Here is a 115343-nt window from a genome sequence, read left to right as displayed (position 1 = left end):
ATAACTCATTGCAAAGATATAATCCATATACTGAATAGCTTGGCCGTAATTCACGTCTTCAATTTTGTCGTAACCTACACCAATTGCTGAGGTTAGCTGATATTCACGACCAGTATCTGCTTCAAGTTCATCAAGCATGGCACGTAATTCAGCCATTAACGCAACATAAGCTGGGCCATCGTTGACTGGGTCGCCTAAATCTGGATTTGGTCCACTACCACCGGGATATTCCCAGTCAATATCGACACCGTCGTAAAACTTCCAAGTTTGTAGGAACGTTTTCATTGAAGCAACAAAAGTGTCGCGATTGGCTTTGTCGGTAAAACCGTGGAAAGGATCAGAGAGTGTCCAGCCACCTACTGAAGGTAAAATTTTCAAATCTGGGTAGCGTTGTTTTAATGCCATTAACTGCGCATAAGTACCACGAATGGGGTCTGTAGCATCAATGCCCGGCAATGCCTTTTGGAAAGCTGCAAATGGGTCATGCACAACAACTTCATAGTCAGCAGAGCCAACACAAGCTTTTTGTAGTACCCGCCAACTATTACCATTTTCAATTTCTTTTAAGGATTCATTTGCTCCACAAATTGGAATAAAACCATAAAGTATATGGGTTAAATTTTGCGCTGGAATATTTGATACATCGAAATCTCTACCATAAATACCCCACTCAACAAAATAAGCGCCAACAACAGTATCTTGCTGATGTTGATAGGTTTTATTATTCGGATTTACATCCATAGTTAAGGGTTGTAGGTGACTGCCATCCGTATCGGCAATAACAAGCGCTTTAGCGTCACTGCGGACACAGCCGTCGGCATCACAGAGTTCGATTGTTAAATTATGACGACCAGATTTACTATATGTAAAATTAATAACACCACTGTTACTACCTGGCGTTAAGTTCCCTTCATTGACCATTATATCGTCAAAGTACACTTTATAATTATCACCACCAGTACCGCTCCACGCATTCCATTTAATGTTAATATCAACTTGCGTTTTCGTGGTGACTAAATCTTTGTATGAACCCTGCCCATCAAGGTTTACTTGCACAAAAGAATAATCTTGTGGCGCCCAATCAATACTAGGTTTTGATGCGGTTGCCAACACTTGCCATGAAGCGATAACCGTACTGATAGCACAAGCTGTTAATAATAATTTTTTCATTTTTTATCTCTCTTATTGTATGTATATTGTTGGTCATTATTTTACTGTTATCGTTTTTCCCATACCTCACTCAAATTGGGCTCATCACCCTTAGTCCACCACTTAGATTGATATAAGTTATTATTGTGAGTGACGTTACTACCGCCGGGATAAGAAGTTTCAATGTTCCAGAGTGGACCGTCATCATTGTCGAGGACTACTTCATTCCAAGTATTGCTACTGCTGGGTTGTTGATTTTTATTCCACCATTTAGCTTGATACGTTTTATTTTGATAACTGACTTTATCGCCAGTGCTATAAGCCTGACTTGATAGCCACTTAGCTATGTTAGGTAAATCTGTTAGGTTATTCACCGTGACGTTAAACAATTGAGTTGTGGTGAGCTTTCCATCAGATACAGCTACAGAAACTTGTCGTGTTTGTTCACTGTCAACATCAGCTGCTGTGATAGTAATATCTGCATTTTCACCTGAAAAAGTTAAAGGTGCAGGTACGGTCCAGTCAAAAGTTAGCGGATCGTTTTGATCGTCAAAAGCATGTACATGCATACTGGTTTCGCTTTGCTCGTCTAGCGAGAAGTCAGTAATATCGTGAACAATAGGTGCAGTGTTTTCAGTCTGAGCGATGACAGACAAGGTAAAACTGTAATTGCTGTTCGTTACCCAGACTTGGTTAGATAATATATTTTCTCTATCAAAAATAATGTCATTATTTGATGATGAATTACTGAGGTTTTTAACGCCAATTTTAATATGCTGGTTATAGCTTTCGTTAAGCTGGGCAGCAAAGTCTTCTTGCCATGTTTCGGCATTATTGCCGTTAACCAAAAACTGCTGATTAAGGAGTTCTTGGCCATCGGCATTGAAAAGCCTTGCCCATGGCGAATCTCCAACATTTGCGTTTTGACCTTGTTTGATAAAATAAGCAATGGCTTGCCACTCATCCGGTTCAACATCGTCGCGCACAATGGTTATATCGCTACAGTTATAAAAGCCTTCACCCACAATATCAACCCGTTGCCAATGGCTATAAAGTAAAGCATCTCCAACACGGTCAGCAGGAATATGCACGTCCATATTGTAATAACGATTACCGTCTGACGATTTGGTAAAATCAATATTGCCATGCTCTTGAACCAATTCAAGATCTTGCCAGCGCAATATATCAGTACTCGCGTTAAAGTTGGGTTTACTGAGATATATTCGCCAAAAACTGGGGTTGTGCGGTGTTTGTGCATTAAAACGAACTTGAATATTGTTGTCACCGTTAGGCATAACTTCTGTTTTTTGCCAATAAGGTGAAGCTAAATTAACACCGCTTTTTTCTGCAGAACCCGCACCACAAAGTGTGCCGTCGGGTATCGCGGCTTCAATAGCCTGTTGATTATGATAATCAGCTACATTTACTGATATTTCATGTTCTTGAATAAACTGTACGTAGCCAGAATCTAGAAATGCGGCTCGACAAGCTAAATTGGGGATATTCGAACCATCGGCAGGCCACCAAAATCCACCTTGCGCTTGGCAAATTGATTGCCTTGCTTTCGGGTTGTCCATAAAAGCATGTGCTTGGCTTTTTGATGAAACGGTTAACATGCCAGCACAAGCTAATAGGCCTAGAGCGGTAGGTAATATTTTATTGCTTTTTTTCTTTTCAAATCTTCTAGCATTTTTATATGGACTTTTATCATTGTGATTTTTCATGATGTGAATCTCTGTTGCCCCTCTTTAATGGTTAATAAAGTCTCACCATTAAAGAGGGGTACTGCGTGAGTTAAGGTGATTTTATAAACGACAAACTTCTAGCCAATCAGCTCCGCCAGGCTCAGATTTAGTCCACCATAAGGCTTTCCATACCACGTTGTTGTGCACCATCATGTCGTTTGCATTTGCATGGTCGGGATTTCCTTGCCAGTCTTTACGTGGAAAGTTTGGGTACACAGGCAACTCATCGACGTTAATGCCGTCACAGGTTGTTCCGTCGCCATTACCGTCGCCATTACCGTCGTCATTATCATCTGCAGTTGCCTCGGGTAAATCAGGGTATTCAGCTTTGAACGCATAGGTTTTACCGTCTTTTTCAAGGGTGAAATTGGCCGGGCCGGTAAAAGGCATGTAATACATCACTTGTGCAGCAACGGTTTCTCCTGTTTTAAAGGATTCAGTTACACCACCAAATTCATTGAGTAAAGTGATAGCGAATCGATGAAACTCGTTTTCAAATCCGCCAATATTATTACTTGCTGCATTTGAACCATTGGCTTCAATAGTCATTTTCAATTTCTTCTGGGAATTCCAGTTAGATTGAAAAATGGCAGAGGTTGATACGGGTACATCAAAAGATATTTTAGCGCCAGATAGATCGAGCTCTGAATTGTTAGTGAATGAAAAGGTTGGGCTTATTGGATAATTGTCGTCACCTACAGGGAAGTCTTTGGCGGTAAAAATAATATCGACCACTTTTTCTGGCGGGGTAAAGTCAGGGTTACCCATGTGCACATCATATAAGGTACCGCTTTGACGAAACTTATCATAAGCGATTGTTGTCATTGTTGAACCCATGTAATATTCCTGTTTACTTTGGTCGTAATCAAAATCGCCAGCAAGTTCCCAAAACATCACCCCGCCTAAGCCATTATTAATTACATAATCAACTTTGGTGGCCATCGACTCTTCGTCTTCAATCGATAAGAACACCTTTTTCTCGTTATTCCATAACCATGGGGCAACGGCAACTGGTTCATAGTGGCGTTGATATGTGCCGATAAGTTTGTCTTCTGGGTCTGTTTCCGGCGTTACACCATAAGCACCAATGTAGCTACCGTATTTTCCATCAGCTAAGTTTTTTACGTGCCATAAAGGGTTACTTCCGGCGGCAACTTCATTATCGTTTTCAATGTCATGCCACAAATTGTCGATACCAACAGCGCCATTACCACAACTATTTTTATCACCTTTACCCGTACCATTTGTGCATGAAGTCTGATCAGGTAATGCCGCTTGTCCCCATAAACCATTGGTACCACCCGACACATCTCTAAAGCCGCGGGTATAATAAGGAATACCAATATTGATACGCCCTGCTGATAAAGCGCCCCGGAAATAACGTACCGCCCAGTCAGTATTTAAGTAGCCAATACCTTCAAACTCTTTTGTGCCATATACATTCCAAGCCGCTAATTCTGAATCTTCACCTGTGTCATACAACGCGGCATTTGGACCCACATGAGAATTCCAAGCACCGTGTAAGTCATAAGACATGATATTTACGTAATCTAAATATTGAGTCGCTTGAAAGGTTTCCATACCACGAAGCAAGTAACCAGATGAAGGTGACGCTATGGTCAATAGGTAATGTTGTTCATCTGCATCTCCGGCTTTATCTAACGTTTCACGTAATGATTTCATTAACGTTAAATAAGATTTATGCAACGCTGCACGACGTGGGTTCGAGAATTCAAAGTCATCAGGGTGACCCGAGTCAGACATCGATGAGGGGTATTCATAATCAATATCGGCACCGTCAAAACCATATTTTTTGATGAAGGTTACAACACTGTCACTAAATGCTTTAATCCCCGCATGATTAATACTGCCATCAGCATTCGTGGTCATTGTATAAAAGCCACCGTTAGCAACACGACCTGTTTCATTAAAATAGCCGCCTGTTTCAGCCCAGCCACCGATTGAAATTAAGGTTTTAACATGAGGATATTGTTTTTTATATTGAGTTAATAAATTGAAGTGGCCTTTATACGGCAGGTTTGTATCAAGTTCAGCACCGACAATACCCGGCCATTCCATGTTGGTTGCAGGATTGTTTTCTGCGCTTGGATCGCCAATCGATACTTGGTAATTAGCATCAATATGTGCAAAAGCATAATTTATATGGGTAATTTTATCCCAAGGAATATCATTAACTAAGTAACTAGGCTGTCCATTTGCACCATTGCGCCAACTCGTGAAATAGCCAATGACACGACGGGGGTGGTCTGCGCCCATTTCTTCGCGGCCATTAGCATCGTAAACCGTACAATAGGGGGTGTTAACATTTTCGGTTTGATATAAACCACTTGGCTGACACGCTGTGCGATCGTTATTTGGGTCTTCTACTTCAACAATATTAACAAAAGCACTTGTACTTGTGTCGACACTATTATCGTTATCTGTTGCTTTTAAAAAAAATTCAACTTGTCCTATTTCACTCGCTTGCCAAGTAAAATTGGCACTGCTATTCGTCGATGTGAACAATGACTGATTGTCAGCAAATAATTCAAGCCCAGTAATGGTTCCGTCACTGTCTGTTGCACTTAGTGCAAAAATGACTTCATCGCCAATATGTACTTCACTTGGCTGCGCTGAAATAATTAACTGGGCAACGGGCGCTTTATTATCAGGCGGATTATCTACTTCTGTAATGATTAAGTTCAAAGAGCTACTTGTAGTAAAAGCTTGCTTATCATCATAAGTTTTAACGGTAAAACTATGGGCGCCTTTTAAGGCTACCCACGTTAGTTGTGAAGTAGAAGATTGCAGTGTTGACAGTAAAGATCCATCAAGAAAGACTTCACTACGGTCAATACTACCATCGGAGTCTTGTGTTAAAAAAGTAATGACAACGCTGTCATTTTCGGTTAAAGAAGAATTATTTATAGGCGAAACCCAACTTACCGTCGGCGGAGTATTTTCATCAGTGTCTCCTTGGCACTCCCCCAAGTTTTTCCATTCTTGCCACGGTCCTGATTTTTTCGTGGGATCTGATTGATTCCACCATTCTGCTTCAAAGCCTTGTCCTTGAGCTACTACTTTTTTACCCTCGGTATAAGTACCTCCAACCATCCATTCGTCAAGAACACTACAGTCTATCAGTGCAGCCTGTACTGAATTTGTCATCAGTAATAACGATGAGACACTGATACTCATGAGCGCTTTTAGCTTAATTCTATTCATATTATCCCTTATCATAGTCATGTTAACCTTTTGTTACAGATAAACTAACCGTAACATAGTATTTACAATGTGCAACTTTTCAATATAGAGAATTATAAAAGGCCCTTTATTATTTACTAAGCCTTTAAAAATGGAGAGTGTTGTTGTATTTTTATACAAAAAAGTCTATGGATATACTCCATATATTTAGAACTATTATGCATTTAAGGAAATTATTAAAGATAATATAGTAGGAGGTAATTAAATGGATATATCTTTAAATTCAGATGGTTAAGATGTGTAGCTAAGAACAGGGATATGAATAAAAATAGTGATCCATCAAATCAATATACCATTTAAGTATTACATATTCTTTTTGGGTGTGTAGGTGCGTGGTGTACTAAAATATAGGCTGTTAATCTGTTATAAATTAGGTTGCTAATTGAAGGTGTTAGCAAGAAAAGTCACTATAAAAAAGCCTTCTTAATAATATTAAGAAGGCTTTTTTAGGATTAATCTTTATTTATAAACGCTTAATATAAAGATTAATTTTACTTTACAGTGAACTAAAGCTTTAAATGCGTATTAAAGTAATTAGTCATCATGGTTTTAATGTGTAACGTTGTACCACTACCTTCATACAAACCATGACTACGGTTTGGGTAAGACATAAAATCAAACTGACGATTGTGTTTAACTAATTCATTAATAAGGCGTTCAGAGCCTTGGTAATGAACATTATCGTCGCCGGTGCCATGAATAAGTAATAACTTACCTTTCAGGTTTTTAGCATGGGTAATTGGAGACCCTTGCTTGTAACCTTCTGCATAATCTTCTAATAAACCAGAATAACGTTCTTGGTAAATAGAGTCGTATAAACGTTGATCAGGTACAGGTGCTAAAGAAACACCAACATGATATTGGTCAGGATATCGGAATATCATATTAAGTGTCATCGAGCCACCACCCGAATGTCCCCAAATAGCAACGTTATCGGTATCAATGTAGTCCCAACGTTTTGCCATCGCTTTTAACGCATCAGACTGATCACGTGAAGAAAGTACACCAACAGCACCATAAATTGATTTGCGCCATTCTCTGCCTTTTGGTGTCCGAGTACCGCGGTTATCAATAGAGGCAATAATGAAACCTTGTTCCGTTAACATTTGATCCCACATTGCGGCATTGCCACGCCAACTATCAGTAACCGTTTGTCCCCAAGACTCACCGTAAACATAAAAGATAATAGGATATTTTTTCTTTGGGTCAAAATCAGCAGGGCGAATAATATAACCGTCTAATACGATACCGTCTTGGGCTTTTACTTGGAAAAACTCATGATCTGTCTGTGGTAGCGAGGCTAATCTTTCTATTAATACTTTATTGTCCATCATCATATGTTTAACTTGATGACCTTCAACTTTCACTAAACGTTTTTGCGTTGGTTGAGTAAAGGTTGAATGAGAATGAATTGCCCATTGTCCGTCTGCTGACATTTGGTAGCTGTTGGTGCCCGAGAACTCTTCAGGGGTTACCCGTTGATTACTCAAGCTTCCGTCAAGTTTACTGCGATATAAGTAGCGCTGTGCAACATTGTCAGGTGAAGCAATGTAGTACAACCAGCCATTTTCTTCATCAATGGTTTGAATACTTATTACGTCAAAGTTACCTTCTGTTAGGTTTAATGCTGTTTTTCCGTCTCGGGTTATATTAAAAACATGACGCCAACCACTACGCTCACTCGTCCATAAGAAGCTGTTACCTTGGTTTAACCAACGAGCATCGTCGAAGAAATCAAGAAAGGATTTTTCTTGCTCTGTCATCACCGATGTTACATCACCGGTATTAGCATTAGCCAAATAAAGAATGTTAGTGTCTTGTTTGCGATTAACATGCTGCACTAATATCTGCTGACTGTTACCTGACCAATTCATACGCGGAATGTACATGTTGCGTGAATTATTAGGTAAGTTTGCCCATGTTGTTTTTGCTGTGGCTAAATGCACTACACCCACTTTAGGCAACGCATTGGTTTCACCAACCTTTGGGTAAGGAAATTTTGTAATGGTAGGGTAAAGTTCATCAGTATTATTGATCATGATGAAGTCTTTACTGCCACTCGTGTCTAACTGCCAGTAAGCAATCTTTTCACCGTCAGGGCTCCAGCGAAAGCCATCTTTAATGGTAAATTCTTCTTCGTAAACCCAGTCAAATAAACCATTGATTTTGCCATTGCCAGCATCAAAGGTTAGCTGAGAGACTTTATTGTTTGTTAAATTTTCTACATAAATATTGTCTGCAACAACGTAAGCAACCTTGCTGGCGTCGGGGGAAAATTTAGCAAACATTAATGAACTCTCTACTGGCTTTTTACCACCAAGTTGCATCAGTTTTTTTGCTTTTATATCTAATAACCAATAATCACCGCGACTATTCGAACGCCATACTTTTTTACTGTTTGTATAAATAAGTAGTTTTTGGCGGTCATCTGACCAAATGTAATTATCAATGGTTAATGGCTTGTCTGTGCCCTTTGGTGTCAGTTGCTGAGCAGAAATTAATACTGTTCGCTCAAGCGTATCAGGGTTATAAACGACAATATCGTGACCAATACTAACTTCTTTACCTTCTTCGTTTATTGTTGTTTTTGCTGATTTTTCAACAATGGTGTAGCCACTGCCGTCAGCTAACCAGCGAAGGCGAGAAATATAATCTGAGCTAAATTCGCGATCTTTGTAGATACGTTCAACAGTTAATGGTGATGATTTATCAACATGCATTTTAGTTTCTGTGGTACTTTCTGTTGAAGTGCTTTGACATGCCATTAGTGATATCGCAACAGCAGTAGTTAATACGGTTGTGTTCAGCCAACGAGTTATTTTTATTTTCGGCATAATATTTCCTTAATTTGCGTATAATCACTTTAAATTGTATACAATTAATAGGCAATGCTATTGGTCGATTATTTCGTAACATTTACCGTATTTAAATAATCGCTTAGTGGTTGAAAAAAGTAAATTTGACCTCACCTTTAGCTCATCAAAAAACAAAAGGTTAAACCATGGATAATGCACTAGAAATTTCTGGCTTGAAAAAAGTTTACAAAGGGGGTTTTACTGCACTCAAGGGTATCGATCTTACTGTTAAACAAGGTGACTTTTTTGCTCTACTTGGCCCAAACGGCGCAGGTAAATCGACGACCATTGGTATCATCACCTCTTTAGTAAATAAGTCAGCGGGTTCTGTGAAAGTCTTTGGTCATGATATTGATAAAGAACTTGAAAAAGCGAAAAGCTTTTTGGGTTTAGTCCCGCAAGAGTTTAATTTTAATCAATTCGAAACCTTGTTAACTATTTTAGTTAACCAAGCAGGTTATTATGGTGTAGAAAGATCTTTGGCATTCAAGCGCGCTGAAAAATATCTTAAAAAACTCGATTTATGGGAAAAACGTAATGATGCGGGTCGTATGCTTTCAGGAGGGATGAAACGTCGCCTAATGATAGCAAGAGCATTGATGCACGAACCACAAGTACTCATTCTTGATGAACCAACTGCGGGAGTTGATATTGAACTTCGTCGTTCTATGTGGATTTTTTTACGTGAGCTAAATGAGCAGGGCATCACTATTATTTTAACCACTCATTATCTGGAAGAAGCGGAAATGCTTTGTCGAAATATAGCCATTATTGATTCGGGTGTTATTGTTGAAGATACAGATATGAAATCTTTACTTGCAAAACTTGATCAAGAAACAATTGTTTTTGATATTGACAAGGTTGACTTGCCACCAAAACTTGATGAATTCACTTCGCGTTTAATTGACGACCATACGCTAGAAGTTGATGTGAGAAAGTCGCAACTGATCAACCATGTGTTTAGTCAATTGAGCGAACAAAACATTAATGTGCACAGCATGCGCAATAAAAGTAATCGCTTAGAAGAGTTGTTTGTCAGTCTGGTGGGTAGTGGACAAAAAGTTATTCAGGAGAGTAAATAGTATGTTTTCAAAAAGTAATTTTATTGCTTTAAAAAGTATTTTATACAAAGAAATAAATCGTTTTATGCGCATCTGGGTGCAAACACTGGTACCTCCGGCTATTACCATTAGCTTATACTTTGTTATTTTTGGTGAACTTATCGGTTCGCGCATCGGACAAATGGGTGGGTTTGATTATATGTCGTTCATTGTGCCTGGTTTAATTATGATGAGTGTCATTACCAATTCATACTCTAATGTCGCATCGTCATTTTTTAGTGCTAAATGGCAACGTAATGTTGAAGAAATGCTGGTTGCGCCCGTACCAAATTGGGTGATTGTTGCTGGTTATGTGGGCGGTGGTATGGCGCGCGGCATGTTAGTGGGCACCATCGTTACTTTAGTATCTTTATTCTTTGTTGATGTTCAAATTCATAATATATGGGTGATTATTATAACCGTAAGTTTAACGTCAGCGACGTTTGCCTTAGGCGGCCTAATTAACGCTATTTTTGCTGGTAGTTTTGATGACATATCCATTATACCAACCTTTATTTTAACGCCACTAACTTACCTTGGTGGTGTGTTTTATTCTATTAGTTTACTGCCCGATTTTTGGCAAGGTGTTTCGCAATTAAACCCTATCGTTTATATGGTCAATGCTTTTCGATACGGATTTTTAGGTATAAGTGATGTGAGCTTAACGTTAGCATTTTCAGTACTTGGGGCATTTATTCTCATCTTATATGCGATTGCAATGACGCTCATTACTAAAGGAATAGGACTACGTAGCTAATGAACGTAAATACAGATAAAAAGGATGTTAACGTGACTGGTGATTCAAGAGTTATTATCACTAATCAGCCTGGTATTCATGAACATCTTGAAGAAATTGTTGAAAAACACTTAACGCATCGCTCTCAGAAGCCATATCAAGCACATACCGAACAAGCGTTTGCCGAAATGGATGCTTTAGTTAAAGCGCATCAAGGTAATGTTATCTTAGACTCATGTTGCGGCGTTGGTCAAAGTACCCGTATTTTAGCCAAAAAAAATCCACAGGCTTTAGTGATTGGCGTCGATAAATCAGCGCACCGCATTAATCGTAATGTTGACGAAATTTTGCATGACGATGGCGCTAAAATCGATAACTATTATTTGGTTAGAGCCGATTTAAATGATTTTTATCGCTTAGTTGAACAAGCAAGTTGGCCAGTAAAAAAACATTATATTTTGTATCCAAACCCTTGGCCTAAATCGAAACATATTCAACGGCGTTGGCACGGTAGTGCGGTATTTCCACAAATTATTAATATTGGTGAACAAATTATTCTACGCAGTAACTGGCGTTTATATTTAGAAGAGTTTCAATTTGCTGCTGATTTAGCTGGCGTTTTAGGTAATATTAGTGAGATAACTAATGATGAACCTTTAACCCCTTTTGAAGCAAAATATAAAGCAAGTGGTCAACGGTGTTGGCAGCTACTTCTTCACCGTGAATATTTACCTTTTATATAGTCTAATTGAATATTCTGCTTAGGAAAATCAACAATAAGTTAGTGAAATTCGCTAACTTATCTTAACGTGAAGTGAATGATTATTTGAGATTTTATTTATTTTTGTTTAAAATCAATTGTTTAATATACATGGCTTAGATCTTGATTACTTTTTGATTAATGAGTAATAATACTCAATCAAAAGGGATGTTGAAGATGAATAATTTAATTAAAAAGAATGTATTAATGATGGCGCTAAGTACTTTCGCACTTGTAGAATTGGCGCTGGTTTATGCGGCAACCGTTATATAGCCAATAAATAACGGAGCATTTCTCTGGTAAATAAGAATAAAGTACAAGACATTTCAGTCATTTTTTATTAAAGTGCCGTTTTGTGTTTACTTACCAACATGGTTACAACGGCAAGGTATGACGACGAATAAGCGCACAGCAAAAGCGACTCAAGAGTCTTTACATAGTATTTTTACAATTCCTGAAGCACCGGATTCAACATTGGGGCTGATTGAAAAAGAAATATCAGAAAATCTTGCTGGTTTTCTAGGTAATCATATTGCGGCAAAAGAGCGGGCTTTAAGTGAAATTGAAAAAGATTTCGCTGGCTCTGCAATACCCGAAGAACCTACTTTTGTTTCTGATCACACTCGTCATATTTTAGATAAAGTTGTTGCGCAATCAGTGCATACATCAAGCCCGAGTTTTATTGGTCATATGACCTCAGCTCTGCCTTATTTTATTTTACCGCTTTCTAAATTAATGGTCGGTTTAAATCAGAATTTAGTCAAGATAGAAACATCAAAAGCATTTACCCCACTTGAACGCCAAGTCTTAGGTATGATGCATCGTTTAGTTTATGAAGATAATGATCATTTTTATGATCAATGGATGCATAGTGCAAACCATTCTTTAGGCGCGTTTTGTTCTGGTGGCACTGTCGCTAATTTAACGGCTTTTTGGGTGGCTCGTAATAATCTATTGAAAGCTGATGGTGATTTCAAAGGTATTGCACGAGAAGGCTTATTTAACGCATTAAAACATTATAAATATGATGGCTTAGTGATATTAGTGTCTGACCGTGGCCATTATTCATTGAAGAAGTCTGCTGATATCTTAGGGATTGGTCAGGACAGTGTAATATCAATTCCTACTGACGGTAATAACCGCATCGACTGTCAAAAATTACGCGAAAAATGTCTCGAGTTAAAACAAAAAAATATTCGTGTATTAAGTATTGTTGGTGTGGCTGGTACCACAGAAACAGGCAATATAGACCCATTAGATAAAATGGCTGATATCGCTGAAGAGTTTCAAACCCACTTTCATGTTGATGCTGCATGGGGTGGTGCAACTTTATTGTCGAATAAGTACCGTTCGTTGTTAAAAGGTATTGAACGTGCTGATTCTGTAACGATTGATGCTCACAAGCAAATGTATGTGCCAATGGGTGCTGGTTTGGTTGTTTTTAAAAATCCGGCCTCTGTAGCTTCTATTGAGCACCATGCGGAATATATTTTACGTAAGGGTTCAAAAGATTTAGGTTCACATACTTTAGAGGGGTCAAGACCAGGTATGGCAATGCTGGTATATGCAAGCTTGCATATTATCAGCCGACCAGGTTATGAAATGCTGATTAACCAGGGTATAGACAGAGCCAGGTACTTTGCCGAGCTTATCGAGCAACAACCTGACTTTGAGTTGATTACTGAACCTGAGTTGTGTTTATTAACCTATCGTTACAATCCTCGAACTGTTCAGGCTTTATTAGCGAATAGCTCGCATGAACAACAAGATAAGATTAATGATTTACTTGATGATCTCACTAAGTTCATTCAAAAGCGCCAACGTGAAAATGGCAAGTCATTTGTGTCCCGTACGCGTATTGAAGTGCAACGTTATCAAGGCCGAAAAACCGTTGTTTTTCGTGTTGTGTTAGCAAATCCACTCACTTCCAATGAAATTCTTAACGATGTAATCGCAGAGCAACTTGAATTAGCGCAGGAAAGTGAAACTTTTTTACCTGACTTACTGGCGTTAACGTAGTGCTACTTTATTTTTTATTTTAAAATTTTTTACGTTTACTTTCGAGATGTAAGTTACTTCTTTCGTTTGCCGAAAGATAATCGAGAGCTATCTCGCTGTTAATAATGGTTATTTTTGTTTTTAATGAGTTTTTGTTCTATAAAGTTTCATTTTAATCTGTAAATGTTATTTTATTTATGAAAGTTGTTGTGTAATAATTCAATCACGATTACATTTTGTGGTGGTAATAATTATGGAATACGACATGAGAAACACTCCAGTAGAAGTATCTGAACATAATCACGCTGACCTATCATTGGTTCAACAAGCATTGATTGAAGCGCAAAAAGAAATTCTCGAATTGCAATCAAAAATTCAATGGTTAGAGCGTTCATACGAATAATTCATTTTTGACGTTTTACAGTAGAAAATAATAAAAAGCCGAACGTTATGAAAATAACATTCGGCTTTTTATGTTCAGGACGAACGGTATGTCATGATCACATGGATGTGAATGAGTGACGATGTTCAGGACGAACGGTATGTCATGATCACATGGATGTGAATGAGTGATGATGTTCAGGATGGCCTTTCTAAGACATCCTGTCTTTTAAGGCATTAGTGCATGCAGGCAATATCATGATCACATGGATGTGAATGACGATGCTCAGAATTTATAACCTACAAGTAAACGCGAAGGTTATCGATCAACCTCGCGTTGCCACAATGCGCTGCAGCAAGAATAACTAGTTCTTTATCGTCTTCGCTCGCAGGTTGAAGTGTTCTTGCATGACAAATATGGATATAGTCAGTTTTCATACCAGCATTATTGATAAATTGAGTCGCTTGCTTAGCTAAACCAACAAAATCGTTATTAGACTTTATTTGCTGTGCCAACCATTGAATATTTTGTGCAAGAGCCGGCGCTATTTTACGTTCTTCAGCCGTTAAATAACCGTTACGCGAACTCATTGCTAAACCACTTGCTTCACGAACAGTACGCACAGGAATAATTTTTATGGGCATTGAAAGGTCTTCAACCATCGTTTGAATAACTTGCACTTGCTGATAGTCTTTTAAACCAAAACAAGCAACGTCTGGCTGTACTAAATTAAAGAGTTTACAAACAACAGTAGAAACTCCACGGAAGTGTCCTGGACGGCTTTCACCGCAGTAACCCACTGAAACATTGGGTACTTCAACGTAAGTTTGCTTATCTAAACCCTGTGGATAAATCAGTTTAGCTGAGGGTATAAAGAGTAAATCAGTATGAGCTGAGACTAATTGCTGTCGATCATTGTCGAGGGTACGAGGGTAATTTTCGATATCTTCATTAGCGCCAAATTGCATAGGATTAACAAAAATACTCGCTACAACTTTATCCGCGTGCTGATGAGCTTCTGTGATTAAAGAGATATGTCCCGCGTGTAAATTTCCCATCGTCGGGACAAACGCAATTGTTAAACCTTGTTGACGCCATTCAGATATTCGTTGGCGTAATACGTTAATTTCACTTACTATTTTCATATGTTTATTTATATTGTACGTTGAAAATTATTTAACAAAGATGTGATCTTCACCAGGAAAGTTTCCATTGGACACTTCACTAATATATAACTCAACGGCTTTTTTAATATCGCCGGTATCGATCAGGAAATTACGTGAAAACTTAGGCATATAGCTGCATGAAATACCTAAAGCATCGTGCATCACTAATATTTGTCCATCGGTATCTTTTCCTGCACCAATACCAATCGTCGGAATTGAAATTGCTTTAGAGATGGCTTTACCTAAATCACAAGGTATACATTCTAAAACAAGTAATTGCGCGCCGGCTGCTTCGAGCAACTTAGCATCTGCGATCATTTTATCTGCTTGTGATTTTTCACGGCCTTGTACTTTAAAACCGCCAAATACATTAACTGATTGAGGTGTTAAACCTAAATGGGCACAGACCGGAATACCACGCTCAACTAAGCCTTTAATCGTATCAACTAACCATTCACCACCTTCCAATTTTATCATGCTTGCACCCGCTTGCATAAGTTTTGCAGCGTTAGTGAATGCTTGCTCTTTAGTGGCATAGGTCATAAAAGGCATGTCGCTGATAATCAAAGTGTCAGTGACACCACGCTTTACCGACTGTGTATGATAAACCATATGCTCAATATCAACAGGTAGCGTATCATCTTGTCCTTGCAAAACCATACCGAGTGAGTCACCAATTAAAATAGCGTGGATACCGGCTTGGTCAAACAGCTTTGCGAAGCTTGCATCATATGCGGTGATCGATGAAATTTTTTCACCTTGTTGCTTCATTTTTAGCAAGGTTGATGTGGTTATTTTAGCCATATTTAATCCAAAGTTTTTAATGTTTGAGTAAATACTCAGTGCGGGTACTTTCGCATAAATGTTAAATTATCGCAACTTGCTATGAACTTTCAATCCATTGGTATCGATATCTTGGCTAAGAGCTAAAATACTTTTACCATTGGGTAACGTGAGTTCTGGTGATATCTCCGCTAGAGGCAATAATACAAATTCACGCAGCTCTAAACCATAATGGGGTACGGTTAAGCGTTGATGGTTGATTATGTCATTATCGAATAAGAGTATATCTAAATCAAGGATACGAGCACCCCAGCGATTATCTTTTCGAACACGACCCATCTTATTTTCGATTGCCTGTAATTCGTCCAGTAACTCTAAGGGACTGAGTTCGGTTTGCAACGCTGCTACGGCATTCATATAATCAGGTTGATCTTGCGGTCCCATTGGGCGACTAAAATAAAGCGAAGAAATGCAACTGAGTTTAGTCTTTTTGATATGGAACAATAATACTACAGCATGTTTAATTTGTTTTTCAGGGTCAGACAAATTACTGCCTAACCCAACATACGCTAGCGCCATTAATCGTTACTGCTCGATTTATCTTCGCGAACAACTCTGCGTTTTCTTGGGCTTCTTCGGCTGGTTGTGCGTGATTGTGCAATACTTTTTATCATCAATTCCTGAGTGTTGTGGTCATTAACTTGAAAGTCAGTCCACCATTTTGATAACTCTTCTAATGAACTATCTTCAGGCGTTGATTCAATTTCAGCCCTTAATAATAAAAAGTCGTAGCCCGCGCGAAATTTTTGATGTTCTAATGCTTTATAAGCACGCTTGCCGTCTCTGCGACTAAGCTTATCTTGAAGGATCCATATATCTTTCATTACCGCCTGAAAACGTTTTGGAATAGCGATACTACGCTGCTGTTCTGACATTATTTCGCTTAACCCAGCAAAAAATATATCTTGTGGTGACAACTGTGGTTGTGCGGCACGTAAATGCTTAACATGACTTTGTAGTGGATACCAAAGCATAGCTGCAAATAAGAATGCAGGGGTAACTCGTTGTTCATTATTAATGCGGCTGTCGGTATTCTTTAGAGCCTTAACAATAAAATGTTCGATATGTGGGTGTGTGCCGGCATTTAGCATTTGATCTGTTGCTGGGAAAAAATAACGAAATAAGTCGTATTTTCTCAACTGTTCAAAAGTCAGTTGCGCTTTACCTGAAATGAACAGCTTTAGAAACTCTTCAAACATTCTTGCGGCAGGAATGTTGGCCATTAAAGGCGCTAATTCTGTAATAGGTGCTTCTGTTTCTGGGCTAATAGTCATATCGAGCTTAGTTGCAAATCGAATGGCACGTAGCATACGAACAGGGTCTTCACGATAACGAGTTTGTGGATCACCGATTAAACGAATTAATTTTGCGTTGATGTCACTAATGCCATCGGCAAAATCATGCACTTTAAAGTCTTTTGCGCTGTAGTAAAGTGCGTTAATAGTAAAATCACGACGTTCGGCATCTTCTTCAATAGAGCCATAGATATTGTCGCGAAGTAACATACCATCTTCACTTTGCTTTGACGTTTTTTGACAGCTTTGTTCTTTTTCTGGTGCATTTTCATGGTGCCCACGAAAAGTGGCCACTTCAATAATTTCACGACCAAAAACAATATGGGCTAAACGAAAACGACGACCGATTAATCGACAGTTACGAAAGAGTTCTTTAATTTGCTCAGGTGTAGCATTGGTTGCTATATCAAAGTCTTTGGGCTCTAAACCAAGTAATAAGTCACGAACACCTCCGCCCACTAGATAAGCGTCATAGCCGCCACTATTTAAACGGTAAAGTACTTTTAAAGCATTGTTACTCATTTTTTTACGAGAAACATTATGCTGGTCGCGTGTTAACACGGTAGAGCCTGAAGTTGGCTGATTTTTAGTTGAGCTGATAGCCATTTTTTTTGAGGCTTTACCTAATACTCTTTTACACAAGTTGATCACGCTTTTAATAATACTGGCCTTGATTGGATAATTTAATTTGGGAAGACGAAAACATATTAGGGCGCTATGTTTCACGTTTTTATTGGCCGTAATAATATAACACAGGGCAATAAAAGAGAATATAAAACGTTTGAAAATTCAACAAACAACAGCTTTATTTACAATATTTATCTCGTAAAGGTAATTTCCTGCTTTTTTGGGATCGCATCGGTCGACCAATTCTCTATTGCCCACTGTATTATTTGCTCAACAGAATAAGTATAGAGTTCATTAGGTACCTTTTGTCCTAAAAAATTAAGGGCTGAAATTAATGAAGGCACAGGGTTTTTATTATCGATGGCTGGAGCTTTATTTTGTTTGCTGAGTTTAAAGCCTGGTTCAGTAACGGCTAGAGGTATATGGCCAAACTGTGGCGCTTGATAACCTAACTGCTGATACAAACTTAACTGTCTTGACGTCGGTTCAAGTAAGTCACAACCACGAATGACATGACTAATTTTTTGATAAATATCATCAACAACTACAGCAAGTTGATAAGCAAATAAACCGTCTTTTCTGGTTAAAATAAAGTCTTCTTTGGCGAGTGTTTGGTGGCAGAAATATTCACCTTGTATTAAATCAAAGTAGTGAAAAATGCCTTGCTGATTGTGTAGGCGAGTAGCGCTATTTTTTAGTGGTAGGTTTTTATTTTGGCATTGACCTTGATAAATTCCACCCTGAACTTTGATTTGCGCGCGCGTACATTGGCAGTAATAAGTGAGTTTTTGCTCAGCTAACTGTTCTAAAACGTTTCGGTATAAGTCACTTTGTTGACTTTGATATAAAACAGGTTCATCCCAGTGGAGTCCATAAGCATCGAGAGTTGTTAAAATAGCCGAACTTGCACCTACGGTTTCACGAGGTGGATCTATATCTTCAATACGAACCAACCATAAACCTTGTTGATGTTTCGCATGTAAGTAACTGGCAAGCGCCGTAATTAAGGAACCAAAATGAAGATAACCTGAGGGGGATGGGGCAAAACGGCCACGATATTGAGTACGAGATTTACTCAAATTCAATGGCCGCGAAATATTAATTTTATCGTGAATCATATAATGAGCACGTTATCAGTAATATCATTAATCAGGCAATTAACCGGCTAATTGACGTTCTTTAATCTCAGCAAGTGTTTTACATTCAATACATAAGTCGGCTGTTGGACGTGCTTCTAAGCGGCGAATACCAATTTCAATGCCACATGAATCACAGAAGCCGAATTCATCTTCTTCAATCAATTGTAATGTTTTTTCAATTTTTTTAATGAGTTTGCGTTCACGGTCACGTGTACGTAGCTCTAAACTGAACTCTTCTTCTTGGGCTGCGCGGTCAACCGGATCAGGGAAGTTTGCTGCTTCGTCTTGCATATGCATAACGGTACGGTCAACTTCTTCGCGAAGTTGTACACGCCAAGCATCAAGAATTTTCTTGAAATGCTCTAATTGAGCAGCGTTCATGTACTCTTCGTTGGCTTTCTCAGCGTATGGCGATACGCCCGCTAATGCTAAAATACCTAGTACTTTTTTGGCTGGCATGCTTATTCTCCTAAATGCTACATCGACCTACATGGCGAAGTTGTTGCTCTTTCATTAAAAGCTACACCCGTGGTTGCAATTGCCAATAATAATAGACCTTAAATACCCAGTCTATATTGCGTTCTTCGTGTTGAAATTCAAGGTTTTGATTTTAATTAACTGAAAAAATAATTTTATTACTTTTAAATCAATCGATTGCGGATTAATTTGGTTGAATAAAAAGTATTTTTTAATTTATAACGTCTAATGATTTTTTTTGAGCAAGCTTTTTTAACAATTTTTGCTAGGGTAAGTCAATGTATTTAGATGTTTTTTGACTCAGAGGTGATCTTAGTCATCAATTTTAACAGGTAGTGGTTGTAACAAAGACACGGTTACGTTTGTTATTATTGTACTAAAGTTGGCTTTATAAGCGATAACTTCAACGCCGTGCTCGACGGCTTTTGATAAGAGTGCTGCGTATTCAGCATCGATATGTTTTGCAGCCATAACACTATTAATACCACTGTGTAATACTGCAAAAAGTAAAACAGCCCGATGCCCTTGTTGTTTCATTTGTATTAATTCACGTAAATGTTTCTGACCACGAAGTGTCACAGCATCAGGAAAGTAGCCTTGTGTATTTTCGGCTTCATCGCCAAGTAACGTAACACTTTTAACTTCAATGTAAGTTTCAATGTTATTTTCATCGGTGAGCAAGAAGTCTATTTTACTATTTTCATCACCGTATTTAACTTCTCGCCGTAAATTTGTGTAGACGAGCAGTTCATTAATCGCTTTGTTTGTAATGGCTTCTTCAACCAGTTGGTTGGCGCGTAATGTGTTGACACAAATATAGTCATCCTTTTGTGTTTGGGTTATCTCCCAACTAAATGGGTATTTACGTTTTTTATTATCAGAAGTGCTATACCAGACAGTGTCGCCTTCAGCAGCACAACCTGTCATTGCTCCTGTGTTAGCTACGTGAAGTGTGGTTTCACTACTATCTGCTAAGATGATATCGGCAAGAAAACGTTTGTAGCGCTTAATGAGCGTCGCTTTTTTAAGGTTAATTTTCATGAGGTATAAAGTGTAAGTTATGATTATTCACTTTATCACTAATTTGCGTGAGAAAGTTGCAAAGAAATTACAATGAGCATATTTTGAAAACGTTTAACCATGATTTTATTAATAGGTGAGTTAGCCTTATCGTTAGCAAAATCTAATGCTAGAATATATCATTATTTAAATGAGTGAGATGGTTATGAAATATATTTTTTGGGTTGCCGTGATTGCACTGGTAATATTTTTTATTTTTAAAAACACCGAGAATAAAAAAATAGCGGTTGAAAATGTAGCAATAGGTAACGATTTTTTAATAAAAAATAAAGCGATTGAAAATGTTATCGAAACAGCATCTGGTCTTCAATACCAAGTGTTACAACAAGGTAAAGGCACTGTTCACCCAGCCGTTAGTTCGAAAGTAAAAGTACACTACCATGGTTCTTTATTAAATGGTGCTGTCTTTGACAGCTCAGTAGACCGTGGTGAACCGATCAGTTTTGGTTTAAATCAAGTAATAAGTGGTTGGACAGAAGGGCTTCAATTAATGGTGGTTGGTGATAAATTCAAACTTTTTATTCCTTCACACTTAGGTTACGGCAATAGTGCTGCGGGTAAAATTGCACCAGGCTCATTGCTTATTTTTGAAGTAACGTTATTGGATATTCATTAAACTTATAATGTATTGATGTCGCAATGAGTTAGCAATAGTGAAAACATTGTTGCTAACCAATTTTATAAGGCTTTTTAATCTCAGAAAGTACTCCAATAGTTAATCAGTTGATAGCGAGTTCTATTCCCCATATATTACGAATGTTTATTACCGCAATGGAAGATAAAAACTCATATTTCATCTAACTCAGTTATACTGATAAATATGAGTCTATTTCACTAAACAAAACCAATGAGTGGCTATATCATCGGAGAATTGAATTGACTGTAGAACATGGTTATAACACGATAATCTTAAAAGAAAATATTATACATATTACATTGAGTGGATCTTTTAATGAATATGGAGCTAATGATGTGTCACAAAAAACAAAGGCAATAATTAACTCTCTTAATCAAAAAAGGTTTTTGATACTTGCCAACCTTTCAAATTTGAACGGTGCAACCCCTGAGGCGTTTAACACTTCCAATGAATTCAATTTGTGGTTGAATAGTCAAAATATGGTGGCAAAAGCTATTGTAATCACTTCCCAGGTAATAAAAAATATTGATCAGCAATGGGTACCTTCGAAAGCTTGTCAAAATATTGAGTACTTTGACAATGAATATGATGCTTTAATTTGGTTAAAGAAACAGTGATGACCTTGATACAGCGCAAAACACTTATTAATAGCCGATGCTTTTGACAATGAATACCGTAATCGCGACAACAGTAAAAACAATTATACCCCATAATAATTACTCCGCTCGTTAATACAAAATATTGAGTTGTTATGACCTTTGCTATTAGGCGAATAACTAACAGTTTCAAACGCAGTACCAGCATAACAAGCCGTTCCTCATAAAATGACTACCCTCATTTAAAAAATTCTCTTAAGCATTCGTTAAGCTTAATCGTAGATACTTGTCTTAAGTTATATCCTCATTGGTTCATCGAAAGGAAAATTTCATGGAAAAGCTATTTCAAGTATTGTGTGCTCGCGCTAATTTATTTCCTCATCAAGCTGCTCTAATCTCGGACCAGGGTGATCAGAAAATTATTACGAATAATCAACAATTAGTGGAAAAAATCGCGACAGTAGAGGCTGCTTTTAAAGCACAAAAATTAGCGTGTATTGGCTTATTTATGGACAACTGCTCAGAGTGGATTATATGTGATTTGGCTGCGGCTAAATTGGGCATTACCTTGGTGCCGATCCCACTATTTTTTACCACAACACAAATTGGTGATTTAGTGAAGAGTGCACATGTAGATACAATTATAACCAAGCGAAACTTAATGATGGCTCTTGGCACTAATAAACACTTAAATTTTACGACCGAGAGCGAACTTACGCTTTTACCGCTTGCTGATACCGTGCTATTGCCCCTATCCCAAGAACAACGTGTTAATAGCAAAGTTGATGTCGTTAACAATATGATCGGTATCACTAAAGTGACTTATACCTCAGGGTCTACTGGCGAACCTAAAGGCGTTTGTTTATCAAGCGCGAATATTGCTGCGGTATGTGAAGGAATTGAAGCGTCAATGGTTGAAATGGGCATAGCCGATCATTTATGTGTTATGCCGTTAGCCACGTTATTAGAAAACATTGCTGGTGTTTATATTGGCTTGTTGCGAGGTGGGGCGATTATAACTGCGCCACTAGCAATGTTAGGTTTTGTTTCTAATGTTGAGTTCGATATTGAAAAGTTGGTAAATAAAATTGCTCAACATCAGGTGGGTAGCGTTATTTTATTACCACAAATATTAAAACATTTAGTACATGCCTTAAATAAAGAAATTTTAGCTAAATGCGCAAGCTTAACGTTTATCGCACTAGGTGGAGGTAAATCATCACCACATATTTTACAACAAGCGATAGATTCTGGATTACCTGTTTATGAAGGCTATGGCTTATCAGAATGCTGTTCGGTGGTTAGTCTTAATCTACCAAAACAACATAAAGTAGGCAGTGTCGGTAAAGTGCTGCCTCATGCGCGTGTCAGTATTGCCCAAGATGGCGAAATCATGATTGATGGTCAAGCAATGCTGGGTTATTTAGGTGAATTAGACCAAGTAGCCAAACAAATTCATACCGGTGATTTAGGTTATATCGATGCTGATGGTTTCATTTATGTGTCAGGCAGAAAAAAGAACACTATTGTGAGCAGCTTTGGTCGCAACATTTCTCCTGAATGGGTCGAGGCTAGTTTAACGTCGTCTTCTGTCATTTCTCAGGTGGCGGTTTTTGGTGAAGCACGTCCAGCATTATCGGCAATAGTCGTTACCCGCGATAAAAATGACCTTGCAGTGCAACAGGCTATTGATGCAGTTAATAAAAGTCTACCTGATTATGCACAGATTCATCATTGGCTGATCGCTGATGCTCCCTTTAGTGTTCAAAATCATACGCTAACAAGTAACGGACGTTTAAAAAGAAAGAACATTGAGTTGATGTACGAAGACAAACTTGCTGCACTTTATTGCTAACGCTACAGAATTTATTATTAGGATGCCTTTATGAAAAACATTATTTCTTCTACCAATAACATCGAGCTTAATGATATTGAGATTATTAGCCAAATCAAGCAAACATTAAATGATAGTGGTTGGGTACTCTTGCGTGGTTTTAGTGCTAGCTTGCCTAAGTTTAGTGAATTATTAAAACAGTTCTGTCATGAATTAACGTTTGATCCCGCGCGTGAATTTGCAGATAAATCTAGTCAAAAAGTGAATGCTGGTGTAGATCCTGTTGGTTTGCATATAGAAAATGGTAATACACCTTTTCCACCTAATCTTGTTGCTTTTTATAGTGCGAAAAGTGCTAAAAAAGGATCTCAAACAACCTTGTGTGATGGTGCTGAGCTTTTTCAAAATATGCCGGTTGAATTACAGCAAGCATGGCAGAAAACAGTGACTGTTTCACGACGTTTATCGTCTCATCTTTGGCGACAGTATGTCGTTAACCAGCACCCAGACGTTAACAGTGTAAGTAACGTGACTGAAAAGCATTTAGCTGACTTTATAGCGATTAATAAGCATCAAAGAGGCACAATAAATGCTGATGATAGTTTAGATTACGAGCTAGATATAATGCCGTGTTTACCGATGAAAAACGCTTCTTTGCTTGGCAGAAATCAAACAGAGCAATTCGCCTTTGCAAATGCGCTATTGGGTCCTTCCTTTAATTATGAAAAACCTAACTACACTTTTGCTAATGGACAACCTGTAAGTGAGGAATTAATTAAAGAAACTACTGAATTAGCGGAGAAATATACTCAAGAAATTCATTGGCAAGATGGTGATATAGCCATCATTAATAATAAGCGAGTACTCCATGGTAGAAGAGCTATTATCGGTAACTTAAATGACAGAAGTCTTTTTATTGGTATGGGTTACTAACCATTACGTTGTTACAGCAATTATTAAGCAATGTTGTATCTAAAGCTTCAATCAAGGTTAACTCTTGATTGAAAAAATTTTAAAAGAGGTTTTCAGATGGCTAGTCAATTTACCCAAAAAATGATGAATAAAAATATTTTACTCACCGGTGCCACAGGGGGTATTGGACAGGCGTTTAGCCACTTATTGTTTAGCTCAGGTGCAAATTTGGTTTTAGTGGGGCGCAATGAAGAAAAATTGGCACAATTAAAAAACGAATTAATGGCGTTAAACCCACAAGCCAAAAACTCAGTGGTTACCTTTGTGGTCGACATTTTACAGCAAGCACAGCGTGATCATTTAATTGAACAATTAGCATCATTACCTTTTGAAATTAATTTACTGATTAATAATGCTGGCGTGAGCCAATTTAAGTTGTTTGAACAAGCTAGCGAAAGTGAAATAAATAATATTATTACTACAAATACCATCGCACCTATGCAATTAACCCAAGCGTTATTACCTTTACTTAAACAGTGTGACTCTGCGCAAATAATTAATATTGGCTCTACCTATGGCAGTATTGGTTTTCCTGGATACACGGCTTATTGTGCGAGTAAGTTTGCTTTGAGGGGCTTTAGTCAAACGTTGTCGAGAGAGCTCGCTGACACCAATGTTCGAGTTAAGTACCTTTCACCTAGAGCTACTCAAACCACTTTAAATAGTCGTCAAGTTGATGAATTGAATACAGCACTTAATAGCGCTGTTGATTCAGTTGAAACGGTTGCTAAAGAGTTGTTGTACCTGATCATTGAGTCAAACGAGGAGCGTTATATCGGTTGGCCAGAAAAACTGTTTGTTAGAATTAACCAGTTGTTTCCTTCACTTGTCAGTAAATCTATTATAAAACAATTACCTATTATAAAAAAATACGCCAATAGCTGAATAATCATTAATACCAATACCAATACCAATACCAATTAGGCAAGGATGCCTAAGTGCTTAATATCATGACTACTCATTATTTATTCAACATAAATATTCAAAAAAAGCTTGAACCTATTGAGATTCACGCTTTTTTTTGTGTTGATTAGCGGTTAAGGTTAATGGCTCGCGAGACTTTTATTTACTTGATTGAGTAAAGCCAATACTTCTTGTTGTCTAAATTTATCGGCACTTACTCGGTTAGGCCGTTGTGGTGCAGCTTGCGCTAACAACAGGTGCTCTTTTGCTTTTACATATTCGTCTTGCTCAAGATAAAACTCAGCCAAAAAATAGTGAATATCGATCCCCTTAGGGTTCATTTTTACCGCGGCCCTTAGATGTTCTTCCGATTTGTCTTCATCACCAAAACTCAGTGGCCATCCTGGGACTTTTAGGTAAAGAATACCTAAACTTGTGTGAGCCGAACCTTGTAAAGCGGTTTCATCGATAGACAAGGCTTTTTCAAAAGCACTTTTTGCATCATCAGCCAAAGAAAGTGCGCCCAATCCTCCTTTTGCACCCGCGAAACTAGACTGAACAATACCATGCCAAATCCAAGCTTCGGCATAGTTGGGAAATTCAGCGACCAGTTTTGCTGACTGTTGTTGTAATTCGGTAAAATCGAGCTTTTGTGCTTTTTTAGTTTTAACATAATTAGCATCTACCCATCGTTCTTGTATGGTGATTAACGCATTATCAAAATTAGATTGAGTGACACTGTTTGCGTAAACGTTACCGACAACGCAATATAAAATGGTACATAAAGTAATGATTTTCATAGTAAGACCTTTTTATTAATCAAAAGTAAAATTAAGTTAATTGCTGACATGTTTGCGCAATTTGTTTATCAAGCGACTGGAACATAACCTGGTACGTAGGATGCTTCGCTATTAAAGCAATAACATCTGACAACGAAACAGCAATAACCTTTGGGTTTGTGGCGTAATAGCTGCCCCAGTGGTCAGTAGATGTTTGAATTTTATTCTCATGAGCATCGCAAAGGTGAGTACAATGAACACCTGATTTAGCCATTATATTTACAACCTTTTCTGTACCTGAAAACACCATATATTTATAATTCATATAAAATAAAGAGACGGCGGTGATCATAAATAACGGCAGAGTGAAGCGTTGATTATTGCTAAAGAGATGTCCTATTTCGACAATATCTTTTCGGTGGATATTGTTTTGAACAAATACAGGTTGTTGCTCAACTGGGCCTAATAGATATTGTTCGATAAATAAATCATCGCGACCACTGCGAATACCTAAAGCGGCTTTATAGGTGCCGTTACACAAAGCCAACAAATGAGGCATGGTTACAGAGACTTTCGCTTGATAGCTTTTAAAGAATCCTTGTTTAATGAATTGCTCAATTTCGTTTCTTTGTTCGCCTCCATGAGCAGCCACTTGAATATCAAAATTAAATTTTTTCTTACCCAGGAATTTTGGATTTACTGAGTGCTCATTTAAGGTGTGCTTATTTGAAAGCGGCTGATGAGATATAAATCTGTCTGAATAATCTTGATATCTTTCAGTTGACGTTATCTCGTGCATTTGACTGTTTGACATTGTATATAACATTATAACTATCTCCTGGAAGTTTATAATGTCAGTCTACTCGTCGATTCTTAAAGAAAGCTTAAGTCCTTTTAGATTTTTGAATCAGTTCTTTACTGTGTTTTTTACCTTCTGGTTATGCTACTTAACCCTTTGAATCAAATTTTCAAAGGGTGCTTAAATATTAGTGAGGTTGCTGGCTATTTTGAAAGATTCACTTAATCAGGTTAATTGAGGTCAGTGTCTTGCCAAAATTTTGTACCTTTAATCGTTGCTTGAAGCGCTAAACCACTTTCAGTAAAAGTGTATACCGTAACATCACCATAATAGATTTCTCCTTCAACGGAGCCTCCTTTGTTACCGGCCTTCGCTGAAGCGTCGGCATTACCACCAAAAGTCCAACCTTTATTAATAAAGTTATTCATTGCATCTACGGTATGAAATACCATAACAATACGATAGTCTTTTACTCCAAGACCTAAGCCTATGCCTCCTTCAGCCATGTTCATGTAGGTGTTTTTATTTGAATTCATATCCTTAACAACGCCATATCCTGTTCCTGCAGCCATGAAGATTAAATTAATATTGGCATTAGAAAATACCGCATAGCCTGGAGCAGCGTTAATTTGACTGCGCGTGTCGGGCTTTGTAGCAAAAAGTTGCGTGAGAACGGACTCTTTCATCGTTAGAATTTTTTGTTGTTTTTCTGCTTTGCTGCCACTTCCTATCGAAGCACAAGCGACTAACGTTAAGCTTATAAATAAACAAGATAATTTTTTGATCGAGAACATGTCATTCTTCCTTTTATCATTAATTAACTACAGTGTAGAACAGAGTATAAACTTTATCCGTAAAGTTAATTTTTATTAATATATGGTGAGATGTCACAAAATTTTAGTAAATATCTATCTACTTGATATCGGTGATTACAAGTGTAATATCTAATCACCGATTACACTTGTAATATTATAGATATGTCTGAAATTACTAATACAGAATTTGAAGTGTTAGAGGCTTTATGGGTTAAACACCCTGCGACAGCAAATAACCTTATTGAACAACTAAATAAAAATAAACCGTGGCACGATAAAACAGTAAAAACACTGATAAATCGCTTGGTAAAAAAAGAAGCGATAGGTTTTGAAAAACAAAACCGCCATTACCTTTATTTTCCCCTACTTGAGCGAACAGCTTATACAGAAATGCAAAGTCAAAGTTTTATTGATCGGCTATTTAGCGGACGCGTGTCACCGCTAGTTGCTGGTTTTGCGAAGACAAATAATTTAAAAAAAGAAGATGTCGATGAATTGAAACTCCTTATTTCAAAATGGGAGCAAGACAATGATTGAGCACCTTATTACGTTACTCCTGCCATTAACATTATTGCTAAGCATTTTGTTGGCTGGGCATAAATGGCTCATACAATCATTAGGGGCGAGCAATACTTACTTATTATGGCTAATGGTGCCTTTAGGTTTAGTTATATATAGCCTACCACTGCCATGGCAGCAAAACACCCTCTCTAATGTCGCTGAAATTAAACGCTACTGGGTTAAGCCGGCAGTGACGCTTCAACAGCATCTTTCTGTGGCTTGGATGTTCTACATATGGCTAAGTGTTGTTGTTTCAATGATGGCTTATTGGTTGCTCACTTATTCTATATTTAATAAGCAGCTTAAGTTAACGAACATTGATAAATCATCGATGCCATTAGCTATACCTCAAAAAGTATCACTCTATCAAAGCTCAAGTACATACAGTCCGATGCTTATTGGATTAGTGAAGCAAAAACTTATTATTCCAGAGAATTTTTCTGAGCTTTACAGTGTAGAGCAACAGAAACTTATTTTGGAACATGAAATTTGTCATTTTGATCGGAATGACATTTATTGGAATCTCATGGCGCTAACTTGCTTAACGTTATTCTGGTTCCATCCTCTTGCTTGGTTAGCCTATTTTAGGTTTCGCCAAGATCAAGAACTCTCCTGTGATCAACTCGTTCTGGCGCGCAAACCAAAAGAGAGCAGGATTAATTATAGTAAAGCACTATTAGTGGCGGCACAGTCGACACCGTCATTAGCATTCGCCCAACTATCCTTTAAAAAGCATGGAGATAAACAAATTATGTTAGAACGAATTAACAATTTAAAAACCAACAAAAAAACCTCTAAATCATTACTCATTGTCGCAATACTGACAACTATAACACTGCTGTCAGGGCTAAGTTACGCAGGAAATCAACATGACAATGTTGGAGAAAAAGCAACAGAGTCAACTCACCTTAAACCTGTTATGCGTGTGAATCCTAAGTACCCAATAAAAGCGGCACAAGAAGGTATGGAAGGTTCAGTGGTATTAAAGTTTGATGTAACCGCAAACGGAAGTGTGACAAATGTTGAGGTGGTGAATGCAAAGCCCGCTTATGTTTTTGACAAATCAGCAGTAAGTGCCTTAGAAAAATGGAAATACTCAGCCGTTGGTCATAAGGTTGAGGGGCTGTTAGTTCAATTAGACTTTTCGATGGGTAAAGATTCGAAACTTGAAAACTTAATTGAGCGTATTAAGGTCACCCAATAAGTTTATTAAGGTAAGTAAGACGGTGAATGAGGGGTGCTGAAGCACCCCTTTTACCACTAACACTGGCATATCTTGTTGTTAAATAGCTCAGCGCTATTTTAAGGGGTAAAGCTGGGGCGTTTCATCGGTTGTCCCCGTGAGATAGTTAAGTGTCGTCACATAATTTTTAGAGACCCCCCAACGATTAAATGTTGACTTGGCTTTGTCAGATTTTAAGTATGAGATGAAATGTTCATCCCAAACTTTCTTAAATTTAACGCCTGAAATCGAATTGGTAAAGCTGCATGAATATCGATAAAACCAATGATTTGTGATTTAAATCTCGCTTCTGAGTCATCAATGTCTCTGTATTCAGCTTGTGTCATAATGATAAAGTCAGCTCTACCATGTTTTAGCATTTTAAGCGCTTGAATGGGGGTATTTACGACGCGAACTTGATTATTAAGTATGGGAAGATGTTCTTTGGCATTTTCAGATATGCTCGGTAACATCACTAGTTTTTTATTCGCAAGTGTTGATAAGCCTTGCCAATTTAAGACGTTATCGTCTCGATAGATAGCAAGAATCTTGTCTGCTTCATGGGGAACGAATGAAAATAGAGTTGACATATTACTATGTTTAATCATACCTATCATCATATCAGCTTGCCCATGTTCGACTTCCTTTAAGGCCCGTTGATAGGGATAGACATTAATATTGACTTGATAGCCTAGCGGCTCAAAAATAGCTTTAACCATTTCGAATTGATACCCTGTACCATCATGATTTGTAGCACCAGAAATATACTCCCCAACCACATTAAGTTGCTGAGTTTGGGCATAAAGTGATAAACACAATGTATACAAAGCTGTAAACACGGTAATCTTAATTGCGCTCAAGATCATGTCAAAATATTCTCAAAAAAATTATTTTTTTAATATAGCATAATGTAAAAAAACTTAAAGAATATGTAAGTATTTCTCTGCTTAATTATAAAAATATAGTGAGAGGAGTATCGTAATTAATTCTGAACTAGCGGCTTATTATTATCAACAAGTATCCGCCTAAGTTTATTGCAGATAATTTTTTTAGGTTAAGTTTACATTAAGCCCATAACGACTTTTCAAAAAATATCGGTTTTACTTTAGGATAAGTATAAACTAGAGATGATAATTATCATGCTCAGGAAGTCTTATGACCCAAGTAACCAATATTTACCTATCAAAACAGAGTAATAATGATAACTGGCAAAGTGAAAACCTTGTTCAGTTTGTTGATAACGCGCTTTATATTTGTTTGAAAGATTCAAACAGATCTTCTTCAAGACAAATTCAAAAAGCAGCACGAAGCATTGAGAAGCTTGGCGTGAAGCACGCGCGTTTATCAGGAGACAACTGGCAAGAAGAGGCTCAATGGAGTTTTGCTTTAGGTTTTACCTGTGTTGGTAAATTAACTAATGTTGAATTTACGGGTAGCAGTGAATGTGTAAATCGCTTGAACGACAAATTAGCTGTTTTTGCTTGGAGCCGCGATTTAATTAATCAAACACCTTCAGAATTATATCCGCTTAGATTAGCTGAGTTAGCGGCTGACTATATTAATGCACAAGCACCCGCTTATGTAACCAGCAACCTTATCTCAGGTGAAGAATTACAGCAGCAAGGCTGGGTGGGCATTTATAATGTTGGTAAAGGGAGTATTAATAAGCCGTGTCTATTAGAAGTTGATTTTAACCCAACGGGTAACCCTGATGCAGCCGTTTCAGCCTGTTTAGTGGGTAAAGGTATTACATTTGACAGTGGTGGTTACAGCTTAAAGTCAAACGCCGGCATGTTTGACATGAAATGTGATATGGGCGGAGCCGCAGTTGTTGCTGGTGCGATGGCCTTAGCGATCAGACAAGGTTTAAATAAGCGCGTTAAATTATTTTTATGCTGTGCTGAAAACATGGTGAGTAATGATGCTTATAAACTTGGTGATATTTTAACTTATAAAAACGGCGTAACGATGGAAGTTGCCAATACCGATGCTGAAGGTCGTATAGTTTTAGCTGATGGTTTGTTAGCCGCTAGCGAAACTAAGGCACCCCTTATTATTGACGCTGCAACACTTACAGGTGCTGCAGTTATGGCGACAGGTGGTGACTACAACGCGTTATTTACTTTAGATAACGAAGCCGCTGAACAAACTAAAAAAATCGCGCAACAAGTAAATGAGCCCATATGGCAACTTCCTTTAGAACCTTGGCATGAAGAACAATGTCCATCTGAATTTGCAGATACGGCAAACAGTCGTCCTAAGCCAGGTGGTGGTGCAGGTGGTGCAAGTAATGCAGCAGGCTTTTTATCTCGCTTTGTCGATAATGACGGCGCGGGTTGGTTGCATTTTGATTTAGCGGCCGCTTATAACGGTAATAGTACGAGTCTTTGGGGCGCTGGTGGCACAGGACTAGGTATTGCGACTATTGCTGAGTTAATTAAGTAGTTTTTCACTCATCTTTAATCGCTAGAAGCATAATAATCTAAATTATTGTGCTTTTTTTTGTTGCCATGTATCGACTCACAATGGTTAAGGAATTCATATCGCAGGTAATAATCAGGACAACTTATTTTACCCTTAGCAGGGAATTATACTCATTACTTTATGGCGAGTGAACAAAATATAACAATATGGCTTGAAACGTTTGTGGTAGAGTAACCGCCAGCTTGTTACGCCATAATATTTCATATAAAACTAAAATGTCTTTTTCTCCATTACCTATAGAAAATATCAAAACGGAACTTCTTGATGCGCTAACGCAGTATCAAACCCTCGTGTTATCTGCTCCGCCAGGTGCAGGTAAATCAACACGCTTACCGTTATGGTTATTAGCCCTTGATCAATTTAAAAATAAAAAAATATACTTGTTACAACCACGTCGTTTAGCGGCTAAAACCGTTGCCTGCTTTTTAGCTAAACAACTCGGCGAGCCGGTTGGAAAAACGGTAGGGTATCGGCTAAAAAATGAAAGTAAAGTCTCTAAAACGACTCAGCTTGAAGTGATCACCGAAGGGATCTTTACACAAATCATTCAGCATGATCCTGAGCTTGAAGATTGTGCATTGGTTATTTTTGATGAATTTCATGAACGATCGCTAAATGCAGATTTAGCGTTTGCATTAGCGCGAGATGTTCAGCAAGGGTTACGTAACGACTTAAAAATATTATTAATGTCTGCAACGTTAGCGACCAATGAAATTTTGAAACAATTACCTGATGCTGTTTCAATGGCCAGTGAAGGTCGTAGTTTTCCTATCGACGTCAGTTATTCACCGGTTAAAAATAGTCGTTTATGGCGAGAGCATGCGGTAAATGTTTGCAAAAACGCAATAAATACCCATCAAGGTTCTATCTTAGTTTTTTTACCTGGCATTGCCGATATTCGTTTTCTTGCTGATCACTTAGCCGAACTATTACCGAAACATTTTTTATTATGTCCTTTATATGGTGACTTAACGCTTGTGCAGCAGCAACAGGCAATTGCCGCGACTGAACAAGGGCTACATAAAATTGTTTTAGCGACGAATATTGCAGAAACAAGTTTAACCATTGAAGGGATTGATTTGGTTATAGACTGTGGGTTAGAAAAAGTTGCGGTTTACGACAGACAAACATTAACGAATCAGCTTCAGCAACGTAATATTTCCAAGGCCTCTGCCATACAACGTATGGGGCGTGCTGGGCGAGTGATGGCGGGTAAATGTATTCGTCTTTACACCAGCGAAGATTTTTATCGCAGAAATGAACAAAGTATTAGCGAAATTCAACAAGCTGATTTACTACCAATGGTCATAGAGGCTGCTCGTTGGGGGGTTAAAAAACTTAACGAACTCCCCATGATGGAACTCCCTGCAAAAGTTGTTGAAACTCAAGCATGGCATGAATTACAAAAGTTGCAGTTACTTGATGAAAAAAGAAATTTAACCCAACTTGGTAAAAGTGTTTCTAGTTTTGCTTGTCATCCTCGCTTTGCTAAAATGATTGTTAGAGCGGCGGAATTAGAAAAAAAATATCAATGTGTGGGCTTCACAAACCTCGCGGCTCTATTAGCGTCATTACTTGAAGACCGAGATATATTTCGTGGAGAACGCGCATTTACTGATTGTGATTTACGCCAGCGTTTGAGCGAGTTAATTTATCAGTCAAAAAGTAAAAGGTATCAGTCATTTTTTCTGCAAACAAAAAAGCACTTACAAAAAGTTAATAAAGTATTCGTTACTGATTTATCGAGTTTACCACTTGAATTAACCGGCGTATTACTGGCCTTAGCTTATCCGGAACGTATTGCTAAAAAGCGTGAGCAATACGGACATTTTCTGGCTGAAAATGGTAAAGGTCTGTTTATAAATGATCAAGATGCGCTTGCGAGTGAACTTTATATTGTTGCTGCTAATTTAGCTGAATATCAACAAAAATTACAAGTAAGGCTTGCCGCCCCTGTTGATATTGAACGGCTTATTGCTTGGGGAATCATTGTTGAGCAACAAAGAAAACAGCTTAATTACAACCCAAAAACACAGCGCATTAATGCTAAACAGCAAACGGTACTTGGGGCCATTGTCTTGTCAGAGAAACCCAGTAACGAGAAAATAAACCACCAGGCAATCGCTCATTTATGGCAACAACAAATTGAGAAACACGGTTTGTCATACCTTAATTGGCGTGATGAGGATCAACAGTTACTAAGTCGCTGGCGATGGATTAATCAAACACAACGGCATTTAAATTTTCCAGATGTTAAAGAAAGTGCATTATTACAAAGCTTACCTTTATGGTTGGTCCCTTTTATGGGTGATATAAAGAATAAAACCCAGTTAGATAAAGTAAATTTGTCGTCTGCATTATTATCGTTACTTGATTATAACCAGCAAAAATCATTGGATAAAATCGCTCCAGAATCTTTTGTTGGTCCAACAGGAAGACGCTGTCCTATTCGTTACAGTGCAGAGCAAGCGCCTATTGTTTCGTTACCTATGCAAGAGCTTTATGGCGTGAGTATTACGCCTAATGTCGGTGACAATAAACATAAAAAGGGAATTGATCTGATTATCGAACTACTTTCACCCGCTAAAAGGCCTATTCAAGTGACACAAGACCTTGTCGCTTTTTGGCAAGGGAGCTACAAGCAAGTACAAAAAGAAATGAAAGCAAAATACCCTAAACACTTTTGGCCAGACGACCCAGCCAATGCACAAGCAACTAATCGTGTTAAAAAACATATGTAAAGTGTCCGCTTTATTCATCGATAAAAGTACAGTTTGGAATGGTTAATCATTTGAAAAAAGAGACTCAAAAAAAGACAACGCCTAGCACTTCTTGGGTAAATTGGTGTTGGCATACCGCTTTGAAGGTGTTTATTACATTCATTTTTTTCTTCAGCTTTTATGCGATTTATCTCGACAGTAAGGTAAAGGATAAATTTGAAGGGCAACGCTGGAATATTCCCGTACAAGTTTATGGGAAAGTAGAAAGTGTTAGAGTGGGTGATAAAGCATCATTGGCTCAACTCAAGCAAAATTTGCTTTTGTCAGGGTACGAGAGAAAGCAGCAAGCGATTAACCCTGGTGAATTTGCTTTGTCGACCACCAAACTTATTGTCTATCGTCGACCTTTTGATTTTGGCGATGGCAATACGTTTGCACAGCGATTTACGCTCCATATTTCAGGTAACAAAATACTCTCGATACTTGATGACCAAGGTGAAATCACCCATTTTTCATTTGAACCGTTCTTACTGGGACGTTTAGTTCCTGAAAACAAAGAAGATCGTATAATAGTTCCACTTCAAGCATTGCCGGAAAAACTTATCGATACTTTGTTGTTGGTTGAAGACCGTGATTTCTATTTTCATTCTGGGGTTTCTCCCTTAGGTATTTTTCGTGCCTTAATTGCGAATATTCGCGCGGGGAGAACGGTTCAGGGCGGGAGTACGTTAACGCAACAGCTAGTTAAAAATATGTTTTTAACTCGAGAAAAAACACTCTGGCGTAAAGTCAACGAAGCCGTTATGTCAATTATTCTTGAACTGAGATACAGTAAAGATCAACTACTTGAAGCCTACATAAATGAAGTTTACTTAGGGCAACACTATGCCAATGGTATCTATGGTTTTGGTTTGGCGGCTAAGTTTTATTTTGGTCAATCAGTGCACTCCTTAACGATTGAACAAATGGCAATGCTTGTTGGGCAAGTTAAAGGACCTAGTTATTATGATCCGTGGCGGCACCCTAACAAGGCGAAAAAGCGACGAGACCTGGTTTTACTCTTAATGTATCAAAATGAATTGATTTCACAAAAAGATTATCAAGTGGCGGTCGTCTCGCCTTTATCTGTCCGTGAATCTCGTCGTTTAATACACAAAAAGTTTCCTGCGTATTTACAATTGGTAAAAAAAGAACTGGCTGAAAAGCTCTCTACTTTTCAGCAACAAGCTGGGGTGCGAGTTTTTACTGGTTTTTCAATTGCGACACAAATGAACGCAGAGCAAACAATAGCTAAAAAAATGCCTGATTTAGTGAAACTCAATAAAGGAAAGTCGTTACAACTTGCCATGGTGGTTACCGATATAAAGTCAGGCGAAGTTAAAGCACTCGTGGGTGATGAAAAATCAGGCTATGCAGGCTTTAATCGTGCATTGGACGCTAAGCGCCCAATCGGTTCATTAATAAAACCAGCAATATATCTGGCAGCACTAGAACGATATCAACAATACAACTTTGCCACATTATTAAAAGACGAGCCTATCGTACTTGTCAGTGATGGTGGTAAAGAGTGGCGACCCAAAAATTATAATGGGAAATTTGAAGGTAAGGTCAGCTTATTTGATGCTCTAGTGAGATCGCTTAACGTGCCAACAGTCAACTTAGGCATGGCATTAGGCTTAGAGAATGTCGCTAATATTTTTCATGTTTTAGGCTATCCTGACGATATCGTTACCCGACCAAGTATATTGTTAGGCTCTTTAAGCTTGTCGCCTTTTGAAATTAATCAGCTTTATTTACCCATCGCTAATCAAGGCTTTAAAAGTAATAGCCATGCGATTGATCGTATCGTTTCAGCGAAAGGTGTAACGTTATGGCAATTTGAATCACAAGAAGAGCAACTGTTCTCCACACAAGGTATGTATTTACTCGACCATGCATTATCACAAGTGACCAAAGAAGGAACAGCGAAGTCGCTTACTTGGCGTTTAAATGGTGCAGAAGTCGCGGGTAAGACAGGTACGACTAATGAGCAAAGAGATAGTTGGTTTGTCGGTTATGATAACGAAAAGTTAGTCACCACTTGGTTGGGGCGTGACGATAACAAACCGACCCACTTAACCGGAAGTAGTGGTGCGTTAGTGTTATTTGCAGAGTTTATGAGAAAAAATGGCGTGATCAATAAAGCCCGTTTAATGCCTGAAAATGTTGTGTTGACAGATTTTGAGTCGACTAGCGGTATCGCAGTGAATGTTGAGTGTGCTGAAATGATTACTTATCCAGCAATCGCAACAGGCTTGTTAATAGAGTCTCATTGTTTAGGAAAAAAGGCAGAAAAAAATAAGAAAAAACGCTCTTGGTTCGAGCAGCTTTTTACCGATTAGGACCATAGATTTAGCAAAAGTAGTGGCTTTTTATTAGCTAATTTCTTGCATGCCTTTAAAACAGTGACTATTGTTTACAAAATTAGCTTGCACAAAGGATTGCTTGTTAACCGTGATGGATTGATATGTTTTCAATGAATACGGGAGTATAAAATGAAACATCGTTTAAGTTTTGGCTTTTATAATATATTTGCAAATAATATTATTGAAGTTACCGCAGATGAAGGCGTTGAAATGACACTTGAAATGGTAGAAGAGTGTCATGAGTTTGTGAATAATAACGTCGAAGGCGATTTTGCTTTGCTTATTAACCGTATAAATAATTATACCTATACTTATGAAGCAACACTTTCTGTAGCCTCTTATGAAGGATTAAAAGCGCTTGCTTTTGTTTGTTATTCTGAAAAAAGTAGATTAGTGACCAAAAAACTCCAAGCGAGTCGTTCATTTGATCAATGGAAATATCCCGTGTTTTCAGGTTTAGAATTAGGCTGGCAACAAGCTTACCACTGGCTAGAAAGTGAATTGTTGGCAATAAAAATAAATTAAACCGATAAAAAGGGATAGCCATTAGCTATCCCTTTTTTATTCAGTATCGTCTTGCTGAAATATCCTATTTTTAATGCATTTGTGCATCCTTGCGCATTAACAGTAATTATCTGTTACAAGCTGAGGCTTTTGTTGAAATTATAATTGTGCAAAACACTTATCAGCAGCAGCTAACGTTAATTCAATCTCTACATCAGTATGAGCCATCGATAAAAATCCCGCCTCATAAGATGAAGGTGCCAAGTAGATGCCGTTTTCTAACATTAAATGGAAGAAACGTCTGAACTTATCTGCATCACAAGCGGTTGCTTGTTCAAAAGTAGTAACCGGCTCTTGTGAGTCAGTAAAGAAAAAACCAAACATTGCACCCGCATAGTTAATGCTTAACGATACGCCATTGCGCTCAGCGGCTGCTTTTAAACCCATAGCAAGCTTTTCAGTTGATGCACTCAGTTGTTCGTGCTTATCACCGATACTTAATTCATTTAATGCCGCTAAACCGGCAGCCATAGCAATAGGGTTACCTGATAAGGTACCTGCATGGTAAACAGGGCCAATAGGTGCAATATAGTCCATTATTTCTTTTTTACCGCCAAAGGCGCCAACGGGCATACCGCCGCCAATCACTTTACCTAAAGTCGTTAAATCAGGGGCAATATTGTAATGTGCTTGAGCCCCGCCTAGTGCAATACGAAAGCCGGTCATTACTTCATCGAAAATCAATACACTTTTATGTTCATCACAAACTTCGCGTAGACCTTCAAGGAAACCTTCTACGGGAAGAACACAGTTCATGTTTCCGGCAACAGGTTCGACAATAATACAGGCGATTTCATCTTTATATTTAGCAAAAATTTGTCGAACTTCATCAATATTATTAAAACTAACCGTTAATGTGTGCTTGGCAATATCAACAGGGATACCTGGAGAACTTGGCACACCCATCGTCAGCGCACCTGAGCCTGCTTTGACTAATAACGAATCAGAATGCCCATGATAGCAACCTTCAAATTTTAAAATTTTATCACGTCCCGTAAAACCACGCGCTAATCGAATTGCGCTCATCGTCGCTTCTGTACCCGAGCTGGTCATACGAATGCGTTCCATTGATGGTACTAATTCACGTACTTTTTCTGCCATGGTAACTTCTAGCTCGGTGGGTGCTCCAAAGCTTAAGCCATTTTTAGCCGTTTCAATTACGGCGGCTAAAATAGCCGGGTGATTATGACCTAAAATCATCGGTCCCCAAGAGCCAACATAATCAATGTAAGCCTTATCATCGGCGTCATAAATATAAGCACCTTCAGCGCGCTTAATAAAACAAGGCGTACCGCCAACACCATTAAAGGCACGAACAGGCGAATTTACGCCACCGGGAATTATTTGTTTTGCGCTGTTAAAAAGTTGTTCTGAATGGTTCATAAAATTGCCTACTTTGTTAGTTATAAAGTGATTGTTAGTTAACCTTTTTATCACTTATATACTTAGAATTTATTTATTTGTTGGTGTACCAGGTGACCGGTTTTTCAAATTGGCTAAGCTTGTTTTCTACACCCAGTGTTAAAGCAAATAATGCCATGCGAACAAGTACGCCATTTTGGGCTTGTCTGAAAATAGCCAAATTATCTAGATCATTTAAGTCGCTATCAAGTTCGTTGGCTTCCGGACGAGAATCTCTCGGCAATGGATGCATGATCACGGTGTGCTCTTGGCAAAACTGCTGGTAAACTTCTTTATTTAAGCTGAAATGACCACGGTATAAGTTAGCTTCATCTTTGCTGGCAAAGCGCTCTTGCTGAATGCGTGTTTGATAGATAATGTCACATGATAAATTATGTTCAATTTTATCAGTGATCACCACGTCATGACCCGCATTGGTGAGTGATGAAATTATACTGTCGGGCATCTTGAGCGCGTCAGGTGAAATCATCGTCACTTTCATATTTTTATATAAACTGAGTAATTTAGACAGTGAATGTACGGTTCTTCCGTGTTTGAGATCACCCATTAAGACAATATTTAAACCGTCTAAGGTTTTATTGTGTGGCGCCATCTCAGACTGAATGGTAAATAAATCAAGTAACGCTTGTGTTGGATGCTCATTAGCACCATCACCCCCGTTAATAACAGGGACACTGCTGCCTTTTGAAAACTCTTCAACAGAGTGCATTGTTGGGTGTCGCATCGCAATAACATCAGAGTAACCACTAATAACACGAGCGGTATCAAAGAGAGATTCACCTTTACTTAACGATGAGTTTTCTTGACCGACAGTTTCACGAACAGAGCCTCCTAAAAGGTTAAACGCTGCACCAAAACTGACACGAGTTCGGGTACTGGGTTCAAAGAATAGATTATTAAGAATAGCACCCTCTAAAACATGACAGCGCCTTTTACGCATGGCATAAGGTGCCATTAGCGATGAAACTTCCAAAATACGAGAGATAGCATCGCGATTAAACTGCGAAACAGAAAGGATGTGACTTCCTTCAAACTTCATCATAAAAAGTTACCTAAAATTATAAGACTGCGACTATTTTTGAGGCAATAATATAGCACAATTTAGGAATGTTGAGAATATATTATCGTTGTTCAAGATCTAATAGAACGTTATAACTGGTAAATTTTTTATGTGCACTAAAAAGCAAAAATATAATTCAAGGTGAATCATTGGAACGGTTTTAAGTATACTAAATATATTATTGCGAGCAGTATAAGTACGGGAAACTCATTAAAAAAGCGATAAAATTTGCCTGTACGTATGTTTTTATCTGCTTTAAAATCTTTAACTAATTTAAAGCAATAGCCATGGTAAGCCAAAAGTAACATAACTAGAGTCACTTTTAGGTGTAACCATTTTGAGGCAATAAACCAAGCGTAACCATAATGATAAATTAATGCCACGCCTAATAAAACCGTTAATAATGCAAAAGGAGTCACAAAATATAGCAGGCGTTTTTCCATCCCCTTTAAGTGATTTGCAACCGCTTGATTCGTTGTTTCTGCATGGTTAACAAAGAGTCGAGGTAAATAGAAAATCCCTGCAAACCAAGCGACCATAAAAAATACATGAAAAGCTTTTAACCACAAAAGAGTAGTCATACTGTTGTTTTTCCTTCTAATAAATAACTTCGGATCTGTTCAAAGGTAATGATGCCTAAGATGTCGTTAAGGTCTTCATCGTAAACATAAACACCACCATCACGTTGCTCAATCAGGGCTAAATAAGCTTCAGCTAATGTTGATTGACTTTGCAAAGGGATTAATCGCAAAGGTACTATTTTTACAGCTCTAACGGCTGGGTTGTGTTCAATTTTTAACCATGTAAACGTTGAGTAAGGGGTGAGGTTTTCTATTGCGGGCGATGCTTGAATAATAACATGATTTAACAACTCAACTTTCTCTAGCGCTCTTAAAACGTCTTTGGAACATTCTTGTTGATAGACATTGATATTTTCCTGTAAAACACCCAAAACACCGATACGTTGTAATGACTTTTCAATAGGCGATTTTCGGTATTTTAGCCCTTGTTGTTCAAGTTGCATAACAAAAACAGATCGGTTTTTGAAAAACTGGCCTGAAAATACACAGGCAGTGGTTATAACGATCATTGCAGGCACAACGACCTCTAACTGATTCGATAACTCCACAACGGTTAGTAGTGCCGCCAGTGGCGCGTTTAGTGTTGCCGCTAGAAAGCCAGCCATCCCCATTAGCGCATAGTCGCCTGCAAGGTTTTCTCCAGGTAGGTAACCAGTAACAAGTACTGACACACAAGTACCTGCAATTGCACCTATACCAATAATAGGACCAATAATACCACCAGGAATACCTAAGCCTAATGCGGTAATTGTCATGAGGATTTTGGCAAATAATAAACCAAGTAATAGCTGTATATGAAGATTATTTTCCAACGCAAATGTTATTGCCCCTAAATCGGTACCCATAGCAAATGGCACAAAAAAACCTAACGTTCCTGTAATAAATGCCGCCAACATAATACGAGGCACTATATGTATTGAGCTTGAATATTTTATGATGAGGATTAGATATCTGTTAAAGCCATACGCTAATAATCCGAGTATCAATCCTAATAAAACAAGTGCAGGATAATGATGAAAGCTAAGAGATATTTTATCGAAATAGGCAAATTCATGTGCCGACCCCAAAATGCTACGGGTGATCATTGAACCGATAAGAGCTGCGATCATCACCGGAATAAAGATATGTACTTTATATTCACGTAATATTACTTCCATGACAAAAATAACCGCAGCAATGGGAGTATTAAAACAAGCGGCTATTCCTGCGGCTATTCCGCAGGCACAAAGTGTGCGTATCGTGTTGAATGGAAGGTTTAGTTTATTACCAATATAACTGCTACAAGCGGCGCCTAAATGTATAGCGGGCCCCTCTTTACCGACTGAAAATCCAGAGGCTAACGCAACAACACTGCCAAAAAATTGATTAATAGTATTGCGAAATGGAATAATGCCATTAGCCACTTTTAAGCGGTGTAATATAAAAGGAATACCAGTACGTAAATATTGGTAGCCCGTTAACCACGCAAAAAATAAAATCATCAATCCGCCGACTATAGGCAAAACGAAACGACTTAACGCATCTAAACTGGTATAGTTATCTTTTTGGATTAAATAAAAGCTTTGAATTGTGTCAATGCTAATGGTAAATAGTACGACTAAAAGTGCTGATGCAGCGCCACCTATAGCGGCTAACAAACAAAGTTGCCAGGAAGTTCTCGGTAGGGCTAAACGTTTTCTAAGTAAAGAGAGCGATATCATAATAATGAAAGGGTTCACCTTTATTGTTTTAGCCTAAAAATATTTATTAACTCGTCGGATATCATAATACTTTTCAAATGAATTGGTTAGCAAAAATAAATCTAAATACGGTTGTGGTTCGTTTAGGCGCATTCCGTTCTGCACTTTTACTTCTTCTCATTATTGCTATCTGTCTTTACAGTGGTTATCGTGTTGGGAATTTTTATCATGGCTATCAAGTTAAAACGTTAGCGCAACAGCAAACGCGACTGAGTAAATTATATGAAAAAAATGTTGATCAAAACAGTCAAATAAATACCCTTGAAGTAGAGTTAGAAGTTGAACGTATGGCTAATCAACATTCTCAAGAGCTTTTAAAAATGATGGAGTCTGAACATTACGAAGTTAAGAAAGAGCTCGCTTTTTATGAAAAAGTGATGGCGCCAGAAAAAACAGTTGATGGTTTAGTTATTGATAGACTTCTGTTGTACCCAACAGCGAGTCCACATCACTTTCGTTTTCAAATAGTATTAGTGCAACAGCAGTTGCGTAAACGATTTGCTAAAGGGTATATCGACTTCACCTTGTTGGGCAGTTTAAATAATCAGCCTAGTCAATTAAAATTAAGCCATATATCAGCGTCGACAAAGAAAGATTTATCATTTAGTTTTCAGTATTTTCAAATCGTTGAAGGTGAGTTTACACTGCCTGAAAACTTTCTCCCAGAAAAGTTAGAATTAGCGACTATTTTACCAAAAAATAAATGGCAGAAATATCAGCGATTAGATGAAAGCTTTATCTGGGGCGAACTCTTAAAAAACACGCCGTAATACGATGTGTTTTTAGGCCACTATATTATTCCCCAGAAAGTTTTTTCATGAGCGCTATCGCATCTGATTTATCGGGAAAAGCATTTTCACTTTCTATCGCCGTTTTCAAATACTTTTTCGCTTCACCTTTACGGTTTAATTGATATAAAGCGACAGCTAAGTGATATTTTATTTCGGCATTATTAAAATCTTTAATAATGACTTGTCTGAATATAGGCAGTGCTAAGTCTGCCTGTTCATTTAATGTGTAAGACCATGCGAGTGTATCCATTATCGCTACGTTATCAGGTAATTTACTATGTGCCTTTTCAGCATGAGCTAATGCTTGTGGGAACTGATTCAATTTAATAAAGACCTGTGCCGCATTGTTTAATAAAATAGGCATTTCAGAAAATTCTTTCATTAAATTTTGATACTTTTCAGCGGCACGCTGTAGTTGGTTTGTAGCGACTAACGTGTCGGCTATTGCGATTTGAGAAGTAATATCTTGTGGATTATCGTTAGTCCAGTCAGTCAGTAAACTAAGTGCTTTTGAAAATTGTTTTTGTTGTTTATAAACACGGTACAAACCGTAAACGGCCTGTCGGTTTTTACTTTTTTTCAAGGAAACCAAAAATAAGTTTTCTGCTTTATCAAATTTTTCTAATTGTCGGTATAAGTCACCTTCTAAATTCTTCAAAAAAACAAGGTTAGTACTTCTCTCTGATATGCTTTGTAAAATATCTAAAGCAAGTCGTTCATTTTTTTGCTCTACGTAAATATTAAATAATTTTAAATATGAGTCAACGTTTTCGCTATTCCATGAAATCGAGCGTTTTAAGCTGAGAGTGGCTCCCTCAAAATCAGAACGGGACAATTGTGCATCAGCAAAAACATTATAAATATTTGATTTGTCATTGCTATTCTTTACGGCTAATTCAAAAGTGCTAAAAGCCTTTTCATAGGCTTTATCAGCCATATATAAATTAGCGAGTGCTAAATAAACACTTCCAACTTTATTGTTTTTGTTCAAAAATTTATTTGTCAGCGTTATAGCTTCTTTTAGCTGACCAAGCATTACTTGCATCTCAATAATGTTGATTAATGCTGTTGGGTTATTGTTATCAACACTAAACGCTTTTTTGTATGCATCTAGTGCATCATTATTGTTTTTTGTTATGCGATGTATATTGCCTAGCTCGATTAATAAAAATGCATTAGGCTCTTTTAATTCAGACACTTTTTTATTGATTTTCTCAATAGCTTTGTCAGACTGTTGCTCAATAACATCTATTCTTGATAAATGAACAAGCGTTCTAAGGTTATTTGGGTTTAAAGCTAAAGATTGTTCTAGTGATTTTTTTGCCAGAAGATGTTTGTTTAATCGACCTAAGAGGATGCCTTTTCGTAAGTGTAAAACGCTATCGTCATTTTGTAATGTTAGCGCAAGGTCTAATTGTTCGAGTGCTTGTTCAAATTGATTGTTTTTCTGGTAAGCCTCTGCCAATAATACAATTAAGCTTACGTTGGTATCGAGTGACTTTGCCTGTTCAAGGTGGATAATCGCTTGTGAAAACTTCCCGGTCAGCATCTCTAAGTTTGCTAAGTCAAACAAAGCCTTTGGGTTGTCTTTATTATTAACAACGTCGATTAGATAATTTTCAGCAAGTTGTAGCTCACCTAGTATTGTATAAGTTTGCCCAAGTAGAGACCAGGTTTCGATATCATCTGGATCGACTAACTTTGATTTTACCAATAATGTTTTCGCTCGAAATGGGCTATTTAATGATAACTCGACTTGGGCCGCTAACTTTAATGCTCTTGTATCATTATTAATGATGGCAAGGTATTTTTGCAAAAACTCTTGAGCTTTAAGGTTTTCTTGTTGTTGGAAACTTAGTACGCCAGCTAAATAAAGATAGACCGGATTTTGTTTCATTACCTCCTCAGGTAAACCGGTTAATACCACATTAATATGAGCGGTTGTTTCCTCTACTTCCTTTGTATTTCCTAGCGCACTGTTTGCTATTATTTTTAAATAATTCGCTTTAGGTTCATTAGGGATTTCTGTCGTAATAACATCAATGTCGTTCAAGGCAAGTTGAAAATTTCCTAGCTCAATATATAGGCTTGCTCGTGTTAGTAGCGCAGGGAAGTCCTTATTGTTTAATTCGATAACCTGAGAAATAATACTCAATGACTCTAATTTATTGCCTACTTGCTGTTCTATATTAGCAAGCATTGTTAAAGCAATACTATTTGTTGGAGATACCGCTAGTACTTGGCTGAGGTAAGCTCTCGCTTGAAGTATGTTTCCTTTAAGTAAGTATACTTGTGCGAGGCCTAATTGTGCTTTAATGCTATTAGGTACATGTTCTAATGCTTTTTGAAATAATATTCTTGCTTGCGCTAAATTGTTCATCGCGATAAAAGCTCTTCCTTGTAATATCGCAATTTTATTAAGCTGTTTTTTTTGGGTGTCAGCTGCAATAGGGGCATTAATCACTTCTTTATATTTTTGTTGTAACAGATAAGCCTCGAGCATTAAAGGAAGTACCTTACTTTCATCCGCTTTATTATTTTGGGCTTTTTCTAACTGATTCTCAGCGGAAGCGCCATCACCCATCGCAATATACACTTCGGCGAGTAAAACCATTGAAGGTAAATGCTTAGGATCATTTTTTAAAGCATTTTTCAAATGAATAATTGCAGCGTTCAGTTCAGAGATATAAAAACTTTTGAGTGCATCTTCATAAGGTTTATCTGCATTTTGCTCGGTAAAAGCTAGAGAATGGGTACTTAGCAATAAAAGCGTGCCAGTGAGTAAGGCTAAAGTCGTTTTTATTAAAGATATCATTGAAATATTTCTTTTATGAAAATCAATTGTTAAGGATACTCGGAGTTATTATTAATATCTAGAAGATCTTTAATTGTTTAATGGATGAAATAATAGTTGTCGATAATTTTTACACTTTTAGGTAATATAATGAGTATATATCTATATATTTCTCTATATTATTGAAGTTATTGGTTTTTTACATATTGGCTTGAATTTTGAATAAGACTGAATTAGTAGATAATAAATTATACATAATCTTGTGTTTTGATTACACATGTATTGATGCCGGTATTTAGAAGTAGGTTTAAAAATATGAAATGTTTAAAATGGATTGCAATAGCTGCACTTTCAGTATCAAGTATTAACGCGTTTGCTACAACACTTACCGCCGATGAAATAATGAAGGAGTACACTGATAATGGTTATTCAGATATTCAAGATAATTATATAGGTAAAGGTAATAGAAATGACATCAATGGTGAATCTTACCTATTTGATGTTGACCAAATGTTCGTTTCTCGTGTTGGCACCATACTATCTGTTGACATCTTTACTGCATTTTACAACGATATAAATACAGACGGTATCAAGCTTGGTGATTTGTTTATGGCTGCTGATAATAGTTTTGACAGTACTGGAGAATCGCCTTGGGATCCCAAACGAAATAACTCACGTGACAGATATACTAGTACTGCAGATAAATCAAATACCGGCACAAATTGGAACTACGTTTACGACCTTAGTGGTGCACGTAAATTTACGTCAGGAACTGGGGAATTAAAGTCAGGCTTTGGCAGTAATCAGGTAGTGAGTTCGTCTGATCTTCATGGTACTAGTTCTCGTGATAACCAAGCGGTAATGCTTGCGGATAGAAATAGCGATATAGTTCATGATTCATCTTCATGGTATGTAGATACTAATTATAGCTATGCTAAGACCGTTGGTGAAACATGGAATGGCTACGGTAAAGTTAGTTTTTCTTTTGATGTGAGTGGTACCGCACTTGCTACCGCTAATCAAATTGCTTTTCGCTGGGCAATGACATGCGCTAACGACATTATTGAAGGTGTTGCTTCATTTTCTGGTGGTTCAACTCCTGTGTCAGAACCAGGAACTATTGTATTAATGTTGCTTGCTATGGCTGGTTTTACTTACCGTAGAAAAGTAAAAAATTAATCTTTCATTAATAACCTGATCAATGCGTTATATTGAGAAATATGGCGCATTTTTTTTGTTATATTTGTGAAACATTACTTTTTATTGGGGTTAGCAGACTAAACAAGTGAATACTTGACTAAATTAGTCAAGTTTAAGATAATGGCTCTGAGACAATCCCGTTAACATCTTTGTAAGTAGAGTAATATGTCAACTCCTGAATTACCGATAAAATTTTCCGATGCCGCCGCAACTAAAGTGTTGTCTTTGATAACAGAAGAAGAGAACCCGGAATTAAAATTAAGAGTGTATGTAACAGGTGGTGGCTGCTCTGGATTTTCATATGGCTTTACTTTTGATGAAAAAGTGAACGATGGTGACATGACCATCGTTAAAAAAGGCGTTACTATGGTTATTGACCCGATGAGTTTACAATACTTAGTTGATGGTGAAGTCGATTATATTGAAGGCCTAGAAGGCAGTCGATTCTTAGTAAATAACCCCAATGCATCTTCGACTTGTGGTTGTGGTTCTTCTTTCTCAATCTAACCCTCTTTAGTTTTATATTGATTAAAAAACCAGTGATATCCTCCCTGGTTTTTTTTGTGCCTATTTCTTTCTTTTATCTTAGAAGTCTTTTAAATCAGGCATGCTATTACATCGAACACTTCCCCCAAGCAAATCTGATATTGCTGTTATTGCGATATTAACCTTACTGCTATTCAATCTACTTGCTTTATTTTCGCTTTAGCATCGGGTTGTTGATTAAACCTTGTTATCGATGGTGCAAGAGTATTTTTATGGGTTCAGTATTGATTGAAATTGTCATCTTGCGCGTTTCACTTGCTTGATTATTCAAACGTTGCCCCAGCTTCCTTAGTGACGTTTGTGAAATACTTTTATTTGAGCTATCACTTGTTAACAATTTTTATTGTTTGGCTGCTTCGGCAATATTTTAGCTTGGGTGGTGGACTCTCTTTTTAACGGTATTCTCTTAACCGTCTGAGTTTCGCTTTTAGTTTCATTTTTCGGTGCTTTTTTTATAATGGTCGCCTGCACCGTATCAAAAGCAAAGCTTGAATACTTAGCAACAGAAGAGAAATACAGTCTCGCTTGGATAGGTTTACCGGGATTTTTTTTTATGATCATGGGTAAAGGGGCTTGAGAAAACGGTTGCGTGAAAATAATCAGCATCATCAAATGAAAAATGGTAGAGCAAATCAGTCCTTTGCTTAATTTATTCACATATGACCTCCTTGTAAATCGTAAAATCATTGATGTTACATTGAGACTTCCAATCTTGAAAAATTTTAGTTTTACCTTAATAAACAGTAAATAGTTCAATAAAGATAGTTCGTTGCTATTTTAAGGTGAAGCTATTTGCATGTCGTCGCAAGATTCTTGATACTGAATGTATTCTACGATCAATCATTACTTATAAAAGGGAATATCATGCGGAAAGTGCCTTTTCAATCAGTCATAAAAACACTTGTGTTAAGCAGTGTTTTTTTAGCTTTGTCGAGTTCAGCAGCAACACTAACAAAATCAGAAACTAAAGCATTAACACAATTAAAAAATACCGCTCTCCAATCTGATTTATCGTATCAAGTATTGGAATCGTTAACTACAGAAGTGGGCCATCGGTTAATGGGCTCTGAGGGGGATAAAAAGTCGATCCTCTGGGCGCAAAGTAAGATGAAAGCGTTAGGCTTTGATAAAGTATGGACAGAAGAAGTTACCGGAACCTTTTGGCAGCGCGGCGAAGTTCAAGCTAAAATAATTTCACCATATCCACACAAAATCGTTGCTATTGCACTGGGTGGAAGTATAGCTACTAGTGATGAAGGACTTACCGCGGAAGTAGCTCACTTTAAGACATTAGCAGATTTAGTTGCAGCACCAGACAATAGTTTGGACGGAAAAATTGCATTTGTTTCTTATCAAATGGAAGAGCATATCGACGGTAATGGCTATGGTCCAGCCGTAGGTACGCGTGTCGGTGGTGCTGTTGTAGCGGCTAAAAAAGGCGCGTCGGCATTAATTATGCGCTCTGTTGGAACAGATAATAACCGGATAGCTCACACAGGTATTATGCGTTATGACGACAATGTGAATAAGATCCCCGCTGCAGCTCTTTCAAACCCCGATGCAGACTTACTTGTTAACCAATTAAAACGGAACATGCCAGTCAGTTTTTATTTAAAATTAACCAGTCATACCGACCCTAAAGTGACTGCGGTTTCTGCGAATGTGATCGGTGAGATAACCGGCAGTGAATTCCCTGATGAAATCGTTTCAATTGGCGCACATCTTGATAGCTGGGATGTTGGCACGGGCGCATTAGATGATGGTATGGGGGTTGCTATGATGTTGGCGTCTGCTTATCACATTGCACAATTACCGCAACGACCGAAACGTACGATTCGTGTCATTCTTTTTGCTGGTGAAGAAGTGGGTTTGTTAGGGGCTAAAAAATATATGGAGCTTCATGAAAATAACATGGCAAACCATATCATTGGCGCAGAGTGGGACTTTGGTGTTGGTAAAATTTATAAAATGACGTCTGGTGTTGGTAAAAATTCGCTAACAGCGATTAACGATCTTGCTGCACATCTAGCTCCATTAGGCGTTGAACTATCAAATGATAATAATGCTCAAGCACAATCAGATATGAGCGTGATGAGTGCGGCAGGTATGCCAAGTATGAATTTTGCACCTGATGGTACAAAGTACTTTGATTATCACCACACCGAAAACGATACCTTAGACAAGGTGAACCCTGAAGACTTAAAACAAGCAACAGCGGTTTATACTCTATTTGCTTATTTTTCAGCTCAATCAGGTGTTAATTTTAGAAAGTAATTATAATTATCTAAAGGAATGTTAGTCGCCGCTTATTTTGTTGCTAACATTTCTTGTCAGAGCTCTCCTATAAACTATTTCAAAGCAACTTTCTTCTTGATTTTATGATAATTCTGAACTTAACTCTTTAAAAGATATAAAATTAATTTCAGCAGTTAACACTAAGAGAGAATCAGGCATGAATAATAGTACACTTGCTACATCAATAATCGTCTCGTTATGCTTGCTACAAGGAATAGCCCAGGCGGAGTAAGGCTCTTAGGCTTTGCTAGCGTGAGTGTGGGCAAGATACTCAATGAAACTGGTGTTGAAAATTATGGCGTACCCGTAACTTTTCTCGCCGATAACGCCATTGTTTCTGCTTATGAATACGGGTAGAGTCTAGATTCAGAAAGCTTATTCGGTTTACAAGTCATGGCAGATATGAGTCTTGATATAAAAGCAGTAAAATTTTTTTGATGATTTTAAAAAAATTAAGACTTTGGTCGCTAGGCATTTTAACAATGTACAGTGTATAGTGCACAATTTACGATTAGTGCATAATTTACGATTAGGATAAATATGAATTTTTTTAAATCTCTACCTATATTTCATAAAATTTTAGCAATTTTAGCCATCGCTATTTTGAGTTTTGCTATTAATTTACTTATTAATATTACAGCTATTTCTAAAAATCAAATAGTATTAAAAACAATTCAGAATACCACTATTCACCTTGTTAATTTAACGAGTGAAAATGTAAGTAACTGGCAACGTATCGATGAAATTTATAATCAAAGTGTTTCTTTTGGTGATGAAGAATTAATTGCTCAAGCTACTCAATTAGTTACAGTGTTGGCCGATAACCTAAAGCGTATTAGCTCACTGGAGTCGTCATTTTCTGATACCTCTAAATCAGTCTCATTGAGTAAAGAATATAATGATATTGCTAGAAATATTTCCATAGGGTTTATCAACGAAGAAATTGATTTTCAAGCGACTGCCACAAAGAATAGTATTGAAAAGAAATCTGATATTTTTAAACAAGTTACTGAGATTTTAGTGCGAGATAAAGAAAAAGCGGCGGAGATATTTAACAGACTTGTTGAAGAAACGGTTACTAACTCAAGTGAATCAAGAGATTTAAGTATTTTAGTGGGTATTTTATTACTGATTATAATGTCGCTATTAAGTATCGTGATAGCGCGTTCAATTAGCCATTCAGTATTAAATATTGATGCTTCTTTAAAAGAATTGGCTGAAGGTGATGGCGATTTAACCAATCAAATTGAAGTTACAAGTCAAGATGAACTTGGTAATGTTGTTAAGCATTTTAATGCTTTTACGCAGATACTACGAAGTATCGTTTCAAACGTTATCGATGTTGTGCCCCCTTTGACAAAAAGTGCAGAACAATTAACTGATAAGGTACGAGATGTTCATGAAAATGTACAAAGCCAAGCGGAAGTCGCTGAAATAACTAAACAGTCTATGGTTGAAATGCAATTTAGTGTGACTGATATTGCTAAGTCTGCTGCAGAAGCGGCAAATGCTGCGGGCTCTGGAGAAGTAGAGGTCAACCGAGGTATGGAAAATGTTCAGCGTTCTTTGTGTATATCAGGCGAATTAGTACATGAAATCGGTAATGCAGCCGATGTGGTTGACAGACTTGCGAAAGACTCTCAGAATATGAACAAAATACTAGACGTAATTAATGGCATAGCAGAACAAACAAACTTATTAGCACTAAATGCAGCTATTGAAGCGGCTAGAGCGGGTGAGCAAGGTCGTGGTTTTGCTGTCGTTGCAGATGAAGTAAGAAGTTTAGCTTCTAGAACTGCATTGTCTACGACCGAAATTCGAGGACTATTAGACAAGCTTATTTCAGCGGCTGATCAATCAGTAAGTACGATGGGATTAGCACGAGAAAAAGCAAATAACAATGAAGAAATTTCTTTAGCTGTCGATAAATCATTAACCAAGATTAAAGAGCAAATTGGTCATATCAGTTCGATGAACAGCCAAATAGCGACGGCAACAGAAGAGCAGTCGTGTGTAGCTGAGACAGTTGTAAATAATATTGAGCAGATGTATAACAGTTTTGGTGCTACGCAAGCAGCCATTGAAGAAATTGGCAATGTGGCGCATTTAGTTGATAAGAATGCCGTAAAATTGCAGACGGCTACATCGAAGTTTAAAGTATGAATTTATCCTTCCATTAATAAAAAATCGATGATTTTGTTCATGTCTAGATCAAAATCATCGGCTCTAACGCCTTTTATAATAAAATCTTTATCGCTTGATAAGTCAATATCTTCTGCCATCACATAACACCCATCTAAAGCATTATAGAACGAACGTACTTTAGGATTGGTTGGGTCACCGTCATTTCTACTTTCTACAATAGCCAGTTTATTTGAGCTTAATTCAACTAATGACCCAACAGGATAGACCCCCATGCATTTTATAAATAAGTCGACCAAACGCTGATCCAAGTGTTCTTTTATTGCTAAACTTCGTAAAATACTGAACGATTTTAAATGGCTATAGCCATCTTTGTAACAACGATTAGCCGTAAGCGCATCGAAGATGTCACAAATGGCAATCATCCTGCCATACGAGGAAATTTTTTCTTTAGGGATATTAAAAGGATAGCCGGTACCGTCAAGTTTTTCATGGTGAAGTGCAGCAACTTCAAGGCTTAATTCAGAAATTCCAGGTGTAGATTCTATTATTTTTATTGAATGATTAACGTGGCTCTTCATAACGGTAAATTCAGCATCTGTTAACTTCCCTGGTTTATTTAAAATGCTGTCAGGGATATTGATCTTACCGACGTCATGTAAAAATGCCCCTACAGAAAGTAGCTGAATAATTTTTTTATCTATTTTCAAAAATCGTGCGAAAATCGTCATTAATACTGAAACTGATACAGAATGTTCTAGTAAATACTCATCTTTTTTTCTGATATTTATAACACATGCTAACGCATCCGGGTTTTTAAATACTGTATCAATAGTTTGATTGGTAATTTCAATCACAGGTGTTAAATTGAGTTCTCGTCCATGCTGGGCATCTGCAAATATCTGCCGCTGAATTTCTTTTGATTCATTAAATAATTTTTTTGCTTTAGTGATCTCTAAAATAATGGGTGATCTTTTACTGACTGATTCGGTGCTAGCCTTGTTATTACCAATAATATTATCACCAGCATCAAATGTTAGGGTTTTACTCGTATCTATTAATAAGCTTTCGACCCCCTTACTGCGTAAATTATCAATAACTTTGGTGTTTTTTATGTGCCCAGAGGTGGTTAAATTATAAGTTCCTTGTTGTTTAGCAATATCAACAACAAAATGTCCTTTCAATAACGCTGCGATTTTAATTTCAACAATCATAATCAAATTAACTCGTTAAATTAATGCCTGCTCTCTATCATTCTTGAGCTGATATAAATGTATATCAGCCTCTTTTAATAGTTCGGCCATTGATCGCTTTCCATCACTTGCTGCTACACCACAAGTAATCGTTATTGGTAAAGCTATGTTTTGATATGGCATGGGGTTATTGATAAAAAATTGACTTAAACGTTGAGCAGCCAGCTTCGCTTCTTGTTGACTTTGGTTTGCTAATACCACAACAAATTCGTCACCTGCGTAACGAAAACAGCGGTCATTTTCTCTGATTAAACGTTGCAAGGTTGTCGCGACATATGACAGTACTTTATCACCACAATCATGGCCATGTTGATCATTGACTCGTTTAAACTTGTCACAATCTATAAATAATAATGAGAAGGGTACACCGTATCTATGCTGGCGTAGCAACTCTTCAGAAATACAAACCTCCATTAACCGACGATTAGCTACACCGGTTAATCGATCATAATGCGCCATATATTCAAGTTGTTCCCGAATTAAAACATTCGATAAACATAAACTAACTTTAGTCCCTAGTTGTTCTAAATGAAAGGTGCCTAATTTATTACTAAAACGGTTTTTATCGCTATCAGAAAATAATAAGCTACCAAACAGTTGTCCTTCTAATATTAATGGTATTAGCGCAAGAGACTGTGATTGAATGAGCAAGTCACTGGGGATTACTGAAGGTAAGTTGTCTAATTCATTAGTCAGGAAAGGTTTGTTATCATGGTGAAAAGCTTGCAGTTGCGCTAAAGATATTTTGGTACTGTGTCGATGTTGCCAATTTGATTGTAACTGTTCATTAAACAAGTAGCTAATAGCTGTTGGTTCAACTAAAAGTAAAGTAATAGAAGTGATATTGAATTTTTGTTTTACCGAGTTCAATAAGCGCTGGAGAAGTTCTTCACATGACTTACTTGCAAGGACTTCCTTTTCTATTTCAAACAGTTTCAGAGCGATGGTTTCATTAGCTTTAGAGTTGGCAATTAATTGCTCAATTTCTAATTCAGACATAATTATTTCTTGTTTTATTAGATTAATTTGATTGTGTTCTTTTCTAAACCATTGTGCAAGAGCAGAGTTATGTCAGCAATGGTAGCAATATTGCTTTTTGTTATTATTGAAAAATTACATTTTTTGACACAAAAAATTGTCATTTTTATCACTTAACCTTTTTTATTTTCAGCCGATAAACTAATACTTATGAAATTTTTGAATTTTTGAATTTTTGGATTGTAATTTATGCGAGTTATATTATTAATTTCAGCTTTGTTATTTTTTGTCAGTAAGACCTGCTACGGGCAGAGGCTAGAGGCTGTTCAAATTTACACTGATAATCAACTTTTAAGTTTGATTAAAGAAAACAAGCACTTAGGTCGGGTTGTGCTGGATGATTGTCAGCTTGTGCAAGATATTGAAGCACGAGCAACAAAGTCTAAATACCCGTCATATCAATTTCTTTGGGGTGATATGCTTGCTTACGGTGTCTGCGTCAAAAAAAATGTCCCGCTTGGACTTCATTTTATGAAAAATGCGGCCGACCAAGCGTTGCCCGAAGCTTTAGAGCAATTAGGTCGCTATTACCACACCGGCAAGTTTATGCAGATAGATATTGAAAAGGCGGTATTTTTCCTCAAAGAGGCATCAGCCGTTAATAATTTAAGAGCACAAATTCGTTTGGCTGACATTTATGCGCAAGGTTATGGGAGTCCGTTGGATTACCCTGAACTATATGCCCAACTTCATGATTCCGTAACAAGTGATAAAAAAATGCATAAACAAATTGCACAACTATTAACAGGTTTGGCGAATAAAATGCCTGAACATATTGTCAACGCAGCCAAAAAAGGTAAATTCTAAATTTTTAGTGTATCGATGTGTTTTTTGCATAACATCACTTTGTTAATTCCCGCTAGTACTCAATATGCAGACAGAAGGGTGCTTGGCAAGCCCATCTTAGTTATAAAGGTGTTCCCTTATAAATAGTTATGCACATTTTTAGTGATTGATAAAAGTTAGCTTTTTGATTTTATACGGATAATGGTGTCATTTTTCTGCTCAAAAGGTACTATGATAGGACTCAAAACCCATTATATGGCGTTACTTAATTTAAAAATTGAACAATCATTCTCTGGACTTATTACTTTCCTTATAGCGTTTTTAATTCACATTGATAACCAACGCTTTGAATGGTAACGGGTATAGGTATATAATTGCTGTATTAACACATTAATCGAGTTTATCCCCTGAAAGATCCTCATCAAAAACGCGAAGCACAAAAATACGACAATCCAGTGGCGAGTCGAGAATTACTATTATCAATAATAGAAAACTCTGCTGTGCCACTTAATTTTAAAGCGATATGCAAAGCTTTGAATTATCATGATGAAACGCATCATGTTGGCGTAAAACGACGTTTGCGTGCTATGGAAAATGCAGGTCAGCTTGTTTTTAATAAACTTAAGCAATATGTCATTCCTGCCAAAAATAGTTTGATCACGGGTAAAGTTACCGGTCATCGTGATGGTTTTGGCTTTTTTATACCTGACATTGCTAAAGGTGAGAAGCCAGGCAAAGATTTTTATATTTCATCTCATGAAATGCAACGGGTATTCCATGGTGATATTGTTAGTGCTATTTTAGTGGATCGTACCGATCGCAAAGGCCGACAAGAAATTAAAATAATTGAAGTCATTGAACCGCGTAAAGCCGGTATTGTTGGCCGTTTCTATGTTGAACATGGTATCGCTTATATTGTTCCAGACGATGCGCGTATTAAACAAGATATTTTGATTGAACCCGAAAGTAAGCTTGGTGCACGCCACGGACAAATGGTGGTGGTCAATGTTCTGCATCGCCCATCAAAACGCAATAATGCCGTAGGTGAAGTGATTGAAGTCTTAGGTGACCATTTAGCACCAGGCATGGAAATTGACATTGCTCTACGTGAGCATGATTTACCGCACGAATGGTCTTCTAGCGTTATTGAAGAAGTTGCAACAATAGCAGACGAAGTCGAAGACGAAGCAAAAATTTCACGAGTTGATCTACGTGACTTACCGCTAGTTACTATAGATGGCGAAGACGCCAGAGATTTTGATGACGCTGTTTACTGTCAGCCTGAAGAATCCGGTGGCTGGCGTTTATGGGTGGCTATAGCCGACGTAAGTTACTACGTACGTAATGGTACAGCGCTTGATGATGAAGCTATATCTCGTGGTAATTCGGTGTATTTCCCGAGCCAAGTTATTCCTATGTTACCGGAAAAACTATCTAACGGTTTATGTTCATTAAACCCTGATGTTGACCGTTTATGTATGGTTTGTGAAATGAGTATCAGTGCGTCAGGTGAGTTGTCGGGTAGTAAGTTCTACTCTGCGGTTATGCGCTCACATGCGCGTTTTACCTATAGTAAAGTAGCAGCAATGCTATCGGGTGAAGACGCAACCGAAAAGGCAGCGTTGCGCGAACAATATCAGCCATTAGTCGGCGATTTAGAAAATTTATATCAAATGTATTTAGCATTAAAGACCTCGCGAACTAATCGTGGTGCCATTGCCTTTGAAACGTCAGAATCTCTATTTTTGTTTAATAGCGATCGTAAAATAGAATCAATTGTGCCACTAATTCGTAACGATGCGCATAAAATCATTGAAGAATGTATGGTTTTAGCGAATGTGGCAACAGCAAAGTTTGTTGAAAAACACCAAATGCCGGGCCTATTCCGTGTTCATGACAAACCGAGTGAAGACAAGTACAAAAACTTTGTCAGTTATTTAACTGAACTCGGCATATCTTTGCCAACGCGAGAGCAACCAGAACCTGCTGATTACGCTAATATTTTAAACCATGTTCAAGGTCGTCCAGATCAAGAGCTGATCCAAACTATGTTGCTGCGCTCAATGCGCCAAGCAGTTTATCAAAGTGAAAATTTAGGACATTTTGGTTTAGCACTCGAGTCTTATAGTCATTTTACTTCGCCAATTCGTCGTTATCCAGATCTGGTTATTCATCGCGTGATTAAAGCGATTCTGGCAAAGCAAGCACAAAGCGCTAACGAAAATAATGAAGCAAACGCCGGATTTTATCAATATTCGCCCGAAGAAGTTATTGAACTAGGCGAACATTGTTCAATGACCGAACGTCGTGCTGATGACGCGACTCGCGATGTTGCTGATTGGCTGAAATGCGAATTTATGCAAGATCACGTTGGTGATACTTTCACCGGTGTTATTTCAACCGTTACTAATTTTGGTCTATTTGTACGCTTAACCGATTTACATATCGAAGGCTTAATTCATATAACCTCTTTAGGGCATGACTATTATCACTTTGATGATGTGCGCATGTGTTTGAGCGGTGAACGTTCGGGCACTAAATATCGTATTGGTGATGTTTTAGAAGTGAGTGTTGCCGCAGTAAACTTGGATGAGAAAAAAATAGATCTCGTTTTGTCGGGCGAACAAGCGCCCAAGAATGGTGGTAAACCTGAAGGTAAATCGAAAGCCAAAAGCACCGGGCTAAGAAAAAATGCTGATCAGGGTTTTAATAAGCCGAAAGGAACTGGCGACAAAGGGGCGCCTAAAAAGCCAAAAGACAAGAAAGCAGAAAAGTCAAAAGCTAAAAAGCGTACTGCACGAAAAAAACGTCCGGGTAAAAATGCCCGTAAAACAACCGAATAACAGGTCGATATTGTCAGTGATGATGTAGGTCGACCTGAAAGACGTAAAGCTTAATGTAAGCAAGTTAAAGAAGACATCGAAAAGAGAAAACCATGGCGAAGCAAGACGAATTAGTATTTGGCATTCATGCAGTTAATGAATTAATTAAACGTGCTCCAGAACGCTTTATAGAGCTTTTTTTACTGAAAGGGCGTGAAGATGAGCGATTAATGACCATCATCAACTTGTCAAAAAAGTATGGCATTTCAATGCAGTTGGTTAGTCGTAAAGTGCTTGATGAAAAAAGTGAAGGCGAACAACATCAAGGAGTATTAGCGCGAATTACTCAAGGAAGAACATATACTGAAAACGATATAGAGGGAATTCTTGCACAAGCTAAAGAAAAAAATGAAGCGCCATTCCTGCTTATTTTAGATGGGGTAACCGATCCTCATAACCTTGGTGCATGTTTAAGAAATGCTGACGCTGCAGGTGTTCAGGCTATTATTGTTCCAAAAGATAATGCCGCACGCTTAACAGCAACCGTACGTAAAGTCGCTGTTGGCGCAGCTGAAACCGTGCCTCTGGTACAAGTCACTAATTTAGTGCGAACAATGAAGCAGCTTCAAGATAATGGTGTTTGGATAATTGGTACTGCTGGTGAAACAGAACATTGTTTATATGATGAAAAATTAAGTGGTCCTATGGCCTTGGTCATGGGCGCTGAAGGCAAAGGCATGCGCCGTTTAACGCGTGAAACTTGCGATCAGTTGGTCAAGTTACCTATGGCTGGTAGTATTTCAAGCTTAAATGTATCGGTAGCATCAGGTATCTGTTTGTTTGAGATAGTACGTCAACGCCGTTCATAATGTTGTAGGGCGTTTTTTAAACTGTATTAATGTACAAAAAATGCTGCGGTCGTACAAAATATACTATGATGAAAAGTGTAATATAATCAAGGTACATTTCAGTATGACTGCATCAGGTAATGAAACAGAAAACAAGACAGTGAGTTGTTTACCTGTAAAAAAGCTCACTAAAAAAATGTTTAGCGGAGTTATGTTACTTGTGGCTTATTTATTTATGATTTTTTAGCCTCACCATTAGTTGCTTAACCTTTTTACCGTATTGCAGGGAATAAGGTGGTACCCCCCGCTCATTTTTGCCAGCTCAAGTGCATTGTCTGGCTTTGCGGGTGAACTAGGCACACGTTTACCCAAGGTGCCTACGTTTATTTTGATAAAACTAACAATGCAGGTGGACTGAGGGTCGTCCAGTCTATTTGAAAAGTCTTGATGATGGTTACGAACCTTTCAAAACTCTCAAGAATATTCCGTTTTTTTAAATGACGATAGTATTTTTGCGCTTTTAAACTATGTAGTAAACACCAACAACTGCCGTAGTTTCGCCTTTTATTGAAAATAAACGCTTGCCTTTTCTCATGCCATTTACAGGCGCTAATTTTTACGTGAACTCGTTACAGAAAATATATCTCATTTAAGAGCCAGTTATTATTAATAAGTTGATGCGCAAATTCAGTATCTAGTTAAAGAAGAAAAGATTACTAAAATAGGTTTGTTGATACAGGCTGATGCCTTAGGTGTTACGGTTGAAAAAGGCTATATCAATATTATGAAAAAAATATGGTACTGAACCGGTTGTTATTACCTGTTATCGACGTAATATTAAAGATATTGTGCTTATGTTAGCGTACTAAAAGATAAAAATGTAGAAGCAACCGCTTTTGTTGGTAAGTATGAACGGTTTGCCGAGTTAGTTAATATAGCTGCCGAACAAGAATTTACGCTTTCTTTTACTGCCGCATCTTTTCTTTCAAGTCATGACCTCTCCCTCAGAATATGCAGCAAAGTCGGGTGCTTTTCACTGAAGTTATGCCTGAACCTCGAGTTGTATTTTAAGTATATGTAATGAATTTATGAGTGACATGAAAAAAATAGGCGTAGTGGCTATCGACCAGGTTTAACTTGAGGGTTATGTGAATGGTTATCTATTCACCGAAGTGGCGATGTAATGTGCAGAATTTCTACATCAAACTTGTTTCCTCGATAGTATAAAAACTAAGTCTTAATTATATCGATTAACATCAGTTTGACTCAACCTCACGGGCACTATTTCTTTATTACTCTATATACTTATATTTATCTTGCTTTCGTTGCTTGTTTTTACTACACTTCGCGACCTTAATTCAGCCCGAACTTTTGTTCCTTGCCTCTTTCTGGTGTTTGGCTGAGCCAGCTAATGAGGCTACAACCGTAAGGAGCTCGTAATGCGTCATTACGAAATCGTATTTATGGTTCACCCTGATCAGAGTGAACAAGTACCTGGCATGATCCAGCGTTATACTGACTTGATCAATGCTGCTGAAGGCAAAGTCCACCGTCTTGAAGACTGGGGCCGTCGCCAATTAGCATACCCAATCAATAAATTGCACAAAGCACACTATGTTTTATTAAACATTGAAGCGCCACAAACAGTTATTGATGAGCTTGAAACAGCTTTCCGTTACAATGATGTTGTTATCCGTAACATGATCATGCGCACTAAAACTGCAGTAACTGAAGCGTCAGCAATGGCAGCTGCTAAAGAAGAACGTCGCGACGATCGCCGCGAAGTTAAGCAAGAAGCTCCAGCTGTTACAGAAGCACCAGTTGCTACTGAAACTACAGAAGAAGCTGCGAGCGAATAAGTAACTCGTGACAAACTCTCTTTATGAGAATTGCCTTGTGTTGGTTGGTGAAGTGGTAAAACCACCGAAAAAATCAACAAGCCCAGCAGGTATTCAGCATTGTCAGTTTTCAATGGACCACAAGTCCATACAAAATGAAGCTGGCATGAATCGACAAGCATTTGTCCGGATACAGGTTGTAGCAACAGGTGAACTGTCACAAAACTTAACTCGTGATTTAATTGCGGGCAGTAAGCTTAAAGTGACTGGTTTTATTAACCGTCATGAATCAAGAAATGGTAACCCTCTTCTTGTCTTACATGCTCAACATATTGAAATGATTAATTAAGGTGTTTTTATTGGTTTGTTAAGTCAGCCAAATAAATACACCATATTAGGAGAAATCCATGTCTCGTTTTTTTAGACGTCGTAAGTTCTGCCGCTTCACCGCGGAAGGTGCTACCTCTATCGATTATAAAGATATTGCTACACTGAAAAACTATATCACTGAAAGTGGTAAAATCGTTCCTAGCCGTATTACTGGTACAGCTGCTAAATATCAACGTCAACTTGGTCGTGCGATCAAGCGTGCTCGTTACTTAGCGTTATTACCATATACTGATTTACATAAGTAACCTAAAAAGGGGTTTTGAAAATGGAAGTAATACTTCTTGATAAAATCGCCAAATTAGGCGGCCTTGGTGACAAGGTATCAGTTAAATCTGGTTATGCACGTAATTTCTTATTACCTCAAGGTAAAGCAGTATTTGCATCTGAAGCTAACGTTGAACATTTTGAAGCACGTCGTGCTGAAATTGAATCTTCATTAGCGGCAACTTTAAAAGCTGCTGAAGCTAAAGCTGCTAAAATCGTTGAATTGGCTGAAATCACTATCGCATCATCTGCGGGTGACGAAGGTAAATTATTCGGTTCTATTGGTACTAAAGATATTGCTGATGCAATTACTGAAGCAGGCGTTGAAGTAGCGAAAGCTCAAGTACGCATGCCTTTAGGCACAATCCGTGAAACGGGTGAATTCGATATCGCTATTCACTTACACAATGATGTTGACACTAGCATCAAAGTTATCGTTATCGCTGAAGCTTAATTTAGTTCGCTAAGTTAAACTGATAAAATACCGCTATTTCTTTTTAAGAATAGCGGTATTTTTTTATCTAAAAAAGAATAATCTGAAATGCATCATTATAAAAGCCAATGGTGTGAGCCAAATATTATTTAAAAGTTGGAATTAACCAATGCTCAGCATCAAGTAAGCCTCGTTCTATCAACCCACCAATGCCTTGTAATCCTCCTGTATGTAGCAAAACGATACGATGTCCTTGAGGAAAGTAATGCTGTTCAATTAAGTTCATTAGCGCCAAAATCATTTTACCTGAATATACCGGTTCAAAAGTAAAGCCAGTTTGTTGGTTAAAATTTTGTATTTTTTTGATATCTTCTTCACTAAATTTAGCATAGCCGCCACAGTGAAATTGAGACATTATTTTCCAGTTACTATAATTTGATGAATCTACGAGTAATTCATTTACTTGTTCGTTTAAATAACCGTCTTGTTTTAGTACCGAAATACCTAAAAGGTTATGCTGATTATTGTCTGCTTGTATGAGCCCCGCTAATGTGCCGCCACTGCCTACCGGTGTCAGTAAAGTATCAAATTCACCTTGTTGGTTTAATTCAGTTATTATTTCACCAACGCCAGTTAACGCTAATTCATTACTCCCACCCTCAGGTACTATGAGGTAGTCAGGGTATGCTTGTTGTAATTCAGCTAAGTAATCTTTATTTTCACGTAATCGATAAGTTTTTCTATCAACAAAGTGTAGTTCCATCCCCCATTGCTGTGCCATTGATAAGGTGAAGTTACTCGCGTATTCCTTTTCACCGCGAATAATACCAATACACTTTAGCCCTTGTTGTTGGCAGGAGAATGCCAGAGCATGGATATGATTAGAAAAACTACCACCAAAACTAAGCACACCAGCATAGTGATGTGACTTAGCATAATGTAAATTAAATTTTAACTTTCGCCATTTATTACCAGAGATAACAGGGTGTATAGCGTCGTCGCGTTTTATTGAAACAGCGATCTTATGCCTTTCAAATAAGGGGTGTGAAATTGCCTGTAATTTTGATTCTATTTTCATAAAAGGTAATGTTATTCTTTACTTAAATGTAACTATTCGATAAAAAACTTGCGCCTTGAATGGAATAGGGGATAATGATTTTAGAGATTTGACTATAAATAATAATATTGATAAATGTCACTTATTACAAAAATAAATAATATTTTCTCAAAAATTGAGTCTACAAACTTGTTAGGTGTAAGCTTACGCCAGCAATCTTTTGCCTTTTTCTCTCGTCCCGAGCAAGGTGAACCTCAGTTTCAGCAAATTAATTCTCCATTGGCAGAACACCCTCAACAGATAAAAATTCAACAAGAAAAGTATCAGTTGCATGGACAATGTCATCTAGTGCTCGCTTCATCGCAAACACAAATCGTGCAAGTTGATAAACCTAATATTCCTGAAAGTGAATTAAATGACGCACTAAAATGGCAAATAAAAGACCTTGTTAATTATTCTCCAGAAGATATGATACTTGATTATTTTAATGGTCCAACGCTTTCCGGTGGAAATGAAAAAATAAATGTAGTTTGTGCTTCTAAAAAAGAAATCTTAACCTTGATTGAACCGCTTAATCATGATGGTTTAATCTTAAAGTCGATTACCACTGAGGAATTTGCTTTTGCCAGTTTACTCGCCGTACAAGACGATGCGTGCTTAATGGTTTGCCAGCAACCCAATGAAGAAATAATTCTGTTGATTATTAAACAAGGGAAAGTGTTTTTCTCACGTCGTTTACGTGGTTTTGCTCAAATTGCCAACAAAACAGAAGAAGAGTTATCATTGGGTATTGTTGATAATTTAAACCTAGAAATTCAACGCTCAACCGATTATTTTGAACGCCAACTAAAGCAAGCACCAATACGTTCTATTGAAGTTATTGTACCTATAGCTAATGAGGCTGTATTAGCGCGTAAACTTTCTGAAAACACCAATGTAGCTGTAAATTTACTCACGATGCCTGAGGGGTTTCATCATGCCCGAGAATTTGCTGCAACCCTAGGAGCTACGCAATTGAATCATATGGAGCCAATCAGCTAATGGCAAAAAATTCAATTAATTTACTGCAAACAGGCTTACTGCCTAAAAAAGCGTTAGTGACATTACCCCGTGTCGTTATGCTTTGGTCTTTGGTCTTTATCTTCATGTTGTTTTGGGCTTTCTTTAATCATTATCAGGTGAAAAAATTAAGCGCTGAGCGCCTAACACTCACTGAGATAAAAGCGAATCAAGACAATTTACTTGTTCAACTTGAAAATCAGTTAACCGCTAATCGGGCTGACGCTAAAGTGATTGAAGAGCTTGCGATACTGAAACATTTATTGAAAAACAAAAATGTATTACTGGGTGAGCTAACGGATCCAACCCATACATCAGTTGCAGGCTTTGCATCATCAATGACTGAATTGTCTTTAATGCATCACAAAGATATTAGTTTACAGCATGTTAATATTACCTATAAAGACTTAACTTTCTCTGGTTTAGCGCGAACACCTGAAGCGGTACCCGCCTGGTTAGCTAAATTTGAAAGGTCAAAATTTTTATCAGGTAAATCATTTATCAATTTTTCTTTAAACGAAAACGAACAAAAACTTACTGAGTTTGTCGTTAGCTCTAAACCAAATGCCGGGGGCGCTAATGAGTAAACAATGGCAAGGGTATTGTGAAAAATATGTCTCCATTACACCTCGTGAACAATATATGGTGTTACTGACCGGACTCATTGCAATAATTTTTATTATTTATAGTTTTTTTATTGATGATAATGGCGTGAAAATGGCGACGTTTGAACAGCAAATTGTGCAACTTAGTAGCAGTAATCGTACGGCTAAAACGTCTATCGACTTAATGGAAGAAGGCCTGTTGCAAGACCCTAATTTAGCACTCAACAGACAAATTTTGCAATACAAAGAAAGAGTAAGAAATGTTGATGTAAATCTATTAAAATTGACTTCAGACTTAATTGATCCGGTTCAAATGCGTTATGCGTTAATTAAGTTACTGCACACACAAAAAGGTGTTTCTTTGCAATCATTTCAAGTGATTGCGGCGCAACCTATAAATAGTTCAACTAAAGTTGTTAAAGCTGGTGGTAATAACGTTACTCAATATGAGACTAATCAGCAAGAGTTGGTACTCTATCGTCATGCAATAAAAATTAAATTAAGTGGTAGCTACTTCCAATTACGTGATTATCTAACCCAGCTTGAGGCATTATCGTGGAAGTTTTTCTGGCAAGAGTTTAATTACCAACTTAAAGAATATCCAATCAGTGAATTAGAAATAGAAATGTATAGCTTAAGTACTAAACAGGAGTTTATCGGTGTTTAAAAACTTAACTTTTGGTCCGCTGTTTTTTGTCCTTTTGCTTATCCCCTTTGAGGGCGATGCTCAAGACATTGACCCCACAAAACCGCTCTCGGGTTCGGGGTTTTCATCGAAGACCTCAGCAGAAGCAGCAAAAAAAGCCGAATTAATATTAGAAAGTATTATTCATGGTTTCGAAGTACATACGGTGGTTATTAACGGCCAAGTGTTAAAAGTCGGTGACTTTATTCACCAATATGAATTAGTAGCGGTGAATAACACCAGCGTAGTCTTACGTTCAGCAGAAAAACGCTTAAAGCTTAGTGTTTTTTCTAGTGTCGTGGTTAAATCAAAATGAAAAGATATGATCAAATGAAAAATACCCAAAGAAAGATTTATTCTTTCACATTAATTTTAGCGTTACTGGGTTGTCAAACGGCACCTAATAAACCGACAGAAATGATTGATGCGCTAGACAAAGCCATTGAAGAATCTAGCAAACCTGCACCGAAGGCGTTAACACAAGTCCCTAATGCTATTCAGCAAGAATTAATGCAGCGTAATATAAGCCAAGCGCGAGAGGGTTTATTAGCAGAGAAACGTTTAGAAATTGCAGCAAGCGATGTTAGCGCTCAAGAGTTTTTTGCGGCCTTAGTTGATGAGTCATCTTACAGCGTTGCTGTTCATCCTGATGTAACAGGAACTATTACCCTAAATTTGAAAAATAATACGCTTAACGAAGTACTTGATGTGGTCGAAGAAGTTTACGGCTATGAAATTCGTCGCAATGGCAAAGTTATACAAGTTTATCCAGCGGGTATTCGCACAGAAACGATCCCCCTCAACTACTTGTTCGTCAAGCGCTCAGGTATGTCGAGCACCAGTATTAACTCTGGTGGTGTGTCAGAAAACGATCAAAACAATAGCAATAATAATTCAACCAGCAATTCTAATAACTCAGGTAGTTCAAATGGTAATAGTCAAAACACTCAGCAAGGAAGTAGCGGTATCAATATTTATACCGAGACTAAATCTGATTTTTGGACTGAACTACAGGAAAACTTAACCGTACTTGTTGGTACTGAGGAAGGGCGTTCCGTATTTGTTTCTCCACAAGCAGGTTTAGTCACTGTACGCGCTTTACCTGAAGAAATAAAAGTCATTAAAGATTTCATTAATGAAACGCAAACCCATTTACGTCGTCAAGTTATTATTGAAGCTAAAATAATGGAAGTTACGCTTAATGATGATTACCAGCAAGGTATTAAGTGGGACCAAGTCTTAGGAAGTATTGGCAGTACTGATTTAGCTTTTTCAACGACGGGTGCTATTGCGGGTAACTTTATTTCCAATGCTATTGGCGGTACAAGTAGTCTGTCTATTAGTAATAAAGATTTTTCAGGTGTTATTGATTTATTGTCAACACAAGGCAATGTGCAAGTACTGTCAAGTCCAAGAATTACCGCAACTAACAACCAAAAAGCAGTCATTAAGGTTGGTGGCGATGAGTATTATGTTACCGAGGTTTCAAGTACAACGACAACCGGTACTTCTACAACAACGACACCAGAGATTAACTTAACGCCCTTTTTCTCAGGGATAGCTTTAGATGTTACGCCACAAATTGATGGTAATGGTGAGGTTATTCTTCATGTTCATCCTTCTGTTACTTCAACGGACGAACAAACCAAAGTAATTAAATTGGGTAATGAAGAAATCATTTTACCACTTGCAAAAAGTAGCGTACGAGAGTCAGATACTATTATTCGCGCTAAATCAGGTGAAATAGTTGTTATTGGTGGTTTAATCGAAACACGAAAAGTTGAGTTAGAATCTAAAACACCTTTCTTAGGTGATATTCCATTTATGGGTGAGTTATTTAAAAGTAAAAGCGAAACCACTCAGAAAAAAGAACTGGTTATTATGCTCAAACCTATTGTTGTTGGCCAAGATACTTGGAAAAACCAACTACAAGATGCACGTTCGCTGTTAAAGCACTGGTTCCCTGAAGAGAATGATTTTTCTCAAAGTGAAAAAGGTAAGTCTAATGATTCAAGCAATGATCAATAATAGTCAGTATTTATGTATCTTTACCATTTTGGCTTAACGGAACTTCCGTTTACGTTAACGCCTAATACTGCATTTTATGTAGGGTTAGAGCCGCACAATGAAGCCTTAGCAGTATTACTAACTGCTCTGAAAGCGGGTGAAGGCTTTATTAAAGTGATTGGTGAAGTAGGTACGGGCAAAACCCTCCTTTGCCGAAAATTGCTTAATGAAATACCCGAGCACTTCGTTACTGCTTATATTCCCAATCCTTACTTGAAGCCTGACGAACTACGCCGTGCAGTAGCGGTTGAATTGGGGGTGAAACAAGCACAGCGTATGTCTGCTCAATTACTGACTCAACGTATTCAACAGCGATTATTAGAACTGCATTCAGCAGGGCATTCGGTTGTACTCATACTTGACGAAGCACAAGCTTTACCGGAAGAAAGTCTTGAGGCTTTACGGTTATTTACGAATTTAGAAACAGAAACGCGTAAACTTTTGCAAGTCGTGTTATTTGCTCAGCCAGAATTAGATGAACGCTTAGCCACAACTAGGTTTAGACAACTGAAGCAGCGCATTACTTTTTCTTATAAATTACGTGCAATGACCGCACTTGAAGTACAACGCTACATTCAGCACCGTATGCAAGTAGCAGGCTATAAAGGCGCTACTTTATTTAATAGCGCTTTATCGAAGAGAGTGGCGAAAGTGAGTATGGGGATCCCACGCTTAGTTAATGTACTCTGTCATAAAATGTTGATGTTAAGTTATGGACAAGGGCAGTATCAGATAACTAATAAGCATTTAACCGCTGCAATAGAAGATACTGAAGCTACAAGGCAAGTAAGTTACCTTAAAGTGTACTTAAGTATTGCGGGTGTGCTTCTTTCTACAGTATTAATTGCTTATGTTTTGAAAAATTATGGAGTGATCGCTTGAGCGTAATTAATCAAATGCTAAAAGATTTAGACCAGCGTCAAGCTGACCAAGGAGGAACGAGTCATTTTACCGTACCCGTTGATTCTCCTTCTTCGAATAAAAAAATTATTTTTATCAGCTTAATTGTCATTGTTTTATTAAATACGGGTGGAATTTTTATTTGGCAAATGTATGTTGAAAACCAAGCATTAAAGGTGTCAAAAGCGTTAGAAATTAATCACAGTCAAAAACCAGTATTAAAAAATAGCAAATTAGATAATAGTGCTCATGTGGTTAAAAATGAAAGTACAAATCAGGCTAACAATAGCAACATAACTACAGGCTTGCTAAAAACTCAGCAGAATAAAGCTGATATAGCTCAAATTATTCCACCAATAAATAAGCTTACCCAAGACAATATCAGTAAAATTGAGGTGCCTTTGGCAACAATGAGCACGGCAACTTCTTCTTCAAATAATCTGCAAGCACCTGTTACATTAACGTCTTTGCCAGTAACTAAGTCAACGTTAAAAATATCGCGGAAAGAACTCTCACCAGATGCATTAGCCAAACAAAAATTAATACGCGCTGAACAGGCCCTGGCTAACAAGGATATTGCTAAGGCAGAAAGTTTATTTGAAGATGTGTTATTGGTTATACCTGAGCATAAAAGCGCAAGAAAGCAATTAGCGGCATTATGGTTTGGACGTCAAGCTTATTCAGATGCATTAAATTTACTTTCACAAGGTATTAATTTATCACCTAACGATAGTGAATTTCGTCTGATGAAAGCCCGAATTTATTTAAAAAAGAACAGAATACGACAGGCATTTACCACTTTAAACAATATACCTAATGTTAATGACGTTATTAATGTTGAGTACCAGAGTTTACGAGCAACAATGGCTCAGCAGCTTAATGAATTCTCGTTTTCCGCAGAGGCGTATCAAATTTTAGTCAGCATTGAGCCTTCCTCTAGCCGTTGGTGGTTAGGCTTGGGTGTCGCTTTAGATAGTAATAGTGAATTTGAGCAAGCGAGTTTTGCGTACAAAACCGCATTAAATAAGAACGGGTTATCTGGAAGCGCTGAAAATTTTGCCCGTCAGCGTATTACCGAGTTGGGAGAATAATTATGGCAGCACCTAAATTAAAGATGCGCCTTGGCGATTTATTAGTACATGAACATATTATTACTAATGAGCAGCTAATGCAGGCACTCAATAGCCAAAAATCTACTGGGCGAAAATTAGGGGATACTTTAATTGAGCTTGGTTATATAGGCGAGCGTCAATTACAAGAGTTCCTTGCACAGCAACTTAACGTACCTTTTTTAGATATTAGTCAGCGCTTCATTCAAAGCGAAGTCGCGTTATTGTTGCCTGAAGTTCATGCGCGTCGTTTACGTGCTTTGATCATTGAAGATCAAGGTGGCAGTGTGTTACTCGGTATGAGTGACCCTGCTGATTTAAGTGGTATTGATCAGCTAGAGCAAATGCTTGCCCCAAAAAAGTTAAACCTTGCTGTCGTTATGGAATCTCAGCTTTATCAAGCCTTCGATGCGTTATATCGACGCACGGCAGACATAGAGTCGTTTGCGAGTCAGTTAGAAGAAGAATACGAACAAACAACTGATTTCGATTTATCGTCAACCTTTTTAGATGACAGTGGTGATGCAACCGTAGGTAAATTATTACAATCGGTTTTTGAAGATGCCGTGCAAATGCGTGCCTCTGATATTCATATCGAACCTGATGAGAAATTACTCCGTATCCGTCAACGTATCGATGGTGTATTACAAGAAAACATTTTAAAAGAAAATAAAATTGCCTCAGCTATGGTGCTCCGATTAAAGCTCATGGCAGGCCTGGATATTTCAGAGAAGCGCTTACCACAAGATGGCCGTTTTAATCTTCAAATTAAAGGGCATAATATTGACGTTCGTATGTCTACCATGCCAGTACAACATGGTGAGTCAGTCGTTATGCGTTTACTTGATCAATCTGCCGGACTTTTATCACTTGACCAAACCGGTATGCCAGCCGATTTAGTCGCGCGGGTACGCCATCAAATTACACGGCCACACGGCATGGTGTTGGTCACAGGACCTACAGGTAGCGGTAAAACAACTACGTTGTATGGTGCACTAAGTGAACTAAATCAATCAACTAAAAAAATAATAACCGTAGAAGATCCTGTTGAATATCGTTTGCCCCGCATCAATCAGGTACAAGTTGCGCCAAAAATAAATTTGAATTTTTCAACAGTACTGCGTACAGCATTACGACAAGATCCTGATATTATCATGGTGGGCGAAATGCGTGATCATGAAACAGTAGAAATTGGCTTACGAGGTGCATTAACCGGTCACTTAGTGTTGTCAACACTGCATACAAATGATGCTATCACCAGTGCGTTAAGGTTAATAGATATGGGCGCAGCAGGCTTTTTAGTGGGTAGTTCACTGCGGGCGGTTATTGCTCAACGTTTAGTACGAAAAATTTGTGAACATTGCGGTGAAGATCACACGCCAGACAGCCAAGAAATGATGTGGCTTACCCATCTCGCTGGTGATGAAGCAGCAACCGTGACATATAAAAAAGGGCGTGGCTGTCAATCATGCCAGTACAGCGGCTACAAAGGGCGTATTGGTGTTTTTGAATTATTAGAAATGAATGAACCTATGATGGCGGCGCTTAAACGTGATGACCCAGAAGCGTTTACCGAATTAGCGAAAGCAAATCCAACATTTACACCCTTAGCACAAGCTGCATTTAGTTATGCTAAACAAGGGGTTATTAGCGTGGAAGAAGTACTTCGTTTAGTTGATACTATTGATGTTCAAGGCTAAGAGTAGAGTTAATTATGGCGACATTTAGTTACGTGGGCCGAAGCTTTAGTGGTTCGCAAGTTAAAGGTACAATAGAAGCAGCAAACGCTAATGCTGTTGCTGAGCAGTTGTCGCGGCAAGGCATTATTCCCGTTGCCATTAATCAATCTACAACGAAAGCGAGCGGCTCAACAGATTTAGCTAATATTGATATTGGTGAATTACTGGGGTTTTCTGTTATCTCTCTCGATGAATTGATTGTTTTTTGTCGGCAAATGTATGCACTGGTGCGCTCTGGTGTTCCAATACTTCGTGCTATTAATGGCATGGCGGAATCAAGTACATCAGATAAATTGAAAATTGCGTTAACTGACGTTTCTAGTCAATTAGAGGGGGGGTATGAGCTTTCGACGGCCTTAAATAAACACCCCAAAATTTTTTCACCTTTATTTATTTCACTCGTACATGTTGGCGAAAATACGGGTCAACTTGATGGTTCCTTCTTAAAACTCGCCAGTTATTTTGAACGCGAACAAGACACCCGTAAACGCATAAAAACGGCGATACGTTATCCCAGTTTTGTGCTTGTTGCGATAGTCATTGCGATGATTATCTTAAATATATTTGTTATTCCAACGTTTGCTAATATGTTTGCAAAATTAGGTGCTGATTTACCTATCACAACAAAAATGTTGATCGCGAGTTCAAATTTCTTTTTAAATTATTGGCCTCATCTCCTGGTGGCCTGTGTGTTTGGTTTTTTGGGCCTGAGACATTATTTAAAAACGGTTCGAGGTATGTATTTATGGGACCGACTAAAAACAAAACTTCCTATAGTAGGAGGTATTATTGAACGTTCTATTTTGTCACGCTTTTCTCATAGTTTTTCTATTGTATTAAAAGCGGGTGTGCCTTTAACCACGGGGTTAACCTTAGTGTCTGATGCGGTTGATAACACTTACATGCGAGATAAAATTTTAGCGATGCGTGGTGGAATTGAAAGTGGTGACAGTTTATTGCGCTCAGCTAATGCCAGCAAACTATTTACGCCTCTCGTCCTACAAATGGTTGCAGTAGGAGAAGAAACTGGCCGTGTAGACGAGCTATTAGAAGAAGTGGGTGATTACTACGAGCGTGAAGTTGATTACGAACTCAGCACATTAACGGCTCGTATTGAACCTATTATGATCGCTATTGTTGCTGCTATGGTATTAGTACTCGCGTTAGGTATCTTTACCCCAATGTGGGACATGATGTCGGCTTTTAAAGGTAAATAATATCAACCGTTAAAGTCACACTTGATGACTGTAGATATCAATCGTTACTTTGAGCACGTTTCAGGGTTTACATAGTAAAAACATAATAATGTTTTTAAGTACTTAATTAGTAAGAATATGACATTACAACAGGTTAGTGCTAAAAAAGGGAAGTCTGTGGCAGAGAACCTGATCATAATGGCTATGATTGGTTTACTGATGGCGACATTTATTTATTATTTCTTTAAACAAGAAGCGCATTTATCTCGAGTCGGTTTTGATTCGGTTGCCAATACCTTTTCTGCACGGGTTACGGGTATTCATGCGCAATGGTTTATGGATAATAAACCGCGTTGGGTTATTATTAAAGAAACGACAACCGTAAATGGTGCTAGTGACACCAATCGTATTGAAGTTAATAAGGCGGGTTGGATTGATGTCGCTTTAGCAAATGGCACAAGCAATCAAAATGAGTGTCGTAAAATATGGCAACAGGTGCTAACAACGCCTATGGTTTATATGAAGCAGCCTATTTCAGCTGTATCGGTAAATATAAAGACAAATACAGCGACACAACAAAAAAATCGTTCGTGTCAGTATAGTTTGCCAAGTGGTGAGTATTTTGAATACCAGCCGAGTAACGGCAAGGTAAGTAGAATCAAAGTACGTGAGTAGCGAAAAAAAAATTATTTTTACGTATAGGTTAAAAAATGTAATTAAAGCTCACTAAGTAAGTGACTTTATTAGTAAATCGTTGTTAGAATCAATTAATAGTGCCGGTGAATGTACTGGTAAAAAAAAATAGAGGTTGTTATGAAGAAGCAGTCAGGTTTTACATTAATAGAACTGGTTATCGTTGTTGTTATTTTAGGGTTCTTAGCTGTTACTGCTATACCTAAGTTTCTTGACTTAACTGATCAAGCTAAGCAAGCCAATATTGAAGGTATGGCGGGCGGCTTTGCCACAGGTATTTCTTTAGCACGAGCACAATGGGAAGCTGAAGGCAGAAATAATGATGGCGCAGTGCCACCAAAAAACTTTGTGAATTACGATGGTGTTACATTATATCTGACAGTCGAAGACACGGTTAATAACATCAGACCAGGTTATGTACTAGGCACTACTGCAACAGCATCTATTGCAGCGGTTAATTGTATTTCTGTTTGGAATAGCCTTTTTCAGCAACCTCCTACTATTGCTCAATACTCAGGAACTATTGCTGTATCGGTTAATTATATCGCCGCAACCAATACAACCAATGCTAATAACCCTTACTGTATTTATTATCTAAAAGAAACATTAGATAAAAATGTTGCTGGTGGCTATGCAGACCCAGGCACATTAATAACGAAAGGGAATAACTTTACCTACTCGCCAGCAAATAGCACGGTAGCGATAAATATCAATGTAAACCCTAGTTAAACTTAAATAGACACATAAATAAAAAACTTTAAAGCTATAAACTATAAATTATAAAAAGGTAAATTATGAAAAAATTACAAAAACAAGCAGGTTTTACACTAATAGAATTAGTCATCGTGATTGTTATTTTGGGTATTTTAGCCGCGACTGCTGCACCTAAGTTTATTGATTTGACAGGCGATGCTAAGACATCAGTAATAGAGGGAGTTAAAGGTGCATTAAATTCTGCCGCTGATCTAGCACATGCTAAAGCATTAATTGCGGGTAAAATTAGTGCGGAATCAGCAGGTCAAGCGATCAGTGTTGGTTCTTCAAACATTCTTTTAAATTTTGGCTGGCCAACAAATGCATCAATTGCTGATTTAATTGATATCGATGGAGGTTTATCTGAAGTATCTACTTCACCAGGTACTTTTCAGCATGATGATGCAACAACTACTAGTACTTGTATTGCTACATATAATAATACAGCAACCAATGCAGAAACACGCCCGACTGTTGAGGCAACAACTGGTGGCTGTTAGATCTAAGTTCTAGTGCAATAAAAAACCGAGCATTGCTCGGTTTTTTATTATTAGATGTTTATTAATAGACTAATCATCTTTAGACTTTACAATATTTATTCCCCAATCTTCAACAAGCGGATATGTTAATTTAGCTTCTTTTAAAACTCTCTGATATGCAACTTCCTGTTTCAAAATACCTAAGCACAACAATATATTTGAATAAATACTCTTTCTTGGAGCATGTCTAACACGGCCAAGTCCCCAATTAATATATCGTTGTAAAGCTTGAGGGCTTTTCTCTCGCAACCCAGCGACTAATGTATGCCCATAAATGTTTTTATCTAGCCTACTTTGCCAAGCGATAGGGTTTTCAATATCTAACAACCGCTCAATATTTTGATAACCATGTTTTTCATGTTCAACAACAATGTTGCCAGTGTGTAAGGTAGTTATTAAGAAAGGTAGAAAAATGATAGGAAATAATATAGATAAAAAACGTAATAAAAAAAAATTATCTAATCTAGACTCAGACTTATCACTGTTACTGTGCATATCAGTAAACCAGAGTAAGATAATAAAAACAAACCAGTGGCTTACTGAGCTATAAAAGGGGAACTCTAATTGGCTGTGCAGCAGTAATGGGGTGATTAATCCTAAAATGGTTAATCGCTTGGCGAGCTTATTATTTATTTTTAGCCAACTTTTCATATAGGCGACAACGAAAAAAATCATTCCTAATAACGCAATAACGCCACCTTCACTTACCCAATATAAAACTTCGTTGTGCGGGTGTGCCATTCGTTGTTGTGCAGCACCAATTTCAGGATGTTCAATAACATAACGATTATAGGTATCAAGAAAAACGCGCTCATAAAGACCATAACCTGCACCTTTTAAGGGGTGGTCTTTAATCATCTGTGTGGTAATTAAGTAAGTATGTGGCCGAGCACCTGCCTTTTGATAGTTTTCTTCTCCGCGGTTAAATATCTCACTGTTGTTAAAGCTGATTATAGACATGGCAAAAGCTACGAAAATTATTGCTAAATTAATTCCTAGCTGTTTTTTATGCTTAAAGTATAAATAAGGGCTAATAAAAGCCAGGACTAAAAGAGTCGTTAAATGTCCAGTTCTTGACTGCAAAACCACTACTAAGAAAGTAGCTGAGAATAAGCAAAAGTAACAAAGTGCTTGTTGATATTTATTAACAGAGAATTTTTTTGAAGTAACGGACAAATATAAGGCAATTGCTATACCTGTAGCCATAAAGCTGGCCATAACATTAGGTTGTAGAAAACTGCCGTGCGGACGGCTAATGCCAGGCTTATAGCCCGCCCAATCACTGGTTTCTAAAATAAAATATTGCACTAAACCAAAGCAAGCTTGTATTGCAATAGCTATTAATATCCACCACAAAACCTGTTGTGGGTTTTTTCTTAATTCATCAAATTGATACAAACAAAATAACAGTAGCAAGCCACCGGCTAAGCCGAGTAAGCGAGGAATAGCATGGTCGCTAAATTCACTGCCATAAAACATCGGAACGCATAAACATAAAAAGCCTAATAGACTATAAAGTTGTAAGCTACTGGTCACGACTTTCTTATTAAGGGTTATTTGCCAAAGTCCTAAAGAAATAAGAATGGTAGCAATTAGCCAACCAAAGACATTGAATGATAAATACAAGCCTGTGCCACCGGGGGTTTCCAGTACAACATGCATGGCAAAGCAGAAATATGAGATAAGTAAAAATCGAAAATAGGGGAAAAGAGTCAATAGAGTCAAAATATTTAAAAAATAGATATCAAAGAATAGAGTGCTTCACTTGTATTTACAATATCTTATCATAGAATTATTTGTAGATTACAAGATATGTTTTTATGAAAAAATACGATATGCTGTAGAGATTAAGTAAGATGGAATTTTAAATAAAATGAAGGTATTAACGAAGTCTTCGGCTACATTTAAGCAATCAAATAAAGCGACTAAAGGTTTTACGCTGATTGAACTCGTCGTCGTTATTGTGATTCTTGGTATTTTAGCCGCGACAGCACTTCCGAAATTTATTAACTTAAAAGCAGATGCACAAACAGCAACATTGCAAGGTGTTAAAGCAGCAATGCAAAGTGCTGCTGCACTTATTCATAGTAAGTCGTTGGTTAAGGGTAATCATAGCTTGGCGATAGGCACCGTTAACATTGATGATGGTGGCGGTTTAGCTAATGACGGAGAACTATCCCTTAACTTTGGCTACCCGTTAGCAAACGTCGGTGAGTGGCAACGGCTGCTTAATTTAGGTGAAAATTTTAAATATCGAGGACTCGGTGGAACCACCGGACGAGTGGTTGCCATCTATCGCGATGACACGACAGCTCCAATCAGAACAACAGATCCGTGTATCGTTTATTATGTAAGAGCCGTAGACGCTAATAGCCCGCCACAATATGTTATTAATAAGTGTATTTAGCGTTTAAAGGCAGAGTAAGGAAATACATTGATGAACGACAAATCGAGAACATATGTACTTAGAAAATATCATCGTGGTTTTACTCTGATTGAGTTAGTCATTGTTATCATCATATTAGGTATTCTTTCGGCAACGGTAGTCCCTAAATTTTTCACTTCAAATGGTTTTACTGAATATGCATATCGAACCGATGTTATTGCTAAACTACGCTTAATACAAACCCGTGCTATGCAACAAGTTAATGACTCTTGCCACCAGATAATGATCAGCGCAGATAAACTTGGTAAGGTAACTTGTGACACTCCCCCTGCATATATGGAGAAAAAAGCTACTTTAGTTGTCATCGATAATAACGATAATGTTACCTTTAGCCCTATAGGACTTACCTTTTCTTTTGATAGTTTGGGGCGCCCACAAGGTTGTAACCAGCCTTGTGAGATTAGCATCTCTGGTGATCAGGAACTGAAGGTTTCCATTGAAGCAGAGGGTTATATTCATGCCCTTTGATCAACGCTTACCCTTAAATTCTGTTTCACCTTTGCAAAAGGGTTTTACCTTAATAGAAAGCATTATTGGTATTGTCGTATTATCTATCGCCTTTTCTATTTTAACGACATTAATTTATCCATTATCTAATCAAAGTGCCGAGCAAGTTCACCAAATAAGGGCAGCTGAATTAGGCCAGTCGATGATTAACGAAATCTTAGGTAAAGCGTTTGATGAAAATTCTGATATGTCGGGAGGGTTCTATCGTTGCGGTGACGACATCAATAACGATGGCGAAATTAAACTTATTGATGGTGAAAATACCTGTTCAACAATCTTACAAAATGAAGAGTCTGATGATCGTGAATTCTATGACGACGTAGATGACTACCAAGGACTCGTTGTTATCGAGAATTCACTTGGGGAATCAACAGGAAATGATATTTACATAGGTTATCAACTTAATGTCACCGTTGTTAATGACGGTGACTACGACGGTAATCCAGACGGAAATTCAATTACGACCAATTTCACAGCTAAACTAATAACGGTCACGGTAACTACACCTCAAGGTTTTGATTTTGTCTTTTCTGCTTATAAGGCTAATTTCTAATGCGCATATTATCGGCTAAGGAAAAGGGTTTTACTTTAGTGGAGTTAGTTACGGTAATCATAATTTTAGGCGTGTTGGCTGTTAGCACAACGAGTTTTATTCAGTTTGGTACAAAAAGTTATACTGATGCAGTGGATCGTGAAGAGATAACGTCAACAGCACGTTTTGTTATTGAACGGTTAAATCGAGAAGTAAGAAACGCCTTACCTAATAGTGTCCGTGTTGTGAATGGTAGTGGAAAAAAATGTTTAGAATTTATACCGATTGCACAGAGTGCAATTTATCTAGATATCCCTGTATTGCCTGAGCCAACGTCAAATACGATAACATTAGTGCCGTTTAAGAGTGCACTTGTCGATAATAGTTCAAAAATTGCGGTGTATGCACTTAATACCGATGATATTTATGATAATAACAATGGTGTTATTCATGACTTTGATTCACTTTCCCCTTTGCTAAATAGAAATGAACTTAATGACAGTTCGCCAGCAGTAGTATTAACGTTAGGTAACCCTGCTAATCCTATACATTTTAGGGCCGATTCTCCAACGAGCCGCATTTATTTTATAGAGCCAGCGGTTGCATTCTGTCTTGAGAATGATGAACTTTATCGATACAAAAACTATACAAACTCCATTGTAGATAATACGCCGATACGCAGTAATAATGGCGTTGAGAATAATTGGAGCCTAATGGCTGAAAACCTTGGGAATACAGTATCACCCTTTAATGTTGTTGATGTAACATTAAGACGTAATGCACTAGTGTTAATTCAGTTACATTTCTTTATAAATCGAGAAAACATTATTTTTAGTCATGAAATACAGGTGCCTAATGTTCCATAATAAGCAGGTAATAATATTAACGTCATTTTACCATTTACGTACGCCTAATAAACATCAAGGTAGTTCATTAGTCATCGCTATATTTATTATTGTTGTTTTGTCCCTTCTGGGAGCAGCTTTGGTTAAAATGATGGCATCAAGCCAGCAAAATGTTGCGTTTGAAGTGTTAGGAACCCGTGCGTATACAGCAGCACAAACAGGAGTTCAGTGGCAATTAGCACAATTATTTCCTGTTGGTTTAGGCACTAGCTCGACAAAAAAATGTAGTGATGTCAGCCATGTCCCTCCTGTAATTAATAATACATCAGGTTTAAAAGGATGCAATATAATAGGTCCTATCGGATGTAATGACTTTCTTCATGATGGTGTTCGTTATTATACGGTTACAAGTATTGGCTCGTGCGGTATTGACGGGGAAGCTACGTCGAGGATAATTGAGGTAGAAGCACGGAGTTTGTAAAATTTTACTTAAATCCCCTTTAATTTTATACACTATATGTTAATAAATATAGTGTTGGTTTTTTTTACAGTTGTACTTTAAAATAAAAAACAATACACTCCATTGTATTGTTTATAGTAGCTAATTTAATACTGGTACGGTATATGCATATGATGTGATATCTGGTGATTCGTACCATTGTAGTTTTTCATTAATTGAGGTTTTATAATGATAAAATATACGCTTAAATTAATTTTAACGTTTTCCCTGCTTTTCTCTAGTGCATCTTTTGCGGGTTACATTACCACTGAACTGACCAGTGATACATATATCACATATAAAGGTTACGATTGGACCTGGGCTGCACCTATCAGCACAACAAATTTTTCTGATATAGACCCCACTACGGGTGAATGGGTAGATAATATATTTGAAAACCCTACAGTACATATTGGCTGGATGGCGATTATTGACACTAATATAAAGCAACTGTTTGCAGAACTAACGTTGAGCGATTTTCAACGTAATGGACAAATAATTCAATCAGTAGCATATTGGAATTCAAATTTTGTTCATGTTGATATCGCTGATTTTAACATCAAAGTAGGTGTTAAAGGTGCTGATGGCTATACTAACGAAATAAATGACACTTTCTACGTACGTAATATTGCTGACAGACCGACAGCTCAAGTACCTGAACCATCTACCCTTATGATTTTTGCTATCGCACTAATTGCTTTATCTCTGAGAAAGCGCGCTATTAAATCACGCTGAGGTTAAGTAAAGAAAATTCAAAACAGCCTCGCCATTGCGGGGCTTTTTATTGTCCTAAAAACAATTATAGACCCTTAAATAATTGTTTTTAGCTACTCGATACTATAATAAACACTAGCCACTACTTGTTATCAGTAATACTTAAAGGTAACTTTAGTATATTGATTATACTTCTTTTTCTCGTTAGGGAATTCACAATGCTGTTTCGTAGTATCTCTGTTATTTTTTTATGTGTTTTTGTTCAATACTCGGCAATTGCAGCACAATGTCAGGTGGTATTTCCTGATGTTATTGCTACTCATGGCAATAGCAGTGGTAATAGTCAGATAACCTTTGGCTATAATGCCCGACTTATTAATAATCCAGACACTGAATTAGCTACTGGACAAGTAAGTCACAATGCTGGTTCGAATATCAACAGCTGTAGTAGTGCCGATTGTACAGCGTCAAATATTTCAGCAGAAACAGTCAGTATTAACTTTTTGTCTGGTGGTGGTTCTGTTAATTATAATCCTCCTGGTTCCCAAATAACGACTTTTGGAACAACAACTGTTAACAACTATAATCAAGTATCCTCTAGTGCTAATGCAACGTTAAATTTTAGTGATAATCATGACGTATATTTTTTTGAACAACTCGCTGTTGGCTATAATAATACCCTGAACTTATCTGGTGGGAAAACCTATTATATTAGCAGCTTTTCGGTTGGTTCTCAGACTCAAATAAATGTGGTGGGTGCAGGCACAGCTAAAGTAATTATAGATTCAAATATCAATTTTACCTCACCCGTTACTATTAATTCTAATGCTGTAAATCAAACAGGTGATACGAGTAAATTGGTTATGTATGTGGATGGTAATGTAACCTTTGGCAGTAGTTCTACATTCTCGGGTGCACTTTATGCTAAAAATATAACCTTTAATTCTGCAAGTTATTTGTTCGGTGTTGCATCTGGACAAACAGTGATCCTTAATTCCAACTCGACATTAACTTATGACGGCAACGTTTTTAACGCTGATTTTGGTGAAATTTGTGAAGTTGAGGTAGCAGCTCACCCCATTGTTGATTATCGTTTTGATGAATGTACCTACACTGGTTTAGGGTTTGAAGTTATAGATAAAACAGAGAACTATAATGCGGGCATCTATGGCATTGATGAATCAGCGGACGACGCTCAAATAAATAATGCATTGGATCTTTCTAAAACAGATACTAGTGATTGGCTAAGCGTTCCTAGAGGTGTTGTCGATGGGCTTAACAATTTTACACTCTCACTATGGATAAATACCAATAAAGATAAAAGTCAACAAGAAATTTTTCAAGCATTGGGGAAAAATAAAAAGGATGATGAATTAGAAATTTACCTTAAGGATAATAAAGACGTTAAGGTAAAAATAAAAGATGACAGCAAAACATTGAGTAGTGAGATTGAGTTGACTGATGGTCAGTGGCATCACTTACTTGTAACGCGTGAAAATGACAAAGTCTGCTTGTTTGTTGATGGTGATTATCAAGAGTGTGATACTGGAGTTGGCAGCGGGAAACTCTCTGTTCCTTATTCTGACAGCATTGTTATCGGGCAAGAACAAGACGATTATAGTGGTGATTTTAACTCATCGCAAAGTTTTGAAGGATTGATTGATGAATTTAAGATATATGCCCTAGTACTTTCCACTACAGAAATAAATAGCCTGTATGATAACGAATATAATGGGAAAAACTATGACGGTAGTCTCAGAGCAGAGGTTAGTTGTAGTTTATTAGCTTTTTATCGATTTGAGCAATTGGATTTTTCATCTCAAATTAACGACAATAGTGACGTGGGTAACCACGGTTTAAATGATGGAGGAGAGTCAATTACGAATGGTCAGTATTGTCGAGGGTTTGACAGTAATGGTAAAAATAGTGACACATCAACAGAAAATGCCTTCTCAAGTAGTTTAGATGCAGACGATGATATTGGTAATAAAGGCACAATAAGCTTTTGGTTCAACAGCAATAACGGGTGGGCAGACGATAATTTTAATCGGGTTTTATTTGATGCCACATTGGCAGAACACACATCGACATCAAAAAATAAGTACTTTGTTTTAAGATTGAAATCTGATGGCCGCTTAGACTTTAGATTTGAAGATTCAAATGACAGTGATTTTTCAGTTACTGAGCCTAACGTTACCGCACGTTTACCCAATACTTGGTATTATCTCACCGTTACTTGGGATTTTGATAATGACACTTTTCAACTGTATGTTGACGCTTCTAGTGTCGTTGAACAAACAGAGAGTACCAATGGCCAATTAGGTGAATTAGGAACGTTAATTTTTGGCGATAACACAACAAGTTATTACACACCTGATGACTCTGCTAACGGTAAGTTTGATGAAGTTAGAATTTATTCAAAAGTATTAACTCAAAACGAAATTCAAACTGATATGGACGAAAATTTTGATTGTGTAAATAATATAAACCATTATCGCATTCAACATGATGGACAAGGGCTAACCTGCGATATAGAAACGGTTGTTGTAAGCGCCTGTACTAATGTATATGACGGTAGCGATTGTATTGAGAGTAATGAAGAAATTACGCTTGATTTAGTGGCGACAGGGGGAAGTAATACTGTAAATACAACAACAACATTTATTGGCAGTACTGATGTCGATTTTAATTACACGGTAAGTGAAAATATTACCTTATCAATTGCAAATGAAACTATCTCGTCGACGAGTAGTGAAGAGGTGTGTACAAACAATATCTGTATAATGACGTTTGCCGATGCGGGTTTTATTTTTTCAGGTATTGATGATATTGAAGTGGCAGGTGTTGCCAATACTGGTTTAACCATTCAAGCGGTAAGCAATAATAATGGAGTTTGTGTGGGTGTATTCAATGAACCTAAAAAGGTAGATTTTGCGATTGAAATGATATCGCCAGATCGCATAAGCGATAAAAAATATACGATAGCCTCTAATGAAATTAACCAAAACCGTGCTGGTAACATCGATAGTTACCAAACAATTAATCTTACTTTTGGTGCTAATTCAACAGCTTTACTCGGTAACAATACTTACTTTGATGCGGGTAATATTGTATTGCATGCTAAGCATACTATCGCTGCCACATCTGAAAATCCGGCTGTAACTTTATTCGGCAATTCTGCTTTTTACGTGCGTCCGTATGCTTTTGGTATATATCCAACCAACGCTTATCAACAAGCTTTAACTGAACAAACTGCCGAAGCAGGCACAGTAACTCAGCAAGCAGGTCTTGAATTTAATTTATTAGTTGAAGCGATTAATCGACAAGGTGATAAAACAGCTAATTTTACAAATAAATCAGTGGAGCTAAGTTTACAACGTATTGCTCCTATCAGTAATGGTTTTGATGGGTTTTTAACTTACAATGATGGCAGTATTACCTCAACAGTTACCGCGAATGATTACAGTGGTGGAAAAATATTAAGTTTTATGGCGGGTGAATTTCAAGACAGTGAAGTGAAATTTAGTGAAGTTGGTTTACTAAAGGTAGCCTTACGTGAACAGCAAACCGTGAGTAATGTCGCTAGTTATGCGCAAGGAAGCGAGAATGTTGGACGCTTTACACCTGCGTATTTCATTCAAACGATTGTAGATAATAATGAGACGAGTGAAGCAGGAAGTATTACGGCTAATCACAATGATACTTGCATAATTAACTCTTGGGTTTATAGCGGACAAAAAACGATAGATAATAATGTTGAGGTAGGCTCAATTAAATATGGTGTAGAGCCAATATTAACTCTTACTGCTTACAATGCTAATTATGGTCTTACAAAAAATTATATGGGTGATTTTGTTAAACTTGATAATAATGATGTGAGCTTCAGTTCACCATTAAGCATTCATGCTAATGGTTTACCGTTACTGGCTGATGTTAGTGCCGTAGGGAGTTTTATAAGTATTGAAGATGGTATATTAAAATACAGATTATCTGATCAACATCACTTTACTTACTTGAGAAATGCTAACAGTGTCATAGCCCCTTTCTATGCCGCATTTGAAATACCAATAAATAGTATTATTGATAATGATGGCATCACGATTAAACCAGATGATAGCAATGGTTCATACTTTTTAAATCCGAGTTTTACTTCTCAGGAGAATATCGGTGTCAATGTTCGCTTTGGTCGTTTAATAGTTGAAAATAGTTTTGGTCCTGAAATTTCAAATATTTCACAGCCTATGTATGCACAATATTTAGCTGAAAATGGACAGTATGTTACGAATACTGACGATTCCTGTTTGTCTATTTCGAGCGAGAATAATGAGATTATTTTAACTGATGGAACTTTAGACAAAAATTTATCGGGGATCACTTTGGAAACAAGTCAATTAAAAAATGGCTATAGTCAAATTATTGAGCTAACAGCAACAAATGCACAAGGGGACATTAATGTTGAATATACTGCACCCGTTTGGTTACAGTTTGACTGGCTAAATGCAAATAATAATTTTGATGGTCCATATAATCAAAACCCATCAGCAACAGCGACCTTTGGCGTATACCGGGGCAACGATCGTATTATATCATGGCGAGAAATAGGTAATTAGCTTAGCAATTTCGTTGCTTTTATCTCTTTTAATAAATAAAACCTAAAAAACATCTATTTAAAGGTGTTTTTTTACAAACAGACAACACATTTCCTAAAGTCTGGGGTATGATTAAGTGTTATAACTTTTAATTAAATACTGAACATTCTTACTTGTTATTTTTAATACTAATTTATTGATTAAATTAATATGTGGTAGAATTTTAGTCGTTTTGGCAATTTAGTGCCTTAGCACCATTTGTAGGATATTTTGACCTTATGTTTAAAAAATTACGCGGCATGTTTTCTAACGATTTATCAATAGATTTAGGAACGGCGAACACTCTTATTTATGTAAAAGACCAAGGTATTGTTTTAAATGAGCCTTCGGTAGTTGCTATTCGTCAAGACCGCTCTGGTGGTTCAAAAAGTGTAGCTGCAGTCGGTTCTGCTGCAAAACAAATGCTCGGCAGAACGCCGGGTAATATTGAAGCTATTCGCCCAATGAAAGATGGTGTTATTGCTAACTTTTTTGTTACTGAAAAAATGCTTCAGTATTTTATTAAGCAAGTGCACAGTAATAACTTTTTACGCCCAAGTCCTCGTGTACTCGTTTGTGTGCCTTGTGGTTCAACTCAAGTTGAGCGTCGTGCCATTCGTGAGTCAGCCCTTGGTGCTGGCGCACGTGAAGTTTATTTAATTGACGAACCTATGGCTGCCGCTATTGGTGCTGGTATGCCTGTCTCAGAAGCCACCGGTTCTATGGTGGTCGATATTGGCGGCGGTACGACAGAAGTGGGTATTATCTCATTGAATGGTGTAGTATATTCTTCATCGGTTCGCATCGGAGGTGATAAATTTGACGATGCCATTATCAATTATGTACGTCGTAACTTTGGCAGTTTAATCGGTGAAGCAACGGCGGAGCGCATCAAGCATGAAATAGGCTCAGCTTATCCAGGTGAAGAAGTCTTAGAAATTGAAGTGCGTGGCCGTAATTTAGCCGAAGGTGTTCCTCGTAGTTTTACCTTAAACAGCAATGAAATATTGGAAGCATTACAAGAGCCATTAACCGGTATTGTTAGTGCTATTATGGTTGCTTTAGAGCAAGCGCCACCAGAATTGGCCTCTGACATTTCAGAACGCGGTATGGTGCTTACTGGCGGCGGTGCATTATTAAAAGATTTAGATCGCTTATTAATGGAAGAAACAGGTATTCCTGTTGTAGTTGCTGATGACCCACTAACTTGTGTGGCTCTTGGTGGTGGTAAAGCGCTTGAAATGATAGACATGCATGGTGGCGACCTATTTTCTTATGAGTAAATGTTCTTACGAATAAGTCATACTAATTATTTATTGCCATGTTAATTAACGACATTGTGAAGATGTTCATTGACGCGCGTCAACTCAGTTCATTCTTCTTGTCTTTAGTCTACATGGCCGCCGATAAATTAGCATTTATACAAGTTTAACTTATGAATCCAATATTTAAACATGGCCCTTCTCCTCAGCACCGACTTTTGTTGGTGCTGTTTTGTTCTATATCTTTAATTTTTTTCGACCATAAAGTGAATAGTTTCGAGAACATTCGTGGCTATTTGCAGTCTATGGTAAGTCCTTTACAGTATTTAGCGACCACGCCTAAACAGATAATGACCTGGGCGTCAGAAAATATTATTACCCGACGACAACTGATTAGCGAAAACCAACAATATAAAATTTCAGAATTACGTTTCCATCAGCAATTACTGGCATTGGAAATTATAAAAAAAGAAAATGAACGTTTACGCTTATTGCTTGCTTCGCCACTAAGAGGTGAAGTCAAGAAAATGGTTGCTGAAATATTGTCAGTAGATTCTGATCCTTACAGTCATCAAGTGGTTATTAACCGCGGGAGTGACGACGGCCTTTTTGAAGGGCAGCCAGTCATTGATGATGAAGGTATTGTTGGACAAGTTTTGCATGTGGGCATAAACAGCAGTCGAGTCATTTTAATTACTGATGTTACGCACGCGGTACCGGTAAGAGTCAGTCGTAATGGTGTTCGTTTAGTTGCATCAGGTACTGGGCAAATAGACAGGCTAACACATAATTTTGTACAACATAGTACGGATGTTCGCAGTGGTGATTTACTCGTAACGTCGGGTCTTGGCGATAAATACCCTGAAGGATATCCTGTTGCTCGGGTTACCACCGTTATACAAAATGACGCTAATGCCTTTGCACTGGTTCAAAGTGAGCCGGTGGCTAAAATAGACAGATTGCGTTACTTACTGTTACTTTGGCCTGAAAAAGCCCCTGGAATTTTTGCGCCTTCACAAAACAAAGCAGCACCAGATAAATTAGTGAATAAAAAAAGTGACAATGACACAGGAATAAACAATGCCGATTCGTAATATTTTGATTATTATGTTTACTACAGTTATTGCTTTAATTGCCAGTATTATGCCATTACCACTAAGTATTGATGCCTTTCGTCCAGATTGGGTATTGGTGGTACTTGTTTATTGGTGTTTGGCGTTACCTGGGCGAGTGAATGTTATTACCGCTGGTTTTGTTGGTTTCTTACTTGATGTTTTACTCGGTTCTATCCTGGGTGTGCACATGATGGCAATGGCTATGGTCGTTTATATTATTGCTGGGAACTTCCAAAAAATTCGAAATTTCTCTGTTTGGCAACAATCTCTTATTGTGGGTGTTTTATCCGCTTTATACCATTTAATTGTTTTTTGGATGCAGCGGTTTTTAACCGATGCGGTGTTTCTCCCCAGCTATTTATATCCGGTGATCACCACGATAGTACTTTGGCCATGGGCGTTTTTATTATTAAGAAAAGTACGTCGTCACTTTCGTATAACTTAGTGCCTATTCTCCACCCGTTAATTGAGTAAATTTGTATGAAGCCTATGTTAGTTTTAGCCTCACAGTCACCCCGAAGAAAAGAATTACTCAGTCAACTGGGCTATCAATTTAAAACTGTTTCAGCTGATATTGATGAAAGTATTCTCGGTAATGAATTACCTCGAGACTATGTTTTACGTTTAGCGATTGAAAAAGCAAAAGTGGTTTCAAAGGATCTTGCGGCAGACTGCGTGGTGCTTGGCTCAGACACTAGCGTTATTTTTAAACAACATATTTTGGGTAAACCTGAAAATATTGAAGCGTGTTGCCAGCAATTACTCATGCTGTCAAACAATACTCATCAAGTCTTTACCGCAATTGCAGCGGTAAAGAATAATCAAATCTCTTCTGCCATCATTTCTACTGATGTTACCTTTAAAGCGCTGACCATTGAAGAAATCCAACGTTATTGGCATACCGGTGAACCGCGTGATAAAGCTGGCGCTTATGGTATCCAAGGTATTGGCGGACAATTTGTGACACAAATTAAAGGTAGTTATTCTGCCGTGGTCGGTTTACCTTTGTATGAAACAGCAAAACTATTAGCTGAGCTTGGTTTACCTACACCTATTCAAGACCCAGCAACGTATCTAAGGGACGGAGAAACTCTATGAGTGGTGAATTACTGATTAATGTAACCCCAAGTGAGACACGTGTTGCGCTAATAGAAAACGGTGTGTTGCAAGAAGTACATGTAGAGCGTGAATCTCGTCGAGGATTAGTGGGTAATATTTATTTAGGTAAAGTTATTCGAGTACTGCCGGGTATGCAAGCCGCCTTTATTGATATTAATTTAGATAAAGCGGCTTTTTTACATGCGTCAGATATCAATACCAAACTGATTATCAATAATGATGACTTACCCGCAGATCATGTGCCAGACATAAGAGCGTTAGTACATGAGGGCCAGCAAATTGTCGTTCAGGTCATTAAAGACCCGCTTGGCACAAAAGGTGCGCGCTTAACCACAGACATTACCGTGGCAGCTCGATACTTAGTGTTAATGCCCAATGCAAACCATGCAGGTATTTCACAACGAATTGAACACGCTAAAGAACGTAATCGTCTTAAAGATATTATTACGCCATACTGCAGCGAAGAGCATGGTTTTATTGTGCGAACTGCTGCTGAAGGTGCTGACGAAAAAGAATTAAAACATGATGCTGAATTTTTACGTCGTGTTTGGAAAAAAGTACAAGACCGTAAAAAAAGAAAGCAATTCAAAACGCCTATATATCAAGACTTGTCATTGGCATTTCGTGTGTTACGTGATTTCGTTGGTATCGATTTCGAACGAATTCGTATCGATTCAAAACTTACCTATGAACAGCTACGAGAGTTTACAGAAGAGTTTGTGCCTAATTTAACGCCAGTTTTAGAATGTTATCCAGGTGAACGACCTATCTTCGATTTGTTTGATGTTGAAAATGAAATACAAAGAGCACTACATCGAAGAATTGACTTAAAGTCAGGTGGCTACTTAATTATCGACCAAACTGAAGCCATGACCACTATTGATATAAATACAGGTGGGTTTGTTGGTCATCGTAATCTAGAAGAAACCATTTTCAATACTAATCTAGAGGCAACACAAGTTATTGCCCGACAGCTCAGACTTAGAAATCTAGGTGGCATTATTATTGTCGACTTTATCGATATGAACAGTGTAGAGCATCAAAAACGTGTTTTACACAGCTTAGATGTTGCGATGGCGAAAGACAAGGTTAAATATAGCATCAGTAAATTCTCTAAGCTGGGCTTAGTTGAAATGACACGTAAACGTACCCGTGAAAGTTTAGAGCATGTGCTTTGTGGTGAATGTTCAGTGTGCTCAGGCCGTGGACATTTGAAAACTGTGGAAACTGTTTGTTTTGAAATTTTACGTGAAATCGTCCGAGTAAACCGAGCATATGATTCAGACAAGTTTATTGTTTATGCTTCTTCTGCGGTAAGTGAGTCATTAATTAATGACGAATATCATCACCTTGCTGAGTTAGAAGTGTTTATAGGTAAGCAAATTAAAGTTCAGACAGAATCCATGTATAATCAAGAGCAATTTGATGTGATTATGATGTGATTTTAAACGACTAATGGTAGCCTTTTTGTATGATCTTGATACTAACATGTAGGTGATAGTTCCAGGGTTTAGTTACACAGTAAATAAATTAACCAATTAAAGTAAACATTAATCTAATAGAGTATGTAGTAAATTCATTTTATGAGTATTTCAGCTGTTTCGAATCGTTGGTTAAATAGACTGTATAAAGTATTGGCAATATTGTTAGTACTTTTTGCCGTATTGATCAGTGCGTTTCGTATATCTCTACCGTATGCACATAATTTCCATCAAAACTTTCAACACTACCTTAATGAAACTTATGATACGCACATAACCATTGGCTCATTAGCCATGGAGTGGGGCGTTAATGGGCCGACAATCGTTGTTGAACAAGTTAATGTGCTTGATACTGAAACGGCTGATGTATTTGTTGCAAGCATGGAGTTAACGATTGATTTTTGGGGAAGCTTACGACATCAAAAGTTAATCACGCAAGATATAACATTAGTTGGGGCGCAAATCTTTTTTGATAAAATATTATTAGAAGAAAAAGATAACACCGCAGAAGATAGCTCACTTATCGAGACGATTACCGATGCTTTATTTCAGCAGATTAACCGTTTTACCCTGACAAATAGCAAAATCACCTTAAAAGATGAGGCGATAACCCGAACTTTTCTCGTTGACCAACTTGTTTGGGTGAACAGTGGCAACCGTCATCGTGCTACGGGCAGTATGCTAATTGATGGGTTAACGTCAAATAACATTAAATTTAACCTTGACGCTTCAGGGCAAAATCTTCGAGAGTTAAGTGGTCAGTTGTACTTTCAAGCAAACAAACTAAATGTTACTCCTTGGCTCGATAAAATATTTGCAATCGAAAATGAAAAAACATATTCATCCGTTAATTTTAGTGCTTGGTACACTCTAAACAAAGGTAAGGCTAATAAATTACAAATAGCGTTAGGTGACAATGAAGTGAGTTGGCTTTTCAATGATGAGCTGCACTCTATTCGTATAAACGAAGGCAATATACTTGTTGAGAATTTTGATGATACCAACAACATAACGACCACCACAACACCCCTACAATTTTATACGAATGACAGGGCCTGGCTGCCTTTGACCATAAGTACCCAAAGAACAACTAATGGTTTGCTGACTTACATTTCTTCGTTAGAGCTCTTTGGTTTAGCTGATCTTTATCCACTTTTTTCTGGGCATCCCGAAAGCCAAGTATTATTAAATAATTTGTCGCCAGTAGGTCAAATTAGTGACGTTTATTTACTGAAAAGTGATAATAATGATGATATTAAAGCTCTGGCACGATTTTCAGACGTTACTTCTTCATTTAGCCAAGGCATTCCGGGTATAGAAAATGTCAGTGGAGCACTTAGCTTTGCTCAACAAAATTTGCAGATTAAGCTGTTAGCAGAAAATGGCCAGCTCGATTTTGATAAACACTTTATCTATCCTATTCCCTATCAATCAATTGCTGCTCAAGTAAATGTGGACTTCGCCGCTGTTAACTTATCAGTGAAAGTTCAGCAAATTGAAATGATATCAAAGCAATTGCACGCCACCGCAGATATAGCAATTAAAGCACAAGACAATGAAGCCATTACGATGGCATTACTCGCGAATGTGCACCGTGGTGATGCTAAGCTTGCTGACTATTATTACCCTCATTTATTGATGGGAAACAATCTTGTTGACTATCTAAATGCAGCCATTATTGAAGGAGAGTTTGAACAAGCTCAGGTTCTTTTTAATGGCCCCTTAAATAAATTTCCTTTTAATGATAATAGTGGCATTTTTGTTGTTGATGCTGAATTAAAGAAGAGTAAATTTCAGTTTGACTCAAACTGGCCTGTGATTAATGACTTTTCTGCTAACTTAAATTTCACCAACAACAGTATGCTAATAACAGCTCGAGGTGGTGAACTCACGGGTATTGATGTTACGGGTGTTAAGGTTGCTATTGATGATTTAGAAGGTCAGCAAATATTGACGGTTGCAGCGAAATTTAAAGATACCCAACCCAGTGCAGTAAGTGACTTAATGAATAATAGTCCGCTGGTTAAAACGGTGGGAGAAACCCTAAACCAGTTACAAGTATCACAAAAAATTTCGGGTAGCTTTGCGCTAAATCTACCTTTGAATGATCTCGACAGTGTTGTGGCTAGTGGTAAAGTTGAATTTAAAAATAATCAATTAGCCCTACAAGCGCCCGCCATGAACTTTACCGAAGTTAATGGCGAGTTAACTTACAAAAATGATGTTATAAATACCGCAGGCTTAACGTTAAATTGGCGCGAAATGCCTTTAGCCTTATCGATAGAAGCAAATAACAACCACAGTGAATACTATCAAACATTGATTAACTTACAAGCGAAATGGCCTGAATCTTCTTGGAAAAAAGAGCTACCTGAAATACTGAAAAAGTATGGAAGCGGACAGTTAGATTGGCAAGGTGACTTAAGCCTTAGAATGTATCGCCAAGGTGGTATTACCTATGAGTTACTGCTTGATTCAACTTTTGATAAATTAACTTTTTCATTGCCGTCCCCCTATAAAAAAATAGCTGGAGAAGCCGTTAATCTGCTCGTAAATGTATCTGGTCAGAAAAATTTATCAGTCATTAATGCTCAAATAGGTAAAGAGCTGAATTTTTATGGAGAATTAAATCATCGTAAAGTGCAATTTAATAAGGCACATTTAGTACTCGGTAATGAAAATATGCTGTTGCCTACCGAAGGTTTCCATATAACCACTAATTTGTTTACGGCATCGGTGACTGAATGGCAGCCGTTAATTTTAGATATTCTTGATGCAATAGCGCAAGTGCCGGCGAATACACAAGAAAACAGTGTTGCGCTGTTAAGTGCACCTAAACGTATCCGTGGTCAGGTTGCGAAACTTGATGTGTTAGGGCAGGAATTGACCGACGTGTCTTTTAATTTACTTGATAATGAACAATGGTGGTTACTTGAGTTACAAGCCAGAGAAGCGCGAGTTAAAGCTAAATTTTATCCTGACTGGCATCAGCAAGGCATAGATATTGATGCTGACTTCATTCATTTAGCCGTCGAAGATGAACTTGCAACGCAAACCGCTATTCAACAATCATTAGAAGAGAGTCTCAGCAACGATATTATTTTTGCTAACATTCCACCTATTCGTGCAAAATGTACCAGTTGTACCTATGGACGTTTTGATTTCGGTGACGTTGATTTTTCGATTGAGCGATCCACTGCCGATACCTTAGCCATAAAGAAATTTACGGCTAAACGGGGTAAAACACAATTAAACTTTGATGCAAGCTGGCAACACAGTAAAGATATTTCGCAAACAAACATTACAGGTCAGCTGCAAGCTAAAAACTTTGATCGTGAAATGGAAAAATTAGGTTACCCTTCAACCATCAAAGATAGTGAGTTAGACTTAGATTATGCAGTTAATTGGACGGGTAGCCCTTTCGATTTCAAATTAGAAAATTTTAATGGTATTAGCAACGTTGAACTCTCTGATGGGTATTTAGCAGAAGTGCCTGATTCAGCTAGAGCCTTCTCATTACTGAGCTTACAGTCACTGGTACGTAAATTGAAGTTCGATTTTCGAGATATTTTTAGTGATGGTATGTTTTATGATTCCATTAAAGGTAATTTTGAAGTTAAAAACGGTGTGATTTATACTGATAATACCTTTATGAAAGGTGCAGCAGGCGATTTGTCTATTAAAGGTAATACCGACTTAAATGATCAGGTATTAGATTATAAAATGTCTTATAAACCTAATTTAACGTCAAGCTTACCTGCAATTGCTTGGATCGCAACATTAAACCCGCTGACCTTTATTGGCGCACTGGCCCTCGATGGTGTTATTACTTCTCAAGTTGTTTCTGAATATAAAATTGAAGTTACAGGGCCGATAGAGTTACCTGTAATCAAAGTTGTTGATAAGAAAACTCAAAATATTAAAGTGGGTCGTTCAACTCCCCCTGAAATTATTGAGACCATACCTCAAAAAAATAATAATCCCTCTGTTGATTTTGGGAATAAAGATAAGGGTATTAAAGATCACAAGGAAATCAACTTAGATGGTTAGATTGACGGCAATACAACTATGCTCAGTGCCTAATGTTGAAGAAAACCTTGTGATTATTGATGCTGAACTAGCACGCTTAGCACCGCATTCAGCCAATGATGAACATATTGTTGTGTTACCCGAGTGTTGCTTGTTTTTTGGAGGAAAAGACGCGGAGCAGTTAAGTGTGTCGAAACTCTTATTAAAAGACAAACTTGCGCAATTGGCTAAAAAATATAAAGTGTTTTTAGTCGCCGGCAGTATTCCTCTGGTCACTTCACCCAAAATTGAAGACAAGTTTACGAACAGTAGTTGTATTTTTTCACCACAAGGTGAAGAATTAATACAGTACGATAAAATACATTTATTCGATGTGAATGTTGAAGATAGCGAAAAAAGTTATCGAGAATCTCGCTATACTCAAGCAGGTCATAAAATTTGTTGCTTGAAAAGTAAAACGGTCAATATTGGCTTAACAATATGCTATGACTTAAGATTTCCTGAGCTTTATCGTAAGCTTCAGCAATTGGGTGCTGATATTATTACAGTTCCCAGTGCGTTCACTGCGGTTACGGGTAAAGCACATTGGCAAATATTATTACAAGCACGTGCTATTGAAAATCAAGTATATATTGTCGCTGCAGGTCAACAGGGTATTCACTGTAATGGTCGAGAAACATGGGGCCACAGTATGATTATCAGTCCTTGGGGGGAAATACTCACTTGTTTAGAGCAAGGTATTGGTAGCATTAGTATTGAATTTTCTCGAGAAGCACTAGAGAAAGTAAGAAAAGCAATGCCTGTTATCGAACATAATCAATTTGAAAACACATTAAAAACTCCAAAATTAAATAAATTAATACGATAAGTGAAAAATATGAATAGTGTTGAGCGTGAACTTTTAGCAGATAGTCAAATTGACCGAGATCTTTTAGATCAAACGTTAAACAATATATATCAACGTAAAATTGATTTAGCGGACTTATATTTTCAGTCAAGTAGCCATGAATCATGGATGTTAGAAGACGGCATAGTCAAAGAAGGCTCTTACAATATTGAACGTGGCGTTGGGGTACGGGCAATATCAGGTGAAAAAACAGGTTTTGCATATTCTGATGACATATCTCCAATGGCTTTACAAAAAGCAGCCGACGCAGCTAAAGGTATTGCTAATGCAGAACAGAATGGTCGAGTACTTGCTTTTAAAAGCCAAGCGGTTAAATCAGTTTATCAAGATATTGATCCTTTAGGCAGTTTAGCGCAAGAACAAAAAATCACCTTGATGCATGAAGTTGAAGCTCATGCACGTTCGATTGATAAACGTGTTCAGCAAGTTATTGTAAGCTTATCGGGCGTTTATGAAAAAATACTTGTTGCGGCTAGTGATGGAACCTTTGCGACAGATATACGCCCACTGGTTCGCTTAAATTGTTCAGTACTCGTTGAAGATAATGGTAAACGTGAACGGGGCAGTGCAGGTGGTGGTGCTCGTACAGATTATAGCTATTTCTTTGAGCTTGAAAATGGTAAAGCGCGTTATTTAGCTTATGCAGAAGAAGCGGTTCGTCAAGCCTTAGTCAATGTTGTGGCAATAGAATCGCCGGCCGGTATGTTACCTGTGGTACTTGGCTCGGGTTGGCCGGGTGTTTTATTGCATGAAGCGGTTGGGCACGGTTTAGAAGGCGATTTTAATCGTAAAGGCTCATCGGCATTTTCAGGAAAAATCGGTCAAAAAGTAACCTCTGATTTATGCACTATTGTTGATGACGGTACTATTGCTAACCGTCGTGGTTCAATTTCAATTGATGATGAAGGAACACCCGGACAATACAATGTGTTGATCGAAAAAGGTATTCTTAAAGGCTATATGCAAGACAAGCATAATGCGAAGTTAATGGGCGTCGCGCCTACAGGTAATGGTCGCCGTGAGTCTTATGCGCATTTACCTATGCCAAGAATGACTAATACTTATATGTTGGCAGGTGAACACGACCCGAAAGATATCATTAAGTCTGTAAAAAGAGGCATCTATGCGCCGCACTTTGCGGGTGGTCAGGTTGATATTACCTCTGGAAAATTTGTTTTCACCAGCTCTGAAGCTTACCTTATTGAAAATGGTGAAATTACCTCGCCAATTAAAGGTGCTACGTTAATTGGTAGTGGTCCTGAAGCGATGAAGAATGTCAGTATGGTCGGTAATGACCTAAAACTTGATGCAGGTGTTGGTGTCTGTGGTAAAGACGGGCAAAGTGTTCCTGTTGGTGTTGGACAACCTACGTTAAAAATTGACGGAATGACGGTTGGTGGTACGCAGTAACTTACACTCAATAAAGTGATTAGTGATATAAAGTCACCGGCAATAGGTAATGTATATTGTCGATGACTTTTTTATGCTGCGCTGTAGGATAAAAACACGATTTTTTTGCTATAAATCGGGATATTAATAACAAGAAGTACTATTTCTTATTGCAGGGATTGAAATAACCTATCAATTGTTATAATGTAACAACCTATGCGTAGTAATTACTTTTTATTTACACAGTTTTTTTCACAGCGTCGGCAATCAATAATAAGTTTATTGATCATGTCTGCATTTCTGTGCGCCACGCTTAGTCATAGTTCGCATGGTGAATTAATACCTGATAATGTTGAATTACAGCAATGTAAACTGTGTCAGCATAACATTGATACGCCAAAGAATAATATCACCTTAAAACGGGTTAACCTCAGTAATTATCAACAATTCACGCAAACGTTAATTATAGTTAATCGTTACACGCCATTTTATTTGATACCACAGTTACGTGCCCCCCCTATTCAATAGATAAAAATAAACACAGTTCAAAAATAAACAATTTAGGAAATTAGCTTAATCGCTAATCTCCTTTAGATCTATCTATTGGAAAAAAAATGAAATCAATTTATATCAATAAAATTGCACCTTTGTGTGCCTTATCATTATTAATGGTCGGCGCTGCCAGCCATGCGCAACAGTTTTCAGGCGTAGTACTTGATGCCGATGGCAACAGGATTGCGAAAGCTAAAGTTTCTTTGGTTAATACTAAATATAAAGTAGTTACTGACGAAAAAGGCCAATTTACTTTTAGTGACGTTGGTGTTGGTAAAGTAGAAGTTCATGTTAGCGCTAAAAACTTTAGTCATATCAACGAGTATTTCACCATTACCGATAAAGACATGACCGAGGTGAAAATTTCACTGCGGGCTACTGTTATGGAAGTGGTCGATGTTTATGCTACACCTTTGCATTCATCGAGTATTGAGTCAGCATTGCCGGTGAATGTTATTTCAGGTGACGACTTGCGCTTAAAGCAAGCATCTACTTTAGGTGAAACACTGAAAAATGAAGTCGGAGTTCATTCAAGTTATTTTGGCCCAGTTGCAAGTAGTCCGATAATACGCGGTATGGACGGACCAAGAGTGTTGATCACGCAAAATGGTTTAGACGTAGGAGATGCTTCGCGTGTTGGACCTGACCACGCGGTTGCAGCCGAAGCTGGTACAGCACAGCAGGTAGAAGTTTTACGTGGGCCTTCAACACTCTTTTATGGCAGTGGCGCGATTGGTGGTGTGGTGAATGTTGTTGATAATAGAATACCAAAAACCATTGATAATCAGGTTGACTATTTACTTAAACACAATGATGTTGCTGATGAAAGTGAAGCGACGTTAAGTATTAATACCGGTTACAAAAGTTTAGCCTTACACCTTGATGCTTTTTGGCGTGAATCAAATGATTACAAGATCCCAGGCTATGCGACTGCAGCAGAAGACCATGATGAGCATGAAGAAGATCATGATGAACATGAAGGCGAAGAAACTAAAGGTATTCTAGAGAACAGTGCCTCGAAGTCATCAGGTTTTACCGTTGGTTCAAGTTATTTGTTTGACGCAGGATATATTGGTGTTTCGTATGGACGAATGGAAAGAACTTACGGTATTCCTGGGCATTCAGAACACGGTGATGAAGAACATGAAGAAACAGGAACTGAAATCAGTGAAGAAGGCGCTGTTTTTGGTGATTTAGTACAAGACAGATATCAACTATTGAGTGAAATTAGTTTTGAAGACAGTTTTATTAATCGCTTGATTAGTAAAGCTGCTTACACAGATTACCAACATCAAGAAATTGAAGGAGGTGAAGTAGGTACTCAATTTAATAATGAGATGTTAGAAACACGCTTTGATCTTTACCATCAAGCTGTTGACGGTTGGAAAGGTGCATGGACATTACATTATAAAGAGAATGATTTTAAAGCGATTGGAGAAGAAGCATTCACCCCTCCTTCGAATACAGAATCTATTGCCGTTGCTTGGCTTGAAGAAAAACATGTAGACAATGTCTTGTGGCAAGTTGGGGTACGGGTTGAGCATGTAGAACTGAGTGCGAGTGGCGCTGTAGATTTGCATGATGAACATGATGATGAACTCGACAACCATAACGAAGCAGCGGTTTATTTTGATAAGCAAAGCTTTACGCCTATAAGTGCGTCTTTAGGCGCTGTATGGGAATACTCAACGGGTTATAATTTAGGATTCTCTGCTGCGTTTTCTCAGCGAGCACCTTCAGCGAGTGAATTGTTTTCGAACGGTGCTCATATAGGTACAAGTACTTATGAAGTCGGGGCATTATTTACTGTGCATGAGGAAAGTCATGAAGAACACCATGAGCTACATGTAGACTTGTCTGACCAAAATGTTGAGTTAGAGACGGCTTATAATCTAGATCTCACGTGGAGAAAGTTTGAAGGGGACTTTGGTTTCGTTGCCAGTGCTTTTTATAATCATATTGACGATTATTATTACCAAGCGAATACCGGATTATTCGCAGAAGACGGACATGATAGTCACGATGAAGCTGTTGAGGATGACCACGCAGACGAAAGTGAAGGTTTACCTGTTTATGTATTTCAACAAAATAATGTTGTGATGTATGGCGTAGAAGCTGAGTTGTTTTATCAGTTAACGCCAACGCTTAAAGCAACGGTATTTACGGATTATATCCGCGCAAAGCTTACAGATAATGACAACAATAACTTACCAAGAATTCCTCCGATGCGTGTTGGTGGTCAATTTAACTATGTTACTGACAAATATTCTGCTGAGCTAAGTGCTACTCATTACTTTGAACAATCAGATACGGCTGAATTAGAAAGTAAAACAAGCGGTTACACTATGATTGATGCTAACATTAATTTTTTCATTGATGGACTGGGCGACGATATGGTGGCATTTTTGAAAGTGAATAATATAACAGACGAAGAAGCACGAGTGCATACGTCATTTCTTAAAAATGTTTCACCATTACCTGCAAGAGGGTTTACGGTAGGTATTCGAGGGAGTTTCTAAGAAGTAAAACAGTAACTTTGTAGGTGAGGTTGAAACCTCATCTACAAATTATTAATCATATTAAAATATTTATTTAAGTCGAAGACCACTTTTTTCAATAGTAATTTTATCTTTCTTCAGTAAGTTTCCAACAGTAGCTTTAAAAGTTTTTTTGCTAACACCTAAAATACGCTGAATGAGTTCAGGCGAACTTTTGTCATGCAATGGACTAAAACCGTCGTTTTCTGCAATATGTGCCAATAATTTATCGGCGAAATCGTTTACTTTCCCTTCACCTGAACGAGAGAGTGACAAATCAATACGGCCGTCTTCACGTATATTTTTAATATAACCGTCAATAATTTTACCAACGCGTAGTGGCTGAAAAATCTCATTGTCGTAAAGCAAGCCCCAATGTTTATCGTTGATTATTGCTTTAAAACCCAGGTCAGTTTTTCCACCAATCATCAATTTAACTTTATCCCACTTTTGGTAATCAGCAGGCCAAATATCAATATATTTGTCGAGTTTACTTGAAGCGGCAATGCGGTCTGTTGTGGTATCAAGGAAAATGCGTACTAAATAATATTTCCCTTCTTCCATCGCGGTGTGTTGTTGGTTGAAAGGAACAAGTAAGTCTTTAGGTAAACCCCAGTCAAGAAAAGCACCCATTTTATTTAACTGCTTAACTTTTAATGAAACAAACTCATCAACTTGACCCAATGGTTTATCGGTTGTGGCAACGATGCGCTCAGCAGAGTCGAGATAAATGAAGACAGTAATCTTATCTTCTACTTTACAATTTTCAGGAACAAAACGGTTTGGTAACAATACTTCACCGAGTTCCCCACCACCTAAATAAGCACCTTTATCGGTGACTGCAACTACAGAAAGGGTATTATATTTACCAATATCGGCCATTTGAATTTACCAAGAAAATTAATATGAAATCTTAAACGCTATAATAACGCATATCAAAAATGAAAGATGTTATTTTCTTGGTTTGGTTTGAATATATTCAGCGTGGCGTAGCTGAAGTAAATCGCCGATTTTACGGATAACATGCTCTTCAATACTTACCAGTTCACCATCAGCATAAGCCATTTTCCACAAATGCTCGACCATTGTTATGCGTTGCTCAATGGAAAAGTGTTGATTGATTTTTGAGGTGTATCGATAAAAATCAGTTGCTTGTTCACTTTGCATTAATGCTTCGTCAATAACTTGCTTAACTTCTTCTTCATTTAAATTAAACTGTTCGACCAATAAGATAGCCAGCTTAGCTTGCTCATGTTGATCAAAGTGTCCGTCAGCACGCATAACCTCACATAAAAGTACAGCACAGGCTAGCTCTATAGTAACCTCGTTAGCATTGTCTTTTGTGGCGTTGTCTGCTAAATCATTAGCTAGATTTTGAAAAAATGAACTGATTTTAGTAAGCATCTACATTCCTTAAGTTAAGACGATCATTTTATTGTTACGCTCGGCAATAAAGAAAACAAGTAGATAATGATTATATTTGATAACAAATTGTGTCTAATTGCTATTTCATCTTGGTAATATTATGATGCAAATAAATATGACAGCGCTGTCTTTTGTGGGGCGTTAAAAATAGTGTTAATTAAAGGTCTAAAAATGGTGAGTGAACAATACTTAAAAATTCAAAAAACAAAAGTAAAGAATAAAAGGCTACTCTCTATTGATGCTTTACGTGGCTTTGATATGTTTTGGATTTTGGGTGCAGAAAGCTTATTTGCCGGATTGTTCATACTAACCGGTTGGCCTATTCTAGCGATATTTGCCGAGCAAATGGAACACAGTCTTTGGCACGGATTTCGTGCTTATGATTTAATATTTCCACTCTTCATTTTTTTATCGGGTGTTAGCTTAGGTATTGCAGCAAAGCCCTTATCAAGTTATGAACCAGAGCAAGCAAAATCAATTTTACATCATGGTATTAAGCGTTTATTGCTGTTAATAATTTTTGGTATCTTATACAACCATGGCTGGGGCAACGGTATCCCTGCATCACTTGATGGCATTCGTTATGTTAGCGTTTTGGGGCGTATAGGTATTGCTTGGTTTGTGGCTGCTATGTTGGTTTGGTATGCGAGTGAAAAAACACAATGGTTAGTCGCAGGCGTTCTTTTAATAGGGTATTGGCTACTCTTAAATTTTGTTACTTTGGGTGGTTATGGAGGGGGCGATTTTTCAGCCAACGGTGCATTGAACGCTTGGTTTGATCAAAATTTATTACCCGGTATAACTTATCAAGAAATGGCTATTGACCCCGAAGGCATACTCTCTAACGTTACCTCTATAGTAAATGCACTAGCCGGTGTATTCATTGGTCGTTATATGATAAAAAATATATCATCTCCTAAAGAACTATTAATTGGCTTGCCTATTATGGGTTTATCTGTTTTAGCGTTAGGTTACTTATGGGGAATCTTTTTCCCTATTAACAAAATATTATGGACAAGTTCATTTACGTTAGTGACTATTGGCTACAGTATACTTTTACTCACCTTCTTTTATTGGCTTATTGATGTATTAGATTTTACCTTATGGGCTAAATTTTTCGCGGTTATCGGTACAAACTCAATCATCGCTTATTTAGGTTCAAGCATCATTGATTGGCAATATACGTTACAAAGTATTTTTGGTGGCATTATCAATATTTTGCCTGTTGGTTGGCACCACTTTATGATTTTTAGTGGAATGGTGTTTCTTCAGTGGTTAGTCCTTTATTGGCTATATCGAAGAAATATTTTTATAAAAGTATAAATATTGGTTAAAAGTACTAATAGTTCAAAAGGCTGATTTTTAAGTGCAGCCTTTTTTTTTCTCTATGAATAAAAATAAAGTAGGTAAGTTATTGTTATAAATTATTATTTTAATTTTTATGAATGTTTGTATTCTTAATCCATTATTTCGGCTCGTATCTTGTAACAAGGATTTACAACTTAATTGCTTGTATAGACCATTAATTAGTTACTCTATATACAATTAAAAGAATTATTGTATTTGATCACATTTATGAGGACATAACAGTGATACGTAAAAAACAAATTATCATCCCTATTGCCATTCTAATCGTTGGCTTCTTATTGCTTTTTGGCCTTTCAAGTATGAAGAAGCCACCAGAAGAAAAAGCTGAAGTTGACAATAGGCCCATCGTAGCCGTTGAAAAAATTCATATTGCGCCAATGGACCTTACCGTTAATTCATATGGTGTTGTTCAACCTAAATATGAAACTGAATTGGTGGCACAAGTTAGCGGTGAAGTCGTTGAATTGGCGGATGTTTTTGTACGTGGAGGTTTTGTTGCTAAAAATCAATTGCTTGCACGTATTGATCCAAATGATTATCAAGCTGCACTCATTGATGCTGAAGCGACCATGGCTTCGGCACGTGCTTCTCTTGAAACAGAGCGTGCCCAAGGTCAAGTGGCGGAACGTGAATGGAAGCGAATTACAGATACGTCTCCTACCGAACTTAGTTTGCGTAAACCACAATTAGCACAGGAACTTGCTCATGTTAAATCAGCGCAGGCTTCAGTACTTCTTGCAAAGCGTAATTTAGAGCGTACCGAAATTAGAGCGCCGTATGATGCAATGATTGCAAGCCGTACGATTGGTTTAGGATCTTTTGTTGGTACGGGTAGTAAAGTCGGTAAATTATTCGGGACAGGTGTTGCTGAAGTTCGTTTACCCGTTGCAGATAATCAGCTGCAGTTTTTAGTCTCGCAAGGTGAAGACGCTCAGGTTAATTTGATTGGCACTTATGCAGGTAAAAATATAATTTGGCAAGCAAGGATCGTACGCAGTGAAGGTGTTGTTGATAACAAAAGCCGTATGAGCTATTTAGTTGCTGAAGTTCAAGACCCCTATGGCTTAAAAACTAAAAAAGAAACACTCAAGCATACTCCCATTCGCTTTGGCTCTTATGTTACAGCAGAAATCTTTGGTGTTAGCCTTAAAGGTGTAACCTTACTTCCCCGATACCTTGTTACCAATGGTCGCGTTGCTATTTTAGGGGCTGACTCAACATTGCACTATGTCGATATTACTATTGCTCGCGAGGACGGTTCGAATATGATCGTCACTGATGGTTTGAATGAAGGTGATCAAATCATTGTTTCAGCATTAGACTATCCGATTGACGGTATGGAATTAGCCTTACAAGGTAGTAAAAATCAAGTAACTACTGAAGAAGCTCCTGAAACACAAATCGCAAGCACTAAGGACTAGATGATGGATGATACCAATAAAGGCTTAATTGCTTGGTTCGCCCGTAATAGTGTGGCGGCAAACTTATTGATGATATTTATTTTAGTGGGTGGTTTTTTTACCATTAGCACTATTAATAAACAAATGTTCCCACAAATTAATATCAATTGGATCTCCTATACTGCGCCTTACCCCGGGGCTGCGCCTCAAGAAGTTGAAGAAGGTATAACGATTAAAGTTGAAGAAGCTTTGGAAACAGTTCAGGGTTTAAAGCGCGTAATTACCTATTCAAACCGTAATTTTTCAAATGGTTGGTTTGAAGTTGACCTTGATTATGATCCGCAAATTGTTTTAGAAGAAGTTAAATCAGCTATCGATTCTATTTCTAGTTTCCCTGATGGCATGGAGCGTATTAAAGTTGAGCGTGAAAAGTTTCGCCAAGAAGTGATGTACATCAGTCTGTATGGCGACTTAACCAATGGTGAGCTGAAAGAGTTAGGACAAAAAGTTCATAACGAAATTCAACAGCTGCCTTTTATTAACATTTCAGAATTATACAGTGGGCTAGACTACGAAATATCCATTGAGGTGAGTAAAGATAAGTTACGCGAATATGATTTAAGTTTTAGCGATATTGCTCAAGCGGTGCGTGGTTATTCACGTAATATGTCTGCAGGACAAATTCGTGCAGAAAATGGCTATATTAACTTACGTGTTGAGAACCAAGCTTATCGGGGACATGAGTTTGAGCAAATACCTGTTGTTACCTTAGCTGATGGTACTAAAGTTTTATTAGGCCAAATTGCTACAGTTATTGATGGTTTTAAAGAAGGCTTACAGTATTCAAAATTTAATGGTGAAAACTCAGTCACTATTTTTATTGGCGCGGCCAATAATCAAAGTATTACTGATGTTGCAGAAGTCATTAAAAAGTATGTTGATGACAAAGCGAAGATACTTCCTGAAGGCGTTAAGTTAGAAACTTGGGTTGATATGACCTACTATCTTGAAGGTCGCTTAACGATGATGATAGACAACATGAAAAGTGGAGCAATATTAGTTTTTATAATGTTAGCGCTATTTTTACGTGTTCGTTTAGCTTTCTGGGTAATGATGGGTTTACCCGTTTGTTTCCTCGGTACTTTATTTCTTATGCCATTAGAGTTTATCAATATCACTATTAATGTTATTAGCTTGTTTGCCTTTATTTTAGTGTTAGGTATTGTTGTTGATGACGCCATTGTTATGGGTGAGAGTGCTCATGAAGAAATAGAACAGAATGGCCATAGTACTGAAAATGTTATTCGTGGTGTCCAACGTGTTGCTATGCCAGCGACCTTTGGTGTATTGACAACTATTGCTGTATTCCTGCCTTTTCTGTTTGGTGAAGGCCCTTCCGCTGCGTTTTTTAAAGCGATTGGCTCAGTCGTGATCCTTTGTTTAATTTTTTCTTTAATTGAGTCAAAGCTTATTTTACCCGCACATTTGGTAAAAATGAAAATTAAGGCTTTTAATCCTAAAAATCCAGTCGATATATTACGTCGGTGGATTGATACCAAACTAAAAAACTTTATTGATAATATTTATCGACCCGCGTTAATCACTTTTATTAGCTATCGTTACGCGGTATTAATGTTTTTTATTAGTCTAATGCTAATTTGTGCGGGATTGTTTAATGGCGGTTTTGTTCGCTCCGTTGGTCAAGCTAAGATCCCACATGATTTTCCTCGTATTAATGTTGAAATGAATGTTGATGCCTCAGAAAAGGCGACCTTGCAAACCTTGTTAAATATTCAAGGTGTTATTAATACCATTGATAAAGAGATTGAAGCGAAATACGGGCAGTCAATGATCTCTGATATGCAGGTTGATTTACGCAGCCGAACCAGTGGTCAATTGATGGTTAAATTAGTGATACCTGAATTACGGCCCATGAATACTTTTGAACTGGCTGACTTATGGCGCGCGGCTATTCCTAATTATCCCGGTGTAAAATCGTTTACTATTGGTGATAACTTATTTGGCTCCGGTCGAGATGATGGCGATATTGCCTTTAGATTAGAAAGTAAAGACGATGCACAATTACTCGCCGCATCGAGAGAGTTAAAAACTAAACTTAACTCTTTAAAAGGTATTGGCGACGTTAATGATAGTCGTCAAACCAGTGCCAAAGAAGTTCAATTTGAATTGAAGCCATTAGCTTATAGTTTAGGCTTAACTTTAGCCGATATTGCTTCACAAGTGAGCTACAGTTTTTATGGTCTAGAAGCACAGCGTATTTTACGTGACAGCGAAGAGGTGAAGGTGATGATCCGTTACCCACTTGATCAACGAAGCTCTGTTGGCCATGTCGATGATGTTATGATAAAAACAGCTAATGGTGCTGAGTTACCTTTGTCAGAACTGGCAAATATTACCCTACAAGAGGGGGTTACACGTATTCGTCGTGAAAATGGTAATCGGACCATTAACGTTTGGGCAAGTGTCGATGCTGAGCAAGTTGAGCCATTTAAAGTTGCTAATGATATTAAAGACAACTTTATTCCCGAACTGTTAAGAAAATTTCCAAAAGTTCAAAGCGAATTGTCGGGCAGTATTCAAGAAGAAATAGATGGTCTAAATAGTCAGATACGTGATGGTGCTATCTCGTTTCTGATTGTATTCTCACTATTGGCAATACCGTTGAAATCTTATTCGCAAGCGGCGATGATTATGGTGGTGATTCCTTTTGGAGTTATTGGCTCTGTGTTTGGTCATTTTATCTTAGATATGGACTTAAGTGCATTATCTCTTATGGGAATATTAGCGGCGTCTGGTGTGGTCGTTAATGACTCCTTAGTCATGGTTGACTATGTTAACAATGCCAGGAAATCAGGCGTTAAACTAAAAGATGCAGTAATACATGCTGGTACTAAACGCTTTAGAGCTATTATGCTAACGTCATTAACAACCTTTATTGGTTTAGTACCTATTATCTTTTTTGAAGTCAGCGCGCAAGCACAAATTGTTATTCCAATGGCCATATCTTTAGCATTTGGCGTATTATTTGCAACTATCGTCACACTGGTACTGATCCCAAGTTTATACCTTATTATTGAAGATATGAAAAAGGTATTTAAGCGTAAGAAAAAGCAGCCACAACTTGAAAAAGTATTAGCGACTTAGGCGTTTTCTTCTCTCAAAGCCATTACCTTGTAATGGCTTTTTTATTTGCTTAATTGAGTTTCTATGAAAATAACTTCAGGCAAGCCAGATAAGAAAAGGTATCGTTAACAATAATAGCTGACTATAATGGCGTTAACTGCTAACAAAAAATGAAATAAAACCACCACTATGAAACATATTTATCTTTTTTCAACGCTTGCGCTAATGACAATAACAGGGTGTTCGACCACTGAAAAGGCTTGTGAAGATGTAACAATTGCCAGTGAAGAAATTAAAATTTGCCAGTCATTGCAACGCCAAATCACTAACGCTAAAGGTCATCCTGTTATACGTACTGAATTAGAACGTCGTTTTCAAGTGGATTGCATTGATGTTCGTTATTATCGTAATGATAAGCAGAAGGCTATTTGTGGCAATAAGCATAAAATTGACGAAATAATAGATGCTGAAAAAGAAGAATCTAAGCAATAACCACTCATCAGCGTAATCATAAAAGTAAGCCCTAAGAATTGCTTTTCTTTATCGCCAATTCTCTAATTAACATGATCAATTTAAGGATGTGCAGTATGTTTAAACAAATGACTTGTGTTGTTTTATCTGTTGGTATTTTGATGTCATGCCAGCAAAAATCAACTAATCCAATAGATAAGTCGGCTCAATTAGACGTTGTTGCCAAATCAGAGGTTTCTAAAGTGTCAGTCAAACCCTCTCAAACTAAAGTTGACCTGAAACAGCTGTCATTTACAGCAACAGTAAAATATATGAATTTGGAAGGCGGTTTCTTTGGTTTAGTATCCAAAGAAGGTAAGCATTGGTTGCCGATGAACTTAAATAAAGAATTTCAGCAAGATGGTGCTGTTATTAAAGTGAGAGGAAATGCGCTAACGGGTATGATGACGACTCAACAATGGGGAACACCTTTTTCAATTAAGCACATTGAGTTAATTCGCGCGGGTCGAAAAGGCACTGCAGATAATTTATTATAGTTTTATTTGCAAACGAGAGGTTGCATTAACAAGGTTAGTTGAGGGTTTTTGTTTGAAACACTAATTTGATATATGCTTCGATATTGTTTTTCTGTCATCGGTAATACTGATATTTGGCTTATTAATTCAGCCAATTGTGGTGTGGTGTTACTATGGCCGAAGACAACCGTGTTTTCTTTCTCTTTCATTAGTTGCCGGGCAAGTTGTTCTAACTTGTTTGGGGCATAGTTCTTTATTGCAAGCTTTTGTTGTTGTGCCAGCGGAGCAGCCGTTGCCATAGTGCGCTGGTAGCGCGTACTGTATATTTTTTTTACTTTTGCATGCTCTAAAATACTGGCCAGTTGCCTAGCACGAAACTTCCCACATTGTGTTAGTCCTGGATCGTCTTGATCTGTTTTCTGTTCAGCATGGCGAATCAAATAAAGACTATAGCTCTTCTCTTCACTTTTTTGATGCTTTTTTTCCGCAGCTTGAACCATAAAAAAAGGTATGCCGATAAAAATAAATAACGCTAAAATTAATTTATTCATTCGTAACATACCTTTCTTATTCGTTAATTTAGTACTTATTATTTAAAATAAACGGTTCAAACCATTTAGCGCTGCAACACGAAATGCTTCAGCCATTGTTGGGTAATTGAACGTAGTGTTAACAAAGTATTCAATCGTATTACCCCCATTGGTTTGTTGCATAATAGCTTGACCAATATGAATTATTTCAGCAGCATTTTCACCAAAACAATGAATACCTAATATTTCTTTGGTTTCCCGATGAAAAAGCACTTTCAATGAACCCACTAAACTATTTGATATCTGTGCTCTGGCTAAATGTTTGAATTGAGCACGACCTACTTCATAAGGAATTTTTGCAGCGGTAAGTTCTTGTTCTGTTTTACCCACTGAGCTTATTTCTGGTATGGTATAGATACCGGTAGGAATATCAGCAATAAGTTTTGCGGTACTGTGATGATCTATCATCGCTGAAGCGGCTAGTCGGCCTTGGTCATAAGCGGCACTAGCTAAGCTAGGATAACCAATAACATCACCGACAGCATAGATATTATCTACACTGGTTTGGTATTGATTATTGACTTTAAGCTGCCCACGACCATCGGCTGTTAGTCCTGCATTTTCAACTTTTAAGTCTGCAGTATTACCGGTACGTCCGTTAGCAAATAATAAACAGTCAGCACGCATTTTTTTACCCGACGCTAAATGAACAACGACAGAATCATCAGATGCTTCAACACTTTCAATAGCTTCTCCATGGCGAATAACAACACCATTATTCCATAAGTGATAACTAAGAGAATCAGACATCTCAGCATCTAAAAATGATAATAATCTATCGCGTGTATTAATTAAGTCAACCTTGACTCCAAGTCCCCTAAATATCGATGCGTACTCAGAGCCAATAACTCCTGCACCATAAATAATGATAGAACGGGGATCATGCTTGAGTGATAAAATAGTATCCGAGTCATAAACCCGAGGATGATTGAAATCAATATCACTTGGTCTATAGGGATGTGAACCTGTAGCAATAACAATTTGTTTTGCGGTTATTTGCTCAACAGAACCATCACTTTTAATTATTCTAAGCGTATGCGCATCTATAAATGAAGCTTCTCCGGCAACCAGTTCAACGCGGTTACGGTCATAAAAACCACTGCGTAATTGGACTTGCTTGCGAATGACGGATGATGCGTGTTTGAGGATAGCAGGAAATGTTAAATGCTTTGCTTTTTCATGACCTCTGAAAAGCGGGCTGGCATTATATTCAATGAGTCGGCTAACACTTTGTCTTAAAGCTTTTGAGGGAATAGTTCCCCAATGCGTACAGCCACCACCAACGTCTTTATAGCGTTCTACAATGGCAACACGTTTTTCTTTTTTAGAGAGTTCCATGGCAGTGCCTTCGCCACCAGGACCCGTACCAATAATGATTGCATCGTAATCGTAATCATTGATGATTTTTATCGTTGTTTTAGCTTTGTTTTTGGTTGCCAAAATCTTACCTTAAATTCCTACTAGGATTAAAAATTTTAGCAGGAATTTAGACGTCTGACTATGTAAAAGCGTGATCTACACTGTAATACTTAAATAGAAGAAAGTTTTATGCAAGCTGTGTTAATAAACGTTGAAAATGTTGTTGCTGGTCAGCAAGGTGCTGTTTAAACTCTTGATACTGCGCAGCTAACTCCGAACTTTCAACATCAGCAATTAATTTATCACGTTTACTGGCAAGTAATTTTTTACGAACATCATAATAGTCATTAATTCTAGCAATTAATAAATCATACTCTTGCTGAAGCTTTTCACGCATCTGTTCGGCATTTGGGTGAGCTAGGAGCTTCTTTTGGCTACGCTTAAGCACCATTGCTAATCGAGCTTTCTCAATTTTATCATCTGGATAGGTACGAAGTTTTGAAGTTAACTTTAAAAATTCACAGCCTTTAATTAACCATTTAGTGGGATCAAATTGCCACCAACGAATACCATTACGATAATCATTTTCAAAAATATGATGGTAATTGTGGTAGCCCTCACCAAAGGTCAAAAATGCAAGAAAACCATTGTCTCGAGCGCTATTTCTTTCGGTGTAAGTTTGTTTACCCCAAATGTGCGCTAAAGAATTAATAAAGAAAGTTGTATGGTGGTTCAAAACCAAACGTAGGAAACCCACTAAAAGCAAGCTGCTTATAATGTCTCCATGCCATAAGCCAAATACTATGGGCATACCAAAGTTCATCAGTATTGTTAGTAATAAGTAGTTTCTGTGCTGCCACATGACTATAGGGTCTTTTTGCAAATCACGGGTGTTGTCGTAATTAGCATATCGATGTGCTTGATACTCTCGTAGCATCCAGCCTATGTGAGAATACCAAAAGCCCCTTTTTGCGGAATAAGGATCCTTTTCATTATTATCAACATGCTTATGATGAATTCTATGATCTGATGACCAATGTAAAATACTATTTTGTAAAGCGAATGCACCACCGAGTGCAAAGATAAAACGCAAAGACCAATGCGCTTGATACGTTTTATGTGACCATAAACGATGATAACCGGCAGTAATCGACATACCACAATAAATAAAGCAGCAGAATGCAACCGTAAGCTCAGTGTTATCAAAGCCGTGTGTTATTGCTCTATATGGAACAGCTATTGCTGCTACTAAAAAGGTAATTAAAAACACACTAAAATTTAGCCAAACGATTTTAGGTTTGTTCATGTAATAAAAATTCCATCTGTAAAAAAACGAACACTGAATTAAAATTTTCAGTGTACACGTGTACACTATTTTAACTTTGATGACTTTGCAGTCAAGGTAATTTTTATTATAATTTTAATTACCAAGTAATATTACCTTCTTTATAAAACAATATTAGTGATCAAGTTTCTAGTAAATAGATGAGAATTCAGTATGATAAGGTTAAGCTAAAGAATAGGTTAATTAAGCAATGAGTGGCATTAGAGCACAGCAAAAAGAAAAAACACGTCGACAATTAATTGATGCAGCTTTAGGGCAGCTTAGCAGCGAACGGAGCTTTTCTAGTTTGAGCTTACGCGAAGTCGCTAAAGAAGCAGGTTTAGCTCCAACCTCATTCTATCGACACTTCTCTGACATGAACGAATTAGGTTTAACACTGGTAGATGAAGCAGGCCTAACTCTACGTCAGTTAATGCGACAAGCGAGACAGCGTATTGAAAAAGGAGGCTCTGTTATTCAAATTTCTGTCGTTACTTTTATGGAATTTATTGAAAGTAACGGTAATATATTTCGCTTATTATTACGAGAGCGCTCAGGTACGTCAGCTGCTTTTCGAGCTGCAGTAAACCGAGAAGTCCGTTATTTCACTTTAGAGTTATGCGATTATTTACAGCAAGCAAATAAATTAAACGCAGATGTGGCTTTTTTGCAAGCTGATGCTGCTGTTACTATTGTATTCAGTGCTGGCTCTGATGCTTTAGATGTCGATAAAGACGATCGTCAGCAGATCGCACTACGAACAATACAACAATTACGCTTTATTGCTCGCGGTGCTGCAGAATTTAGCAACCGAGGTTTAAAAAGTAAAACCTAATCAATTAATTTTTTACGCGATAAAATAACGCCGGTTTCAACATGGTGTGTGTAAGGAAATTGATCAAATAATGCAAATTTTTCAATGTTATGTGTTTTTACTAGTTCAGTGAGGTTATCTTTTAAGGTATCAGGGTTACATGAAATATAAACAATACGTTCAAATCGACTCACTAACTCAACACTGTCAGGGTCAAGCCCCGCTCTTGGAGGATCAACTAAAACGGTATCGTAATTATAACTTTTTAGATCAAAGTCTTCTAAACGACGAAATTCACGTTCACCGTTCATCGCTTGACTAAAATCTTCACTCGACATTCTTATAATATCAACATTGCTTAGCTGGTTAGCAGCAATATTATTTTGTGCTGATTTTACTGATGTTTTTGATATTTCTGTGCCTAACACACGATCAAAATTTTCAGCTAATGCGATGCTAAAGTTACCATTGCCACAATAAAGTTCGATTAAATCACCACCAATATTTTGAGTGCCTTGCTTTGCCCAAAGTAACATCTGCTCATTAACGTGACCATTGGGTTGAGTAAAACTATTTTCTACTTGCTCGTAGATATAAGTTTTATCACCAACAGTTAGGCGCTCAGTGACAAAATCTTTATTAAGAATAAATTTTTGCTTCTTGGCTCTACCAATAATGTCAACAGGGGCGATTGCCGAAAGTGTTGCTTTTAACATAGCGGCATCAGTCAGCCACTGCTCATCTAATTGTCGGTGATATAATAAGCTAATTAATAACTCTCCACTTAGAGTTGATAAAAAGTCAACTTGAAACAGCCTATGACGAAGTGAAGGTTTATCTTTAATTTCATCAAGCAAGGCTTTCATTGCCTGATTGATTAACTCACTAGCAACAGGGAAATTATCTACTCGATATTTTTCTTTTGTTTCACTATTAAACATAATGTAAAACAAGTCATCACCATCGTGCCAAAGCCTAAATTCTGCTCTTAATCTATAATTTATAGGCTCTGATCGAAAAACATCAAAGCTAGGCAAGTCAAATTCACTAAACAATTTAGCGATATCATCCTGTTTATTTTCAAGTTGTTTATCATAAAATTGAGGTGCGATGTGACTAAACATATATAAGCCTTAAACATAGAAATAATTAAACGACATTATACTCAATATTAGCGAGTATTATAGAAGCGCTGAGTTTAGCGACTGTGATTACTTTGTCTAGTCATTTGTCTATAATTTTATTGGTGTGATGGGCTCAAGATTAAAGGTTTATCTGTAAATGCCGATATTATAACCATATTAAATTTAAGGATCTGTAGATCTTTAATTGTGTTTAGTTAACCTTTAATTAGATACCGGAGTATTGTAATGAATAAAATTGATAATCAAACAACTTTGCCAAATTACAAAGGGCAAAGATATCAAGCGGAACACATGAAAAACGAAGCGGTTAAAAAGCATATACCAGCAGAGTCTTTCGATAATTTAGCACTAAGAAATCGTGCTTCTATTACTATGAAAATTATATTTCAGTCAGTTTCTAGTCATATATCGGCAAAGTTTGAAAAATTTAATTATACACAACCCAATAAAAATGTTGTTCAGAGCAATATAATAGCTAAAGAACCATTAATTAACAGTGAATCTTCATCTGCTATTTTTGATTTTGAAGCGGTTGCTCGAACGGTTATGGACTTTGTCGGTGGCAGTATTCTTGCTGCGCAAGCTAATGGTGCGAGTGATGATGAATTAAAAGAAATGTTTGAGCAAGGACGAGCAGGAGCTAACTTAGGTATTGATCAAGCGATGGGTGATTTAAAAGATCTATCAATATTTGATGATGAATTAGGTCAAGGTATTGAAAAAAGCCGCGACCTTATTAATAAGAATATTGATGACTTATATAAAAAGATATTTCCTGCAGAGAAAAATTCAAAGAGTAATATAGATATAGAGAGTCCAAAAATTAGAAACGCAGCATTAAACAGCGAACTTTATGTAAGTAACTCAAAAAAGAGTGATCTTAGTATTACGACCACTGACGGTGATATTGTTTCAATATCATTTAGCGAATTACAAGAGTACGGCAATAAAAAAAGTGCTCGGCACCAAGAGAGTAACAGAGGCGTTTCAGAGAACTATACTATGGTAAGTAGCGAGTATAATGAGGTGAATTTTTCCTACAGTGTTGATGGTGATCTCGATGATGAAGAGAAAGCGGCCATTGAAGCATTAATAAAAGATGTAAACTCACTACAGAAAGATTTTTTCAGTGGTAATGTTGTTCAAGCCTTCGAAAAATCGGTTGAACTCGGTTTTGATAATGACCAAATAGCTAACTTTAGTATGGACATGCAACAAACTAAAACAAGTTATGTTAGTCAAAGTTATACAGAAATAGCTGAGTTTGGCGAGAGAGATTTACCAAGCGTTAATAAAGAACTGAGACCCTTAATTGATTTTTTAGGTCAATTTAAACAACTTCAAGAGGCAGCAAACACCCTTTTATCAAAAAAAGAGGATGCTTTTGGCCAACTACTAGATGCGGTGTTTAAGGCTGAATTTGGCGAAAATAAAGAAGTCAAAGACAAGTTTAATAAAGTGATTGATACAATTAAGCCAGATAATAAAAGTAAGTAAGCGTTATCATTGTTTTTAATCGATAAAAAAACCCACTTTAAAGCGGGTTTTATCATTAAAGATTAAAAAGCGGTAATGTTATTCTTCTTCGGCATTTTTTTCTGGACGTTCCTTCGCTTCACGCACTTTTAACGTGCGCTGTTGAAACTCAGTATCATTGAGTGATGAAACAGCTGCATCAGCTGCATCGGCAGACATTTCAACAAAACCAAAACCACGACGTTTACCGGTGTGCTTGTCTTTCATTAAACGAACAGAATGAACTTGGCCGTGTTCAGAGAATAATTCTCTAATCGATGACTCATTTGCTCTATAGGGTAAATTCCCTACATATAGTGTTTTTACTTCTTCATCAGCACTTTCTGCTGAACTTGATGTACCAATAAGAGGAGCAATAAAAGCACTAACTAAAACTAGTACAGCTGTTATAACTGGTGTGTTGCCTATAAACGTTGATAAAAAGTAAGCAATTACAGTAAATATTACTGCGACGATAAATGTTAACCTTTGAGGAGACTTCATATATGAATACCTAATTATTATTTTAAATTCTAAATTAAAAAACTAAATTGCTGTTGCGATGCTATTAGCTTTGAATATTGTGCAAAAGTTGTAAAAAAGATAAGTGTCATTTATATGTAAATAACACCTTACTTATATTAAGCAAAAATTAAAAAGTTTACTACACTAAATAAACATATTAATTAAAAGCACTATTTTAACGTTCAACTTACTCTCATTAATAGACTATTAAATTAAGTACCGCAAAAAATTTAAACGATCAGAGAGTATATTACTCATATTGTCTTTATTTACAGCAAACAAACTAAAAGATGAAAATAGTGCTTGATCCTTTTTAGAAAATGTCTAGAATGCGCTCCAGTTCCAAGGGGTTCAGTTAAAACGAACCACGAAAGAGCTGTTTTGATAAGTTAACTACATAGCTTTAGGGTTTATTCGTTAACTTAACGTTTTAAAAATAGAGTTTGAATATTCGAAAGAAACTTCAAATTAAATTAAATAAAACGTTGACATCGAAACAGAGTTGCGTAGAATACGCATCTCGCTTCAGGCAAGGCCTGCAGCAATGGAGCAACGCTCCAAAGGTATAAACGAATGGGTTTTATATCTAACTCTTTACTTTGAGTAAATGAGTTTTTCTTTAACAATTAGTTATC

General features: G+C 37.5%; 97 protein-coding genes (1 of these 97 running past the window's edge). 65 read left to right on the top strand and 32 right to left on the bottom strand.

The genetic code is table 11. The features are described 5' to 3' along the window. The 4 genes from H4J52_RS15730 to H4J52_RS15715 form a co-directional block, all read right to left on the bottom strand. Positions 1-1170, bottom strand: the start of a protein-coding gene (locus tag H4J52_RS15730; protein WP_182182191.1) for a glycosyl hydrolase family 18 protein. 1446 nt of this gene lie to the left of the window's left edge; 1170 of the gene's 2616 nt are visible here — the first part of the coding sequence; it begins with the start codon at positions 1168-1170; its stop codon lies beyond the left edge, outside the window. Between the two features lie 47 nt (positions 1171-1217). Further along, entirely contained in the window at positions 1218-2873 is a 1656-nt protein-coding gene (locus tag H4J52_RS15725) for a lytic polysaccharide monooxygenase (RefSeq protein WP_259367870.1), read from the bottom strand. An 81-nt stretch (positions 2874-2954) separates the two neighbouring features. After that, positions 2955-6119, bottom strand: a complete 3165-nt coding sequence (locus H4J52_RS15720) for a glycosyl hydrolase family 18 protein (protein ID WP_182225138.1) — start codon at positions 6117-6119, stop codon at positions 2955-2957. Positions 6120-6664: 545 nt separating this feature from the next. Further along, a complete protein-coding gene (locus H4J52_RS15715; protein WP_182182189.1) occupies positions 6665-8992 on the bottom strand; it encodes a S9 family peptidase in 2328 nt (775 codons plus the stop codon). 167 nt (positions 8993-9159) lie between these two features. Here H4J52_RS15715 and H4J52_RS15710 point away from each other — a divergent pair, with 167 nt between their 5' ends. The 5 genes from H4J52_RS15710 to H4J52_RS15690 all read left to right on the top strand — a co-directional run bounded on the left by H4J52_RS15710 (position 9160) and on the right by H4J52_RS15690 (position 14010). Continuing rightward, positions 9160-10095, top strand: a complete 936-nt coding sequence (locus H4J52_RS15710; RefSeq protein ID WP_182182188.1) for an ABC transporter ATP-binding protein — start codon at positions 9160-9162, stop codon at positions 10093-10095. Between the two features lies 1 nt (position 10096). Beyond that, on the top strand, positions 10097-10870 hold the full coding sequence (locus H4J52_RS15705) for an ABC transporter permease (RefSeq protein ID WP_182182187.1): 774 nt from the start codon (positions 10097-10099) through the stop codon (positions 10868-10870). Then, the gene (locus tag H4J52_RS15700; RefSeq protein WP_182182186.1) at positions 10870-11592 is read left to right on the top strand and encodes a tRNA (guanosine(46)-N(7))-methyltransferase TrmB; all 723 of its coding nucleotides are present in this window, start codon (positions 10870-10872) and stop codon (positions 11590-11592) included. Before H4J52_RS15705 ends, H4J52_RS15700 begins: the two co-directional genes overlap by 1 nt. Positions 11593-11999: 407 nt before the next feature. Continuing rightward, entirely contained in the window at positions 12000-13628 is a 1629-nt protein-coding gene (gene panP, locus H4J52_RS15695; protein ID WP_182182185.1) for a pyridoxal-dependent aspartate 1-decarboxylase PanP, read from the top strand. A 244-nt stretch (positions 13629-13872) separates the two neighbouring features. Beyond that, positions 13873-14010 carry a hypothetical protein gene (locus tag H4J52_RS15690; protein ID WP_182182184.1) on the top strand — a complete coding sequence of 46 codons (138 nt, stop codon included), beginning with the start codon at positions 13873-13875 and terminating at the stop codon, positions 14008-14010. 278 nt (positions 14011-14288) lie between these two features. On the opposite strand, the gene panC is transcribed toward H4J52_RS15690, so the two are convergent. From panC to sfsA, 7 genes are all read right to left on the bottom strand, one after another. Further along, entirely contained in the window at positions 14289-15134 is an 846-nt protein-coding gene (gene panC / locus H4J52_RS15685; protein ID WP_182182183.1) for a pantoate--beta-alanine ligase, read from the bottom strand. Between the two features lie 27 nt (positions 15135-15161). After that, complete coding sequence (panB, locus tag H4J52_RS15680; protein ID WP_182182182.1) at positions 15162-15959, bottom strand: 3-methyl-2-oxobutanoate hydroxymethyltransferase; 798 nt, start codon at positions 15957-15959, stop codon at positions 15162-15164. Positions 15960-16025: 66 nt separating this feature from the next. Then, the gene (folK, locus tag H4J52_RS15675; protein ID WP_182182181.1) at positions 16026-16517 is read right to left on the bottom strand and encodes a 2-amino-4-hydroxy-6-hydroxymethyldihydropteridine diphosphokinase; all 492 of its coding nucleotides are present in this window, start codon (positions 16515-16517) and stop codon (positions 16026-16028) included. After that, positions 16517-17899, bottom strand: a complete 1383-nt coding sequence (pcnB, locus tag H4J52_RS15670) for a polynucleotide adenylyltransferase PcnB (RefSeq protein ID WP_182182180.1) — start codon at positions 17897-17899, stop codon at positions 16517-16519. Before pcnB ends, folK begins: the two co-directional genes overlap by 1 nt. 212 nt (positions 17900-18111) lie before the next feature. After that, on the bottom strand, positions 18112-19038 hold the full coding sequence (gene gluQRS, locus H4J52_RS15665) for a tRNA glutamyl-Q(34) synthetase GluQRS (protein ID WP_182182179.1): 927 nt from the start codon (positions 19036-19038) through the stop codon (positions 18112-18114). A gap of 39 nt (positions 19039-19077) precedes the next feature. Next, positions 19078-19518 (bottom strand): RNA polymerase-binding protein DksA, encoded by a 441-nt coding sequence (gene dksA / locus H4J52_RS15660; RefSeq protein WP_182175389.1) that lies wholly within the window; start codon positions 19516-19518, stop codon positions 19078-19080. A 330-nt stretch (positions 19519-19848) separates the two neighbouring features. Next, positions 19849-20577, bottom strand: coding sequence for a DNA/RNA nuclease SfsA (gene sfsA / locus H4J52_RS15655; RefSeq protein ID WP_182182178.1), 729 nt, complete (start codon positions 20575-20577; stop codon positions 19849-19851). Between the two features lie 184 nt (positions 20578-20761). On the opposite strand from sfsA, the gene H4J52_RS15650 reads away from it, so the two are divergent. From H4J52_RS15650 to H4J52_RS15630, 5 genes are all read left to right on the top strand, one after another. Next, positions 20762-21232 carry an FKBP-type peptidyl-prolyl cis-trans isomerase gene (locus H4J52_RS15650; protein ID WP_182182177.1) on the top strand — a complete coding sequence of 157 codons (471 nt, stop codon included), beginning with the start codon at positions 20762-20764 and terminating at the stop codon, positions 21230-21232. Between the two features lie 260 nt (positions 21233-21492). Further along, positions 21493-21870, top strand: a complete 378-nt coding sequence (locus H4J52_RS15645; RefSeq protein ID WP_182182176.1) for a hypothetical protein — start codon at positions 21493-21495, stop codon at positions 21868-21870. A 310-nt stretch (positions 21871-22180) separates the two neighbouring features. Beyond that, on the top strand, positions 22181-23704 hold the full coding sequence (locus H4J52_RS15640; RefSeq protein WP_182182175.1) for an AMP-binding protein: 1524 nt from the start codon (positions 22181-22183) through the stop codon (positions 23702-23704). Positions 23705-23734: 30 nt separating this feature from the next. Further along, positions 23735-24616 (top strand): TauD/TfdA family dioxygenase, encoded by an 882-nt coding sequence (locus H4J52_RS15635; protein WP_182182174.1) that lies wholly within the window; start codon positions 23735-23737, stop codon positions 24614-24616. A 96-nt stretch (positions 24617-24712) separates the two neighbouring features. Further along, positions 24713-25540 (top strand): SDR family oxidoreductase, encoded by an 828-nt coding sequence (locus tag H4J52_RS15630; RefSeq protein WP_220460149.1) that lies wholly within the window; start codon positions 24713-24715, stop codon positions 25538-25540. Positions 25541-25698: 158 nt separating this feature from the next. On the opposite strand, the gene H4J52_RS15625 is transcribed toward H4J52_RS15630, so the two are convergent. The 3 genes from H4J52_RS15625 to H4J52_RS15615 form a co-directional block, all read right to left on the bottom strand. After that, positions 25699-26358, bottom strand: coding sequence for a tetratricopeptide repeat protein (locus H4J52_RS15625; protein ID WP_182182173.1), 660 nt, complete (start codon positions 26356-26358; stop codon positions 25699-25701). A gap of 31 nt (positions 26359-26389) precedes the next feature. After that, complete coding sequence (locus tag H4J52_RS15620; protein WP_182182172.1) at positions 26390-27163, bottom strand: thermostable hemolysin; 774 nt, start codon at positions 27161-27163, stop codon at positions 26390-26392. Between the two features lie 203 nt (positions 27164-27366). Continuing rightward, positions 27367-27930, bottom strand: coding sequence for a YSC84-related protein (locus tag H4J52_RS15615; RefSeq protein ID WP_182182171.1), 564 nt, complete (start codon positions 27928-27930; stop codon positions 27367-27369). A gap of 183 nt (positions 27931-28113) precedes the next feature. Between H4J52_RS15615 and H4J52_RS15610 the strand changes: the two genes are divergently transcribed. Both H4J52_RS15610 and H4J52_RS15605 read left to right on the top strand, forming a co-directional pair. Continuing rightward, entirely contained in the window at positions 28114-28488 is a 375-nt protein-coding gene (locus H4J52_RS15610) for a BlaI/MecI/CopY family transcriptional regulator (RefSeq protein WP_182182170.1), read from the top strand. After that, a complete protein-coding gene (locus tag H4J52_RS15605) occupies positions 28481-29716 on the top strand; it encodes a TonB family protein (protein ID WP_182182169.1) in 1236 nt (411 codons plus the stop codon). Before H4J52_RS15610 ends, H4J52_RS15605 begins: the two co-directional genes overlap by 8 nt. A gap of 212 nt (positions 29717-29928) precedes the next feature. Here H4J52_RS15605 and H4J52_RS15600 read toward each other — a convergent pair whose 3' ends face one another. Next, the gene (locus H4J52_RS15600; protein ID WP_182225136.1) at positions 29929-30573 is read right to left on the bottom strand and encodes an ABC transporter substrate-binding protein; all 645 of its coding nucleotides are present in this window, start codon (positions 30571-30573) and stop codon (positions 29929-29931) included. A gap of 316 nt (positions 30574-30889) precedes the next feature. Here H4J52_RS15600 and pepB point away from each other — a divergent pair, with 316 nt between their 5' ends. The 4 genes from pepB (at position 30890) to H4J52_RS15580 (ending at position 37868) form a co-directional block, all read left to right on the top strand. After that, positions 30890-32179 carry an aminopeptidase PepB gene (pepB, locus tag H4J52_RS15595; RefSeq protein WP_182182167.1) on the top strand — a complete coding sequence of 430 codons (1290 nt, stop codon included), beginning with the start codon at positions 30890-30892 and terminating at the stop codon, positions 32177-32179. A gap of 254 nt (positions 32180-32433) precedes the next feature. After that, entirely contained in the window at positions 32434-34959 is a 2526-nt protein-coding gene (gene hrpB / locus H4J52_RS15590; RefSeq protein ID WP_182225134.1) for an ATP-dependent helicase HrpB, read from the top strand. A gap of 50 nt (positions 34960-35009) precedes the next feature. Next, entirely contained in the window at positions 35010-37319 is a 2310-nt protein-coding gene (gene mrcB, locus H4J52_RS15585; RefSeq protein WP_182225132.1) for a penicillin-binding protein 1B, read from the top strand. A gap of 153 nt (positions 37320-37472) precedes the next feature. Beyond that, entirely contained in the window at positions 37473-37868 is a 396-nt protein-coding gene (locus H4J52_RS15580) for a hypothetical protein (protein ID WP_182182164.1), read from the top strand. A 138-nt stretch (positions 37869-38006) separates the two neighbouring features. Here H4J52_RS15580 and hemL read toward each other — a convergent pair whose 3' ends face one another. The 4 genes from hemL to H4J52_RS15560 form a co-directional block, all read right to left on the bottom strand. Then, positions 38007-39290: a glutamate-1-semialdehyde 2,1-aminomutase gene (gene hemL, locus H4J52_RS15575; RefSeq protein ID WP_182182163.1), complete on the bottom strand. Its 1284-nt coding sequence runs from the start codon at positions 39288-39290 to the stop codon at positions 38007-38009. A 73-nt stretch (positions 39291-39363) separates the two neighbouring features. Continuing rightward, positions 39364-40368 carry an aspartate carbamoyltransferase gene (locus tag H4J52_RS15570; RefSeq protein WP_182182354.1) on the bottom strand — a complete coding sequence of 335 codons (1005 nt, stop codon included), beginning with the start codon at positions 40366-40368 and terminating at the stop codon, positions 39364-39366. A 167-nt stretch (positions 40369-40535) separates the two neighbouring features. After that, positions 40536-40970, bottom strand: coding sequence for a CopD family protein (locus H4J52_RS15565; RefSeq protein ID WP_182182162.1), 435 nt, complete (start codon positions 40968-40970; stop codon positions 40536-40538). Continuing rightward, entirely contained in the window at positions 40967-42688 is a 1722-nt protein-coding gene (locus tag H4J52_RS15560; protein WP_310649991.1) for a chloride channel protein, read from the bottom strand. The genes H4J52_RS15565 and H4J52_RS15560 overlap by 4 nt, the downstream gene beginning before the upstream one ends. A gap of 59 nt (positions 42689-42747) precedes the next feature. Between H4J52_RS15560 and H4J52_RS15555 the strand changes: the two genes are divergently transcribed. Continuing rightward, positions 42748-43479 (top strand): DUF6776 family protein, encoded by a 732-nt coding sequence (locus tag H4J52_RS15555; protein WP_182225130.1) that lies wholly within the window; start codon positions 42748-42750, stop codon positions 43477-43479. A gap of 25 nt (positions 43480-43504) precedes the next feature. Here the strand turns inward: H4J52_RS15555 and prsT are convergent, their stop codons facing one another. Then, positions 43505-46315: an XrtA/PEP-CTERM system TPR-repeat protein PrsT gene (gene prsT / locus H4J52_RS15550; RefSeq protein WP_182225128.1), complete on the bottom strand. Its 2811-nt coding sequence runs from the start codon at positions 46313-46315 to the stop codon at positions 43505-43507. Between the two features lie 294 nt (positions 46316-46609). Here prsT and H4J52_RS15545 point away from each other — a divergent pair, with 294 nt between their 5' ends. Both H4J52_RS15545 and erpA read left to right on the top strand, forming a co-directional pair. Next, positions 46610-47473, top strand: a complete 864-nt coding sequence (locus H4J52_RS15545) for a PEP-CTERM sorting domain-containing protein (protein WP_182225126.1) — start codon at positions 46610-46612, stop codon at positions 47471-47473. A gap of 186 nt (positions 47474-47659) precedes the next feature. Further along, on the top strand, positions 47660-48001 hold the full coding sequence (gene erpA / locus H4J52_RS15540) for an iron-sulfur cluster insertion protein ErpA (RefSeq protein WP_182182158.1): 342 nt from the start codon (positions 47660-47662) through the stop codon (positions 47999-48001). Between the two features lie 369 nt (positions 48002-48370). On the opposite strand, the gene H4J52_RS15535 is transcribed toward erpA, so the two are convergent. Further along, on the bottom strand, positions 48371-48697 hold the full coding sequence (locus H4J52_RS15535) for a hypothetical protein (protein WP_182182157.1): 327 nt from the start codon (positions 48695-48697) through the stop codon (positions 48371-48373). Positions 48698-48904: 207 nt separating this feature from the next. Here H4J52_RS15535 and H4J52_RS15530 point away from each other — a divergent pair, with 207 nt between their 5' ends. From H4J52_RS15530 to H4J52_RS15520, 3 genes are all read left to right on the top strand, one after another. Next, positions 48905-50314: a M20/M25/M40 family metallo-hydrolase gene (locus H4J52_RS15530; RefSeq protein WP_220461101.1), complete on the top strand. Its 1410-nt coding sequence runs from the start codon at positions 48905-48907 to the stop codon at positions 50312-50314. 219 nt (positions 50315-50533) lie between these two features. Continuing rightward, entirely contained in the window at positions 50534-50692 is a 159-nt protein-coding gene (locus H4J52_RS15525; protein WP_182182156.1) for a hypothetical protein, read from the top strand. Positions 50693-50875: 183 nt separating this feature from the next. Beyond that, positions 50876-52498, top strand: a complete 1623-nt coding sequence (locus tag H4J52_RS15520; RefSeq protein ID WP_182225124.1) for a methyl-accepting chemotaxis protein — start codon at positions 50876-50878, stop codon at positions 52496-52498. Positions 52499-52500: 2 nt separating this feature from the next. Here H4J52_RS15520 and H4J52_RS15515 read toward each other — a convergent pair whose 3' ends face one another. After that, on the bottom strand, positions 52501-53691 hold the full coding sequence (locus H4J52_RS15515; RefSeq protein WP_182182154.1) for an HD-GYP domain-containing protein: 1191 nt from the start codon (positions 53689-53691) through the stop codon (positions 52501-52503). Between the two features lie 15 nt (positions 53692-53706). Next, positions 53707-54756: a DUF484 family protein gene (locus H4J52_RS20310; RefSeq protein WP_310649625.1), complete on the bottom strand. Its 1050-nt coding sequence runs from the start codon at positions 54754-54756 to the stop codon at positions 53707-53709. A 201-nt stretch (positions 54757-54957) separates the two neighbouring features. Between H4J52_RS20310 and H4J52_RS15505 the strand changes: the two genes are divergently transcribed. The 7 genes from H4J52_RS15505 (at position 54958) to rplI (ending at position 62170) form a co-directional block, all read left to right on the top strand. Then, complete coding sequence (locus tag H4J52_RS15505; RefSeq protein WP_182225122.1) at positions 54958-55575, top strand: tetratricopeptide repeat protein; 618 nt, start codon at positions 54958-54960, stop codon at positions 55573-55575. 434 nt (positions 55576-56009) lie between these two features. Continuing rightward, positions 56010-58397 carry a ribonuclease R gene (gene rnr / locus H4J52_RS15500; RefSeq protein WP_404851987.1) on the top strand — a complete coding sequence of 796 codons (2388 nt, stop codon included), beginning with the start codon at positions 56010-56012 and terminating at the stop codon, positions 58395-58397. A 92-nt stretch (positions 58398-58489) separates the two neighbouring features. After that, positions 58490-59245, top strand: a complete 756-nt coding sequence (gene rlmB / locus H4J52_RS15495; RefSeq protein ID WP_182182151.1) for a 23S rRNA (guanosine(2251)-2'-O)-methyltransferase RlmB — start codon at positions 58490-58492, stop codon at positions 59243-59245. 1418 nt (positions 59246-60663) lie between these two features. After that, positions 60664-61083 carry a 30S ribosomal protein S6 gene (gene rpsF / locus H4J52_RS15490; protein ID WP_182182150.1) on the top strand — a complete coding sequence of 140 codons (420 nt, stop codon included), beginning with the start codon at positions 60664-60666 and terminating at the stop codon, positions 61081-61083. 7 nt (positions 61084-61090) lie between these two features. Then, the gene (gene priB, locus H4J52_RS15485; protein ID WP_070375546.1) at positions 61091-61411 is read left to right on the top strand and encodes a primosomal replication protein N; all 321 of its coding nucleotides are present in this window, start codon (positions 61091-61093) and stop codon (positions 61409-61411) included. Positions 61412-61469: 58 nt separating this feature from the next. Further along, a complete protein-coding gene (gene rpsR, locus H4J52_RS15480) occupies positions 61470-61697 on the top strand; it encodes a 30S ribosomal protein S18 (protein ID WP_070375547.1) in 228 nt (75 codons plus the stop codon). Between the two features lie 20 nt (positions 61698-61717). Then, positions 61718-62170 carry a 50S ribosomal protein L9 gene (gene rplI / locus H4J52_RS15475; RefSeq protein WP_182182149.1) on the top strand — a complete coding sequence of 151 codons (453 nt, stop codon included), beginning with the start codon at positions 61718-61720 and terminating at the stop codon, positions 62168-62170. Between the two features lie 124 nt (positions 62171-62294). Here the strand turns inward: rplI and H4J52_RS15470 are convergent, their stop codons facing one another. Beyond that, positions 62295-63227: a 1-aminocyclopropane-1-carboxylate deaminase/D-cysteine desulfhydrase gene (locus tag H4J52_RS15470; protein ID WP_182182148.1), complete on the bottom strand. Its 933-nt coding sequence runs from the start codon at positions 63225-63227 to the stop codon at positions 62295-62297. Positions 63228-63341: 114 nt separating this feature from the next. Between H4J52_RS15470 and H4J52_RS15465 the strand changes: the two genes are divergently transcribed. The 12 genes from H4J52_RS15465 (at position 63342) to H4J52_RS20300 (ending at position 74512) form a co-directional block, all read left to right on the top strand. Next, positions 63342-64247 (top strand): hypothetical protein, encoded by a 906-nt coding sequence (locus H4J52_RS15465; RefSeq protein WP_182182147.1) that lies wholly within the window; start codon positions 63342-63344, stop codon positions 64245-64247. Then, entirely contained in the window at positions 64247-64852 is a 606-nt protein-coding gene (locus H4J52_RS15460) for a PilN domain-containing protein (RefSeq protein ID WP_182182146.1), read from the top strand. Before H4J52_RS15465 ends, H4J52_RS15460 begins: the two co-directional genes overlap by 1 nt. Next, positions 64845-65537 carry a hypothetical protein gene (locus tag H4J52_RS15455; RefSeq protein WP_182182145.1) on the top strand — a complete coding sequence of 231 codons (693 nt, stop codon included), beginning with the start codon at positions 64845-64847 and terminating at the stop codon, positions 65535-65537. Before H4J52_RS15460 ends, H4J52_RS15455 begins: the two co-directional genes overlap by 8 nt. After that, positions 65530-65871, top strand: a complete 342-nt coding sequence (locus H4J52_RS15450; protein ID WP_182182144.1) for a hypothetical protein — start codon at positions 65530-65532, stop codon at positions 65869-65871. The genes H4J52_RS15455 and H4J52_RS15450 overlap by 8 nt, the downstream gene beginning before the upstream one ends. A gap of 14 nt (positions 65872-65885) precedes the next feature. Next, positions 65886-67583 carry a pilus (MSHA type) biogenesis protein MshL gene (gene mshL / locus H4J52_RS15445; protein WP_182182350.1) on the top strand — a complete coding sequence of 566 codons (1698 nt, stop codon included), beginning with the start codon at positions 65886-65888 and terminating at the stop codon, positions 67581-67583. Positions 67584-67595: 12 nt separating this feature from the next. Next, on the top strand, positions 67596-68504 hold the full coding sequence (locus H4J52_RS15440) for an ExeA family protein (protein WP_182182143.1): 909 nt from the start codon (positions 67596-67598) through the stop codon (positions 68502-68504). Then, the gene (locus tag H4J52_RS15435) at positions 68501-69613 is read left to right on the top strand and encodes a lipopolysaccharide assembly protein LapB (protein ID WP_182225120.1); all 1113 of its coding nucleotides are present in this window, start codon (positions 68501-68503) and stop codon (positions 69611-69613) included. The genes H4J52_RS15440 and H4J52_RS15435 overlap by 4 nt, the downstream gene beginning before the upstream one ends. Positions 69614-69615: 2 nt before the next feature. Further along, complete coding sequence (locus H4J52_RS15430; protein ID WP_182182141.1) at positions 69616-71331, top strand: GspE/PulE family protein; 1716 nt, start codon at positions 69616-69618, stop codon at positions 71329-71331. Between the two features lie 14 nt (positions 71332-71345). After that, complete coding sequence (locus H4J52_RS15425) at positions 71346-72587, top strand: type II secretion system F family protein (protein WP_182225118.1); 1242 nt, start codon at positions 71346-71348, stop codon at positions 72585-72587. A 117-nt stretch (positions 72588-72704) separates the two neighbouring features. After that, positions 72705-73241 carry a hypothetical protein gene (locus H4J52_RS15420; protein ID WP_182182139.1) on the top strand — a complete coding sequence of 179 codons (537 nt, stop codon included), beginning with the start codon at positions 72705-72707 and terminating at the stop codon, positions 73239-73241. 138 nt (positions 73242-73379) lie between these two features. Next, complete coding sequence (locus tag H4J52_RS20305) at positions 73380-73988, top strand: type II secretion system protein (RefSeq protein WP_182182138.1); 609 nt, start codon at positions 73380-73382, stop codon at positions 73986-73988. 65 nt (positions 73989-74053) lie between these two features. Continuing rightward, positions 74054-74512 carry a prepilin-type N-terminal cleavage/methylation domain-containing protein gene (locus H4J52_RS20300; RefSeq protein WP_182225116.1) on the top strand — a complete coding sequence of 153 codons (459 nt, stop codon included), beginning with the start codon at positions 74054-74056 and terminating at the stop codon, positions 74510-74512. A gap of 69 nt (positions 74513-74581) precedes the next feature. Here H4J52_RS20300 and H4J52_RS15405 read toward each other — a convergent pair whose 3' ends face one another. After that, entirely contained in the window at positions 74582-76213 is a 1632-nt protein-coding gene (locus H4J52_RS15405; protein ID WP_182180821.1) for a PglL family O-oligosaccharyltransferase, read from the bottom strand. Between the two features lie 211 nt (positions 76214-76424). On the opposite strand from H4J52_RS15405, the gene H4J52_RS20295 reads away from it, so the two are divergent. The 17 genes from H4J52_RS20295 (at position 76425) to H4J52_RS15320 (ending at position 99095) form a co-directional block, all read left to right on the top strand. Then, entirely contained in the window at positions 76425-76958 is a 534-nt protein-coding gene (locus tag H4J52_RS20295) for a prepilin-type N-terminal cleavage/methylation domain-containing protein (protein WP_182180819.1), read from the top strand. Between the two features lie 30 nt (positions 76959-76988). Next, entirely contained in the window at positions 76989-77465 is a 477-nt protein-coding gene (locus H4J52_RS20290) for a prepilin-type N-terminal cleavage/methylation domain-containing protein (RefSeq protein ID WP_182180817.1), read from the top strand. Next, entirely contained in the window at positions 77455-78057 is a 603-nt protein-coding gene (locus H4J52_RS15390; protein ID WP_182180815.1) for a prepilin-type N-terminal cleavage/methylation domain-containing protein, read from the top strand. The genes H4J52_RS20290 and H4J52_RS15390 overlap by 11 nt, the downstream gene beginning before the upstream one ends. Continuing rightward, a complete protein-coding gene (locus H4J52_RS15385; RefSeq protein ID WP_182225114.1) occupies positions 78057-78902 on the top strand; it encodes a PilW family protein in 846 nt (281 codons plus the stop codon). The genes H4J52_RS15390 and H4J52_RS15385 overlap by 1 nt, the downstream gene beginning before the upstream one ends. Further along, positions 78892-79362 (top strand): pilus assembly PilX N-terminal domain-containing protein, encoded by a 471-nt coding sequence (locus H4J52_RS15380; RefSeq protein ID WP_182225112.1) that lies wholly within the window; start codon positions 78892-78894, stop codon positions 79360-79362. Before H4J52_RS15385 ends, H4J52_RS15380 begins: the two co-directional genes overlap by 11 nt. Positions 79363-79569: 207 nt before the next feature. Then, positions 79570-80115 carry a PEP-CTERM sorting domain-containing protein gene (locus H4J52_RS15375; protein WP_182180809.1) on the top strand — a complete coding sequence of 182 codons (546 nt, stop codon included), beginning with the start codon at positions 79570-79572 and terminating at the stop codon, positions 80113-80115. A 197-nt stretch (positions 80116-80312) separates the two neighbouring features. Continuing rightward, the gene (locus tag H4J52_RS15370) at positions 80313-84704 is read left to right on the top strand and encodes a DUF6701 domain-containing protein (RefSeq protein WP_182180807.1); all 4392 of its coding nucleotides are present in this window, start codon (positions 80313-80315) and stop codon (positions 84702-84704) included. Between the two features lie 257 nt (positions 84705-84961). Then, entirely contained in the window at positions 84962-86005 is a 1044-nt protein-coding gene (locus H4J52_RS15365) for a rod shape-determining protein (protein ID WP_182180805.1), read from the top strand. A gap of 152 nt (positions 86006-86157) precedes the next feature. Beyond that, a complete protein-coding gene (gene mreC / locus H4J52_RS15360; protein ID WP_182225110.1) occupies positions 86158-87078 on the top strand; it encodes a rod shape-determining protein MreC in 921 nt (306 codons plus the stop codon). Then, positions 87065-87544: a rod shape-determining protein MreD gene (mreD, locus tag H4J52_RS15355; protein ID WP_182180801.1), complete on the top strand. Its 480-nt coding sequence runs from the start codon at positions 87065-87067 to the stop codon at positions 87542-87544. Before mreC ends, mreD begins: the two co-directional genes overlap by 14 nt. 44 nt (positions 87545-87588) lie before the next feature. After that, positions 87589-88197 carry a nucleoside triphosphate pyrophosphatase gene (locus H4J52_RS15350; protein ID WP_182180828.1) on the top strand — a complete coding sequence of 203 codons (609 nt, stop codon included), beginning with the start codon at positions 87589-87591 and terminating at the stop codon, positions 88195-88197. Beyond that, positions 88194-89660, top strand: coding sequence for a ribonuclease G (rng, locus tag H4J52_RS15345; protein ID WP_182180799.1), 1467 nt, complete (start codon positions 88194-88196; stop codon positions 89658-89660). Before H4J52_RS15350 ends, rng begins: the two co-directional genes overlap by 4 nt. Positions 89661-89801: 141 nt before the next feature. Further along, a complete protein-coding gene (locus H4J52_RS15340) occupies positions 89802-93749 on the top strand; it encodes a YhdP family protein (protein WP_182180796.1) in 3948 nt (1315 codons plus the stop codon). Then, positions 93742-94596, top strand: a complete 855-nt coding sequence (locus tag H4J52_RS15335) for a carbon-nitrogen hydrolase family protein (RefSeq protein ID WP_182225108.1) — start codon at positions 93742-93744, stop codon at positions 94594-94596. Before H4J52_RS15340 ends, H4J52_RS15335 begins: the two co-directional genes overlap by 8 nt. 9 nt (positions 94597-94605) lie before the next feature. Further along, positions 94606-96045: a metalloprotease TldD gene (gene tldD, locus H4J52_RS15330; RefSeq protein ID WP_182225106.1), complete on the top strand. Its 1440-nt coding sequence runs from the start codon at positions 94606-94608 to the stop codon at positions 96043-96045. Between the two features lie 267 nt (positions 96046-96312). Then, positions 96313-96552, top strand: a complete 240-nt coding sequence (locus H4J52_RS15325; protein WP_182225104.1) for a hypothetical protein — start codon at positions 96313-96315, stop codon at positions 96550-96552. An 86-nt stretch (positions 96553-96638) separates the two neighbouring features. Continuing rightward, positions 96639-99095, top strand: a complete 2457-nt coding sequence (locus tag H4J52_RS15320) for a TonB-dependent receptor (protein WP_182180789.1) — start codon at positions 96639-96641, stop codon at positions 99093-99095. A 69-nt stretch (positions 99096-99164) separates the two neighbouring features. On the opposite strand, the gene H4J52_RS15315 is transcribed toward H4J52_RS15320, so the two are convergent. Together H4J52_RS15315 and H4J52_RS15310 are read right to left on the bottom strand one after the other, a co-directional pair. Continuing rightward, positions 99165-99995 carry a S1 RNA-binding domain-containing protein gene (locus H4J52_RS15315; protein ID WP_182180787.1) on the bottom strand — a complete coding sequence of 277 codons (831 nt, stop codon included), beginning with the start codon at positions 99993-99995 and terminating at the stop codon, positions 99165-99167. A gap of 69 nt (positions 99996-100064) precedes the next feature. Then, positions 100065-100517, bottom strand: a complete 453-nt coding sequence (locus H4J52_RS15310) for a TerB family tellurite resistance protein (protein WP_182180785.1) — start codon at positions 100515-100517, stop codon at positions 100065-100067. A 192-nt stretch (positions 100518-100709) separates the two neighbouring features. On the opposite strand from H4J52_RS15310, the gene nagX reads away from it, so the two are divergent. The 5 genes from nagX (at position 100710) to H4J52_RS15285 (ending at position 107457) form a co-directional block, all read left to right on the top strand. After that, entirely contained in the window at positions 100710-101861 is a 1152-nt protein-coding gene (gene nagX / locus H4J52_RS15305; RefSeq protein ID WP_182180784.1) for a transmembrane glucosamine N-acetyltransferase NagX, read from the top strand. 266 nt (positions 101862-102127) lie between these two features. After that, the gene (locus H4J52_RS15300; RefSeq protein ID WP_182225102.1) at positions 102128-103327 is read left to right on the top strand and encodes an efflux RND transporter periplasmic adaptor subunit; all 1200 of its coding nucleotides are present in this window, start codon (positions 102128-102130) and stop codon (positions 103325-103327) included. A 3-nt stretch (positions 103328-103330) separates the two neighbouring features. Next, the gene (locus H4J52_RS15295; protein ID WP_182180827.1) at positions 103331-106471 is read left to right on the top strand and encodes an efflux RND transporter permease subunit; all 3141 of its coding nucleotides are present in this window, start codon (positions 103331-103333) and stop codon (positions 106469-106471) included. Between the two features lie 168 nt (positions 106472-106639). Next, a complete protein-coding gene (locus H4J52_RS15290; protein WP_182180782.1) occupies positions 106640-106942 on the top strand; it encodes a hypothetical protein in 303 nt (100 codons plus the stop codon). A 95-nt stretch (positions 106943-107037) separates the two neighbouring features. Further along, positions 107038-107457 carry a hypothetical protein gene (locus H4J52_RS15285; protein ID WP_182180781.1) on the top strand — a complete coding sequence of 140 codons (420 nt, stop codon included), beginning with the start codon at positions 107038-107040 and terminating at the stop codon, positions 107455-107457. Positions 107458-107459: 2 nt separating this feature from the next. Here H4J52_RS15285 and H4J52_RS15280 read toward each other — a convergent pair whose 3' ends face one another. The 3 genes from H4J52_RS15280 to H4J52_RS15270 form a co-directional block, all read right to left on the bottom strand. Next, entirely contained in the window at positions 107460-107987 is a 528-nt protein-coding gene (locus H4J52_RS15280) for a histidine phosphatase family protein (RefSeq protein WP_182180780.1), read from the bottom strand. Between the two features lie 42 nt (positions 107988-108029). Next, positions 108030-109466 carry a Si-specific NAD(P)(+) transhydrogenase gene (sthA, locus tag H4J52_RS15275; protein ID WP_220460071.1) on the bottom strand — a complete coding sequence of 479 codons (1437 nt, stop codon included), beginning with the start codon at positions 109464-109466 and terminating at the stop codon, positions 108030-108032. Between the two features lie 106 nt (positions 109467-109572). Continuing rightward, a complete protein-coding gene (locus H4J52_RS15270) occupies positions 109573-110691 on the bottom strand; it encodes a fatty acid desaturase (RefSeq protein WP_182180779.1) in 1119 nt (372 codons plus the stop codon). 229 nt (positions 110692-110920) lie between these two features. Here H4J52_RS15270 and fabR point away from each other — a divergent pair, with 229 nt between their 5' ends. Further along, the gene (fabR, locus tag H4J52_RS15265; RefSeq protein WP_182180777.1) at positions 110921-111544 is read left to right on the top strand and encodes an HTH-type transcriptional repressor FabR; all 624 of its coding nucleotides are present in this window, start codon (positions 110921-110923) and stop codon (positions 111542-111544) included. Here fabR and trmA read toward each other — a convergent pair. Next, the gene (trmA, locus tag H4J52_RS15260) at positions 111541-112647 is read right to left on the bottom strand and encodes a tRNA (uridine(54)-C5)-methyltransferase TrmA (protein WP_182180775.1); all 1107 of its coding nucleotides are present in this window, start codon (positions 112645-112647) and stop codon (positions 111541-111543) included. The two genes, fabR and trmA, sit on opposite strands and share 4 nt — an antisense overlap. A 246-nt stretch (positions 112648-112893) precedes the next feature. Here trmA and H4J52_RS15255 point away from each other — a divergent pair, with 246 nt between their 5' ends. Further along, on the top strand, positions 112894-114165 hold the full coding sequence (locus tag H4J52_RS15255) for a DUF5610 domain-containing protein (RefSeq protein WP_182180773.1): 1272 nt from the start codon (positions 112894-112896) through the stop codon (positions 114163-114165). 78 nt (positions 114166-114243) lie between these two features. On the opposite strand, the gene H4J52_RS15250 is transcribed toward H4J52_RS15255, so the two are convergent. Further along, a complete protein-coding gene (locus tag H4J52_RS15250) occupies positions 114244-114687 on the bottom strand; it encodes an RNA-binding protein (protein WP_182180771.1) in 444 nt (147 codons plus the stop codon). Positions 114688-115343: the final 656 nt, after the last annotated feature.

It is taken from the genome of Colwellia sp. MB02u-14 (assembly GCF_014076915.1).
In the GTDB taxonomy this organism is placed as follows: domain Bacteria; phylum Pseudomonadota; class Gammaproteobacteria; order Enterobacterales; family Alteromonadaceae; genus Colwellia_A.
Note: the sequence above shows the minus strand (reverse complement) of the source record. Positions and strands in the feature narration are given on the sequence as shown.

Excerpts from the sequence above, each read along its gene's own strand:
- H4J52_RS15725 (WP_259367870.1), bottom strand. The coding sequence starts at position 2,873 with ATGAAAAATCACAATGATAAAAGTCCATATAAAAATGCTAGAAGATTT.
- H4J52_RS15720 (WP_182225138.1), bottom strand. The coding sequence starts at position 6,119 with ATGAATAGAATTAAGCTAAAAGCGCTCATGAGTATCAGTGTCTCATCG.
- H4J52_RS15715 (WP_182182189.1), bottom strand. The coding sequence starts at position 8,992 with ATGCCGAAAATAAAAATAACTCGTTGGCTGAACACAACCGTATTAACT.
- H4J52_RS15710 (WP_182182188.1), top strand. The coding sequence starts at position 9,160 with ATGGATAATGCACTAGAAATTTCTGGCTTGAAAAAAGTTTACAAAGGG.
- H4J52_RS15705 (WP_182182187.1), top strand. The coding sequence starts at position 10,097 with ATGTTTTCAAAAAGTAATTTTATTGCTTTAAAAAGTATTTTATACAAA.
- H4J52_RS15700 (WP_182182186.1), top strand. The coding sequence starts at position 10,870 with ATGAACGTAAATACAGATAAAAAGGATGTTAACGTGACTGGTGATTCA.
- panP (WP_182182185.1), top strand. The coding sequence starts at position 12,000 with ATGACGACGAATAAGCGCACAGCAAAAGCGACTCAAGAGTCTTTACAT.
- H4J52_RS15690 (WP_182182184.1), top strand. The coding sequence starts at position 13,873 with ATGAGAAACACTCCAGTAGAAGTATCTGAACATAATCACGCTGACCTA.
- panC (WP_182182183.1), bottom strand. The coding sequence starts at position 15,134 with ATGAAAATAGTAAGTGAAATTAACGTATTACGCCAACGAATATCTGAA.
- panB (WP_182182182.1), bottom strand. The coding sequence starts at position 15,959 with ATGGCTAAAATAACCACATCAACCTTGCTAAAAATGAAGCAACAAGGT.
- folK (WP_182182181.1), bottom strand. The coding sequence starts at position 16,517 with ATGGCGCTAGCGTATGTTGGGTTAGGCAGTAATTTGTCTGACCCTGAA.
- pcnB (WP_182182180.1), bottom strand. The coding sequence starts at position 17,899 with ATGGCTATCAGCTCAACTAAAAATCAGCCAACTTCAGGCTCTACCGTG.
- gluQRS (WP_182182179.1), bottom strand. The coding sequence starts at position 19,038 with ATGATTCACGATAAAATTAATATTTCGCGGCCATTGAATTTGAGTAAA.
- dksA (WP_182175389.1), bottom strand. The coding sequence starts at position 19,518 with ATGCCAGCCAAAAAAGTACTAGGTATTTTAGCATTAGCGGGCGTATCG.
- sfsA (WP_182182178.1), bottom strand. The coding sequence starts at position 20,577 with ATGAAAATTAACCTTAAAAAAGCGACGCTCATTAAGCGCTACAAACGT.
- H4J52_RS15650 (WP_182182177.1), top strand. The coding sequence starts at position 20,762 with ATGAAATATATTTTTTGGGTTGCCGTGATTGCACTGGTAATATTTTTT.
- H4J52_RS15640 (WP_182182175.1), top strand. The coding sequence starts at position 22,181 with ATGGAAAAGCTATTTCAAGTATTGTGTGCTCGCGCTAATTTATTTCCT.
- H4J52_RS15635 (WP_182182174.1), top strand. The coding sequence starts at position 23,735 with ATGAAAAACATTATTTCTTCTACCAATAACATCGAGCTTAATGATATT.
- H4J52_RS15630 (WP_220460149.1), top strand. The coding sequence starts at position 24,713 with ATGGCTAGTCAATTTACCCAAAAAATGATGAATAAAAATATTTTACTC.
- H4J52_RS15625 (WP_182182173.1), bottom strand. The coding sequence starts at position 26,358 with ATGAAAATCATTACTTTATGTACCATTTTATATTGCGTTGTCGGTAAC.
- H4J52_RS15620 (WP_182182172.1), bottom strand. The coding sequence starts at position 27,163 with ATGTTATATACAATGTCAAACAGTCAAATGCACGAGATAACGTCAACT.
- H4J52_RS15615 (WP_182182171.1), bottom strand. The coding sequence starts at position 27,930 with ATGTTCTCGATCAAAAAATTATCTTGTTTATTTATAAGCTTAACGTTA.
- H4J52_RS15610 (WP_182182170.1), top strand. The coding sequence starts at position 28,114 with ATGTCTGAAATTACTAATACAGAATTTGAAGTGTTAGAGGCTTTATGG.
- H4J52_RS15605 (WP_182182169.1), top strand. The coding sequence starts at position 28,481 with ATGATTGAGCACCTTATTACGTTACTCCTGCCATTAACATTATTGCTA.
- pepB (WP_182182167.1), top strand. The coding sequence starts at position 30,890 with ATGACCCAAGTAACCAATATTTACCTATCAAAACAGAGTAATAATGAT.
- hrpB (WP_182225134.1), top strand. The coding sequence starts at position 32,434 with ATGTCTTTTTCTCCATTACCTATAGAAAATATCAAAACGGAACTTCTT.
- H4J52_RS15580 (WP_182182164.1), top strand. The coding sequence starts at position 37,473 with ATGAAACATCGTTTAAGTTTTGGCTTTTATAATATATTTGCAAATAAT.
- hemL (WP_182182163.1), bottom strand. The coding sequence starts at position 39,290 with ATGAACCATTCAGAACAACTTTTTAACAGCGCAAAACAAATAATTCCC.
- H4J52_RS15570 (WP_182182354.1), bottom strand. The coding sequence starts at position 40,368 with ATGAAGTTTGAAGGAAGTCACATCCTTTCTGTTTCGCAGTTTAATCGC.
- H4J52_RS15565 (WP_182182162.1), bottom strand. The coding sequence starts at position 40,970 with ATGACTACTCTTTTGTGGTTAAAAGCTTTTCATGTATTTTTTATGGTC.
- H4J52_RS15555 (WP_182225130.1), top strand. The coding sequence starts at position 42,748 with ATGAATTGGTTAGCAAAAATAAATCTAAATACGGTTGTGGTTCGTTTA.
- prsT (WP_182225128.1), bottom strand. The coding sequence starts at position 46,315 with ATGATATCTTTAATAAAAACGACTTTAGCCTTACTCACTGGCACGCTT.
- H4J52_RS15545 (WP_182225126.1), top strand. The coding sequence starts at position 46,610 with ATGAAATGTTTAAAATGGATTGCAATAGCTGCACTTTCAGTATCAAGT.
- erpA (WP_182182158.1), top strand. The coding sequence starts at position 47,660 with ATGTCAACTCCTGAATTACCGATAAAATTTTCCGATGCCGCCGCAACT.
- H4J52_RS15530 (WP_220461101.1), top strand. The coding sequence starts at position 48,905 with ATGCGGAAAGTGCCTTTTCAATCAGTCATAAAAACACTTGTGTTAAGC.
- H4J52_RS15525 (WP_182182156.1), top strand. The coding sequence starts at position 50,534 with ATGCTTGCTACAAGGAATAGCCCAGGCGGAGTAAGGCTCTTAGGCTTT.
- H4J52_RS15520 (WP_182225124.1), top strand. The coding sequence starts at position 50,876 with ATGAATTTTTTTAAATCTCTACCTATATTTCATAAAATTTTAGCAATT.
- H4J52_RS15515 (WP_182182154.1), bottom strand. The coding sequence starts at position 53,691 with ATGATTGTTGAAATTAAAATCGCAGCGTTATTGAAAGGACATTTTGTT.
- H4J52_RS15505 (WP_182225122.1), top strand. The coding sequence starts at position 54,958 with ATGCGAGTTATATTATTAATTTCAGCTTTGTTATTTTTTGTCAGTAAG.
- rlmB (WP_182182151.1), top strand. The coding sequence starts at position 58,490 with ATGGCGAAGCAAGACGAATTAGTATTTGGCATTCATGCAGTTAATGAA.
- rpsF (WP_182182150.1), top strand. The coding sequence starts at position 60,664 with ATGCGTCATTACGAAATCGTATTTATGGTTCACCCTGATCAGAGTGAA.
- rpsR (WP_070375547.1), top strand. The coding sequence starts at position 61,470 with ATGTCTCGTTTTTTTAGACGTCGTAAGTTCTGCCGCTTCACCGCGGAA.
- rplI (WP_182182149.1), top strand. The coding sequence starts at position 61,718 with ATGGAAGTAATACTTCTTGATAAAATCGCCAAATTAGGCGGCCTTGGT.
- H4J52_RS15470 (WP_182182148.1), bottom strand. The coding sequence starts at position 63,227 with ATGAAAATAGAATCAAAATTACAGGCAATTTCACACCCCTTATTTGAA.
- H4J52_RS15465 (WP_182182147.1), top strand. The coding sequence starts at position 63,342 with ATGTCACTTATTACAAAAATAAATAATATTTTCTCAAAAATTGAGTCT.
- H4J52_RS15460 (WP_182182146.1), top strand. The coding sequence starts at position 64,247 with ATGGCAAAAAATTCAATTAATTTACTGCAAACAGGCTTACTGCCTAAA.
- H4J52_RS15455 (WP_182182145.1), top strand. The coding sequence starts at position 64,845 with ATGAGTAAACAATGGCAAGGGTATTGTGAAAAATATGTCTCCATTACA.
- mshL (WP_182182350.1), top strand. The coding sequence starts at position 65,886 with ATGAAAAATACCCAAAGAAAGATTTATTCTTTCACATTAATTTTAGCG.
- H4J52_RS15440 (WP_182182143.1), top strand. The coding sequence starts at position 67,596 with ATGTATCTTTACCATTTTGGCTTAACGGAACTTCCGTTTACGTTAACG.
- H4J52_RS15430 (WP_182182141.1), top strand. The coding sequence starts at position 69,616 with ATGGCAGCACCTAAATTAAAGATGCGCCTTGGCGATTTATTAGTACAT.
- H4J52_RS15425 (WP_182225118.1), top strand. The coding sequence starts at position 71,346 with ATGGCGACATTTAGTTACGTGGGCCGAAGCTTTAGTGGTTCGCAAGTT.
- H4J52_RS15420 (WP_182182139.1), top strand. The coding sequence starts at position 72,705 with ATGACATTACAACAGGTTAGTGCTAAAAAAGGGAAGTCTGTGGCAGAG.
- H4J52_RS20305 (WP_182182138.1), top strand. The coding sequence starts at position 73,380 with ATGAAGAAGCAGTCAGGTTTTACATTAATAGAACTGGTTATCGTTGTT.
- H4J52_RS20300 (WP_182225116.1), top strand. The coding sequence starts at position 74,054 with ATGAAAAAATTACAAAAACAAGCAGGTTTTACACTAATAGAATTAGTC.
- H4J52_RS15405 (WP_182180821.1), bottom strand. The coding sequence starts at position 76,213 with ATGCATGTTGTACTGGAAACCCCCGGTGGCACAGGCTTGTATTTATCA.
- H4J52_RS20295 (WP_182180819.1), top strand. The coding sequence starts at position 76,425 with ATGAAGGTATTAACGAAGTCTTCGGCTACATTTAAGCAATCAAATAAA.
- H4J52_RS20290 (WP_182180817.1), top strand. The coding sequence starts at position 76,989 with ATGAACGACAAATCGAGAACATATGTACTTAGAAAATATCATCGTGGT.
- H4J52_RS15390 (WP_182180815.1), top strand. The coding sequence starts at position 77,455 with ATGCCCTTTGATCAACGCTTACCCTTAAATTCTGTTTCACCTTTGCAA.
- H4J52_RS15385 (WP_182225114.1), top strand. The coding sequence starts at position 78,057 with ATGCGCATATTATCGGCTAAGGAAAAGGGTTTTACTTTAGTGGAGTTA.
- H4J52_RS15380 (WP_182225112.1), top strand. The coding sequence starts at position 78,892 with ATGTTCCATAATAAGCAGGTAATAATATTAACGTCATTTTACCATTTA.
- H4J52_RS15375 (WP_182180809.1), top strand. The coding sequence starts at position 79,570 with ATGATAAAATATACGCTTAAATTAATTTTAACGTTTTCCCTGCTTTTC.
- H4J52_RS15370 (WP_182180807.1), top strand. The coding sequence starts at position 80,313 with ATGCTGTTTCGTAGTATCTCTGTTATTTTTTTATGTGTTTTTGTTCAA.
- H4J52_RS15365 (WP_182180805.1), top strand. The coding sequence starts at position 84,962 with ATGTTTAAAAAATTACGCGGCATGTTTTCTAACGATTTATCAATAGAT.
- mreC (WP_182225110.1), top strand. The coding sequence starts at position 86,158 with ATGAATCCAATATTTAAACATGGCCCTTCTCCTCAGCACCGACTTTTG.
- mreD (WP_182180801.1), top strand. The coding sequence starts at position 87,065 with ATGCCGATTCGTAATATTTTGATTATTATGTTTACTACAGTTATTGCT.
- H4J52_RS15350 (WP_182180828.1), top strand. The coding sequence starts at position 87,589 with ATGTTAGTTTTAGCCTCACAGTCACCCCGAAGAAAAGAATTACTCAGT.
- rng (WP_182180799.1), top strand. The coding sequence starts at position 88,194 with ATGAGTGGTGAATTACTGATTAATGTAACCCCAAGTGAGACACGTGTT.
- H4J52_RS15340 (WP_182180796.1), top strand. The coding sequence starts at position 89,802 with ATGAGTATTTCAGCTGTTTCGAATCGTTGGTTAAATAGACTGTATAAA.
- H4J52_RS15335 (WP_182225108.1), top strand. The coding sequence starts at position 93,742 with ATGGTTAGATTGACGGCAATACAACTATGCTCAGTGCCTAATGTTGAA.
- tldD (WP_182225106.1), top strand. The coding sequence starts at position 94,606 with ATGAATAGTGTTGAGCGTGAACTTTTAGCAGATAGTCAAATTGACCGA.
- H4J52_RS15325 (WP_182225104.1), top strand. The coding sequence starts at position 96,313 with ATGTCTGCATTTCTGTGCGCCACGCTTAGTCATAGTTCGCATGGTGAA.
- H4J52_RS15320 (WP_182180789.1), top strand. The coding sequence starts at position 96,639 with ATGAAATCAATTTATATCAATAAAATTGCACCTTTGTGTGCCTTATCA.
- H4J52_RS15315 (WP_182180787.1), bottom strand. The coding sequence starts at position 99,995 with ATGGCCGATATTGGTAAATATAATACCCTTTCTGTAGTTGCAGTCACC.
- H4J52_RS15310 (WP_182180785.1), bottom strand. The coding sequence starts at position 100,517 with ATGCTTACTAAAATCAGTTCATTTTTTCAAAATCTAGCTAATGATTTA.
- nagX (WP_182180784.1), top strand. The coding sequence starts at position 100,710 with ATGGTGAGTGAACAATACTTAAAAATTCAAAAAACAAAAGTAAAGAAT.
- H4J52_RS15295 (WP_182180827.1), top strand. The coding sequence starts at position 103,331 with ATGGATGATACCAATAAAGGCTTAATTGCTTGGTTCGCCCGTAATAGT.
- H4J52_RS15290 (WP_182180782.1), top strand. The coding sequence starts at position 106,640 with ATGAAACATATTTATCTTTTTTCAACGCTTGCGCTAATGACAATAACA.
- H4J52_RS15285 (WP_182180781.1), top strand. The coding sequence starts at position 107,038 with ATGTTTAAACAAATGACTTGTGTTGTTTTATCTGTTGGTATTTTGATG.
- H4J52_RS15280 (WP_182180780.1), bottom strand. The coding sequence starts at position 107,987 with ATGAATAAATTAATTTTAGCGTTATTTATTTTTATCGGCATACCTTTT.
- H4J52_RS15270 (WP_182180779.1), bottom strand. The coding sequence starts at position 110,691 with ATGAACAAACCTAAAATCGTTTGGCTAAATTTTAGTGTGTTTTTAATT.
- fabR (WP_182180777.1), top strand. The coding sequence starts at position 110,921 with ATGAGTGGCATTAGAGCACAGCAAAAAGAAAAAACACGTCGACAATTA.
- trmA (WP_182180775.1), bottom strand. The coding sequence starts at position 112,647 with ATGTTTAGTCACATCGCACCTCAATTTTATGATAAACAACTTGAAAAT.
- H4J52_RS15255 (WP_182180773.1), top strand. The coding sequence starts at position 112,894 with ATGAATAAAATTGATAATCAAACAACTTTGCCAAATTACAAAGGGCAA.
- H4J52_RS15250 (WP_182180771.1), bottom strand. The coding sequence starts at position 114,687 with ATGAAGTCTCCTCAAAGGTTAACATTTATCGTCGCAGTAATATTTACT.